The sequence below is a fragment of the Psychrobacter pulmonis genome, assembly GCF_904846465.1.
GTDB classification, from domain to species: domain Bacteria; phylum Pseudomonadota; class Gammaproteobacteria; order Pseudomonadales; family Moraxellaceae; genus Psychrobacter; species Psychrobacter faecalis.
Window position 1 is genome coordinate 173,015 of the sequence record NZ_CAJHAT010000003.1, and the last position, 115,343, is coordinate 288,357.

90 protein-coding genes, 1 other RNA gene and 2 pseudogenes (2 of these 93 running past the window's edge) are annotated in these 115,343 nt (G+C 43.7%); 48 read left to right on the plus strand and 45 right to left on the minus strand.

What is annotated here, in order from left to right; translation table 11 throughout:
• Positions 1–3,979 carry the 5' portion of an NAD-glutamate dehydrogenase gene (locus JMX70_RS07080; RefSeq protein ID WP_201590819.1) on the minus strand. The gene continues 830 nt to the left of window position 1, outside the view, so only the first 3,979 of its 4,809 coding nucleotides appear in the window; the start codon lies at positions 3,977–3,979; the stop codon falls past the left edge of the window.
• 377 nt (positions 3,980–4,356) lie between these two features.
• Between JMX70_RS07080 and purD the strand changes: the two genes are divergently transcribed.
• Together purD and JMX70_RS07090 are read left to right on the plus strand one after the other, a co-directional pair.
• Positions 4,357–5,691, plus strand: a complete 1,335-nt coding sequence (gene purD, locus JMX70_RS07085; RefSeq protein ID WP_201591079.1) for a phosphoribosylamine--glycine ligase — start codon at positions 4,357–4,359, stop codon at positions 5,689–5,691.
• Positions 5,692–6,085: 394 nt separating this feature from the next.
• On the plus strand, positions 6,086–7,495 hold the full coding sequence (locus JMX70_RS07090; protein WP_201590822.1) for an ABC1 kinase family protein: 1,410 nt from the start codon (positions 6,086–6,088) through the stop codon (positions 7,493–7,495).
• 182 nt (positions 7,496–7,677) lie between these two features.
• Here JMX70_RS07090 and JMX70_RS07095 read toward each other — a convergent pair whose 3' ends face one another.
• On the minus strand, positions 7,678–8,340 hold the full coding sequence (locus JMX70_RS07095; protein ID WP_201590824.1) for a class I SAM-dependent methyltransferase: 663 nt from the start codon (positions 8,338–8,340) through the stop codon (positions 7,678–7,680).
• Positions 8,341–8,574: 234 nt separating this feature from the next.
• Here JMX70_RS07095 and JMX70_RS07100 point away from each other — a divergent pair, with 234 nt between their 5' ends.
• Together JMX70_RS07100 and JMX70_RS07105 are read left to right on the plus strand one after the other, a co-directional pair.
• Positions 8,575–8,787, plus strand: a complete 213-nt coding sequence (locus JMX70_RS07100) for a DNA gyrase inhibitor YacG (RefSeq protein WP_102077071.1) — start codon at positions 8,575–8,577, stop codon at positions 8,785–8,787.
• 55 nt (positions 8,788–8,842) lie between these two features.
• The gene (locus JMX70_RS07105; protein ID WP_201590826.1) at positions 8,843–10,024 is read left to right on the plus strand and encodes an aspartate aminotransferase family protein; all 1,182 of its coding nucleotides are present in this window, start codon (positions 8,843–8,845) and stop codon (positions 10,022–10,024) included.
• Positions 10,025–10,140: 116 nt separating this feature from the next.
• Here the strand turns inward: JMX70_RS07105 and JMX70_RS07110 are convergent, their stop codons facing one another.
• The 6 genes from JMX70_RS07110 to JMX70_RS07135 all read right to left on the minus strand — a co-directional run bounded on the left by JMX70_RS07110 (position 10,141) and on the right by JMX70_RS07135 (position 19,208).
• Positions 10,141–11,040 (minus strand): LysR family transcriptional regulator, encoded by a 900-nt coding sequence (locus JMX70_RS07110; RefSeq protein ID WP_102077069.1) that lies wholly within the window; start codon positions 11,038–11,040, stop codon positions 10,141–10,143.
• Positions 11,041–11,292: 252 nt separating this feature from the next.
• Positions 11,293–13,419 (minus strand): DNA polymerase III subunit gamma/tau, encoded by a 2,127-nt coding sequence (gene dnaX, locus JMX70_RS07115; RefSeq protein WP_201590828.1) that lies wholly within the window; start codon positions 13,417–13,419, stop codon positions 11,293–11,295.
• Between the two features lie 116 nt (positions 13,420–13,535).
• The gene (locus tag JMX70_RS07120; RefSeq protein WP_227671193.1) at positions 13,536–14,942 is read right to left on the minus strand and encodes a hypothetical protein; all 1,407 of its coding nucleotides are present in this window, start codon (positions 14,940–14,942) and stop codon (positions 13,536–13,538) included.
• Between the two features lie 99 nt (positions 14,943–15,041).
• Complete coding sequence (gene lysS, locus JMX70_RS07125) at positions 15,042–16,580, minus strand: lysine--tRNA ligase (RefSeq protein ID WP_201590830.1); 1,539 nt, start codon at positions 16,578–16,580, stop codon at positions 15,042–15,044.
• 149 nt (positions 16,581–16,729) lie between these two features.
• The gene (gene prfA / locus JMX70_RS07130) at positions 16,730–17,821 is read right to left on the minus strand and encodes a peptide chain release factor 1 (RefSeq protein ID WP_144296200.1); all 1,092 of its coding nucleotides are present in this window, start codon (positions 17,819–17,821) and stop codon (positions 16,730–16,732) included.
• A 241-nt stretch (positions 17,822–18,062) separates the two neighbouring features.
• Positions 18,063–19,208 (minus strand): beta-ketoacyl-ACP synthase III, encoded by a 1,146-nt coding sequence (locus JMX70_RS07135; protein WP_191689894.1) that lies wholly within the window; start codon positions 19,206–19,208, stop codon positions 18,063–18,065.
• 290 nt (positions 19,209–19,498) lie between these two features.
• Here JMX70_RS07135 and pnuC point away from each other — a divergent pair, with 290 nt between their 5' ends.
• The 4 genes from pnuC to JMX70_RS07155 all read left to right on the plus strand — a co-directional run bounded on the left by pnuC (position 19,499) and on the right by JMX70_RS07155 (position 22,356).
• On the plus strand, positions 19,499–20,260 hold the full coding sequence (gene pnuC / locus JMX70_RS07140; protein WP_201590832.1) for a nicotinamide riboside transporter PnuC: 762 nt from the start codon (positions 19,499–19,501) through the stop codon (positions 20,258–20,260).
• Positions 20,211–20,798: an AAA family ATPase gene (locus JMX70_RS07145; RefSeq protein ID WP_201590834.1), complete on the plus strand. Its 588-nt coding sequence runs from the start codon at positions 20,211–20,213 to the stop codon at positions 20,796–20,798. Before pnuC ends, JMX70_RS07145 begins: the two co-directional genes overlap by 50 nt.
• A gap of 94 nt (positions 20,799–20,892) precedes the next feature.
• Positions 20,893–21,804: a DMT family transporter gene (locus JMX70_RS07150; protein WP_201590836.1), complete on the plus strand. Its 912-nt coding sequence runs from the start codon at positions 20,893–20,895 to the stop codon at positions 21,802–21,804.
• 180 nt (positions 21,805–21,984) lie between these two features.
• Complete coding sequence (locus tag JMX70_RS07155) at positions 21,985–22,356, plus strand: MliC family protein (protein WP_102077060.1); 372 nt, start codon at positions 21,985–21,987, stop codon at positions 22,354–22,356.
• A 172-nt stretch (positions 22,357–22,528) separates the two neighbouring features.
• Here the strand turns inward: JMX70_RS07155 and JMX70_RS07160 are convergent, their stop codons facing one another.
• From JMX70_RS07160 to JMX70_RS07175, 4 genes are all read right to left on the minus strand, one after another.
• Positions 22,529–23,677: a catalase family protein gene (locus JMX70_RS07160; RefSeq protein ID WP_201590838.1), complete on the minus strand. Its 1,149-nt coding sequence runs from the start codon at positions 23,675–23,677 to the stop codon at positions 22,529–22,531.
• A gap of 59 nt (positions 23,678–23,736) precedes the next feature.
• Positions 23,737–25,311: a Dyp-type peroxidase gene (locus JMX70_RS07165; protein ID WP_201590840.1), complete on the minus strand. Its 1,575-nt coding sequence runs from the start codon at positions 25,309–25,311 to the stop codon at positions 23,737–23,739.
• Between the two features lie 129 nt (positions 25,312–25,440).
• Positions 25,441–26,088: a hypothetical protein gene (locus JMX70_RS07170; RefSeq protein WP_225211551.1), complete on the minus strand. Its 648-nt coding sequence runs from the start codon at positions 26,086–26,088 to the stop codon at positions 25,441–25,443.
• Between the two features lie 413 nt (positions 26,089–26,501).
• Positions 26,502–26,915 carry an organic hydroperoxide resistance protein gene (locus JMX70_RS07175; RefSeq protein ID WP_201590842.1) on the minus strand — a complete coding sequence of 138 codons (414 nt, stop codon included), beginning with the start codon at positions 26,913–26,915 and terminating at the stop codon, positions 26,502–26,504.
• Between the two features lie 181 nt (positions 26,916–27,096).
• Between JMX70_RS07175 and JMX70_RS07180 the strand changes: the two genes are divergently transcribed.
• The gene (locus JMX70_RS07180) at positions 27,097–27,954 is read left to right on the plus strand and encodes an AraC family transcriptional regulator (protein WP_201590845.1); all 858 of its coding nucleotides are present in this window, start codon (positions 27,097–27,099) and stop codon (positions 27,952–27,954) included.
• A gap of 61 nt (positions 27,955–28,015) precedes the next feature.
• Here JMX70_RS07180 and JMX70_RS07185 read toward each other — a convergent pair whose 3' ends face one another.
• Positions 28,016–28,636: a class I SAM-dependent methyltransferase gene (locus tag JMX70_RS07185; RefSeq protein WP_201590848.1), complete on the minus strand. Its 621-nt coding sequence runs from the start codon at positions 28,634–28,636 to the stop codon at positions 28,016–28,018.
• A gap of 251 nt (positions 28,637–28,887) precedes the next feature.
• Between JMX70_RS07185 and JMX70_RS07190 the strand changes: the two genes are divergently transcribed.
• Positions 28,888–29,223 carry a hypothetical protein gene (locus JMX70_RS07190; protein WP_201590850.1) on the plus strand — a complete coding sequence of 112 codons (336 nt, stop codon included), beginning with the start codon at positions 28,888–28,890 and terminating at the stop codon, positions 29,221–29,223.
• Between the two features lie 457 nt (positions 29,224–29,680).
• Positions 29,681–31,093, plus strand: coding sequence for an aspartate ammonia-lyase (locus tag JMX70_RS07195; protein ID WP_191689912.1), 1,413 nt, complete (start codon positions 29,681–29,683; stop codon positions 31,091–31,093).
• Positions 31,094–31,292: 199 nt separating this feature from the next.
• Here JMX70_RS07195 and hrpA read toward each other — a convergent pair whose 3' ends face one another.
• From hrpA to JMX70_RS07215, 4 genes are all read right to left on the minus strand, one after another.
• Positions 31,293–35,618, minus strand: a complete 4,326-nt coding sequence (gene hrpA, locus JMX70_RS07200) for an ATP-dependent RNA helicase HrpA (protein ID WP_227671194.1) — start codon at positions 35,616–35,618, stop codon at positions 31,293–31,295.
• Between the two features lie 100 nt (positions 35,619–35,718).
• Positions 35,719–36,033, minus strand: coding sequence for a hypothetical protein (locus JMX70_RS07205; RefSeq protein ID WP_201590852.1), 315 nt, complete (start codon positions 36,031–36,033; stop codon positions 35,719–35,721).
• A gap of 1 nt (position 36,034) precedes the next feature.
• Positions 36,035–36,643: a DUF1543 domain-containing protein gene (locus tag JMX70_RS07210; protein ID WP_201590854.1), complete on the minus strand. Its 609-nt coding sequence runs from the start codon at positions 36,641–36,643 to the stop codon at positions 36,035–36,037.
• 143 nt (positions 36,644–36,786) lie between these two features.
• Positions 36,787–38,208, minus strand: coding sequence for an SLC13 family permease (locus tag JMX70_RS07215; RefSeq protein WP_201590856.1), 1,422 nt, complete (start codon positions 38,206–38,208; stop codon positions 36,787–36,789).
• A 375-nt stretch (positions 38,209–38,583) separates the two neighbouring features.
• Here JMX70_RS07215 and JMX70_RS07220 point away from each other — a divergent pair, with 375 nt between their 5' ends.
• Positions 38,584–38,745 (plus strand): hypothetical protein, encoded by a 162-nt coding sequence (locus JMX70_RS07220; RefSeq protein WP_201590858.1) that lies wholly within the window; start codon positions 38,584–38,586, stop codon positions 38,743–38,745.
• A 51-nt stretch (positions 38,746–38,796) separates the two neighbouring features.
• Here the strand turns inward: JMX70_RS07220 and JMX70_RS07225 are convergent, their stop codons facing one another.
• Together JMX70_RS07225 and JMX70_RS07230 are read right to left on the minus strand one after the other, a co-directional pair.
• On the minus strand, positions 38,797–39,495 hold the full coding sequence (locus tag JMX70_RS07225) for a YoaK family protein (protein ID WP_201590860.1): 699 nt from the start codon (positions 39,493–39,495) through the stop codon (positions 38,797–38,799).
• Between the two features lie 109 nt (positions 39,496–39,604).
• The gene (locus JMX70_RS07230; RefSeq protein WP_191689921.1) at positions 39,605–40,411 is read right to left on the minus strand and encodes an enoyl-ACP reductase FabI; all 807 of its coding nucleotides are present in this window, start codon (positions 40,409–40,411) and stop codon (positions 39,605–39,607) included.
• A gap of 352 nt (positions 40,412–40,763) precedes the next feature.
• On the opposite strand from JMX70_RS07230, the gene folE reads away from it, so the two are divergent.
• A complete protein-coding gene (folE, locus tag JMX70_RS07235; RefSeq protein WP_223808440.1) occupies positions 40,764–41,360 on the plus strand; it encodes a GTP cyclohydrolase I FolE in 597 nt (198 codons plus the stop codon).
• A 144-nt stretch (positions 41,361–41,504) separates the two neighbouring features.
• On the opposite strand, the gene JMX70_RS07240 is transcribed toward folE, so the two are convergent.
• The 12 genes from JMX70_RS07240 to ffs all read right to left on the minus strand — a co-directional run bounded on the left by JMX70_RS07240 (position 41,505) and on the right by ffs (position 56,563).
• On the minus strand, positions 41,505–42,806 hold the full coding sequence (locus tag JMX70_RS07240; RefSeq protein WP_201590862.1) for an iron-containing alcohol dehydrogenase: 1,302 nt from the start codon (positions 42,804–42,806) through the stop codon (positions 41,505–41,507).
• A gap of 316 nt (positions 42,807–43,122) precedes the next feature.
• Complete coding sequence (locus JMX70_RS07245; protein ID WP_191689925.1) at positions 43,123–43,332, minus strand: hypothetical protein; 210 nt, start codon at positions 43,330–43,332, stop codon at positions 43,123–43,125.
• A gap of 34 nt (positions 43,333–43,366) precedes the next feature.
• On the minus strand, positions 43,367–45,076 hold the full coding sequence (locus tag JMX70_RS07250) for an ABC transporter ATP-binding protein (protein ID WP_144296222.1): 1,710 nt from the start codon (positions 45,074–45,076) through the stop codon (positions 43,367–43,369).
• Position 45,077: 1 nt separating this feature from the next.
• On the minus strand, positions 45,078–46,160 hold the full coding sequence (locus tag JMX70_RS07255; RefSeq protein WP_227671195.1) for an ABC transporter permease: 1,083 nt from the start codon (positions 46,158–46,160) through the stop codon (positions 45,078–45,080).
• Entirely contained in the window at positions 46,160–47,230 is a 1,071-nt protein-coding gene (gene yejB / locus JMX70_RS07260) for a microcin C ABC transporter permease YejB (RefSeq protein WP_201590864.1), read from the minus strand. The genes JMX70_RS07255 and yejB overlap by 1 nt, the downstream gene beginning before the upstream one ends.
• Before the next feature lie 42 nt (positions 47,231–47,272).
• A complete protein-coding gene (gene gloB, locus JMX70_RS07265) occupies positions 47,273–48,052 on the minus strand; it encodes a hydroxyacylglutathione hydrolase (protein WP_201590867.1) in 780 nt (259 codons plus the stop codon).
• A 132-nt stretch (positions 48,053–48,184) separates the two neighbouring features.
• The gene (locus JMX70_RS07270; protein ID WP_201591087.1) at positions 48,185–50,017 is read right to left on the minus strand and encodes an extracellular solute-binding protein; all 1,833 of its coding nucleotides are present in this window, start codon (positions 50,015–50,017) and stop codon (positions 48,185–48,187) included.
• 247 nt (positions 50,018–50,264) lie between these two features.
• The gene (gene serC, locus JMX70_RS07275) at positions 50,265–51,374 is read right to left on the minus strand and encodes a 3-phosphoserine/phosphohydroxythreonine transaminase (protein ID WP_201590869.1); all 1,110 of its coding nucleotides are present in this window, start codon (positions 51,372–51,374) and stop codon (positions 50,265–50,267) included.
• A gap of 121 nt (positions 51,375–51,495) precedes the next feature.
• Positions 51,496–52,410, minus strand: coding sequence for a hypothetical protein (locus tag JMX70_RS07280; RefSeq protein WP_144296227.1), 915 nt, complete (start codon positions 52,408–52,410; stop codon positions 51,496–51,498).
• Between the two features lie 145 nt (positions 52,411–52,555).
• Complete coding sequence (locus JMX70_RS07285) at positions 52,556–55,612, minus strand: M48 family metalloprotease (RefSeq protein WP_201590871.1); 3,057 nt, start codon at positions 55,610–55,612, stop codon at positions 52,556–52,558.
• A 50-nt stretch (positions 55,613–55,662) separates the two neighbouring features.
• Entirely contained in the window at positions 55,663–56,259 is a 597-nt protein-coding gene (locus JMX70_RS07290) for a LemA family protein (protein ID WP_201590873.1), read from the minus strand.
• Between the two features lie 207 nt (positions 56,260–56,466).
• Positions 56,467–56,563: signal recognition particle sRNA small type (gene ffs / locus JMX70_RS07295), an RNA gene on the minus strand.
• Between the two features lie 267 nt (positions 56,564–56,830).
• On the opposite strand from ffs, the gene JMX70_RS07300 reads away from it, so the two are divergent.
• Positions 56,831–57,547 carry an SIMPL domain-containing protein gene (locus tag JMX70_RS07300; protein ID WP_201590875.1) on the plus strand — a complete coding sequence of 239 codons (717 nt, stop codon included), beginning with the start codon at positions 56,831–56,833 and terminating at the stop codon, positions 57,545–57,547.
• A gap of 81 nt (positions 57,548–57,628) precedes the next feature.
• Here JMX70_RS07300 and JMX70_RS07305 read toward each other — a convergent pair whose 3' ends face one another.
• The 3 genes from JMX70_RS07305 to glnA all read right to left on the minus strand — a co-directional run bounded on the left by JMX70_RS07305 (position 57,629) and on the right by glnA (position 61,790).
• Positions 57,629–58,936, minus strand: a complete 1,308-nt coding sequence (locus JMX70_RS07305; protein WP_201590877.1) for an RNA-guided endonuclease InsQ/TnpB family protein — start codon at positions 58,934–58,936, stop codon at positions 57,629–57,631.
• Between the two features lie 421 nt (positions 58,937–59,357).
• Positions 59,358–60,185, minus strand: coding sequence for a DUF4124 domain-containing protein (locus JMX70_RS07310; protein WP_201590879.1), 828 nt, complete (start codon positions 60,183–60,185; stop codon positions 59,358–59,360).
• Between the two features lie 195 nt (positions 60,186–60,380).
• Positions 60,381–61,790, minus strand: coding sequence for a type I glutamate--ammonia ligase (gene glnA / locus JMX70_RS07315; RefSeq protein WP_068405236.1), 1,410 nt, complete (start codon positions 61,788–61,790; stop codon positions 60,381–60,383).
• A 680-nt stretch (positions 61,791–62,470) separates the two neighbouring features.
• Between glnA and JMX70_RS07320 the strand changes: the two genes are divergently transcribed.
• The 5 genes from JMX70_RS07320 to JMX70_RS07340 all read left to right on the plus strand — a co-directional run bounded on the left by JMX70_RS07320 (position 62,471) and on the right by JMX70_RS07340 (position 66,927).
• On the plus strand, positions 62,471–63,094 hold the full coding sequence (locus tag JMX70_RS07320; protein WP_201591089.1) for an anthranilate synthase component II: 624 nt from the start codon (positions 62,471–62,473) through the stop codon (positions 63,092–63,094).
• A gap of 121 nt (positions 63,095–63,215) precedes the next feature.
• Positions 63,216–64,334, plus strand: coding sequence for an anthranilate phosphoribosyltransferase (gene trpD / locus JMX70_RS07325; RefSeq protein ID WP_201591091.1), 1,119 nt, complete (start codon positions 63,216–63,218; stop codon positions 64,332–64,334).
• A 129-nt stretch (positions 64,335–64,463) separates the two neighbouring features.
• On the plus strand, positions 64,464–65,351 hold the full coding sequence (trpC, locus tag JMX70_RS07330) for an indole-3-glycerol phosphate synthase TrpC (protein WP_144296232.1): 888 nt from the start codon (positions 64,464–64,466) through the stop codon (positions 65,349–65,351).
• 76 nt (positions 65,352–65,427) lie between these two features.
• Entirely contained in the window at positions 65,428–66,159 is a 732-nt protein-coding gene (locus tag JMX70_RS07335; RefSeq protein ID WP_201590881.1) for a Smr/MutS family protein, read from the plus strand.
• Between the two features lie 135 nt (positions 66,160–66,294).
• Positions 66,295–66,927 (plus strand): DNA-3-methyladenine glycosylase family protein, encoded by a 633-nt coding sequence (locus JMX70_RS07340; protein WP_201590884.1) that lies wholly within the window; start codon positions 66,295–66,297, stop codon positions 66,925–66,927.
• Between the two features lie 59 nt (positions 66,928–66,986).
• On the opposite strand, the gene JMX70_RS07345 is transcribed toward JMX70_RS07340, so the two are convergent.
• The gene (locus JMX70_RS07345; protein WP_227671196.1) at positions 66,987–68,945 is read right to left on the minus strand and encodes a mechanosensitive ion channel family protein; all 1,959 of its coding nucleotides are present in this window, start codon (positions 68,943–68,945) and stop codon (positions 66,987–66,989) included.
• Positions 68,946–69,332: 387 nt separating this feature from the next.
• Between JMX70_RS07345 and JMX70_RS07350 the strand changes: the two genes are divergently transcribed.
• The 8 genes from JMX70_RS07350 (at position 69,333) to JMX70_RS07385 (ending at position 83,775) form a co-directional block, all read left to right on the plus strand.
• Entirely contained in the window at positions 69,333–71,270 is a 1,938-nt protein-coding gene (locus JMX70_RS07350) for a TonB-dependent receptor plug domain-containing protein (RefSeq protein WP_201590886.1), read from the plus strand.
• A 311-nt stretch (positions 71,271–71,581) separates the two neighbouring features.
• Positions 71,582–73,006: an adenosylhomocysteinase gene (gene ahcY / locus JMX70_RS07355; RefSeq protein ID WP_144296236.1), complete on the plus strand. Its 1,425-nt coding sequence runs from the start codon at positions 71,582–71,584 to the stop codon at positions 73,004–73,006.
• A 13-nt stretch (positions 73,007–73,019) separates the two neighbouring features.
• A complete protein-coding gene (locus JMX70_RS07360; RefSeq protein ID WP_198327819.1) occupies positions 73,020–73,868 on the plus strand; it encodes a methylenetetrahydrofolate reductase in 849 nt (282 codons plus the stop codon).
• Positions 73,869–74,041: 173 nt separating this feature from the next.
• Positions 74,042–74,938 carry a 16S rRNA (uracil(1498)-N(3))-methyltransferase gene (locus tag JMX70_RS07365; protein ID WP_191689954.1) on the plus strand — a complete coding sequence of 299 codons (897 nt, stop codon included), beginning with the start codon at positions 74,042–74,044 and terminating at the stop codon, positions 74,936–74,938.
• A gap of 61 nt (positions 74,939–74,999) precedes the next feature.
• On the plus strand, positions 75,000–76,724 hold the full coding sequence (locus tag JMX70_RS07370) for a putative bifunctional diguanylate cyclase/phosphodiesterase (RefSeq protein ID WP_201590888.1): 1,725 nt from the start codon (positions 75,000–75,002) through the stop codon (positions 76,722–76,724).
• A 373-nt stretch (positions 76,725–77,097) separates the two neighbouring features.
• The gene (locus tag JMX70_RS07375; protein ID WP_201590891.1) at positions 77,098–78,891 is read left to right on the plus strand and encodes an acyl-CoA dehydrogenase C-terminal domain-containing protein; all 1,794 of its coding nucleotides are present in this window, start codon (positions 77,098–77,100) and stop codon (positions 78,889–78,891) included.
• A 251-nt stretch (positions 78,892–79,142) separates the two neighbouring features.
• Positions 79,143–80,927 (plus strand): acyl-CoA dehydrogenase C-terminal domain-containing protein, encoded by a 1,785-nt coding sequence (locus JMX70_RS07380; protein ID WP_193032263.1) that lies wholly within the window; start codon positions 79,143–79,145, stop codon positions 80,925–80,927.
• Positions 80,928–81,333: 406 nt separating this feature from the next.
• Complete coding sequence (locus JMX70_RS07385; protein WP_201590894.1) at positions 81,334–83,775, plus strand: site-specific recombinase; 2,442 nt, start codon at positions 81,334–81,336, stop codon at positions 83,773–83,775.
• A gap of 186 nt (positions 83,776–83,961) precedes the next feature.
• On the opposite strand, the gene JMX70_RS07390 is transcribed toward JMX70_RS07385, so the two are convergent.
• Both JMX70_RS07390 and rsmA read right to left on the minus strand, forming a co-directional pair.
• A complete protein-coding gene (locus JMX70_RS07390) occupies positions 83,962–84,819 on the minus strand; it encodes a symmetrical bis(5'-nucleosyl)-tetraphosphatase (protein ID WP_201590896.1) in 858 nt (285 codons plus the stop codon).
• 44 nt (positions 84,820–84,863) lie between these two features.
• Positions 84,864–85,727: a 16S rRNA (adenine(1518)-N(6)/adenine(1519)-N(6))-dimethyltransferase RsmA gene (gene rsmA / locus JMX70_RS07395; protein ID WP_201590898.1), complete on the minus strand. Its 864-nt coding sequence runs from the start codon at positions 85,725–85,727 to the stop codon at positions 84,864–84,866.
• A 444-nt stretch (positions 85,728–86,171) separates the two neighbouring features.
• On the opposite strand from rsmA, the gene JMX70_RS07400 reads away from it, so the two are divergent.
• The 3 genes from JMX70_RS07400 to JMX70_RS07410 all read left to right on the plus strand — a co-directional run bounded on the left by JMX70_RS07400 (position 86,172) and on the right by JMX70_RS07410 (position 88,161).
• Positions 86,172–86,963, plus strand: a complete 792-nt coding sequence (locus JMX70_RS07400; RefSeq protein WP_227671197.1) for an ankyrin repeat domain-containing protein — start codon at positions 86,172–86,174, stop codon at positions 86,961–86,963.
• A gap of 288 nt (positions 86,964–87,251) precedes the next feature.
• Positions 87,252–87,476, plus strand: a complete 225-nt coding sequence (locus tag JMX70_RS07405; RefSeq protein ID WP_320158251.1) for a hypothetical protein — start codon at positions 87,252–87,254, stop codon at positions 87,474–87,476.
• A gap of 445 nt (positions 87,477–87,921) precedes the next feature.
• A complete protein-coding gene (locus tag JMX70_RS07410) occupies positions 87,922–88,161 on the plus strand; it encodes a BrxA family protein (protein WP_001353740.1) in 240 nt (79 codons plus the stop codon).
• A 187-nt stretch (positions 88,162–88,348) separates the two neighbouring features.
• Here the strand turns inward: JMX70_RS07410 and intI2 are convergent.
• Positions 88,349–89,326: pseudogene (gene intI2, locus JMX70_RS07415) on the minus strand (class 2 integron integrase IntI2).
• Between the two features lie 322 nt (positions 89,327–89,648).
• Here intI2 and sat2 point away from each other — a divergent pair.
• From sat2 to JMX70_RS12600, 6 genes and pseudogenes are all read left to right on the plus strand, one after another.
• Entirely contained in the window at positions 89,649–90,173 is a 525-nt protein-coding gene (gene sat2, locus JMX70_RS07420) for a streptothricin N-acetyltransferase Sat2 (protein WP_000704156.1), read from the plus strand.
• 57 nt (positions 90,174–90,230) lie between these two features.
• Positions 90,231–91,019 (plus strand): ANT(3'')-Ia family aminoglycoside nucleotidyltransferase AadA1, encoded by a 789-nt coding sequence (gene aadA1, locus JMX70_RS07425; protein WP_001206315.1) that lies wholly within the window; start codon positions 90,231–90,233, stop codon positions 91,017–91,019.
• Positions 91,020–91,094: 75 nt separating this feature from the next.
• Positions 91,095–91,592, plus strand: a complete 498-nt coding sequence (locus JMX70_RS07430) for a hypothetical protein (protein ID WP_001444089.1) — start codon at positions 91,095–91,097, stop codon at positions 91,590–91,592.
• 261 nt (positions 91,593–91,853) lie between these two features.
• Positions 91,854–92,024 carry a hypothetical protein gene (locus JMX70_RS12705; protein ID WP_425285813.1) on the plus strand — a complete coding sequence of 57 codons (171 nt, stop codon included), beginning with the start codon at positions 91,854–91,856 and terminating at the stop codon, positions 92,022–92,024.
• A gap of 409 nt (positions 92,025–92,433) precedes the next feature.
• On the plus strand, positions 92,434–92,811 hold the full coding sequence (locus JMX70_RS07440) for a hypothetical protein (protein ID WP_001271300.1): 378 nt from the start codon (positions 92,434–92,436) through the stop codon (positions 92,809–92,811).
• 22 nt (positions 92,812–92,833) lie between these two features.
• Positions 92,834–92,986: pseudogene (locus JMX70_RS12600) on the plus strand (IS256 family transposase); the annotation flags it as partial.
• A 55-nt stretch (positions 92,987–93,041) separates the two neighbouring features.
• On the opposite strand, the gene JMX70_RS07450 reads toward JMX70_RS12600, so the two are convergent.
• The 5 genes from JMX70_RS07450 to JMX70_RS07470 are packed head-to-tail and all read right to left on the minus strand — an operon-like array spanning position 93,042 to position 100,768.
• Entirely contained in the window at positions 93,042–94,658 is a 1,617-nt protein-coding gene (locus JMX70_RS07450) for a Tn7-like element transposition protein TnsE (RefSeq protein ID WP_000251879.1), read from the minus strand.
• A complete protein-coding gene (locus JMX70_RS07455; protein ID WP_001243518.1) occupies positions 94,659–96,185 on the minus strand; it encodes a TnsD family Tn7-like transposition protein in 1,527 nt (508 codons plus the stop codon).
• A gap of 2 nt (positions 96,186–96,187) precedes the next feature.
• The gene (locus JMX70_RS07460) at positions 96,188–97,855 is read right to left on the minus strand and encodes an AAA family ATPase (RefSeq protein WP_001276994.1); all 1,668 of its coding nucleotides are present in this window, start codon (positions 97,853–97,855) and stop codon (positions 96,188–96,190) included.
• Positions 97,852–99,960 carry a DDE-type integrase/transposase/recombinase gene (locus tag JMX70_RS07465; RefSeq protein WP_000267723.1) on the minus strand — a complete coding sequence of 703 codons (2,109 nt, stop codon included), beginning with the start codon at positions 99,958–99,960 and terminating at the stop codon, positions 97,852–97,854. The genes JMX70_RS07460 and JMX70_RS07465 overlap by 4 nt, the downstream gene beginning before the upstream one ends.
• On the minus strand, positions 99,947–100,768 hold the full coding sequence (locus tag JMX70_RS07470; RefSeq protein ID WP_001029679.1) for a TnsA endonuclease N-terminal domain-containing protein: 822 nt from the start codon (positions 100,766–100,768) through the stop codon (positions 99,947–99,949). Before JMX70_RS07470 ends, JMX70_RS07465 begins: the two co-directional genes overlap by 14 nt.
• A gap of 200 nt (positions 100,769–100,968) precedes the next feature.
• Between JMX70_RS07470 and JMX70_RS07475 the strand changes: the two genes are divergently transcribed.
• Positions 100,969–101,688: a lantibiotic ABC transporter permease gene (locus tag JMX70_RS07475; protein ID WP_320158252.1), complete on the plus strand. Its 720-nt coding sequence runs from the start codon at positions 100,969–100,971 to the stop codon at positions 101,686–101,688.
• Positions 101,689–101,913: 225 nt separating this feature from the next.
• On the opposite strand, the gene pdxA is transcribed toward JMX70_RS07475, so the two are convergent.
• The gene (gene pdxA / locus JMX70_RS07480; protein WP_201590901.1) at positions 101,914–103,005 is read right to left on the minus strand and encodes a 4-hydroxythreonine-4-phosphate dehydrogenase PdxA; all 1,092 of its coding nucleotides are present in this window, start codon (positions 103,003–103,005) and stop codon (positions 101,914–101,916) included.
• 359 nt (positions 103,006–103,364) lie between these two features.
• Here pdxA and dnaB point away from each other — a divergent pair, with 359 nt between their 5' ends.
• The 3 genes from dnaB (at position 103,365) to argF (ending at position 107,211) form a co-directional block, all read left to right on the plus strand.
• Positions 103,365–104,768: a replicative DNA helicase gene (gene dnaB / locus JMX70_RS07485; protein ID WP_068405205.1), complete on the plus strand. Its 1,404-nt coding sequence runs from the start codon at positions 103,365–103,367 to the stop codon at positions 104,766–104,768.
• A 187-nt stretch (positions 104,769–104,955) separates the two neighbouring features.
• Entirely contained in the window at positions 104,956–106,080 is a 1,125-nt protein-coding gene (gene alr, locus JMX70_RS07490; RefSeq protein ID WP_201590903.1) for an alanine racemase, read from the plus strand.
• Between the two features lie 207 nt (positions 106,081–106,287).
• Positions 106,288–107,211, plus strand: coding sequence for an ornithine carbamoyltransferase (gene argF, locus JMX70_RS07495; RefSeq protein WP_144296248.1), 924 nt, complete (start codon positions 106,288–106,290; stop codon positions 107,209–107,211).
• A gap of 159 nt (positions 107,212–107,370) precedes the next feature.
• Here argF and rpiA read toward each other — a convergent pair whose 3' ends face one another.
• The gene (gene rpiA / locus JMX70_RS07500) at positions 107,371–108,030 is read right to left on the minus strand and encodes a ribose-5-phosphate isomerase RpiA (RefSeq protein ID WP_201590905.1); all 660 of its coding nucleotides are present in this window, start codon (positions 108,028–108,030) and stop codon (positions 107,371–107,373) included.
• A 373-nt stretch (positions 108,031–108,403) separates the two neighbouring features.
• On the opposite strand from rpiA, the gene ilvA reads away from it, so the two are divergent.
• From ilvA to JMX70_RS07540, 8 genes are all read left to right on the plus strand, one after another.
• The gene (gene ilvA, locus JMX70_RS07505; RefSeq protein ID WP_201590908.1) at positions 108,404–109,957 is read left to right on the plus strand and encodes a threonine ammonia-lyase, biosynthetic; all 1,554 of its coding nucleotides are present in this window, start codon (positions 108,404–108,406) and stop codon (positions 109,955–109,957) included.
• Positions 109,958–110,149: 192 nt separating this feature from the next.
• Positions 110,150–110,497, plus strand: coding sequence for an excalibur calcium-binding domain-containing protein (locus JMX70_RS07510; RefSeq protein ID WP_201590910.1), 348 nt, complete (start codon positions 110,150–110,152; stop codon positions 110,495–110,497).
• Between the two features lie 174 nt (positions 110,498–110,671).
• Positions 110,672–111,112, plus strand: a complete 441-nt coding sequence (locus JMX70_RS07515; RefSeq protein ID WP_144296251.1) for an RNA-binding S4 domain-containing protein — start codon at positions 110,672–110,674, stop codon at positions 111,110–111,112.
• A 191-nt stretch (positions 111,113–111,303) separates the two neighbouring features.
• Positions 111,304–111,801, plus strand: a complete 498-nt coding sequence (locus JMX70_RS07520; RefSeq protein ID WP_102077558.1) for a low molecular weight protein-tyrosine-phosphatase — start codon at positions 111,304–111,306, stop codon at positions 111,799–111,801.
• Between the two features lie 143 nt (positions 111,802–111,944).
• Positions 111,945–113,093 (plus strand): UDP-N-acetylmuramate dehydrogenase, encoded by a 1,149-nt coding sequence (gene murB / locus JMX70_RS07525; protein WP_201590913.1) that lies wholly within the window; start codon positions 111,945–111,947, stop codon positions 113,091–113,093.
• Positions 113,083–113,859 carry a YdcF family protein gene (locus tag JMX70_RS07530; RefSeq protein WP_201590916.1) on the plus strand — a complete coding sequence of 259 codons (777 nt, stop codon included), beginning with the start codon at positions 113,083–113,085 and terminating at the stop codon, positions 113,857–113,859. The genes murB and JMX70_RS07530 overlap by 11 nt, the downstream gene beginning before the upstream one ends.
• A gap of 166 nt (positions 113,860–114,025) precedes the next feature.
• A complete protein-coding gene (gene ccoS / locus JMX70_RS07535; protein ID WP_068405191.1) occupies positions 114,026–114,265 on the plus strand; it encodes a cbb3-type cytochrome oxidase assembly protein CcoS in 240 nt (79 codons plus the stop codon).
• A 169-nt stretch (positions 114,266–114,434) separates the two neighbouring features.
• On the plus strand, positions 114,435–115,343 hold the 5' portion of the coding sequence (locus JMX70_RS07540) for a sulfite exporter TauE/SafE family protein (protein ID WP_201590919.1). Its footprint extends 54 nt past the window's final position; the window shows 909 of its 963 coding nt (coding positions 1–909); the start codon lies at positions 114,435–114,437; its stop codon lies beyond the right edge, outside the window.

The window sequence follows — 115,343 nt, forward strand, 5'->3', positions numbered from 1 at the left end:
TGATTTCACGGTGCAAGCGATGTTCTTTCATCTCATCAAAGAAGTTTGCTGCCAGCTCATCAGGGAAGTATTGGCGCAGCTCATTAACGAAATACGGCGCATCAGGCAAATCTGACGCCAACAAATTATCGTACACCCACATTTTGCCGTAAGCCATCACAACTGCCAGCTCTGGATTGGTGAGACCTGTGCCCGCTTTTTGGCGTTTGGCGATTTCTTCATCCGATGGCAGATATTCAATGGCGCGATCAAGACGACCTTCACTTTCTAACATTTGAATAAAGCGTTGATGGTCACTTAAATTTGCCGCCGCGCGTAGATGGCTGAGCTCAAGCGCCTGTGGTTGTAGATAGTTTTGGCGCAGTACCAATTCAGCGACCGTATCGGTCATAGACTCTAAGAGCTCATTACGCTGCTTGAGCGTCATGTCGCCTTGCTCGACCACTTTACCCAGTAAAATCTTAATATTGACTTCATGATCCGAGCAGTTGACGCCGCCTGAGTTGTCAATGGCATCAGTATAAATGCGCCCGCCCGTTTGTGCGTATTCGATACGCCCTTGCTGGGTAAAGCCTAAGTTACCACCTTCGCCAACGACCGCCGCCCGCAGCTCACCACCGTTGACGCGCACGGCATCATTGGCGCGGTCACCAACATCGGCATGACTTTCATTGGCGCTTTTCACGTAAGTTCCGATACCGCCATTCCAAATCAAATCAACTGGCGATTTTAGCAGCGCGCTGATTAACTCGTTGGGTGCAAGGCTATCTTCACTGATATCAAATAATGCTTTCATCTCAGGACTGATGGCAATGGTTTTATCTTGACGTGAGAACACGCCGCCACCTTGGCTAATGAGCGATTTTTCATAGTCGTCCCACGTTGAGCGCGGCAGATTAAATAGACGCTCACGCTCGACATAAGACGCGGCGGTATCTGGGTTTGGATCGATAAAGATATGCAAATGGTTAAAGGCTGCGACCAACTTAGTATGTGTGGATCTGAGCATGCCGTTACCAAAAACGTCGCCGCTCATATCACCGATACCAACAACGGTAAAGTCATCACGGTTTTGGATATCCATACCACGCATACGGAAGTGGCGCTTGACCGACTCCCAACCACCGCGTGCGGTGATACCCATGGCTTTATGGTCATAGCCAACCGAGCCACCTGAGGCAAAGGCATCGTCAAGCCAGAAGTTATACTCGCTTGATAAGGCATTGGCAATATCTGAGAAAGTAGCGGTACCTTTATCGGCGGCAACCACTAAATACGGGTCGTCCTCATCATGACGTACGGTGTTGGCTGGCGGGACAATTTTGCCATCGACAATATTGTCGGTCACATCAAGCATACCGCGCAGGAACGCTTGATAACAGGCGATGCCCTCTGCTTGGAAAGCTTCACGGCCATCAGCCATGGTTTTGGTCTTGACGATAAAACCGCCTTTGGAGCCAACCGGGACAATGACCGCGTTTTTGACCATTTGCGCTTTGACTAGACCAAGTACTTCGGTACGGAAATCTTCCATACGGTCCGACCAGCGCAGCCCGCCGCGAGCGACTTTACCGCCGCGTAAATGCACCGCTTCAACGCGCGGTGAATAAACAAATATCTCAAACATAGGCTTAGGTTTGGGTAAGTTTGGAATATCTGCCGCCAAAAACTTAAACGATAAACGGTCTTTACGTTGACCATCTGCTTCTCTTTGATAGAAGTTGGTACGCACCATGGCATTAATCAAATCTAAATACCAACGCAGGATACGATCTTCATCTAAACTACTGACACCAGCCAAGGCGCTGTTGATTTGCTCTCGAGTTTGACTGGTTTTGCTGGCGCGCTCCTCTTCACTGTATTTAGGATTCATGCGCGCATCGAATAGCTCGCTTAAGGCAATGCTAATGGCACTATTTTTTACCACGGTTTGCTGAATATAAGCACTAGAGAACGGTGCTTTTGCTTGCATCATATAACGTGATAAGGCACGCAGTACCACCACATCATACGTGTCGAGTTTGGTGGTTAATACCAGCTCATTAAAGGAATCACTCTCAACGCGCCCTGCCCATATTTGCTTAAGGCTGTCTTCAAACTGCACGCGTACCACTTGCATATCGATGGTGTCAACATGTTCCAATACCAGCTCATACTCTTGCATCCAAATCGGCTGCTCTGGTAAATAGAACTCATAGGTTTGGGCAGAAATGACCGATACGCCAAAGTTTTCTAGTACCGGCAAGACTTTTGAGAGAATCACAGGGTTTTGGCGACCATATAGTTTTAGGTGCAGCTGATTGCTGGCGCCGCCCGTTGACTTATATAAATGCCAAATCATTGGCTGCTCGTCATTTAAACTCGCCAGACGTTTGGTATCTTCGACCGCCGTCCGCGCATCAAAGCGTTCTTGATAGGCTGCTGGAATATAGCTTAAGAAGCGGCGCATTAAGGCATTTGCTTGCTGCTCGCCGACATTATCGAGCAGCATTTTTTGATAATTATCGCGCCATGATTGCATAAGAGCCGACAGCTTATCTTGTAGCGCCGCCGTATCCAAGTCATTTACTTGACCGGGTATCGTACGCACATGGACGTGGACGCGGGCGTGTTCTGATTCGTTAAATTCCGTGGTAAAGCCAGATGACGTACCGCCGTAAGCGTCTTTTAAGACGTTTTGTACTTTAATACGCAGCTCGGTATTGAATTTATCACGCGGGATATAGACCAAGCAGGATACAAAGCGCTGATAATGATCGACTCGGCTAAATAAACGCAAGCTTTTTTTATCTTGCAATTGGCTAATACCAGAGACGATAGGATATAACTCTTCAACGCTGGCTTGAAACAAATCATCGCGCGGTAAAGAGTTAATCACATGCATCATTTTATGATACGCATGACCATCACGTGGTAAATCCGCCATCGCCATGATTTTATTGGCTTTTTCACGTAGCAGCGGAATCTGTTGTACGCTTAGCTGATAGGCTTGCGCGGTAAAGAGACCAATAAAGCGATATTCGCCAATCAGCTTGCCATGGTCATCAAACTTATGAATGCCTAAAAAGTCCATGTATACCGGACGATGGACAGGTGATACACGGCTTGATTTAGACAACATCAATACGCGTGGCTCGGTTAATAGTTTTTTTAGATTATGAGGCAACTCATCAAAGCTTTTTGATAACGTATCCTCACTACCGCCGCGCAACAGGCCAAGCCCACTATTACCAATGGCAAATAAGTCTAAATTGTCATCATTTTCTAAGCGGTACTCGCGATAGCCTAAAAAGATAAAATGCTCATCTAATACCCAATCCAAAAACGCTTGAATTTCTTGCGGCGAATAATACACTTCGGGTAGATTTTGACCAGCCAGCTCCGCTTTTATATCGGTCAGCTTGCCGCGTATCTGCTGCCAGTCATCAACGACGATATCAAGGGTATCGATTTTTGCCAGCAGCATCTGCTTTAATGCCGCCAACTCGTCATTGTTTTGATAAGCGATTTCGCAATGAATCAAAGACATTTTTGAGGTGTCGCTTTCATGAGCACTTTCGACATGAGTGATATCACCATTTTCATCGCGCTCGACGCCAATAATAATATTATAGGTACGATGGACGTCGATACCTTCTGTTTCCAAGCTCATTAAAATGGTATCGACCAAAAATGGTCTGTCGTAAGCGACTATTTGAATAACCGTATGCGAGCTATGAAAATGCTGCTCTTCTGCGATGGGGTTTAAAATAGCAAGCTGCGGCTGACTGCCGTCATAGGCTTTGAGCAAGGTAAAATGATGCAGCGCCATACCAGCCAAATCCATATTACTGATATCTTTCGCCACTTCTTGATGCAGCGTCTGATAATAGCTATTAATAAAATGGTCAAATAGCGATTTGTCTTTTTGTACATAACTGGTGGCAATATCGCTTATCTGGCTGATCCGCTCTTTTGCGATATTTAAGTTGTGAGGCATATCCATTGTCCTTTGTTATAGGTTTGTCGTTCTCGTTTTTGCAATAACCAATCATTGGTATCTACTAGTGCCAACCTATCAAAGTGTAACGCACTGCGGCGTCTAGCAAAAGCGTACAACATCATTTCATGAATCACTAAAATGTCGATAACCTTTGATAATGAGACAGTTAAAGATAGAGTATTTAGTAATTAAGACAATAACACCCTAACCTCATCTAAAACTTGCTAGCAGGTGGATACTCATGACAATCATGGCGTTTTTTTGTTAGAATACCGCAGTATATTGCAGCAAATTTTGCTGGCTCGCTATTAACTCCCAAAAAACTAACTCGCAAACAACTTACAATGAATTTTGATGCTAAGGGCAGACGTATGATGAATATTTTGGTGATTGGCTCAGGTGGTCGCGAACACGCACTCGCATGGCAGTGTGCAAAAGACGACAAGGTACAAAGCATCTATGTCGCCCCCGGTAATGCTGGCACCGCCCTTGAGCCCAAATGCCAAAACGTCACCTTAGAAGATATAGCCGATGCTGACGAACACAGTGCTGTCATCGAATTTTGCCAAAATAATGCCATTGATATGGTGATTGTCGGTCCAGAAGCGCCGCTGGTAACCGGTATCGTTGATGCTTGTCGTGCAGCCGGTATCAAAGCATGGGGGCCAACCGCTTATTGTGCGCAGCTCGAAGGCTCAAAAACCTTTGCAAAAGAATTTATGGCACAAAACAAAATACCAACCGCAGCTTATCAAGGGTTTACGGACGCTACTGCTGCCAAAGCCTATATCGATGAGCAAGGCGCACCGATTGTGATCAAAGCCGACGGTTTGGCTGCTGGCAAAGGCGTTATCGTCGCCGAAACCATCGAGCAGGCGCACGAAGCAATTGACGATATGCTTGCGGACAATAAATTTGGCGATGCTGGTAGCCGTGTGGTTATCGAGCAATTCTTGCAAGGGGAAGAAGCCAGCTTTATTTGCATGGTAGATGGTAACAACATCTTGCCGATGGCAACCAGCCAAGACCATAAACGTGCCTTCGAAGGCGATACGGGACCAAATACTGGTGGCATGGGCGCTTACTCCCCTGCCCCAGTCGTCACCCAAGACGTTCACGATAAGGTAATGGCGCAAGTTATCCAACCTGTTGTTGATGCCATGAAAGCCGCCGGACATCCTTATACTGGCTTTTTATACGCTGGGCTAATGATTGATGAGGCGGGCGACCCGTATGTAATTGAGTTTAACTGCCGTTTTGGCGACCCAGAAACGCAGCCAATTTTGATGCGTTTACAATCATCGATGGTTGACTTGGTCGCACAAGGGCTAGAGGGTAAATTACCAACCGCAGCCAATTGGGATGAGCGCCCTGCTCTCGGTATTGTCGTTGCTTCAAAAGGCTATCCTGAAACCTCATCTAAAGGTGATGTAATTACCGGCTTGCCAGAGTTAGATAATGACAATCAAAAGTCAGTCAAAGTTTTTCATGCTGGTACGGCTTTCTCTAATAACGATACGCATAGTGATGATAATGATGAGAAAGAAGTGGTGACCAATGGCGGGCGTGTATTGTGCGTGACGGCATTGGCTGATAGCATTTCTGGTGCACAGCAAGCCGCATTGACCGTAACAGGCGCGATTAGTTTTGATGGCGCTCATTATCGCCGTGATATCGGACACCATGCGATTGCGCGCGAAAACGTTTAATATGGTTAAGCCAATTTAAAACTTATATCGTTTTTCTTATATTGTTTTTATAGCAGTCCGATCTAGTATAATGCTAGGTCGGATTTTTCGTTTGCTCATTTTTTATGAGCGTATTTTAAAAATTATCTTTGGCGGCTTAGTGTTAGAATAAGGCTATTTATTGTGGCGCTTGATTTTGAGCGCTTTAATGCTCGGTCGTAGCCTGTAACATAGCAATTCATAGATGTACTTTTAATAAGCATACGTTAACTTACAAAGTAACGGCTCATGCTAGGCGCAGGCAGCTCAATCTACCACCCATTATATGATACAATTTTGTACCAGTACGTCGCATCTCCTTGTATTGTCGGTTTACGCCCGCACATCAATAGCAACCGGATGAATGATTATATTTATGGCAAATGATACCTCTAGACCCTCTAATAATAAACCGTCTAATAATAAGCAATCCATCGACAACCTGAAGACCTCAGGGTTTGAGCGTCGGATGTCTATTGCGAAAACCTCCTTAAATATCGGTCGTCGTTGGGCAGGTAATAGTGTGTCTGGTATGTTTTTGAATAAAGAAGCACGTACGGCGCGCAATCAAATTTTTATGGAAGAACAGGCGCATTATCTGGCAGAAGAGCTGGGTAAATTAAAAGGGTCGGTGGTAAAAATTGGTCAAATGCTGGCAATTTATGGCGAACATATATTACCGCCCGAAATCACGCGCGCCCTGCAAACGCTCAATGACGATACCGCCACCTTAGCATGGCCAAAAATCGAGGTCACATTACGCCAATTATTAGGCACGAAGTTAAATGAGCTAGAAGTTGATCCCGTTCCTATTGGTACCGCTTCCCTCGCCCAAGTTCATCGCGCAACGGTATTGGCAACGGGCGAGCAAGTGGTGTTAAAAATCCAATATCCCGGTGTGGCCGATGCCATCAATTCTGACTTGGCTTTATTTAAGCGTTTATTAAAAGTCAGTAATATCGTACCGCAAACACGCGCCCTCGATGCATGGTTTGAAGAGATACGTGACCTCCTCCATCATGAAGTTGACTACGAAGCGGAAGCAGCGACAACGGAGCGTTTTTATGAGCGCTTACTAGGCGACCCGCGTTATATCGTACCCAAAATCAATCGTACTTACTCAACCAAACGCTTGTTATGCATGTCTTATGAGCCAGGCATTACGGTGGTCTCGGAAGCGCTACAGTTATTGTCACATGAGCGCCGCAACGCTATCGGTCAAGCCGCTATCGAAATCATGATGCAAGAGATTTTTGTATGGGGCGAGATGCAAACGGATCCGAATTTTGGTAATTACCTCGTTCGTGTCGCTGCTGATGAAAACGAAATTGATAAGCTGGTATTGCTAGATTTTGGTGCCATTCGCCAATTCGATGATAACTTACTAACCATTGCTCACGGGCTATTGCGAGCTGGCTATCATCATGACCATCAAGCAATGAAACGCGCCATGACCGGTTATGATTTTTTTGATAGCATGAGCGATAAAGTACGCTCCGATATCGCTTCATTGTTTTTATTAGCGACAGAACCCTTTAGCGACCCTACTTTAAACCCTGATATTCCTAATAACTGTTTGGATGAACAGCAGCGTTATATTTGGGCGTACAGTAAGTTGCATACTCGCCTCTCAAATAACGCTACGCGAGCAATACAGTCTTTCGAGTTCAATCTGCCACCTAAAGAATTTATGTTTATCAGTAGAAAATTTATCGGTGCTTATACCTTTTTGACAGTGCTAGATGCGCATACGGATTCTAATAAACTGGTAAAGCCTTTTTTATAAGATGAGAAAGTGATATTTTTTGGACCGTCCTTTTGTGGCGGTCTTTTTATGTTTTATTTTTATTTGCTTAGGCTATTTTATATAATTACCTTACTAATAATAATTTTTTGTTTTCTGTTCTTTGTCCTTACTTTTTTATTCGATAATTTCGACTACAATGCATTTTTTGCTTAGGCTATTTCTTATTCTTTATTACTCGCTTGCCAATTGTCGAATCTGGTTTGATAACTCTCAGGCTTACGCATGTTTAACTGCCAACAAGTTTCACCGCGCGCTAGATACTTGACTTCAAAGTGTGTACGCTGACTATCACTAGCGACTTTATGACGCGTATTCGGTAAGCACCAGACCTCATTGGCTTGCTGCTCTGCATTATCCATATATGCCTCTATATTAGTCGCCAGCACTACTTCTCCGCCTACTTGCAAACGAGAAAGCAAGAATTCAAAAAAAGGCATATTTAACCACTGTTGGTTAGGGTTATGTTGCTCAGGATTGGGATATAAGATAAAGATACGCTCGATACTGTTTGGTGCAATGGCGTGGACAATCCAAGCGATGGCATCAGCATGAATCTCGCTGAGGTTGCATGACTTTTGCTGCGCTGCCATTTTAGCAAAAGCATCGAATTTATTACGCGTACGCTCGATGGCTATCAAGTGCTTATCAGGATGTTGCAGTGCGAAGCTAAGCGCATGCTTGCCCTTCCCTGCGCCAATCTCCAATACCAAAGGCAGCTCGGCGTCAACCAATATATCCGGCATTATAAAATCGCGTGGAGCTGAGAGTTTTTGTGGTTGAAAGGCGCGCTGCTGCTGATGCGAAAGCTCAAAATTGTCAGTCATCTACTATCCTTAAGGGATTTGTCATTTGTCATTATCCGGTCGCATGCTATTATATAGTCAATCCAGCCCAATAGTAATACAACCTCCACGCTTATCGAATGACAATTATTAATGACGCAGGGCGATTGCTTATAAATCTGGAAAACCCACATTTTTCATACTCGCTATTGATTAGAAGCGCTGTCCTAAATGACAGCATTTATTGATAGCCCATAGGATGTATCTACTTTTATTATGACTGAATCTACTTCTAGCAACAGCGACAACCATACCAACCCCTTACCCAAAACCTATCCTTGTCCAGAATGCGGCAACCAAACCGCGTGGCAGGACAATAAATATAAGCCATTTTGTAGTCATCACTGCAAGCTTATCGACTTAGGCGCTTGGGCAAACGAAGAATATACCTTACCTGCCGAATCGACGCCGTTTTCTGATGAGCTCTAATTAATCCCAATCTCTTTAGCCCTCTAACCTTTATATAATTCCAAGGATATTTTACATGTCTGCTACTTACCTGATGCCCACTTACAATCGTCAACCAATTAGCTTCACCCGCGGTTCAGGCAGTTGGCTTTATACCAAAGATGAGACGCCCTACTTAGATGCCTTGACGGGTATCGCAGTATGCGGCTTGGGGCATTGTCATCCAGAAGTAACTGAGGCTATTCAGCAGCAAGCAGCAACCTTAGTGCATACCAGTAATTTATTTGGCATTGATTGGCAAGAGCGAGCTGGCGAAGCTCTATGTAATGCCGCGCAAATGGACAGCGTATTTTTTGCTAATAGTGGCGCTGAAGCCAATGAAGCGGCATTAAAACTGGCACGGCTCTATGCGCATCAGCAAGGTTTTAAACGCCCAAAAGTTATCGTTATGGAACAGTCTTTTCATGGTCGTACCTTGCTGTCGTTATCAGCAACTGCCAACCCTAAAGCCCGTGAAGGTTTTTATACCTTGGATGAAGACTTTATTCGTGTGCCCTTTGGTGATATCGCCGCGATTGAACAAGCCGCTCATGACCATGATGATATCTGTGCGGTATTTGTCGAGCCTATACAAGGCGAAGGTGGTTTAAATACCGCAGCCAATGGCTTTACGTATCTTGAGCAACTACAAGCTATATGCGGTAGTCATGATTGGTTATTTATGCTCGATGAAGTACAAACCGGTAACGGTCGTACGGGCAAGTACTTTGCGTATCAGCATAGCAATGCACGCCCTGATGTCTTAACCACGGCCAAAGGCTTAGGTAACGGTTTCCCTGTAGGTGCTTGCATGGTACGCGGGCGTGCCAATGGCTTGTTTGGCGCCGGTAGTCACGGCTCAACCTATGGTGGCACGCCGCTAGCCAGTCGCGTAGTACATAGCGTTTATGAAGTGCTTGCTGATGACAGTATCATGGACAATGCCGTCACCGAAGGACAGTTCATCCGTGAAGGCGTGGTTAATGCGCTTGGACGATATGGCGTTAGCACTCGCGGCGCAGGGATGATGATTGGTATCGCGCTGCCAGAAGAGATGGATTGTAGCAAATTGGTTGACCGTGCCCGTGATGAGCAAAAATTAATCATTAATGTCACAGGCGGGCATGTGATTCGACTATTGCCGCCGCTTAATATGAGCCGTGATGAAAGCTCACAAGTGGTTGAGCGTTTGGTTAATTTATTGAAACCTTCGTTTTAAACGGTTGAATTAATCAAAGTTTAAAACTAGAAAAAGCCTATAGATACATTATCTATAGGCTTTTTGCCTTTTAACACTTTAAAAGCATTTTAATCAGATATTACTAAATACTTAACTTAATTGGCATGAAAGTACTTTTTTAATACTTCTAAGCAACGGGTGATTTTTGCTGGTTGCTGATCACGGTTTAAGGTGACGGCATATAGCACGAAACTTGGCAGCTGATAACCAGTCAACACTTCGACCAAATTGCCATTTTCAAGCTCTCTTTTGACGTCCATCTCCATGATACGAATTATACCATGACCTTCCTTTGCTAAAGTCATCGCCATAAAGACGTTGTTGGTGTGAATACGCGAATTCATTTTAATGCGTGTTTTCTTGCCTGTTTCGGTCTGAGTAAGCTCGACATGACTTGCATCCTTCATGATATCGATACAAATCAGCTGATGGTCTGCTAAGTCTTTTGGCGTTTCAATCTTTTTATGCTGACGTAAATACTGCGGCGAGGCGACCAACAGTTGACGCACATCAGATAACGGATGATTGCTCAAGGTTGAGTCGTTGATATTAGGGCTCATACGTACCGCAATATCGATACGCTCATCAATCATATCGATATAATGATTGTCAGCAAAATAAGTAATGCTAAGGTCATCGTGCGCCGACATCCAAGTCGATAGAGCGGGCAAAATATGGTGAACGCCAAGCTCAGGCGTCGTTGCAATACGCAAACTACCAGCAAGCTCATCACGTAATTGATTGACTTTAATACGCCCTTGTTCAGCGGCACTGACCACATCTTTTGCCGCTTCATAAAAGCTGGCGCCCGCTTCTGTTAAGCTAAGCTTACGAGTTGAGCGATGTAGGAGTACTACGCCAAGCTCGTTTTCTAAAGCGCGTATCTGTTGGCTGACCGCACTGGTCGTAATACCCAATTCGCGAGCTGAACCACTAAAAGAGCCGTGTCCGACCACACTGGCAAACACAGCCATACCACGTAAATTATCTAACATATTTCCACCTAAGCTGCTTTTTAGTTTTTAATATAACTTAACCATTATAGCGGATTATAATAAATCTTACAGTTTTTTACTATAACTCTGTTAGTCATCCAAAGCTATTTAGTCATTAATAAAACGAAAAATATCAAGGCGATAAATTGATATCGCCTTGATATTTGGAGAATTATAATAAAATATATAAAGGTTTACTGATTAAAGATTGCCAATCATAAAATTGAGCATTGTTTAATATAACTGAACGCTTTAATATAACTGAACCTTACCCATTTTTCCTTCACCGCGCTCCGTCAAATACTGCATAACGGGCGTATTAAGCAATCTAGACTCTGCCACTGTACGCGCTTCAACAAGGCGTTTTTGTTGACGACGTTCAGGCGTCTTATCATCGGCTTGCATAATACTGCCATCTATCTGCAAGCTAATGTCTGCTTGCGTAAACTGTTCTTGTAATTTTGCCGCCAGCTGCTGAAAAGTAGCTTGCAGATGCTTACTATCCACCGCCGTGACAAAGACCGCTTTAGCGTTACAGTGCCCGGTCATCATTCCTTGACGTGCCAGTGCCAATTCATCGGGCGCCAAACTACCAGCTTCACGGGCGCATTGTAGCCAGTAGTCCCATTTTTCTGGCGTCCACTCGCCCGTTAATTCTTGCGGCGCACAGCGTAATAAAGTACGCGGATCATCTACTTGCGCAGTTAATTGAGAATCATTTGCGCTAGGCTCAATAACAGGTTCAGGCTCAATAACAGGTTCAGGCTCAATAACAGGTTCAGGCTCAATAACAGGTTCAGGCTCAATAACAGGTTCAGGCTCAATAACAGGTTCAGGCTCAATAACAGGTTCAGGCTTAATATAGCTGCTTAATAAATCCAATCCTTCATCATTACCGTAGCTATTATATTGGTCAAATTCAGTATCATCATAACTTGTGTTGTATGGCTCGACCTCATTTTGATGTGGGGTCGGATAATCAGCATCATAGCCTGGTAGTGGCAGTATTGAGTCCGCTGCTGGCTCTAAGTGTGGTTCTGGCTGCGATTCTGATAGCGCTTCTACTACTGCTAAGGTTTGCTCTAATGAAGGCGCTATATTTTCATCTGTACTTAAAAGTGCAGTGGTGTTTGCTGCATCAACAGTATTGGCACTTATTGACACTGTATTGAGTTCAGCCTTAGCATTATCGGCCGTATTAGTTTCTATCGAGCCTGTAGAAACAGATGATACAGGGTCAGACGGTATAGTAGTACCAGGTACGTTTACTAAAATCTCATCGACGGGTAAAGGTCGAAACGCTAATAGACGTAAAATACACATCTCAAGCGCCTGCATCGGTGTGCTAGCCAGCTTTACGCCTTCACGCGCTTGGACGACGATTTCGTAATATAGCTGTAAAACGTCAGGACACATGTGCTGCGCAAGCTGATTAATCTGCTGCGCTTGTGCTTCGTTTACGTTAAGGGCAACCTCTGGCAGCAGCTGCGTCAATGCCAATTGATGTAACAGCTCAGCCAAGCCATCAAACATGCTAGTGGCATCGACCATTTGTGCACGCATCTGCTCGATATGAGTGGCGACTGCTGATTTATCATGATTATAAATATCTGTAATTAAGCGCACCAAATCAGCGGCATCAATTAAGCCAAGCATGGCATTAACTGTTACATCATCGAGCGCGCCTTGTCCAAATGCAATCGCTTGATCGGTCAATGACAACGCATCACGCACCGAGCCTTTGGCAGCACTGGCCAATTGCCAAAGTGCAGGCTGGGTATAATCCACCTGCTCTTGATTTAAGATATTGGCTAGATGCTCACTAAGCAGGCTTTGCGATAAAGGACGCAACACAAACTGCAAACAGCGCGAGATAATCGTGATGGGCAGCTTTTGTGGGTCGGTGGTGGCTAGTAAGAATTTTACATGCTCAGGTGGCTCTTCCAAGGTTTTGAGCAGCGCATTAAAGCTGTGTGTCGACAGCATATGCACCTCATCAATCAGGTATACCTTGTAGCGACCTTGGCTTGGCGCATATGGCACATTATCAAGTAGCTCGCGGGTGTCTTCAACTTTGGTGCGCGAGGCGGCATCAATCTCGATTAAATCAATAAAACGTCCTTGATCAATCGCCACGCAATTATCACAGACGCCACATGGAGTACTGGTAATACCCGTCTCGCAGTTTAAACATTTAGACAAAATACGGGCGATGGTCGTTTTACCAACGCCGCGTGTACCCGTAAATAAATAAGCATGATGCAGGCGATTATAATCAATCGCGTTAATCAGTGCTTGCGAGACGTGCGATTGCCCAATCAACTCGTGAAAGTTTTTTGGACGGTATTTGCGCGCTAAAACTTGATATTGCTGCGTCATAATGAATGCCAACGTGAGTAATAATGTAAATAAAGCTTCAAATCAGCGATTTAGCTTAAAACTAACGACCAAAGTAGGTATTGAAACCAAACGTCGAAACTGGGTTCTAGCACAAGTTAGGATTGCGCCCGTAACTCAGCCAGCTGTTCATACAAACGTTGGGTATTAGCATCGATAAGCGAGCCTTGCTGATGAAATGCGTCAAGATGCACCTCGGTATTTACGCTGTCGTCACAGGGTCTGACATCGACACCGATTAAAAACAGATCTTGCATGACCGGCTGCTGCATTTGTGCATTGAGCTCAAATAATAAATCTTGATGACCGGCACGCACTTTGTCCGCACTTAACGAGCTGCTGTCATCTTGCGCATAAAAAACCAGCAGATAATGACGCCCAAAGACATTATAAGAGTGCTCATGACGCACGTAGCCACTCCAGCGTGAATCTTGGTCAATGGTTCTGTGCGCCAATATTTTCTCTACCAAACAAGCATAGGTATACATGGACTCATCGACCAAAATATCAACCTGCTCTTTTGGCAATGGCGTACCGGCGGCATAACACTCTTTGACTAAGCTATTAAACAGCTTGTACCACATGCGCGTGTTCTTTTGAATCTCTGCCATCAACCCTTGAGCAAACTCTGCCTGCTCAGGCTCTGCCGCTTTTAGCAATCTTGGTTCAATCTCTGCTATCAAATTATGGCTAACCAGTTGTTTTTGAACCTCAATCGCTCTTTGGTGAAAATCTGGCGACTGTAAAAACTGGGCAAGCAAGGTTGATTCGTCTTGAAAGGCTTCAAATCCGGCAAGCTTACGGCGGTGAAAGTCTAGAAATGCCGTCAAATCACTGGGCGTTACCAATTGCTTGAGTATCTCAGTGAAATTCTGATAGCTAAAGACTTGCAAGACGCTTTCTTCATCATCCAAATCTAACACACAGTCTTCTGCAAAAAACTGACTACCATATTCATAGCCAACCGCATATGAAGCGGTTTCTACAGGTTTACTCTGTTGGCTATTACGATAACTATTCTGATAGCGGTTTTGATAAAGGTTTTGAGCATTATTCTTTTCAGCATTTATCTCAGCAATCTCTTGATGCTGAACCGAAAGTGCGGTCAAACCAATAAAATAAATCGCCTTGTCTACTGTTTGCCTTTGGCCAGATGCCAACTTATTTTTAGACTGGTTTTTAGAATCATTTTGATAGGCAAGCGCCTGATCATTCTTAAGATACAACTGAGCGTGTTGCTTAATCAGCTGATTGACAACCTCTTTTCTCCACGTACGCACCTGAGTGCTATCGATATCCTGTCTATCAGCCTGTATCGTCACATCATTGACGATAAGGTAGACCACGGCATTAGAAAACTCAAAGACAAAATCATGACCCTGAAGATATTCAGGGTCAGTGATTTTGTCTGGAGTTAAATCGTACAAAGATAAAAAGTTTTGCTGAATCATCTGCTGCCAAATCGACGCTGGTACTTGCTGAGTGTCCATAACATCCCTATCCATAAGGTCTCATAAAACACTTGAGACCATTCCGTTAAAAGTACAAAAAACCTTCTTATGTTCAGTTTAGTCCCAGCGTCGATTTATGGCAAGTAAAGCAGTCTAGCTTTCGAACTTGCGGCGCATATGTGGGAATAAAATTACATCGCGAATACTGGCCGAGTCAGTAAATAGCATCACTAAACGATCGATACCGATACCCTCACCTGCAGTCGGCGGTAAACCATAAGACAAGGCTTCGATATATTCTTCATCAAAATGCATCGCTTCATCATCGCCAGCGTCTTTTTCAGCGACTTGGCCATGGAAACGCTCAGCTTGATCGGCAGGGTCATTGAGCTCACTAAAGCCATTTGCCAGTTCACGACCACCGATAAATAGCTCAAAGCGATCGGTAATGTCAGGATTGTCATCGCTACGGCGTGCCAGCGGTGAAGTTTCAGCTGGGTATTCGGTGATAAAAGTCGGCTGACGTAACTGATGCTCAGCGGTTTCTTCAAAGATAATGGTCTGCAATTTACCCACGCCAAAGACATCTTTGACTTGTTGTTTAAGCGTCGTTGAAGCATATTCTGCAAGATACTCACGGTCGTTGATACGCGATATATCGAAGTTTTCGGCATATTTAGCGATGGCATCAGACATCGACAAGCGGATAAATGGGGCTTTTAAGCTAATCGCCTCGCCTTGATAAGTCAGCTCCGTGGTGCCCAAAATATCCATCGCCAACTCATTGAACAATCGCTCGGTCAAATCCATCAAGTCATGATAATCGGCATATGCCTGATAAAACTCAATCATGGTAAATTCAGGATTATGACGGGTAGATACGCCTTCATTACGAAAACTGCGGTTAATCTCAAATACCTTTTCAAAGCCACCAACCACTAGGCGTTTTAGATACAGCTCAGGGGCGATACGCAAGTATAGCGGCATGTCTAAAGCATTATGATGGGTCACAAACGGACGCGCGACCGCGCCGCCTGGAATAGGATGCATCATCGGCGTTTCAACTTCCATAAAACGCTCATTTAGCATAAATTTGCGAATACCGCTGATAACCTGACTGCGAATCACAAAGGTATCGCGCGTGGTCTCATTGGTCATCAAATCAAGATGACGATTGCGATAGCGTGCTTCGACATCGGCCAAGCCATGGAACTTATTTGGCATCGGACGTAGCGCTTTGGTCAATAGAGTCAGCGCTTCGATATGGACATATAAGTCGCCTTTGCCAGAACGACCAATATAACCAGATACCCCAACGATATCACCCAAATCTAGCGATTTGATCGTCGCTAGTGTCTCTGGGTCTAGCTGTTTGCGTGCTACATATAACTGAATACGACCGGTCATATCTTGAATCACAATAAACGCGCCGCGATTGAGCATCACGCGACCAGCAACATTTACTTGAGTTTTTTCACCATTGGCAATTTTATCTTCGATTTCTTGCTTTGAGATACCATCAAAAGCCGTTTGTAAATCCTGAGCATAGTCCGTGCGCTTAAAGGTATTCGGATAAGGCTGCTTACCTGACGCCTTGATGTCATCAAGCTTGGTTTGCAGTTGAGCAATCAGCTCGTTCGCGTCTTCTGGGGCTTGCTCTTGATTCGGATTTTGATTGTTGTGCTTTGACATAATACTCTCAAATTATTAGATAATTAAAGGAATAAACGAAGTAAAATTAAAATAAAACGTTCAAATAAAGCTTATTTTTAATATGGAAAAATAGCAAAATCTTTCTGGGTTTAGGCTTGCACCTGAGTGAACTTAGACAGTTTGTGCTTTTAATCACCGCCGCCGATACTAGCCATCAAGTCTGCTTGGTGTTCACGCAGCAGCGCATCAAGGATTTCATCTAAGTCGCCTTCCATAATCGAATCAAGTTTGTATAACGTCAAATTGATTCGATGGTCGGTCATACGGCCTTGCGGGAAATTATAGGTACGGATACGCTCTGAGCGATCACCACTACCGACCAAGTCGCGACGTATTGAGTCCGCCACATCGACTTGTGCTTGTACTTTTGCTTGCTGAATTTTGGACACCAGCATTTTCATCGCATGGGCACGGTTTTTATGCTGACTGCGTTCTTGTTGACACTCTACCACGGTACCCGTTGGAATGTGGGTCAAACGTACCGCCGAGTCGGTGGTGTTAACGTGCTGACCACCGGCGCCGCTTGAACGAAAGGTATCCATTTTAATATCGGCAGGATTGATATCGACGCTATCATCAATCTCAACCTCTGGCATAACTGCAACCGTACAGGCTGAGGTATGGACACGACCTTGGCTCTCGGTTTCAGGTACACGCTGGACGCGGTGCGCGCCCGACTCAAACTTTAAACGACCATACACGCTATTGCCCGACACACGAGTAATGATTTCTTTATAACCACCATGCTCCCCCTCATTGGCTGATAAAATCTCTACCGTCCAGCCTTGGTTTTGGGCATATTTTTGATACATACGGAACAAATCACCTGAGAAAATCGCTGCTTCATCACCGCCTGTCCCAGCTCGAATTTCCAAAAACGCTGGCACTTTATCATTGGGGTCTTTTGGCAACATCATGACGTTAAGCGCTTCTTCCATCTCAGCAATGGTCTTACTCGCACTGTCAATCTCGTCCTGCATCATCTCTTTCATTTCAGGGTCTGATGATTCCGCTAGCATCGTCTCTGCATCCGCTTGATCCGTCTCTGCCCGCACATAGTTCTGCCATAACGTCGTGATCTCCATCAAGTCGCTATGCTCAACCGACAATTCACGGAATTTATTATTATCGCTGATGACACTTGGGTCGGATAATAAAGCGGTGACCTCTTCATAACGGTCTACCATCTGGTCTAAACGCAGGCGTAAGGATTCTTTCATAAAAGGACTTTTTTAAAATGAGTAAAATAAGAGAGTGATTATAGCAAATTTTTGCGCTTAATTTAAAACCTCTCAGCAATCTTGCCATTATATTCACAATCTGTCCGATTTATGCCTAATTACACTCAAATCTGAGCTGACTTTTTCTCTTATTCTATAGTTAAAGCAAAATACGGCACAAAAAAATAGCTAAGAATACTCTTAGCTATTTTTATGGTTAAAACAGAGCTTCTATTAACTATTAAACCTTACGAACCAGTACCGAGCCAATCGAGTAACCGGCGCCAAATGAGCAAATCACACCCAAATCACCAGATTGTAGCGCGTCTTTATAACGATGGAACACAATCATTGGACTTGCTGAACTGGTATTGGCAAACTCATCAATGACACTTGGTACAATCGCTTTATCTGCTTCTTTACCGATAACGGTACGCAAGATTAAATCCAGCATATTGGCATTGGCCTGATGTAGCCACATCATTTTGACATCGCTGGCTTGCAGATTGTTTTCATGCAAATGCTCAGTAATAATCTCAGAAACCTTTGGACAGACTTCACGGAATACTTTACGACCGTTTTGTAAAAACAGTTTGTCAGTGACCGGCTCTTTGATATCGGGGTACATCTCAGTCTGCGCTGCTAAGAACTCAGAGCGATCCATAAAGCCGTATTCGTTTTTGATATTGGTCGAAAACTGAGTGAATAACTTGGCGTTTAGAATCTCGTAGCCTTTTGGCGTATCAAGCTCTTCTACGATACAAGCTGTTGCAACGTCACCAAAAATAAAGTGGCTGTCACGGTTGCGCCAGTTTAGATGCGCTGAGGTAATCTCAACGTTCACAACCGCAACGCGTTTGGCAAGACCCGAAACGATAGAACCATGTGCTTGCGATAGACCAAAAGTCGCGGCACTACAAGCAACGTTCATATCATAAGCAAAGCCACCAATCATACCAATCTCATTTTGAATCTCGATAGAGACCGCAGGATAAGTACGCTGGAAGTTTGAACACGCAAGAATAATACCGTCTAAATCATTGGCCTCAAGACCTGCATCAGCGAGCGCATCTTTCAATGCAGCAGCGCCCATTTCTGCCATGATAGACAGCTCTTCGCCCAAATTACGATAGGCAATGACAGGTGCCATAATTTCAGGATCTAAGATACCGTCTTTCTCCATCACATAACGTGATTTGATGCCCGATACTTTTTCGATAAAGGCCGCTGATGAGTGCTCTAGCGCCGTAACTGTGCCAGCTTCAATCGCGTCAGCATGTTTGGCATTGTAATTATCAACATACTGGTTAAATGACTCTACTAACTCTTCATTACTAATGCTATAAGGGGGGATATATAGGCCAGTGCCTGTGATACAAGTCGTCATGATACGCTTCCTTGTCTACTACGATGGTGCTTGCAATAAGCATAAAAGTGGAGAAAAACAACAGTCGTCTAATTCTCGGTGAATAACTGTAAACTTAAAATAAGTGCCTTTATTATGCCTGAATAATATAATTTTTCTAATACTTTGTTACAAATAATCCGCTTCTTAATGAGAATAAGTAAAGATTGGCTTCATTTGTAGACAGCTGCGCTATAATTGCTGTGAATTATCATCATTTGGTTGCAACTTGTTTGTTAACTCTCGCTTTACTTTTTAATTTTGGAATAGCAATGGCGGAACTCTTAAACTGGTTATTTGGGCAGTATGCTGACTACTCAATCCTATTTATTGCCTTAGAATTGATTGCGGTCATATTTGGGGTCAGTAGCGTCTTACTTGCCAGCAAAACCAATATTTTGGTTTTTCCTATTGGATTGGTCAGCACCGCTATTTTTGTCTATCTACTTTGGAAGTGGCAACTGTTCGGCGATATGTTTATCAACGCCTACTACAGTATCATGAGTATTTATGGATGGATAAATTGGACGCAAAATAAGCACAATACAGACATCAAAAAGCATCATGACCATATAAATCCAACCAGACAGCAGCAAGATGCACACACCTATAATGCGGACGCTCACTCTGCCATTGACGTTGAGCATTTAAACAAAAAAGATCTCCCTATACTCACTGTACTGGCGGCAGCGACCGTCGCCTTTGTCGCTTTGATTTATTATTTTAGACCTGTTATCAATAATAACTTTAGCTTCGATGGCGCGGTATTAGGCTTGCACTTATTTACCTGGGTCGATTACACCGACATGCTGACCACCGCGTTGTTTTTAATGGCAATGTGGCTGATGGCGCGGCGTAAAATCGAACACTGGCTACTTTGGATTATTGCTGATGCGATTTCCGTGCCGCTGTATTTTTATAAAGGTCTAACTTTTACCGCGCTACAGTACGTAGTCTTCACTCTCATCGCAATCTGGGCATACTATGAATGGCAACGACGCTACCGCGTACAATCTCACGCAGCATACGCCTAAATCGGTGATCAATGTCGCCATACTAGGGGCAGAAAGCACTGGAAAAACCACATTATGCCGCGATTTGGCTGCGCATTTTGGCAGTCCGTGGGTACCAGAATATATGCGCACTTACCTGCAAGTAAAATGGGATAACGAGCAGCTGACTTGCACGTGGGATGATTTACTACCTATCGCGCAAGGTCAAATCGACTTAGAAAATAAGCTAGCCAAACAAGCAGCGCAACTGCCTGATGACAACCGTTATTTATTTTGTGATACCAATTTATTTGAGCTGATGGTGTATGCCAACTGGTATTATGGTGACTGCCCTGAGGCGCTTAGCCAAGCGGCATTGACACACCATTACGATTTAATACTCTTGACCGAAGTGGATATCCCGTGGGTCGCCGATGATTTGCGTGATAGCCCGCATCAGCGTGAAGATATCAGTGCTTATTTTGCCAGTCAGTTAACTTTGCATAATAAAGATATTCAACGCATCGGTGGCGATAGAGTGCAACGGGTGCAGCAAGTGACTAAATGGCTAAATGGCTAAATGGCTAAATGGCTAAATGGCTAAATGGCTAAAAAGAATAGAGAAATAACCCCAAATCTTAGGCAAAAACCTATCGTACCTGTAGGAATTATTTTTGAAAGCTGCCCTATTTACGATGATCGCTTTAATAGCCTTTGCCGCCAACTCTTTGCTTTGTAGAATGGCATTGGCAGACGGCGCAATTGATGCCTGGAATTTTACCGTTATCCGCTTGCTTAGCGCTGCCGCGTGCCTTGGTCTTATCATGCTGCTGCAAGCGTATTTTTTAAGAAGAAACCGTTTAAGAAGAAATGGTCCAAAACAGACTGGCAGTATTGATAAGCCTGTCTTAAAAGATAAAGGCGACTGGTTTAGTAGTCTTTGCTTAGTTATATATGCACTATGTTTTTCAGTGGCTTATCAAGCGCTTGATACCGGGACGGGCGCGCTTATTTTATTTGCCGCCGTACAGCTTACAATGATTGGTTGGGGCATTTATCATAAAGAACCATTAACTCGCGTGCAGTGGACAGCGCTTTTGATCGCATTGATAGGTTTTGTATACTTGATGCTGCCATCAGCTAGCACGCCTTCCTTTTCTGTGGCGTTTATAATGGCAATAAGCGGTAGCGCTTGGGGTATCTATAGCATACGTGGTAAAAACTGCGTCTCACCTCTCAGAACGACTGGCTTTAATTTTATAAGAAGCCTAGTGGCTGTGCCAATATTGGCATTATTAGGTATGGGTTATTTAAACGATATCAGCATGACAGGTATCATATTGTCAGTCGCGTCAGGCGCTATCGCTTCTGGCATCGGTTACAGTATCTGGTATATGGCGATGCCGCTCTTAAAAACCACCCAATCAGCAGTAGTTCAACTTTGTGTACCGGTACTTGCCGCCCTATTCGGTATGATATTTTTGTCAGAGAAATTGACTTTAGATTTTATTGTCGCAAGCGCAGTGATATTAAGTGCGGTGTTGGTCTTTATTTTAAATAAAGGGAGAGTAAAATCATACCATTAACATCAGACGCATAATGTGCAAGGAAATATGCCAAGCTTTGCTGACCATAGCGTGCAGTGATAAAAGTGCTAGCTGATGTTACTTGCCCAAATACGAACCACAACACGAAATTACATTTTTTATTGTATGATACGGCCTTAGCGTAACCAATAAAATTCACATTAATTTTTGAGGACTATTATGAAAAAATTATTCGCTGTTGCCCCTTTTGCCGTACTACTCGCTGCTTGTGCGACCAGCGCGCCGACCACCACAACGCCACCAGCCAATACTCAACCAGTAACTCAATCATTTACTTGTGAAGACGACGGTCAAATCACTGCTGCGTATACTGCAAACGGTGAAGCTGCCAACCTAAACGTTACTTTACCAAAAGTTGGCTTAGACAACGCTAAAGTTAACATGAAACAAGCCGTTTCAGGTTCTGGCGCTCGCTATGTCAACGATGTGAACCCACAGACCACTTACGATTGGCACACTAAAGCAGATTACGGCATCATGACCATCAAAACAGACAAAGGTCAAGAATACCAAGTTAATTGCCAACTATAATAATCATAAATAATGACTGGTAGTTAATAAACAGTGACTTAAGTAACATCTGTATTTTTACTTAAACCTATTCAAATAAAAGAGCCAGCAGTCAAACTACTGGCTCTTTTTTGTGCCTTATTTTTTTATTTAAACTTATCTTTAATAAACCAATTTAGGCATTTATAAGCAATTAAAAGAATGACTTATCAAAAGTTTCTTTTAAGCTTTTAGGTTCGCAGCGTTTGACGTCGTTTAGCTTATGACGAGTTTCTGAAGCTATTTGATAGGCCTTTAGTCGCGACTGCTGCAAATTGCCAATCGGACGGTTTTCCTCTAGGCAGCGAAACGGTGTAAAGGATAAGTTTTCCATAATCTCAAAATGACCGTCATCCGGCACATCTTGACAAGGAATTGTCAGTCTCGCTACCGTCACAAATGGCGCGTCCTTCTCTTTCCATTCGGTGGTGATCTCTTCAATCGGCTGCTTTTTAAGACTGCGACACAGCTGAATCTGGACGTCAAACTGATAATCATGCTCGCGTATTTCATCGATAATCAGCGGGCGAATTGCTTCCTCGCGTGCATTTACATCAAGCTCACGACGGGTGATTTTTTTAGCCGCGGCTTTGGTTGGCGTGACTCTTATCTTTGCCATATAGTCGCCATGACGCACTACGCCTTGCGAATGAAAATCATAAAGCAAGGTGTTTTTTGGCTCAATGGTTATAAATCCGCCCAGTGCTTTAAAGGTTTTAAAAGACTCTTTGGTCGGTAATCTTGAGCCGTAATTGGTCAACCAATTAAAAGCCAATTGCGCTTTGCCTCTTGCGCCTTTTTCAGCGTATTCTGGCAGCTCTAAAAACAGCTTAGAGATATACGCATAATCTTCGATTCGATTACAGAAAAACACCGGATGATTGATTAAATTAAAATCAAAGTTAGGACTATCTTCTTCGCCGGGAGCGAGTTTTTCACCCGCTACGTCAAAGATCTTAATCGCCAAACCTTGCGCTAAGCCAAGCTTACGATCAGGCGAAACGCGCGAGGCACCGTTAGAAAAACGAATGACGGCATCATGAATACCTGCTTTGGCATACAAACCTTGCGCGTATTCAGCAGGCAAATTATCTACTATCTCAAACTTGGCTTTAAGGGCGCAGTAGCCTTTGGCATGAGCATCGCGCGTATGGTAATCGACGTTACTGGCTTTATCACTTCGAGCGATATAGTTTTTGATATCATCGGTAATGGTGCGAATATTACGCTCGTCTTCTGCGCTCAGCGCAATATATTTTGCGTCATAAGGTACATATTTAGGTTTGAATAATTTCTTTAGCATTTTTTTAATCCTTTTTTATCAGTAGTTATTCTTGTAAATGAAACGGTATTTTTAAGCTTTTAAGACAATTCACTCATCCATTTTAGCGCCGATAAGCTTGGGATAAATAAATACTCACCGCCGTACAAGGTATTGAAAGTTTCGATACCGTGATAGCGCTGACGAATTGGGTCAGCAGGTACGGTAAAGGTATCAGCAGCGGCGTCTTTATCGCCATGATGGACACCAAGCATCGGATCTTTTTCTTCTCCTAAGCTCATAAAATTACCATCATTAATCCATTGCGATTGTAAAAATTCAACAGTCTCCATAGCATGAGCATTGATACCAATAAAAAATAGCCCGCGCTCTTTGCCATCGTCCTCAGTCACATCGGGCGGCAACACCTCGCCAAAACCGACGCTGCGCCTAACGATACGGTGAATACGTACGTCTGATAAAATAAAGTCTTTGCTGTCTCTTGGATTCATACGCCGTACATGGGCACCAAATGGACATTTTTTGCCATAAGGATCGTCTTTATAGCCAAAGTTATCGTTGCGGTTGGGGTCATCGCCCAGTGCTTTATCATCGTGCTCAGGAGATAAGACCACAGGCGCCCCTGAGCGCCAACGCCCCCACATTTTTGCGCCCAGCAACTCAGCTTCTTCGTCACTCTGCGTATTTTCTTTTAGAAATTTATTAAAAGCGGCGACATGACTGTTATAGGCACGCAATACCATAAATGAGCCGTTTTTGCCCAAGACTTCTGGCTGCGGCATTGGTGCTATCGTGCCCGCCTCGCCCTTATAACCTAATACGAACTCGCCTGCTGCTATCGCCTCACCGTCAAGACTTGGCGGCGTTTGTATACCACTGCCTTGAATCTCTGGATTGCTAATACCATCGCGATAGCCGAAGACGTTTTTGACATTATTGTCTGAACCGAAAGCATGCTCCATAAGAATTTCAATATCGCCATTGGCGGGATTATCTTCATTGATATACGACTGAATATTGTCTTGCAGCTCCTTTAGCTTTATTTGCCATTTCTCTTTACTATCAGCAATAATGGCCGCACCGACATGGATATCGCCTTTATCACCAAAAGGGGCAGCCCAGTTTTCTGGGGCATTGATATCGAAATCCCGCAGCTTTTCTGCGCGCTTCGCCATACCTGCTTTAAAGGATTCTGGAAAGCTATCCAATGACGACCGCGGCACGCCGAGCGCCTCTAAACCATCATAAGTCATGACAATAGATAGCGTCGCTTGCATGTCTTTATGCCACGCCTTACTGCCAGTTACGTCAGGTAAAACGGTTTTCAAAAGTTGGCGCCCAGCTTCTGCATTATTGATTTTCAGCGCAACGATTGTTCCATAATAAGGCGTTGGTCGATCGCGTAAAATAATGGATTGAATGTCTTCTAGCTGCATGGTGACGGTATTTGGATTAAAGACGCCGCGTGCTTTATTCGCTAAAGTCTCGATACCGTCGCCGACTTCTTTTTTAATATCTGCTAACCACGATTCAACATTGCTATCTACGATACGATTGCCAAAGTTATCCTTTAATTCATGCAGTTTGCTGGTTAAAGGCTGATTGTCTTTTGAAGTACTATCATTTTTATTATTATTTCCAGTGTTTTTACTCATTGTTAACCCTATTTTTATCATTGTCTGAGTTTACTTTGCCCTTACCTTTTATATCACCCAGCCCATTTAAAAATGGTGATATAAAAGGATGGCATAAATTAGTAATATCTTATTGTTTTATCACAAACTTTAAGACTGTGCTTCATCCAGCGCTTTATTAATGCCTTTAACAATGCGGTCTTGGCGGCGAATATCTTGAATAGTCAGATGCGGAACTCCTACATACCAACCAGCGGCAGTGATTTGATGATCTAAAATGAACTGTTTGACACTCGGGTCTTTAATGCCAGGCCAACCTTCAACGCTCCCAAATAAAATATCCATCAGTTCAGGAATTTTAGTGGCAAAGTCGTCGATATAAGGGTCCCAATCACCATCATAAGCAGTACAAAACAACACTCTGGTATCATTGTCTAAAAACACAAAACGCAGGTCGTGCAGCGTACCAACCCGCGTTGCCCCTGCCAAATTACCGCCAGCAATCTCTAAGACTTTTTTTAGCCGTTCTGCCCCGCCTTCTTTTAACGGTGCAATCACTGTTAGCTCTGAAACTTTTCCGGATTTAAGCCCTTTTTCACCGGCAGTGGTCGTTGAATGGTCATAACCATCATCGCCGCCCTCTTTTAAATTAGCTATCAAAAGCTCAGCGCGCAATTTAAAATCATCAATAGATTCGGTGATTTTGGCTTTTAAATCTTCAGAATTATCGATAATGCGCTTTTTGTTATTTTTAGCATCAGCGTTTTTAGCATTATTGTTTTTAGTGTCATTATTCATAATATTCGCCCTTTTATTATGTTGTTATTATTTGAAAAGCACTTTGTAAAAAAGATACTCTATAAAAATAAGCTGTCATTTCGCTATCAACTTATTAGTTTTTACCATAACAGACATAAAGAGAAGCTCGAAGCCCAGCAAGTTATTCACACAAAATAGAACAGAGAGCAAACGTCACTATTATTTAATTTCGAACAAAGTTTTAGTATTGATATTGTTTTCATTTTTGCTCAAAGAGCGCTTTATTCGTTTATAGAGTTAAACAAATAGCCTTCATCTTGTTTGGATAAAAAAATTGCTTGGATACGTTATATATCCAAGCAATTGAAAATCACGGTATTCTTATACTTGTTTATAGTTATTAGTGTATCTACTAACTCAGCTATCAAAGCCATTGTTTAATAAAATGATATCTAAACCACAGTCACCTGCAAACGCGCATCCACATTACCGCGAGTAGCATTGGAGTACGGGCATACTTGGTGAGCCGCCTCAACAAGGGTTTGCGCTTGCACCTCATCGATACCAGACACCTCAACGTACAAATCGATATCTAAGTTATAGCTGCCATCGGCCTTCATACCAATACCAACTTGGGTCGAGGTCTTTGACGCAGTGATCGGCAGTTTCATGTGCTGCGCCGTCATATTTAAGGCGCTATCAAAACAAGCGGCGTAACCCATGGCAAAAAGCTGTTCTGGATTGACACCTTCTTTATCTTGCTCTTGAAATGACACCAAATCAAAACCTAACGAACCATCATCAAGACCGGTGTGACCAGAACGACCGCCGCTTGCTGTGGCGCGAGTTTTATAAAATATTTTCATTATCTATTCCTTATGTTTTACTTACACAAAATTTGTTTCAATCAATCATGAGGCTGCATCAGTCTCAATAAGGCTAGTATAAGACTCGGCGCGACAATCTGTTAGAACATAGCTCCAAACCTCTTGCCCAATCCTACAAAACTCTATAGTATCGAGCAATTGTATAAAATAAGAAAAGCTAATGAATCAATCAACTATTGAGCAACTCTTATCGTTATTACCTAGAAACAAAACCATTGAATCCGCCGTTTCAGGTTTGTTTTTTTACTGTGCTGATAAACCCAGTAAAGCGGTCAGCTATATTCAAAAACCTAGTATCTGCATCGTTTTACAAGGTGCGCGCGAGATTTACTTAGGTGCCGACTGTCAAAGGTTTGACAAAAGTAATCTCATGTTTTGCCCCGTTAATATCCCTTTAAGCATGCATATAAGGCATGCGACGGTAGAGCGTCCGGTCATTGTGCTGTCTATGAAATTAAACCTTGTTATGATTAGTGAGGTTTTAGCAAAAATACCGCCGAAACCGCCTAATACTGAAGGATATTTAGGAATAAAGTGGCAATTGGACAGTACCATCATGGCGGCGTTTGAGCGCCTGATACACTTGCTTGATTATCCAAATGATATTGGTTTTCTTGCTCCATTAATTCAGCAGGAGATTTACTATCGCCTGCTTATAGCAGAGCAAGGCAATAAATTGCGCCAACTGGTAATCAATGGCAGCCATACACACCGTATTAGCAAAGCCACCGATTGGATAAAGACGTATTTAAATGAGGCAATAGTTATCGAAGAATTGGCCAGTCGCTGCGGGATGAGTGTCTCAGGGTTTCATCATCATTTTAAGGAAATTACTCAGTTAAGCCCGCTTCAATACCAAAAAAGCCTGCGTTTGATGGAAGCAAGACGACTGATCCAAGCAAATGACACTCAAATCGCCCAAATCGCTATGCAAGTCGGTTATGAAAGCCCGAGCCAATTTAGCCGAGAATATAAACGCTTATTTGGCATCAGCCCGAGTGCTGAATTACAGGTCTAGAATTAAGCAGTCAAAATCAAAGAATATAAGTATTATCAAAACTGACAATCACGTTCATAAATTAGCGCCTAAATTCATGCTCATCTGTTTTTTTAGCAATAAACTGTACCACCGCACTCAAACCTTGATGGCGCTTACCTTCAGAAATCATGCGCTGCTTTTCGATACCCGTTATTTCTTCTAACTCTGCCAGCTCAGCACGCAAAACTGCTAACGAACCAAAGCGCTCTTTTTGTGTTGCAGGAGGTCCGCCGACAGCGTCCATGCTTAGCTGCTGCTCGGTATAAGCCTCTAAGATAAACACGCCCTCTGGCTTGAGCGCTGGTGCAATCTGCCCATGAACGTGCTGGCGTATGGCTGGCGGCAGATGCGCCCAGATAGCAACGATACTGTCCCACTGTGCTTGGCCAAACTCATAGTCAGCTAAATCAGCAACTTGAGTGATGATATCAACGCCTCTATCTTGCGCCAGCTTTAAAGCTTTATTTAATCCTACGTTAGACATATCCATGGCGGACACTTCGTACCCTTGTTCTGCTAAAAACACCGCATTTCTGCCTTCGCCTTCAGCCAAACATAACACCCTGCCACCTAGCGGTATTTTTTGAAAATTTTCTTTTAAAAAATCATTGGGCTCTGTACCAAAGATGTACTCTGTTTCGTTATAGCGTTCGTTCCACATGGTTTTTCCTTTTTGTTACATTGGTTTTTAATTTTTGCTTAGGCTATTTACTTTTTATTTATACATCGTTATTTACCAATTTAGCATCTATCACACTCTGAGTTAAATAAAGAGGATAATAAAAACAGTTGACTTAACCCATATATTCGCAATATAACATATAATAATATATTCAATTATTAGAATATACTAGGTATTGATGTGTTATCCATGGATGGTCACATCACCGTCAGATTTAGGGAGGAAGTCACATGATTCGTTTCAGCTACACTCTCAAATGCTGGGCATTAGGTATCAGCTACTATGTAGGCTTTTACTTTATCGCCCTCTCAAGCAATCCTGACTTCGCCAAATATCTCTATATTCTGGCTGTCAGCACCCTACTTTTCCCGATTGCCAAACGCGCAGTCGATGTCATCACCGATTTTATCGCGCCGCACAGCATTATCTTTAATGGTCTATTATCATCATTACTCATTAACATTGTAATTTGGGTTTTAACGCCGTTTATCGTCGCCATGACCCTTATTGCCTTGCTGTTTTATGCGATGGGCGTGGTGACAGAAAACATAAGAGCAAAACCCTAAAGCAAATTTTGGCGCTTATTAAGTACTTTAAACTAACTATAGTAGAATTACTCTAAAATCGATACAGTGCGACTGGGATGAATTTTTCGTAGCCTCTGTGATAACAGCAAGCAAGGAAAATTTATACCAGTCGAAGAAATCTATAACGTGTCGCTTTTATTTTACACTGACTATATTAAAGTAGAGATAAAATCATATTATCTTTGCTTTGAAGGTGGATTTAATGAGTTTACGGCCTTCTTCAGATAAAAACGTTTAGCGCTTACTATTTATAATATAAAGTTTTTTGTTTTATTATGAGTGATGTAATAAATATTCATTGTTAATCCCTGCCTAAAAGGCTTATGCTATAAGGTCAACCATATAGACTTACCAATGCAAGGCTATTACTGTCATGTTAACAAATGACGGTATCTTTGCGTCTTAATCAGGGCTTTTTATTGAAAGGATTTATTGCATGACAACTGCTACTCGCCAAGAACATGACCTACTCGGCTATCGTGACGTGCCCGCTGATGCTTACTATGGTATCCAAACCTTACGTGCTTTTGAAAACTTCACGGTCAGTGGAGTGCGCTTGAACCAGTTTTCGACCTTTATTCGTGCCTTTGCCACCGTTAAAAAAGCAGCCGCGATTGCCAATAATAAAGTAGGCGTGCTAAATGACACCGTTAAAGATGCTATCGCAGCGGCGTGCGATGATTTAATTGCTGATAAATATCATGATCAGTTTATCGTTGATATGTTCCAAGGCGGTGCAGGTACGTCGACCAATATGAACGCCAACGAAGTGATTGCCAATCGCGCGCTAGAAATCCTAGGCTACGAGAAAGGCGACTATCAGCACGTGCATCCAAATAACGATGTCAACTTGTCACAATCAACCAACGACGCCTACCCTACAGCGATGAATGTGGCGTTAGATGAATACTGTGTCCATCTATTAAGTAAAATGGATATCTTGTATAACAGCCTTAAGAAAAAAAGCGCGGAGCTTGCCGATCAATTAAAAATGGGTCGCACGCATTTGCAAGATGCTGTGCCTATGACCGCGGGTCAAGAGTTCAACGCCTTTGCAACCATGATCAAAAAAGAGATGGATCGTATCGAATCTACTCGTGCACTGTTTCATGAAATCAATATGGGCGGCACAGCAATTGGTACGGGCTTGAATGCACCAGCGGGCTATTCTGAAGAAGTTGCCAAAACCTTGTCTGATTTGACTGGCAGACCTTATTATATTGCTGAAGATTTGATTGAAGCGACACAAGACACCAGTGCTTATGTGGCTTTGTCTGGCAATTTGCGTCTCTTTGCTGCGCGTTTATCTAAGATTGCCCATGACTTACGTTTGCAGTCTTCGGGTCCGCGTGCAGGTTTAGCGCAATATCGCTTGCCTGAAATGCAGCCTGGTAGCTCCATCATGCCGGGTAAAGTAAATCCTGTGATCCCAGAAGTGGTGAACCAAGCGTGTTTCCATGTCATGGGTATCGACCATACTATCGCTATGGCGTCAGAAAATGGTCAGCTACAGCTAAACGTCTTTGAGCCTGTTATTGCCTTTAACTTGTTTACGGGTATGAGCATGCTGGCTAATATCTGTGAGATGTTTGCCACGCGCTGTATCGATGGTCTGATGATGAACAACGAGGCATGTAGTGTCGAGGTATTCAATAATATCGGTCTGGTCACCGCGCTAAATCCGCACCTTGGTTATGACGCCTCTTCTTTTGTTGCGAGAAGAGCACAAGAGACTGGTGGCAGTGTTTACGACATCGTATTAGAAGAAAAACTGATGGACAAAGAAACGCTAGATGATATCTTGTCTCCTGCCAATATGGTGTATCCAAAGGTTAGAGCATTGCTATAGTTTATCTATGGTTAAACAAAAAGGCTGGATTAGCGTTTGCTAATCCAGCCTTTTTTATTGTTTATCATTAGATATGGAAATTATTGTAGGGTGCGCCAAGCGCACCGATAAGAAGTAAATTACATGAAAATGGTGCGCCGGGCCCACCCTACTCACTAGCTATCTAGGATAACTGGATTTTCGGTAAAATTCCTAGTTACTAACTCACTTTCTCCCACATTTTATTTAGACGCTTCGGTGATACCGCCATGCGGGTTTTCATCGGCTGCGCGAAGAGTTGAATGCGATACTCCTCAACCATCCAGCGATATTCGCTAATGGCTTTATCATTGGCACGATTTGCCAGCCGCTCCATATGCTCATCAAGAGCGTAGACACCATCAAGATCCGCTTCAAGATTGTGCTCAAGGCGCTCAAGACGAATCTCTAATGCTTCCAAATAGCGTGGATACTGCTGCCAATGGCTATAATCCATGCGATAAACAAAATCAGCCAACTGCAAATCCTCTAGCTGGTCTTCGATATCTTCGATAGACTCGCCAAATATTTCTCTATCAAGCATGAGTAAGCTCTGACGAATACGCTGCCAACGCGTATAGACATTTTTGAGTGTTTTTATGACATCTTGACCCGTTAATAGGAAGTTACCAGCGACGACTTCTAAGGTTTTCTCAAACTCCTCTGGCGTAAAAGGCAATTCTTCTGCAAGGGCAACAGCAGTATCATCAGCGCTTTCAGGTAAATCGGCAGTATGATCAAATAGCACATAATGCTCTTCAAGCGCAGCATCTAATGCCGCATCGATAACGATGGTTTTTAGCTTCTCCATATCACCAAGGGGAGCAAAAGCCAATTTAAATATCTTATCAATCTGACTGGTGAGCTGTTTTTTCTTCGCACCAAGCTTAGCTTTTATTAAAGTCAAAACCCCGATACGGTGCGCCTGCAACGCTGCATTAACGTCGGTATATTGGTGAATCGATACCGCCTCGCCCGACGCGTCTGCGACCAAAGCAGCAAACTGTTTCATCACCACACCTGCACTATGATGATTTTTGCTAAAGGCAAAATGCTCAGGAAACTCCGTATGCGTACCTTGTTGCTCATTCACCGCTTGGCGGGTCTCTTGAGCATGGCGAATTTGTAGCGTTTGTAGGTCGCGACCTTTTTCGATAATGCGGTTTTTGTCATCGACCACGCAGATTTGCGGCTGTAAATAGCGATCAATGCTAGCAGGATTAAAACTCTCAGGCGTCACCGACATAATGCCGCGACGATTTAAAGCTTGGCACAGCTGCTTAAGCAACCCTTGCCCACCAGCAGGCTGCAACTCATCAAACAAGCTATCGGCAGTATCAGGAATGGGGACGATTTGACGGCGAATGTCTTTCGGCAATGACTTGAGCAATTGTAATACCAGCTCATAACGCCAGCCGGGTACGCCCCACAATAGCTCAATCGCATCAAGCTGCGGTAGCGCTGCCAGTGGCACACGAATGGTCACGCCATCATCATCGCTTGACGGATCAAAGACATAACGCAGCGGTAATTTTAAATCACCCAGTTTCCACACTTCTGGAAAATCGCCTGTCGTTGGCGCTTGGCTATTAAGTACGTCATCATCGGTGAAGAATAGATACTTAGTATCAGTTTTTTCCACCTCGGCACGCCAATCTTCAAACGTTTTGCGGCTGGCAATATGCTCGGGGATTTTTCTATCATAAAACTGATACAGCGCTTCTTCATCAACCAATAAATCACGGCGACGCAATTTGTCTTCGATACGTTCAATATCAGCAATTTTATCCATATTATGCTGTAAAAATGGCGCTTGCCGACCCAAATTACCGGTCACCAAACCATCACGGATAAAGATTTCTCGCGATTCGCTTAAATTGACTTGCTCATAGTTGGTCAGCTGTTTACTGATAATAATCAGACCAAATAAGCTAATCTGCGCGTAAGCTTTAACGCGTCCGGTCTTCTTCGACCAATGCGGCTCAAAGTAGTGATATTTTAACAAGTCGCCTGCCGCTGAGATAATCCATTCAGGCTCAATTTTGGCAACGGTGCGCATAAATACTTGCGAGGTTTCCACCACTTCAAAGGCCATTACCCAAGGCGGTACTTGTTTAAACACCGTACTGGCTGGGAAGATTTTGGCTTTTTGCTGTCGCGCGGCTAAGTACTCACCGCGATTTTCAGTTTTATGCGCGATCGTAGATAACAGACCCGTTAATAACGCACGATGTAAATTGGCATATTTAACGGCTTTGAGTTCTTCATCTTCAATCGCGGTAGGGTCGCTAGTCACATTCTCTAAAGAAGCTTTTTTATTGCTACCTTTATTAGTGGTTTTTGCCTCCTTAACATCGGTCAGTTTTAGCTCAGTGACCATTTGTACCAGCTGGCGATGGGTTTGATGCCACTCACGGACGCGCGGGAAGCTCAAATAGTTTTTCTTGGTAAAATTCTTACGCTGATTACCAGACAGTTTGTTGCCGTCTTCGTCCTTTTCAAACAAGGCTTTCCACAGGCTCAAATAGAATAAGAAATCTGAATCATCTTGACGAAACTCAGCATGCTTTTGATCCGCCTGCTGGCGCTTATTGGCAGGACGCTCGCGTGGATCCTGAACAGCAAGCGCCGCAACTACGATGAGCATTTCGCGAATACAATCAAAATCGCTACCGGCAACTAGCATACGTGCCAGCCTTGGATCAATTGGCATACGTGCCATTTTTTGCCCAGTCGGCGTCAGAACTAGATGGTCAAGACCTTTTTGTTTTTTAGCATTACTGGCTGTTTCTTTTTGAGAAGCTTTTTTGGAAGTAATCGCCCCTAACTCATCGAGCAATTTATGCCCATCAGTAACTAAGCGGCTATCAGGTGGCTCAATAAAGGCAAAATCATCGACACTGCCTAAGCTCAGGTTGGCCATTTGCAAAATAACGGAGGCAAGATTGGTACGTAAAATTTCAGGTTCGGTAAATTCTGGACGACCAGTAAAATCCTCCTCGCTATAAAGACGAATACAAACACCTGGCGCCACACGACCACAGCGACCTTTACGCTGATTGGCCGCTGCTTGTGAGATGGCTTCAATCGGGAGACGCTGCACGCGCGAGCGGTACGAATAACGCGAAATCCGCGCAAATCCTAAGTCAATCACATAGCGAATACCAGGTACGGTCAGTGCAGTTTCGGCAACGTTGGTGGCGATAACGATACGCCGACCGCGACCTGACGGCTGAAAGATTCGCTGCTGCTCTTCATAAGTCTGCCGTGCAAATAGTGGCAGCACTTCGGTATGTTTTGGCCCATGACGCTCAAGCACCTCTTGGAGCTCACGAATCTCAGCTTCTGTCGCGGCAAATATTAAAATATCTGCTTGATCGGCATGACCTTTATTTTGTGCATCGCTAAAACATTCTTCGACGGCAGCAACCACCGCACGCGGCAGATTCTCTTCAAAGTCATCATAGCTATCATCATCCGAGCTGTTTACTGGCTCATCGGTCAGCGGACGATAACGAACTTCCACAGGGTAACTGCGACCTTCGACATTAAAAATCGGCGCAGGCACGTTACGTTTTAGCTTCTTATCATAATGGCTAAAATATTCACTAAAGCGTCTAGTATCAAGGGTCGCTGAGGTAATAATGACTTTTAAATCAGGGCGCTTGGGCAGCAGTTTTTTTAGATACCCCATAATAAAATCAATATTTAAACTACGCTCATGTGCTTCATCAATGATAATGGTATCGTACTTACTCAAGAAACGATCATGACCCAATTCAGCGAGCAAGATACCATCGGTCATGAGCTTGACAATAGATTGTGCCGACCCTTGCTCATTAAAACGAACCTTAAAGCTGACGGTATTACCAAGCTGCTCGCCCAACTCTTCAGCGATACGGTTTGCTACGCTGCGTGCTGCCAGACGTCTTGGCTGAGTATGCCCTATTTGTCCTGTAATACCGCGACCTGCCAGCATTGCAAGCTTTGGCAATTGCGTCGTCTTACCAGAACCCGTCTCACCTGCCACGATAATCACTTGGTTATCAATAATACCTTGAACCAAGTCATCAGCACGTTGGCTTACGGGCAAGTCAAGATTTAACTTCGCTGCTAAATCTTGAGGAATACTATCAATACGCGCTTGCACCGCTTGCTGTGAGCGGGTTTTTATTTTGTCATACTGCGCACGTTTTTTGGTTAGCCCGTCCTCTGCTTTATTATCAGAACCCTTCTGATCTCTTTTATTATTAGCCACAGCGGCACGCGCCAGCTCACGCTCTAAACGACTGAGATAATAGCTATCTTTGGCTAAAACTGGTAAGTCAGTGGCAACCTTCGCGTACGAAGATGCCTTATCACTGTTTACAGTAATATTTGAGTCATCATTATTTGGGTTGGCGGCTTTACTTGCTTCATTTTCGTTGGAGCTAAATTCATTAGAGCTTAGGTCGTTGGTTGTGTTTTCAGTAGCAGTTTCTGTAGTATTCTTAGAAGTATTGGGCATATTTACTTAGGCTATTTATTATTTGGAAGTGCTTAGATTATGGGGGTAATTTGGGCGTGATTCAAGATGGTTATAGAAACAGGCTAAAGCAAAAAATTCACTAATTACTGGTATAAATTACCTGCCCACTAGTTGCAGCTCCCGTAAAGAAGCTATGGAGCTTTTGCAATGGCAGCATAGGAAAAGGCAGGTGCAACGAAAGTAACAGTCTTTCAAACGCCACCACCTCATCAGCTAATAATTTAGCGACATTAGGCTGAATCTGTGGATTTTCATAAAAGTTATCAATTAACCACGTCAATTGTGGAAAATTGGCATTATTATGAATCTGATAAAGCGTGGTCAATAGCTCATCAGATATTTGGCTGCGCGTTTTGCGTATGATGCCATTTTTATAGTACATATTTAAAGCCATATTATGCTAACCTCCTTAAATTCTTGATACTCAGATAACCAACGTACTCTTTATCATCAGTATTCGCAAACTCATTGTTATCGTTAGTAATCGGCTCAATTAGCAACCGAACATTGGGGATAAGGTCATTGACGTTGTATATGTCATCGATATCTACCTCAAACTTATCATCAATATGCGAGGCGGCATTAAAAGGCGACTCTTTATCTTTATAAGTAAATTGCTTATAAAATTCGCTCTGCTTTGCTTGCTTAATAGCGTCCGCTTGAGTAGCAGCAACGATAAGCAGCTTATAATGAAACTCCTCGAAACTGCCGCGCTGATAACCCCCTAAATTGATAAAGAATAATTTTAAATCGTTGGTACTCTCTATATCGTTGGCACTCTCTGTTTGGCTACTTGATTCGACCAATTTAATCGCATAATTATCAACTTTTCTAATCGCTCGATACGAGTCAATATGCCATTTATTTTTGACTTCAGGCCAGTGCTGATTGATATCGTCTATCAGCTCGCTGACTTGGTTGGCCACGCCAAAAAATATATCGTGCTGCTCAATCAAACGACCTTTTGGGCGACCACCAAGTTGTACCATAAACAGTGTTAGCATTTTACCCATTCCATAGCCAATCTCTTCTATAAAGCTTAACGTTAAAGTTCTAGTTATACAGTCATTGAAAATAAAAGGAAATAAAAAACCCGATATTTAAGTAAATATCGGGTTTTATTGAAAGCAGTAAATGACGGCTTAAACTAGATTAAGAAAAAATACGCCCACAATCCGACGACTAGGGTAGCAAGAATATTTAGAATAACACCAACACGTATCATCTCGTTTTGCTTAATCAGACCCGTACCAAAGACAATCGCATTCGGCGGCGTGGCAACTGGTAGCATAAAGGCACATGAGGCGCCAATACCGATGACCAAGACGAGCACTTCGTGTGGCAGTCCCATTTGCTCAGCAATAGCAGCAAACACTGGTACTAACAAAGCAGCAGAAGCCGTATTAGAAGCAAACTCTGTCAAGAAGATAATAAATGCCGATACGGCAATCATGACGATAATAAGCGGTGCTGAAGACAGCGCATTGGCAACCGTTTCGCCCAGTACCAAAGACGCACCTGATACTTTCAAAATCGTCGATAGCGCGATACCGCCACCGAACAGCATGAGTACGCCCCAATCGGTATTATCAGACACTTGCTTCCATGATACCAAACCCAAGCTCACTACAGCAGCAGCAGCGGATAAGGCAATTACGGCATCGGTATCCGTGATATCTAATGCAGCACCGATTTTTTTGGAAAATATCCAGCTAAGGGCGGTAATGATAAAGACGATAATTGTCACTATGCGCGGTTTATTCCAAGCGATAGGCTCGTCTTCAAGCAGTACAATCTTACGGTTTAGATTTGGTTTTAAATACACATACATGGCACCCAATAACAATGGCAAGAGCACCAACATCATCGGTATACCAAACTTCATCCAGTCTACAAACGCAATATCAAGCGCCTTTGCGGCAATAGCGTTTGGCGGCGAACCAACAATTGTACCCAAACCACCAAGACTCGCTGAATAAGCAATACCCAGTAATACGAAAACAAAGGTGCCACGATCTTTTTCACGGTCAACTTGGGTCAAAATACCGAGTGCTAGTGGCAACATCATCGCCGCGGTCGCAGTATTCGATATCCACATCGACAAAAACGCTGTCACACCAAATATCAAAAATACTGCCGTGCTGAGCTTGCCGCCTGACATCGATAAAATCTTCAACGCAATTTTTTTATCCAGTTGCTGTACATGTAGTGCCGCAGCCAAAGCAAAACCACCAAAGAATAAATAAATCGTCGGATTAGCAAAGCTTTGTAAACCAATCTCCGCATCAAACTCTGGAATGCCAATCAACGCACCAACGACGACGACCAAAAGCGCCGTAATCGTAACGTGCACCGCCTCTGTCAGCCACAGCACCCCGATGAAAAACAACATCGCAAGGCCCTTATTGGCATTGATATCAAACGGCAAAACGTTATAGATAATCATACTGATAACCGCCGCAATAGCGACCACTATCAACCCTTTGCCCGTACCTTTTGGAAAGGTGTCGGTAAATAAATACTCGTTGCCATCATCAGGAAGATGGCTATCTAGTTTTTGCTCTGACATAAAATGTCCTTATTTTCCCCAAAGACAGTGTAAAAAACCTGAAACAAAAGCGTACTTTGGCGATTTACCCTTCATCAATCGGTAACCGCAAAAAATACGCCGTCATCATAGCAGATATATAACAAAAAACTGATTTAAGAGTGCTGCTAATAATTTTACAATAAATATGGTTATAGAAAAATTAAGCAGTAATCCTTGTGATGTACGGTTACACATCGTCACTAAACAAGCGTACACCGTGTATGTACAAGCGTACAGTGCTATCTCATACTAAATAAGTTAATTAAAGCTAAAAGCCGATAAATTTACCCATTATATTTTTAAAATTTTTATTGGGCTTTATTGGACATTGATAAAAGCAAACAGGAGTATGCTATGCCAAATTCAAACAAAACCGATGCGACCACAAAAATGGCACCAAAAGATATCAATCAAGATGGCTTGGATAAAAAAGATCAGCAGCGTACCGACGACTCTGCATTAGATATGATGCAAGGGTTACATGAACATGAAGATCACGAAGAAGACGATAAGTAGTTTGTCTCGTTAAGCTTATTTGAATTAAAAAATTAAAATAAAAAGCGCTCATCAAGCAGATGGGCGCTTTTTTTGTCTCGGCTGTCTTTTTTCTGGCAAACGGTCTGACATATAGTTATAGAAAAAAGCTGCACTCAAAACAATGCTAATAGGGACAAATAACGCGCCATAGCCAACTTTGGCATATAAAAACGCCCCAACGGCGCCGCCACCGCAAAAGCAGTACCAAATAATCGCTTGAAAGCCCAATGTAGGCTTACTAATACGCCGTCCCGCCAGCCAGTTACCGATGGCAGCGCCCATATCAGAGGTCAGACCGGTCAAATGGGTGGTACGAATAACCGCGCCGCTATAGGTGGCGACCATCGCATTCTGTAAGCCGCACGCCATCGCCGCTGCCAATTGTCCTAAGTAATCATGCTGCTGATATAACCAATAGCTAATCAATAATAGCGCCGCTTCTATATACAGCGCACTGCCGTAACGCCGACCCAGCTTTAATGATCGTTGCCCAATCACAAAACCGCTTAATATTGCTCCTGCCAAAAAAGACAGCAGCAAAGCACCGATAAATAAAATACTGCGACCGTCTAAATGGGCAATCGCCGCTGAAAACAAGCTGACATTACCGGTCACATGCGAGACAGACAGATTGGTAAAGCCCATTAATGCGGCGGTATTGACGCAGCCTGCGCTAAATGCCAGTACAGCGCCGCCCCACAATATCCATTTTGGTAATCTGGTTATCATATTCGTTGCCTAATAGCCTAACACCAAAAAGCCCTTATTATAACCAAAAAAGACAGCCAATTGGCCGTCTTCTCTACTGCTTAACTCATATTAACTTTGCTTACAACCATTATTTTGTCTCATCAAGCATCATTAATTGCTCACTGATAGCAACGGTATTAAAACCTGCATCCACAAACATAATCTCACCGGTGATACCAGATGCCCACGGTGATAGTAAAAATAGCGCCGCATTACCGACTTCGGTCTGGGTAATATTACGCTGTAACGGGGCGATTTTTTCACTGATATCGAGCATTTTACGGAACGATTTGATGCCGCTTGCCGCAAGGGTACGAATAGGACCAGCAGAAATGGCATTGACACGAATACCTTCACCTCCCATCGAGGTAGCAAGGTAGCGCACACTGGCCTCTAAACTGGCTTTTGCCATGCCCATGACGTTGTAATTTGGCAATACGGAAATACTGCCTTCATAGGTCAAGGTCAACATAGAACCATGACGCATGGCTAGCAGCGCGCGTGCTTCTTTAGCCAAGGCCACAAAGCTATAGCTTGAGATATCATGAGCAATTTGGCTGCCTTCACGGGTAGTGGCATTGACGAAATCGCCATCCAGCTGGTCCATCGGCGCAAAGCCAATCGCGTGGACAACACCATCAATACCATCGCCCCAATGCGCGGTCACTTGCTCAAAACATTCAGCAATCGATTCATCTGATGCCACGTCACACTCAAGCACTAAATCCGCTTCAAAGGCTTCGGCGGCCATATCGACGCGTTTTTTAATTTTTTCATTGGGATAAGTTAAAATTAACGACGCGCCTTCACGGTGCAGCGCTTCAGCAATTGACCAAGCGATAGAAAGTTTGCTTGCGATGCCGGTAACGACAAAGCGCTGTCCTTGTAGTAACATAGTAGTTCCCCGTAAATCAATTTAAATGACAGATTATTTTTAATAGCTCGCTCATAAATAGCGAGTGAAGACACAAATTAAAAGATGACTCATTATACACGAATTGATTTAAGTAAACACTCGTATACTGTATTTACTTACACGCTATAAATGCTTAATCTCCTTTCATAGTAATAGCTAATATGGATAAAACGATTATCTACTGAGCATAGCAGTATGAAGTTAAGCTGTTTTCAAGTATAATCACAGCCCTCCCAGCTTGCACAATTTTTATAAAAATCCTTTACAACCATTGTTTGTAAACAAGGATTAGCGTTAAGCTACACCCACATTTTGGATGGCTGCCAAACTTATGAGCAATACCCCAACAATAGCAACAGATTTTCATGAAAGTGTTGAATCCTATCGTCAGCTAATCACCTCAACTGGCGAAGACTTAGAGCGTCCTGGCTTGCAAGATACTCCAATACGCGCGGCAAAAGCGTTTGCGCATTTGACGCAAGGCTATCATCAAAGCTTGGAAGAAGTGGTCAATGGCGCGGTATTTCCATCGACCAATCGTGAATTGGTCTTGGTGCAAAACATTGAATTTTATTCATTATGTGAGCATCATATGTTGCCATTTCATGGCGTCGCGCACATCGGTTACTTGCCCAATGGTCAAGTATTAGGGCTGTCAAAGTTCGCCCGTATCGTCGATATGTTTGCCCGTCGCTTGCAAATTCAAGAGAATTTAAGCGAACAAGTGGCACAAACGATTATGGATGTGACAGGTTGCCGCGGTGTGGCAGTGGTTATGGATGCAGCGCACATGTGCATGATGATGCGCGGCGTTAACAAGCAGCATTCAACCACGCGCAGCACAGCGATGCTAGGCGAATACGTACACGACAATCAAGCCCGTAATGAGTTTTTAGATGCGGTGCCAAAGCGTAAACCTGCGTTTTAATATCGTTTAAAATAAAACCAGTGCTAGTTATAAGCAACCGAGAAGTAAAGAAAAAGAGCACATTGCGATAACAGCAATGTGCTCTTTTTTATTTTTAGAAATTGTTAATCGGACTTATTAAGTAGCTTAAATAACTTAAGCAACTTAATAAGTTTTTGCATCACGACTGGCGTGCTCATCACTGGCTTGCTTAATCTTGGTTAAAATATCCTTAATTTCAGCAGCAGATAGATAAGTCGGCACCGCATAAGTATCGCTGACTTCTTTTGCCGCGGCTTTGGCAATATCATTAAAATCACTGCTTTGCATATTTTTAACGGTTGGATCGATATTTAAGGTAGCAATCAGCTCGCGTACTTGTGCGATGAGACTATCGGCAATATCGCTATCACTCTTGCCAGCTTGACCCGATTTGACCATACCAGTCTTGCGAGCTAACTCTGCCAATCTTTTTTTGCTGCCTTTACGATTGACGTCAAGCACATACGGCAGCACGATGGCATTGGCACGGCCATGGGGGATACTATAGTGCGCCCCCAACTGGTGAGCGATAGCATGGACGTAGCCAAGACCGGCTTTATTAAAGGCGATACCGCCGTAGTGAGCAGCGATACCCATCTCTTCACGGGCTTTGAGGTTGCTGCCATCTTTATAAACTAGGGGTAGATTTTGCATCACAGTTTTAACCGCAGAGGCAGCATAATAATCGGTCTCGACGCTAGCATTGGCACTCATCCATGCTTCTAAAGCATGGGTTAAGACGTCGATACCCGTATCAGCTGTGATATGCGCCGGCATGCCTTTCATAATAATCGGATCGATAGCCGCTGCTAATGGCACCATTCTTGGGTCGATAGACAGGGCTTTTTGATGCGTTTTGTCATCTGACACCACCGCACCCAACGTCGCTTCTGAACCGGTGCCCGCTGTGGTCGGAATACAATAAAGCGGAACCGAAGGCTTTCTGGCTTTTAGGATACCGATAAGCTGTTTTGGCTTACAGTTATTGCCCTGTGACATCGCAATCATTTTAGCGGCATCAATAACCGAGCCGCCACCGATGGCAATAATCGAGTCGCACTTAGCATCGACAGACTTGCGCAATCCTTCTTCGACGACTTTAAAAGTAGGATCTGGGGTAATGCCGTCGTAGATTTTATAGCTAATATTTTTGCTATCTAGATAGTCTGTGACTTTCGCAGGGATGCCCAGTTTGTTTAATACTGCGTCCGTAACGATAAAAACATTGGTATTGCCTTCATTGATGAGCATGTCGCACAAATCTTCACATGAGGTCTCACCGACAAATAACATCGCTCTTCTGATAGGCACAACGTAAGCGAACGCTTTTAGCACTTTGGCACGCGTCTTAGCAACCGCCAAATAACCAGCGTGTTGTAAGCCTGTACTACTGACCAATTTAGAAATTGTATTTTGTTTTTTCATGGGTATAAAAATCCTTTTTAATGATGCTAATACTAGCAATAACGACAACTTGAATCAGCGAATCATCACCGCTGTCAAAATAGAAATGCTTGCAAAACAAAAGCACGGTGAATAAAAATACTGCATCAGCGTCTATATAAAGCAGACTACTGTTTAAACTTATTGTACCACCGCCATTTTTAGGATGTCATGATTATTATGAACTGCGATGTTCTGGTTATCTAGCGTCGCATCTTTACTTATACAAAGAAAATCAGCCATCAACTTGCTTCTTTACGAAAACTTAAAATAGTCTCAGTAGCGACTTGTTGTAGGTTCATTCAGGCTTTTTGCCCACGCGCTTCTCTCCCCAACTAGGATCGCCATCATATTCAATCAATTCGACAAATTCTCTAGGTAGATTTACAAAAACGCCGCCAAGATCGCCAATGGCATATTTATCTTCTGTATTAGCTACGGTTGAACTATCCGAACAACCACTAAGCGATAGAGCGCTAAATAAAAGCATCAAGCATAATTTTCTCATGTTTTTTACTTATAATAATTGATAGCGTTTATTGTTATAACAAATTCGCCTGCAACAGCTGCTGTGCGTATGGGTGCTGTGGGTTATTAAACACATCTTCGCTAGGGCCCGACTCAATGCACACACCATCTTTTATCACCATCATATGCTGACATAAGGCGCGTACTACTTTTAAATCGTGGCTGATAAACACATAGCTGACTTGCAATTTTGCTTGAATTTCCCGTAGCAAGTTGACCACCGTAACCTGCGTGGTGCTATCAAGCGCCGACGTTGGCTCATCTAATATCAATAAACTTGGCTGCATAATAAGGGCACGCGCAAGGGCGACGCGCTGACGCTGACCACCTGATAGTTCATGCGGATAACGCTGCGCAAAATCAGCTGGTAGATGCACAGTCGCCAAACTATCCATCACTGCTTGCTGGCGTTCTGCTTTATTGACACCTTGAACTAACAGCCCTTCTTCGACGATTTGCATGACTGTCATGCGCGGATTGATACTGGCAAAGGGGTCTTGAAACACCATTTGACTTTGCGAGCGAAAGGTGCGCAAATCACGTTTGGACAATGCTGTCATGTCCTGTCCATTGACCATTATCTGACCACTGACACGCGCTTGATTACTGAGTAATTGACTTAGCGCAAGGGCAATCGTCGTTTTGCCAGAACCTGACTCACCAACGATACCTAATGCCTGCCCTTTCCGCAGGGTCATATCGACATCTTTTACCGCATCAAACCAGCGTTTGGTACCGCCAAACAAGCTTTTTTCAATCGGAAACTGCACTTTTAGGTTACTGACCTGCAATACGGTTGGTAACTGACTTTCATCATCCAATAAACTGAGCGCGTGCCCGAAATCTTGCTGAATAAGCGAGCGGGTATATTCTGCTTTCGGCTCATTAAATACCGCTGCCGTTTGCCCTTGCTCAATCGTTTGCCCTTGGCGCATAACGATGACATCATCACTATAACGCCTGACCAGATTGAGATCATGGCTGATTAATATCATCGCCATATTGTGCTGACGTTTGAGATTATCTAGTAGCTCAAGAATCTCATGTTGCAGGGTGACATCAAGCGCGGTCGTCGGTTCATCGGCGATTAAGATATCAGGCTGCTGCGCCAATGCCATAGCAATCATGACTCGTTGGCGTTGACCGCCTGATAACTCATGCGGAAAGCGATTCAGTTTATCAGCAGGATCGTTGATATTGACATCGTTTAATAAAGCGATACTTTTATCGCGCCACTGTTTTTTGGCTAAGCCACTGATACGCAAGGATTCTGCAATTTGTTTGCCGACGGTATGTAGTGGGTTTAGCGCCGTCATCGGCTCTTGAAACACCATACCGATACGCTGCCCTCGTATAGAGCGCAGCGCCGCATTACGTGCCTTATGATTAGCTACCAGTAATGTCATCATTCCTTTTACATCTGCTAATTTTACATTGCCAGTAACGGTCAAACTGTCCGGTAGCAAACCCAACAGCCCAAGACTGGCAATCGATTTTCCCGAGCCCGACTCACCTACTATAGCTAACGTCTGCCCTTGCCTAAGCTCATAAGATAGCTTATCTACCAGAGCAACACCTGCATGAGTTATGATGCTAAGTTTATCTACGCTCAGCATGAGCTTGTTTTGGCTGTTGCTATGACTATGATTTAAATAGGCATTTTGCTCAGTAGCACTTTGCTCAGTCGTCGTCATATTAGCGTTTATCATCTTATCAGTTGTCATATCAGGAGCGCCTCGGATCAAAGGCATCACGTAGCGCTTCGCCAACGAAGATGAGCAATGATAAGATAAAGGTTAAGCTAAAGAACCCTGATAGCGCAAGCCATGGGGCATCAAGGTTGTTTTTCCCTTGTACCATCAGCTCACCAAGCGACGGTGAACCAGGTGGCAAGCCATACCCTAAAAAGTCTAACGCTGTTAAAGCAATAATATTAGCCGTTAAAATAAACGGCAGTTGTGACAAGCTTGATGCCAATGCATTTGGCAAGATATGCCTGAGCATGATTTGACTGTCTGATACCCCAAGGTTACGCGCGGCACGAACATAATCAAAATTACGCGCGCGCAAAAACTCTGCTCGCACCAACCCTACTAAGCCCATCCAGCCGAATAACAACATCATCGCAAACAGCATAAAGATACTAGGGCTGAATAAGCTGACCAAAATAATAATCATAAACAGCTGAGGCATCCCGCCCCATACTTCCATAAAGCGCTGCCCGGCCAAATCCACCCAGCCACCATAATACCCTTGTATCGCACCAACGATAATACCAATGAGTGCCCCCGCGAGCGTCAGTGCCAGTCCAAACAATAACGATACCCGCAACCCATAAAGTATCCGCGCCAGTACATCGCGTCCTAAGTCATCAGTGCCCAGCCAGTTCTGGCTATTGGGCGCGGCTGGATATGGAATCCCAAGCTCAACGTTGGGTGTCTGGTCAGCAAAAGGAATGGGCGGCATAATATAAAAGCCCTGCCCATCAATCAGAGCTTGCACCACAGGGTCCTTATAGTTGGTTTCGGTCTCAAACACTCCGCCAAAAGTCGTTTCAGGATAGGCTTTTAATACGGGGAAATAATAATCACCTTGATACTGCACCAGTAGCGGCTTGTCATTGGCAATCACATTGGCTGCCATACAAATGACAAATATCAGGGCAAAAATAAATAGCGATGTTACTCCAAGGCGATTATGACGAAAACGCTTTAGACGCGCCTGCCAGATAGGGTTTAGGCGGCGTTTTTTTTCTATAGCAATAGACGCTGCGCTTGAGGGTGTTGAAGATAATGGATGACTTGACATTAGCGCCCCTCAAAATCAATACGCGGATCAATTAAGTGATAACTCAAATCACTGATTAACTGCAATAACAGCCCGAGCAAAGTAAAGATAAACAGCGTACCAAATATCACCGGATAATCACGCTGCTGAATCGCTTCGAAACCCAACAACCCCAAACCATCAAGTTTAAAGATAATCTCAATCAAAAAATTACCGGCAAAGAAAATCCCAACGATGGCCGCTGGGATACCGGCGATAATAATCAGCATCGCATTACGAAACACATGGCCGTATAACACTTGCCGTTCGCCCAAGCCTTTGGCGCGCGCGGTAAGGACATATTGCTTACCGAGCTCTTCTAAAAAACTAAACTTGGTCAAGTAAGTCAAGCCAGCAAAGCCGCCAACGGTACTTGCTAGGAGCGGCAATGCCAGATGCCAAAAGTAATCTTTCACTTTACCAAGGGCGCTTAATTGATCGAAATTTTCGGAAGTTAATCCTTGCAGTGGAAAGACATTCCAGTAGCTGCCACCGGCAAAAAAAACTAACAGTATGACGGCAAATACAAAGACGGGTATCGCATGGCCGATAGCCAACAGCATGGCAGTGGCTTTATCAATCCCTGAACCATGATGCATGGCCTTATACACGCCCAGTGGAATGGCGATCATATAAATTAGTAGCGTACTCCATAGCCCAAGCGAGATTGATACTGGTAATTTTTCAACAATCAAGTCGGTGACCGATTGACCTTTAAAAAACGACTCACCAAAATCAAGCTTGGCGTAATTCTTGAGCATGAGCCAAAAACGCTCAGGTGCTGACTTATCGAAGCCGTATTGCGCATTGATAACAGCGACCATTTCCTCAGATAGGCCGCGCGTGCCTTGGTAAGTGCTCTTATTGCCGCCGGCACTGCCCGCGCCAATATTACCGCTGAGCGCACTGTCCTTTGCGCTTTGCTCGATAAGCGCCAGTTGCTGCTCAACAGGGCCGCCCGGCGCCGCTTGAACAATGACAAAGTTCGCCAGCAATATCAAAAATAGCGTCGGTAATATCAGTAACAACCTTTTTAAGATATAACGACCCATAATGGCGGCTTCCTAAAACAAAGAGAGATGACAACTTAGCATTTAGAAGTTATTTTTAAGCTCACGTAACGCAGCAAATATAGTCAAAGACTTGTCATCATCGATAGTGACTTTAGACTTCACCCCTGCTATCACACTGGGCTCTTGCGTGCGCAAAAACACATTGATTGCGCGCTCATGCTCTAATGTCACAGGCAATGTCGGGATACCTTGGGCAGTTTTTTCTTCTGCTTGCGCAAGCGCTTGCTGCATTGCTTCATTAGTAGGTTCAATAGATAGTCCAAAGCGCAGATTACTGGCAGTATACTCATGAGCAGGATACAGCAGCGTCTCAGCTGGCAAGCCATTTAAACGCTTAAAGCTCTCATGCAATTGCTCAATCGTGCCGGTAAAGACACGTCCGCAACCGGCACTAAATAAGGTATCACCGCAAAAACAATGCTTTTGTCCATCGATATCTAAGATATACGCCATGTGGCTTGCGGTATGACCAGACACGTCCCACACTTGCGCGGCGCAGCCCCACGCACTGACCGTACTGCCATCCTTGATGGTCTGGTCTTCATCGACATTGTGCTCGGTATGCGCAACCAAATGCGTCATTGGATAAGATTCTTGTAGCTCGGCAACACCGCCGATATGATCATGGTGATGATGCGTGGTCCAGATAGACGTCAGCTCCAAGCCATTTTCTTCTAAATAAGCGATAACTGGCTCGGCTTGACCCGGATCAATGACAATCGCCTGCTTATTATTTTCATTAATGAGTGTCCAAATATAGTTGTCATTGAACGCTTTAATGGGGTGAATACGAATACTCATATAAAATCCTTAGCAGTGATTGTCTTTATTACTGATGTTTTTTATTAAATTTTAAAAACCAAATGAAACGCGACTTTACTTATTGGTTTAAATGATAATTTTTAAATAACTGTTTTGAGCCATTATCTTAAACTATTGCTTTAAGTATCGATTAACACGGGCTTCCGCTTCTTTATCTGACCACCAATAATCGATACCGATCGCATTGGACGGCAGTTTTGCAGTATGACGATATTGATTCCAGTAGGCAACATTGGTGCTAGATTTGCCGTATAAAGGCACTAAATAATGACCTGCCCGTAGCAAGCGATCGAGCACCTTGGTATATAAAACAATCTCATCACGGCTCTCAGCATTTGCAAGTGCGGTTGTGACCTCATCTATCACTATATTTCTAATACCAATGGTATTGGCGTTACCCGCTTCATCAGCGGCGGCACTGCCCCAAAATGCCGCTTGCTCAGCACCAGGTGATAAGCTCTGTGCAAAGACGTCGACCACCATATCATAGTCAAAACGACGCATACGCTCGTAATATTGCGGCCCATCGACTTGGCGTAAGGTCGCATCAAACCCCAAACGCTTTAAATTACGGATATAAGGTAGCAAGACACGCCCCATGGTCTCGCCTGTCATCAAAATTTCAATCTGAGCAAGCTTACCGTTTGGCTGATACAACTTCATATCTTGATAATAAAAACCAGCCTCTAGCAATAGCTGCCGCGCCTCTAACAATCCTTGACGATTAAAACCGCTACCATCGCTGGTTGGCAATCGCCATTCGTCTAGTACCGCTTGCCGTTGAATCGGTTCAAGCTTGGCTAGCAATGGGCTTAATACCTGCATCTCAGCCGCAGATGGCGTACCAGTAGCAGCAAGCTCTGAGCCATGAAAGAAGCTTTGTAAGCGCTCATACTGCCCATGAAATAAGGTTTTATTCATCCACTCAAAATCATAAGCTGCCGTCAATGCTTGGCGGACGCGAATATCTTGAAAAATTGGCCTGCGCATATTCATCACCAGACCCTGCATCGGTACTGGGTTTTCGCTGCTGATGGTTTCTTTATTAATCAGACCAGCTTTGACGGCTGGGAAATTGTAACCTGTTGCCCAATTAGAGGCTTTGTTTTCCGGGCGAAAGCGATATTGCCCAGATTTAAAACCCTCAAAAGCAATCTCATCACTTTGATAATAGACAAACTTAATCATATCAAAGTTATAACGACCGCGATTGACCATCAAATCACGGCCCCAATAATTGGGATCACGCACATAGCTGACCGCGCGCCCCGCATCGACGCGGCCGAGTTTATAAGGACCACTGCCCATGAGCGGCGTCAAGGTTATTTTCTCAAAATCTGTATCAATCGATGACTTAGCAAAAATAGGGAATTGCCCAACCGTTAATAAAATCTCTTTATTTTCATCAGACTTAAAAACAAACTTGACGCGCTGCTTATCGATAATCTCAATGTCTTTAATATCGCCCAAATAGCTGCGGATATACATTGGGCCTTTAGTCAGTATCGCATCATAGGTGGCTTTAACATCGTGACTGGTCACCGCTGTCCCGTCCCAAAAGCGCGCAGCAGGATTAATATGATAGATAATCCAACTGGTGTCATCAGGGTCATACGTGACTTTATTTGCCAGCTGCGGATACATGGTAAAGGCTTCATTGAGTGAGCCTGTCATCAAGGTATCATACAGGTAGTCAGTACCAACCATTGCCACACCTGTGGTCATCCATTTATTGGCCGCATTAAAGGTGCCGCGTGCCTCAAGCGATAATGTGCCACCCTTGGGCGCATTGGGATTGGCATAAGGCATGTATGGTACGTCAATATACTCAGTGGTACTATTATGCCCAAGCGCCGTTGTGGTGATTGGCGCGGCGATACTAACAGGTATCCAGCTGATAGTCATGGCAACTAAGACGGCTTTTAGCATGGTATTTTTTAGCATCATGACTGTATAACCACCCTCATAACGACCCTCTACTCTAAACCAACTTGGATAAAAAATGCGCGACTGACGGCAAAATAGACGATTGACGAAATTTTATCATAACAAACTTAGGTTTTTTAACCTAATGCTTTGCAGCGTTAAGGTTGCCACATAACCCATTATGCTACTTAAAAAAACCCTAATAGTCATAAAAAAAAGACGCAGCTTATAAAGTTGCGTCTTTTATTTTAAAACTTATGCTAACTTAAGCGTACTTTTTTTCAAAGGCGATCATAAAGTCAACCAACTGCTGCACCCAATCTAGTGACACCGCATTATAAATACTGGCGCGCATACCGCCGACATCGCGGTGACCTTTTAGATTCATGAGGCCTGCTGCTTCCGATTCTTCTAAAAACACTTTATCAAGGCTACTGTCGGCTAACGTAAACGGCACATTCATGATAGAGCGATATTTGGGGTCAACTGGATTGCTATAAAAGCTGCTGTCATCAATCGTTTTATACAGTAAATCCGCTTTTTGCTGGTTGATTTTGCCGATAGCAGCGACACCGCCCTGCTCTTCCAACCACTCAAATACCAGTCCTGCTAAATACCAAGAATACGTCGCTGGCGTGTTTGACATCGACTCTTTTTCCGCCTGATGCTCATAATTCATCAGCAGCGGGCACCACTCACTCGCTTTGCCTAATAAATCTTCACGGATAATGACAATAATTAATCCTGCTGGCCCGATATTTTTTTGCGCACCCGCGTAAATCATGCCGAATTTAGACACGTCAATTGGCTGTGACAAAATGCAAGAAGACATATCGGCGATAATTGGCGCATCGACTTGTGGCGGCTCAAATATTTGTACACCATGAATGGTTTCATTGGCGCAGTAGTGAAAGTACGCCGCATCTTTACTCAGGTTCCAGTCGCTTTGGGCTGGCACGTCGGTAAAATTACTGTCTTTACCCGTTGCCACCACATTAACCTCGCCCAAACCCAGTTTGCCATAGCGCTGTGCTTCTTTGACCGCTTTACCAGACCAAGTACCTGTCGTTAGATAGTCGGCGCGGCCACCATTTAACAGATTTAATGGAATCGCTGAAAACTGTAAGCTGGCACCGCCTTGTAAAAATAGCACTTTATAGTTATCTGGAATGTCCATGAGCGAGCGCAACTTGGCTTCCGCTTTTTCAGTAATCGCGATGTATTCTTTACTACGGTGACTCACTTCCATGACCGACATACCGCGTCCCTGCCAATCAAGCAACTCTTCTTGAGCGCGTGATAAGACGGCGTTCGGTATGGTGGCAGGTCCCGCTGAAAAATTGGGTACACGGTTAGGAGCGGCTTTAGTGGTCATAATCATTATCCTAAATATGATGAGATCATCGTGGTTATTAAAGGTTAAAGGTGAATGTTATCGTTATTTTTTAATCTCTGTCGTAGTAGTCGTAATAATAGTAAGTGGCAAGCCTTTAATTCTACTTTGATAACTGCTCCCAAAGCTGACGTTTAAGTTTGCTATCTTTAAGCATCTCATCGAGTGTGGGCACAGTCGTAAAGTTCGGATGCTCAAGGCCGTCAGGTAATACGGTCAATGCCGCCACTTTTATCTCTTCGCGACGACCAATCTTAAACACATATCCTGCAAGGCTGGCATTGGCAAGCTCAGCGGTATCCATACCTTCACAAATAGGAAATGAGGTCGTCTCACAGCTGATAGATAGCGCTTGGGTGATATTTTGCCAAAGCTTTTGGCTGTCATTATTGAGGGCTTGGATATCAACCAAAATTACCCAATCGCCATAGCGACCACCTTGTAAATCAAAGGGTGCTACCTTTTTAAAGCTTTCCTCTTGAAAGCCCTCTCTGTTAAAACCACTGTTTTTAAAACTGCCATCTTCACAGCTTGCAGCATTATTTATGTCACCAAAAGCAGTCTGCTGAACGACCGTATTTACAAGTGAGGTAACGGCGGGCTTAGAGATGACAGGGGCAGTCGAGTCAAAATGATAGGTGACGGGGCTTTGTGGGTCAGAATGGCTTAAACCTGTCTCATTAGCGTCATCATAAGAATGATTAGATTCATCATCTAGCATATCTGATATGGCATTAATATTTGGGGATTCAATATTAGAAGATGCAATATTAGAAGATTCAATGCTTGGCTGTTCAGTGCTCGTCGCAGAAGAAGCTGCAGCATTAGATGGAGTGCTGGCATTAGATAAAGTTGAGTTAGCGGTAGTCTGCTCAGGCAGAGTAGGCGCAGAAATATCGGCAATATTCATGGTTTCAGAGCTTGGCTGCACCCACTGATTGATACCCATCATCGCTAAAATCTGGCGCTGCTGCATACGATGCTGCAATACAATTAGCGGGTCTTGGATATCACTCATGCTTATTTACTATCCTACTTATCTAAAATGGATTTACAGGCTTTTAATGTCAAAAACAATATTAAAGAACGATGTTAAAAAAAAGATTAAAAATATAGTCGATTCAATTTAAAAAATAATACTCAAATGCCGTCAATGACATTGCTTAAAAAAGCTGCCGAACGCCTAACCAATGATTGGCAAGCTCGGTCAAGCAATCATATTCATCTTGACTAACTATCGTATCGTGTAACATCACTGTATGCAACGTACTCAGCCATTGCCGGTAATTATTATAAGCATAAGGCTTATTATTAATCGCATTATAATCTATTTGAGCGTCGCCCTGTTGCCTCTGTCGATAATTATCAGCACCTTTGGCTTGAGAGCCAGATGATTGACTGGCAGACGCTATAAAAATAGGCACTGCTGCTATTAATGCCAATAATTGAATACTATTTAGATTTTGCGCAGTCAATAGTAGCCATTGCAAATTTGCCTCACTAACGGCAGCTAAATCAATATCAATCAAACGTGCATGACGGCGTAAATCTACAAGATAATGAGCAATGCTAGCACTATTATAGCTGAGCACTGAGCTATGTAATTCGCTATCTAGTGCGGATATCATCTGCCCTTTGGCATCCTTTGCTAAGCGATACGCCAATAAAGTAAGCATGGTTTTTGCGGCAACATCAAGACCATCAAACACCTGCCCTGACGGGTCAAGCTGAGCATAAATATCATCCGTGCCAGCGTGCAATACTTGCTGCCATTGATAGTATGAAGGGTATTGGCGACGAAGATGCAGCTGCGCCTGTGTATCGTTTAATACGGCAGATATTATGGGTAATAACTGCTGCATCTGTAGCGCCTGCCATAAGGACAAAATCGATGGCGAGCGAGACAATCGCGAGTACGTATTCTCTAAAGGATTTAATACGGATGTAGACTTATCAATAGAATCATCATTATCTATATTATGAGCGATATTTTGGCTTAGATCACCCGTAAGTAAGTTTTCAAACAGCTCAATGATACCTTGCTGATAGCGCACTAGCATCGTCCGACACTTTTTTTGCTGCACGTAATGTTGATGATCTTGATTACGATGACTGGCTTCATATTTTAAGCGCAACTCATCGATAGCACTTTCTGATAAATCATGCTGGCGTAGTTGCTTTAAGGCAAATGCCATCAAAGCACTGTCTAAGCGCCTGTCAAGGTTTGCCACTGCCGTTAATAATTTGTGATCTATCGTATGCGGTAAAACTCGCGTGTTATTTATATCAACTTTAGTTTCAGCAGAAAATCTCTTATCCTTATCAAGCCCAAGCCAGATGTCAGTTAAATCATACGTTGCTGTTGTTGACAGCACATAACCCTGATGACAAAGCAGCACAGCTTCAATCAGAGCTTGCGCTCCGAGCGGATGATAACTGTGATTGAGCACATACTGCGGTAGCGATACCTTTTGTATATCTTCGATACCAATCAAGGTATCTGATGGCAAATCACTATCAGGTTTAGCTTGCCACGGCTTAAGCAGCTGATGAGTACCGATATCTTCTGCTTGCACCTGCAAACGCCCATTAATAACAACATCTTGCTCTACAACAAATTCAAGCCCACTGTCGCTCTGCAATTCATTATTTATCTCACTAGTAGAATAGGTTGCGATTTCTTTTTCGATAGCAGCTTTATGAATAGTATTTTTTTGAATAGTATTTTTTTGAATGGCATCTTCGTCAATAACATCATTGCATGTATTATTAATATTTTTATCAGTGAATTTATTTTCACTTAGGCTATTTGTTACTATCACGCCCCAATCACCCAAGCGGCGCTGCTCATAAATTTCTTTTATCTTTTCCTGATTGAGACGTTTTTCTTTAGCCACTTGCACGGCGAAATCATGATAAGCGTTGGCATTGATGGCACTCATACGCTCAGCCAAACTTGGATGCGTGGCAAACCATGATACGTCACCCAAATCAGCACCACTACTGGCAAAAAAGAAATGACTTAATCCATTGATATCGGCGATGCCAGTTAAGCGCGAACCAAGCGCATCTTGATGAATGGCCTTTAAGGTTTCCATAATAGCCGGCGAACGTGTCAGCTGCACACTGGTCGCATCAGCAAGCAACTCGCGCTCACGGTTAAAGCTGTGTTTAATCAGCTGCGCACTGGCCATACTAGAAAAGCTCAAACCATGAATTAATAATGTCCAAATATTGCGCGGTGCTTGATTATCAAACTTATTATTATGTTGTAGCCATCTTGACTGACCCTTAGCTGAAGATTGCTGGCTTTGCGATTGGCTTTGCCAGTAGGCTACCCATTCGCTATGAGTGGTAAAGTTGGCTGTCTGCGCTTCAGTGCGACGCGCATGGCTATCGATTGCTTTTTGCGGTAAAGGGTTGCTTTGATTGACCGCATCATTAAAAGAGCCATCAAAATAGTTTTGCTGAGTGTTTTGCTGAGTGTTTTGATAACTGACTTTATAACCAGAACCAAAATTATTAATAGAATCACTCCAGTCATAGAGTAATTGCAATCCTGCTAGCACCACCATTAGCTGTAAATTAAACGTCGCATCGCCATGTAAGATATGACCATACTCATGCCCTATTAGCCCGTATAGCGCCTCATCAGATAGCTTATCGAGGGCGCCTTGGGTGACGACGAGTACCATATCTTGGCTATGGCGACCCGCCACAAAACCATTAATGCCTTGCTCATCAGGCAACACATATAAAATTGGCATTCGCAAACCTGAAGCAATGGCTAGCTGCTGGGCAATCTCATAATAACGCCGATAAACAGACGGGAAATCCCGCTCATCACGCACGGCAATCTGGCGGGCACTAAAGCGAACTTTTGATACAGGCTGATACTGATGGGCAACTCCTTGGCTATGCTCCCAAGCGTCTTGGCTGTGGTCGATAAACAAGCGCACTGCACCCACACGTTGAGCAATCGCCCGACCACCTGCTTTTAAGCGTCTGTACTCTAAAAAACTACCAACGACAAAGCTACCGATTGTCCAGACAGCAACCAGTATTAATACCCAATGATAAATGCCACCGGTAAATAGCATGAGCAGCAGCGCCATAACCCCAAGTGCTACAGCAATATGGGCAAAGACAATCAGAAAAAATAGCCCATAAAGCAACAAGCTGCGCTGAGTACGGCTACGTTGTGCACCAAAGAAATCCATCTATGTATTTTACCTAACCATAACTAACTGCATTTAATATGATACAAATATTAGCCCATATCGACGACAGGTGCTTGAGCAATGAGTTTTCTATCTTCAAAGACCAATGGGCTAAGTGGACGAAAGCCAAAGGTTGTGCTGACAAGATTATTGGGAAATACTTCGCGATCATTGTTATAAAACATCACGCTGTCATTATAATGCTGACGGGCAAAGCCTATGCGGTTTTCAGTGTTGGTGAGCTCATCCATCAGCTCTTTAATCATACTGTCCGCTTTTAACTCAGGATAGGCTTCTACGACCGCTGAAAATTGCCTCAAGGCTTTTGACAACATACCCTCTGCTTTGGCAAACAACGCCATATGTTCAAGCGAATCTGGCTGATGCTTAGTAGAATCTTGCAAGCTTTGGGCATGATTACGCGCATTAATCACACGGGTCAGCGTCTCTTCTTCATGGGTCAGATAACGTTTAGCGGTTTCGACCAAATTTGGAATCAAATCGTGACGGCGCTTTAGCTGCACATCGATTTGTGCAAAGCCATTTTTTGCTTGGTTGCGGGCACGTACCAGCTTATTAAATACTGACACCCCAAACACCACGATCAATATCACCACTGCAATGAATAGCCAAACGAACATTTTCATTATCAGACTCCAAAAGGTTTTTTGTTCACAAAATTGTTATTAAAGGTTACTACATTGTATTTTAACCCATATATATTGCTCAAAGTTCAAAATCGGGCGAATTGGAGGCGAAAAAAAAGCCCTTTACGATGAAGGACTTATTATTAATATTTAATGACCAAGACTATAAAGAATAGCTATCATCAAATTTTAGGCAAAAAAAAGCGACTCCATCAGCACATCCTCGGCACACATTATAACTATTACCGTTGCTACCTTCCGGTCCTGGCGGGATTCATAGAACAATGTTGCGAGGCTACCAATGGAGCCACCAGTCGCAGATTATACAAGAATTTTTTATTATTACAACCCCTATCGTCAAACTGTTTGCTTTAGAGGCTCAATGAGCCTGTAACTTAAGTGACAAAATTCTCACATCAACCCCTTTATTTTTTGCTATTTTACCTAAGGTCTGTTGAATAAAAAATGAATACAAACAACAGCGGATATAACAATGCGCATTATAACAACGTAAATCAATGTGACTCAGATAATTGAGATTACCATTACTAGCACTCATTAGGAGATAATTATGAAAAACACTTGGATGAACAAAGCCGCACTTGCTACGGGTACGGCCGCCCTACTGACCGCGATGATGGGTAGCGCCCATGCAGAACCCACAGGCTACGATCAGCTGACCTTTCAGACAGAAGTCAAAGAAGAAGTCCAGAACGATGAAGTTCGCGCCAGTATGTATAAAAAAGCACAGGCAACAGATGCTAAGACGCTAGCTACAACGCTTAATACTTCTATCAACAATGCGATGAAAATCGCAAAACGCTACCCTAGTGTGACGGTCAGTACCGGTCAGCAGCGCACTTATCCGCGCTATGATAAAAATGACAAAATCATTGGTTGGACAGGACAAGCCAGCATCGACTTAAAGAGCACTGACTTTGCCGCGACCAGTCAGCTGATTGCAGACCTGCAAGAGACCTTAGTGATGGAAAACCTAAACTTTGGGGTTTCAGACGCTAAAAAAGATGCGCTAGAGCAAAAGCTTATGACCGATGCTTCTCGCGCCTTTCAGCAGCAGGCTAAAAACCTGACTCGTGCATGGGATGCGCGCGGTTATCGTATCGTCACTGTCAATCTAAATACCGGTAGCAACTACCCTCGCCCTATGTATAGCGCGATGAATATGAAAGCTGAAGCGGCGGATGCCTCAGTACCAAGCCAAAGCTTTGAATCGGGCAACAGTACCATTTCAGTGACTGCGAATGGTACGATTGAGTTAACGAAATAAACGCAGAGGTAATGAGTTAAGCATTGACATACTCCCCCACTTTCGCCAAGCTCAAGCGGGGGATTCTAAAAGCATAAGCTCTTAGGCGACATTCTCACGAATATCACAAGTTTTCTGCTTCATCGGGCGACCTTTACCGCATCCTCCCTCCACAGACAACACGGCATGTCCTGCCGCAAGAATATTTTTAGCTGCATTCACATCAGCATTTGCTTTATGCCCGCATTGGATGCACTCAAATTTAGCTTGAGTGCGTCTATTTTCCTTGGCGATATGCTTGCACTCAAAGCAGGTTTGGCTGGTATATTGCGGATTGACTTTGACAAGTAATCCGCCTGTCCAATGCTGCTTGTACTCAATCATATCGACCATCATACCCCAACCTTGATCTAAGATAGACTTGTTCAATCCTGACTTAGCTTTGACGTTGCGCCCATGCTGAGTAGCAGAGCCACTAGCAGATTTCGACATATTGGCTACTTTTAAGTCCTCACAAGCAATCATGGCGTGGTTTTTGCTGATCGCGGTGGTGATTTTGTGCAAGTAGTCATGGCGAATATTGGCAATATGATGGTGGAGTTTTTGTATTTTGTTTTTCTGCTTTTTCCAGTTTTGACTGAATAAGACTTTTCTACTTAATTGGCGCTGTAATGCGGCCAGTTTAATTTGATTGGCTTTAAAGCTGTTTTTGGGTTTGATGTGCTGACCATCTGAGGTGGTAATGAGTTTAGTGACACCTAAATCAATACCTATGGCGCTTGTAGAGGGGTGAATTGGGTTTTGATCCAGTGCTCGCTCACACCCAAAAGACACGTACCAGTGCCCTGATTTCTTGCTAATAGTGATGTTTTTAATGGTGCCGATGATGTCTTGTGATTTTCTAAATTTCACAAAGCCCACGCCATTAGGTAGTTTGACGCGATTACCCTCAACACGGCAATACTTATCAAATTGAACCAAGCGAATTGAGTCACAGCCATCGGATTTGCGCTTAAAGCGTGGCATTAGTGGACGAAGTGGTATCTCCATTCCATTAGCCAGTTTAAAAAACTTGGGTTTACGAGGTTTCTTTTTATTTTCTTTGAGCCTGGCATGAACTTTAGGATCAAAAAAACGTGACCAAGCAGAGGCGAGATCACGTACTTTTTGTTGTAAGGACACGGCATTGGCATGGGTTCTTAAGAAGTCAAAATCAGGATTGTTCTTTAGATCCATGATTTTATTAACCAAGTTGGTGGCATTAATAAATTCATTTTTGGCAAACATCTCAAATGAGATCGCTAGTATTTGATTCCAAACAAAACGTGCAGAGCCGACAAGACTATTTAGAATAATCTGTTGCTCTGCATTAGGCTCAAGCCTAAATTTATACGCTTTGTTGATTTTCATGGAATAGTCTTGGCGAGTTTATTAATATAACGCCAATCTCAACTTATCGTAGGCTTTTGATTTTTATAGAATTTAAAATTCTAATTGTTTTAACTGAAATTTTAAAAACTAAGTAAACCAATACCTTAGAAAAATAAGTTGAGAGTGGGGTTAATATAACAATACTTAATAAGCATATCAAATTCACGGTCAGGATGTGTAAATAAACAGTAACAATGAGGCGAAATTCACCTCCACCCTAATGTCGGATGGAGTCCTCTTTCGCGGTTTGATAGATATTATTACTAACTTCTACCAATAAGGGCAATCACTGCTTTCAGTGACTGCCCTTATTTTATGTCCAGCAATTATTGTTAATGGATTGCCGCTATCTTTTCACTGTTAACCTTTCACTACTAGCCTTTAACACAGTGACTCAGATTTATTTTTTTACCAGTTCTTCAAGCGTTATGGGTTTATCAACTATTGGCTTAGTAAATGACAACATATTAGGATGCTTGCCATCTTGACGCAGTTTTAATAGTACTTTTTGGTGCCAAGGTAGGCGCTGATACGCCAACAGCTGCTCTGCCAATTTTTTATTTTTTTGCAAGGTTTGCGTGTTTTGAATGACGTAGACGGTACGCTCGACCTGTTTTGCTGCCTGCCCTTTTTTATCTTTTATCACCGCTTTGATATTATGCGTGCCTGGCAAGATATCAACAGTTGCAATCGAAGCGCTCAAACCCTGCGCCACCTCGTTGCCATCTAAGTAAATGCTCACGCTATCGCCTGCTTGTAGGGCTGGTTTTACTTGCACCTTGACATCGATGCTTTGTACCGGACGACGATACGCCCGCTCTTCGCTAGGCTCTGTTATCGTCAGCTGATAATTAATGGGTGCTTTATTAGCGGTTTTGTTACTGTTAGCAGTGGTGCTGGTGGTGCCAGTGCTGTTAGCAGCAGATGCTTGAGTAGTATTGACAGGCTGGTTGTTGGCACTGTTGGTTTGACTAGAACTATTTGCACCCACACTGTCGCTGCTAGTCATGACGCTGGTTTGGCTAATTTGTTTGCCAGCTTGCTGTTCGTAGTTTTGCGGACGGTCGGTAAAGGTCACTTGACCGGTCTTTTCATCGACAACTTTATAAATAGCAGCGGCATTTGCCATCGGCGCGTAAAGGCTTGCGGTGCTAATAATCAGCCCTGTCAGCAAACTTACCGACAACCCTTTATTTAAAAAAACAGTACTTTTAAATGATGAACTCATAGTCAATCAGCCTAAAGCGATTTGTTATTAATATATAGATGTAACCATTATGCGATATTTTTGCCATTAAATCAGTAATGACTTTACACTAAATTTAACAATTAAACGTCTACTTTAATTGCCCACAAAAAAACCAGCTAAATATAATTTAGCTGGTTTTTCTTATTTAAAACAATGGAGCCTATTAATTATTAATTAGCAGCTATAGTACAAATCAAACTCAACAGGATGGACGGTGATATTGACACGTTGTACTTCTTCTTGCTTCAGCGCGATGTAAGCTTCTAGCATCTCTTTAGTAAACACATCGCCTTTTAATAAGAACTCATGGTCATCTTTTAACGCTTGTAGGGCCACTTCTAAGTTTTCAGCAACCGTTGGAATGAGTGCTTCTTCTTCTGGCGGTAAGTCATATAAGTTTTTATCAGCGGCTTCGCCTGGATGCATTTTGTTTTGAATACCGTCAAGACCTGCCATCAATAACGCTGCAAACGCCAGGTATGGATTGGCTGCTGGATCAGGGAAACGCGCTTCAACACGTACCGCTTTTGGGCTACTAACGTGTGGAATACGGATAGACGCCGAGCGGTTAGACGCTGAGTACGCAAGCTTGATAGGCGCTTCATAATGCGGCACAAGACGCTTATAGCTGTTGGTCGATGGGTTGGTAATCGCATTTAAAGCACGGGCATGTTTGATAATACCACCGATAAAGTATAGTGCGGTTTCTGACAAGCCGGCATATTCATCACCTGAGAAAGTATTGACGCCGTCTTTTGAGATAGAAATATGCACGTGCATACCAGAACCGTTATCACCAACGATAGGTTTTGGCATAAAGGTGGCGGTTTTGCCAAACTGGTGGGCAACGTTATGGACGGCATACTTTAGCTTTTGTACTTCGTCTGCTTTACGTACTAAAGTATTAAATGCCACGCCAATTTCTAACTGGCAAGGAGTCACTTCATGATGATGGACTTCGATACAACCTTCGCCAATCATATCTTCGATACGCTCGCACATTACCGCACGCATGTCTTGTGAGCTATCAACCGGTGGTACTGGTACATAGCCGCCTTTAACGCGTGGACGGTGCCCCATGTTGCCCCACTCATAGGCTTTATTGGTTGACCAAGCGGCTTCTTCAGCGACGATTTCATGGCTGACACCAGACATATTAACCGACCATTTTACTTCGTCAAAAACAAAGAACTCAGGCTCAGGACCAAAAAAAGCGGTATCACCAATACCCGTTGATTTTAAGTATTCTTCGGCCCGACGAGCAATAGAGCGCGGATCACGGTCATAGCCTTGCAGCGTTGATGGCTCGATGATGTCACAAGTCACCACCACAGTAACTGCGTCAAAGAATGGGTCGATAAAGGCAGTTTCTGGGTCAGGGCGCAAAATCATATCTGAGGCTTCGATACCCTTCCAGCCAGCAATCGATGAGCCGTCGAACATTTTGCCATCTTCCATCACTTCTTCATCAACGCTGTGCGCTGGGAAAGTCATGTGTTGCTCTTTGCCGCGGGTATCGGTGAAACGGAAATCGACCCATTTGGCATTGGATGATTCGATAAGATCAAGTAATTTGTTCGACATGGAAAGTTTCCCTTATGGTTAACATGGTAATAAAATTGTAACGTAGTATGAAAATTTTAGACGAAAAGTTTTTTAAAAGTTGTTTTTTTCTTAAAGCTCAGCTGATTTTCTGGCGTTAAGCTTTAAGTATTTTTATGAGCCAAATAAATGCAGGTGCTATTTTAGCAACATCTGGCCAATAATGCTGAACTCTTCAAATGCATCTTGGTAAATAATATTACATCGCTTTAATAGCGAGCTATTCACACCTATAAGAATTGCAGCTACTATGCCAACTCATCTTCGGGCCATCAAGTTTTTAAAATTTCCAAAGGCTGAAAGTAATAATTATCTACAATAAATACAAACATTTACGTAATATAAATCTTTTATATTAAAGCGTTATTTGCATAGCAATTGCTATGTATAGCTAGCAAACTCAAAGATGAATATATTAAATGACGTCCCATAATAGTGCAAAATTTAGAAAATTTAACTTAGCAATGCACCTTTATAGAGCATTTATTACTATCAGCGTGCAACAGCGCTACGTTTGATAGATAACGAAATAGTGTTAAGATAACAGCGTTTAAAATCGCATCGCTGTTGAACCTATTGAATTAAAGACACTACACTAAGAACACGAAGCTAAGAACACCAAGATTAAGACACTAGGTTAAAGATAATAAGTTGAACAAATGATGATTTTGATAATCGATAATTACGACAGCTTTACCTACAATATTGTACAGTACTTCGGTGAATTGCAGCAGGACATCAGCGTTTGGCACAACGATGAAATCAGTATTGATGAGATTAAAGCACTTGCGCCAGATGCCATTGTTATTGGTCCCGGCCCCTGTGATCCTGACAGTGCTGGTATCTCGCTAGAGGTGATTGCGACCTTTAAAGGCATTATCCCGATATTAGGTATTTGCTTGGGACATCAGGCAATCGGTCAAGCCTTTGGCGGTAAAATCGTCAAAGCAAGCGAGGTTATGCATGGGCGGTTATCGGCTATTTATCATAATGGTCAAGGCGCTTTTACCAACTTGCCAAATCCAGCCCAGTTTACCCGTTATCACTCATTGGTGATTGAGCAAGCAAGCTTACCCGACTGCTTTGAAGTTAGCGCTTGGACTCAAAATGCTGATGGCAATATCGAAGAAATCATGGGCATTCGCCACCGCGAGTTTGCGATTGAGGGCGTCCAGTTTCATCCTGAGTCGATTTTAAGCGAAGCGGGTTATCAGCTGCTGAATAATTTTTTACAAATGCATCAGTTAGCAGTTTTATCCTCAGATAATTTACCAAAAGTAGGATAAGTGTTTTAAAAGACGAACCCTATTTTTTAATCCAATGAATGTATTTAAACGACAACTATAAAAGATAATAATAAGTGAGAATATTATGACCGCTGCCGCTATGCAGGACAAAAAATCAATCATGAATCAAGATAAGCAAAACCTGCAAAATGCTGAGAGCATCAATCAGCTGCCAGATGAGAGTATTCATAAGCTTCTGACCACCGCATTAGGCAGGATTTTTCAGCATATTGATTTGACCTTTGACGAGATGTATCAAGTCATGCTCGTCATCATGCAAGGCAGATGCAGCGATGCCATGATGGGTGCGATTTTGACGGGCCTGCGGATGAAAGGCGAATCCATCGACGAGATTACCGCCTCAGCCAGTGCGATGCGTGACTTAGCTACCAATATTAACCCAAGAGACTGTCGCTACATGGTCGATATCGTCGGTACTGGTGGCGATGGCGCTAACTTATTTAACGTATCAACAGCGGCAGCCTTGGTCGCAGCCGCAGCTGGGGCGCAAGTCGCTAAGCATGGCAACCGCGGCGTTTCAACCAAATCTGGTAGCTCAGACTTACTTGAGCAAGCCGGTATTAGCCTAACCCTGACACCAGAGCAAGCACAGCAGTGTATCGAGAATCAAGGGATTGGCTTTTTATTTGCGCCCAATCATCATAGTGCGATGCGCTACGCCAATCCGGTACGCCGTGAGCTAAAAGCGCGGACGATTTTTAATATCTTAGGTCCACTGACCAACCCTGCTGGCACGCCAAATCTGGTTATCGGCGTCTTTACCGCCCAGTTATGTGAGCCTTTGGCAAAAGTGATGAAAAATCTGGGCGCGCGTCATGTAATGGTGGTCGGTGCCAAAGATGGTTTGGATGAAATCAGTCTTGCAACTTCAACCACGGTAGCCGAGTTAAAAGACGGTGAAATCTCTGTTTATGAGATGATGCCAGAAGATGCGGGCGTTGAGTCACAAACCTTAATTGGGCTTGATGTCGATTCTCCTGCCCAAAGTCTTGAGCTGATTCGTGCCGCTTTATCAGGAGCAGATACTAATGACCGCGCTGTTCTAAAAGCCCGTGATATGATTGCCTTAAATGCCGGAGCGGCGATATATACCGCAGGACTTGCCAGCAACTATCCGAATGGCGTGAGCCGCGCCCAAAAAGTCATTCAAAATGGTGACGCTTTGAGTAAGCTTGATGACTTAGCCAAATATACGCAGCAATTAGCTGACCAAGTTTAATAAGCTAAATGCTTAGAATTAATAAGAAATACGTGGCTCATAACCCTGTTAATCGCAACTATGTGTGCCGCCTTAATTTATTAGCCTAATTGTTACCCTAATTTTTTTACCAAATAACGGAATATAGCCATGACCGCCAAACCAAAATCAGACACCGCGATTCCTTCAGTGTTGCAGCGTATCGTTGCTACCAAGCACGAGGAAGTTGCTGCTGCTCGTGCGGCAGTATCGCTTGAGGCATTAAAATCGCAAGCCACCGCTGATACCCAGCCACGTCGCGGTTTTGCCAATGCTTTACGCAGCGCTGATATTGGTATCATTGCGGAGATTAAAAAAGCCTCGCCGTCTAAAGGTATTATCAATCATAACTTTGAGCCTGCGCTATTTGCCAAGCAATATGAGCAAGCGGGAGCCAGTTGTTTATCAGTACTCACCGACCGTGATTATTTCCAAGGTGATGATAGCTACTTAATCCAAGCGCGCCAATCTTGCAATTTGCCCATATTGCGCAAAGATTTTATGGTAGATATTTATCAGATTTACCAATCTTACTTAATGGGCGCTGATTGTATTTTATTGATTATGGCCTGTCTTGATGAGGCGCAAGTACAAGAGCTGCATGCGCTAAGCATTGAGCTGGGTATGGATGTCTTGATTGAAGTTCATACAGCAGATGAGCTTGAGCGTGCGCTACAGTTGCCACGTTCAGCGCATAATATCTATGGTATTAATAATCGCGATTTAAACACCTTTGATGTCGACTTACAAACGACGCTTGATTTAAAAAACACCCTGCTGCGCGAATTAGCTATCGATGATGCGCTCGCTGCCAATCCTAATGACCGTCTAGAACGGCCGCTTATTGTCACCGAAAGTGGCATTCATAGCAGCCATGATATTCGTTTGATGCTCAATAATGATATTCAGCACTTTTTAATCGGCGAGCAATTTATGAAGACCGAGCATCCAGGGCAAGCGTTACAATCCTTACTTGCGAGCGTCGCAGCACAGGCGTAAAGTAAACCCCATCTATTTTATGTACGATATAAATCATTAAATCACTCATTCACTCACCAACGATACGTTAATTATTATGTCAAACTCTCTATTTTCAAAAGAAATGCAAGACCAATTAAAAGAACTTAAAGGGCAACTGAGTAAAGGTCGCGATACCAATTCACCAGAAGGTGAAAATGAAAAGCCAACCGAACCTGTCTCACTCTTGACCCAAAAACAAGTCAAAAAAACGGTCAAGCAATTAGATAGCGAACATATCGACGACGATAAAGTGCTATTTATGCAAGCGATGCATGGCGTCAACCAGCTAAAAGACAAAAACGTGCGCACACCTGCCAACGCCTCTAAAGCAGGTAATCCTGACGCTGCAACGCTTTCAAAACGTGCGGCTGCTCAAGGGAGCGAAGCTGGTGATTTGGGCGCAGGCTTGTCAGATATGCAAGCGCTATTAAATCCTGTCGCCGGCGAAGCTTATTTGTCTTATAAGCAGCCGACCTTACAAAACAAAATCTTTGATCAGCTTAAAAAAGGTAAGCTACGCTGGTATGATGCGGTAGACATCCATGGTTGCACCATTGAAGAAGCGCGCGATGCAATGACCCAACTGCTCAGCCAAGCCAAGCAAAACAATGAAACTGTGGTGAAAATCGTCCACGGTAAAGGTTCTGAGGCTATTTTAAAAACCTGCGTCAATGGTTGGTTACGTCAACTGCCAGAAGTACTGGCATTTTGCTCGGCTGCGCCGAAAGATGGTGGCAATGGTGCGGTACTGGTACTACTTAAAAAGACCAAAACCGATAAAGAATAAAATTATAGATCGAAAAAAAGGACTGCCACCATGCAGTCCTTTTTTATATCAAAGATTTACCCTCTCGTTTTGTAGTCGCGCTTTGATAAACCTTCCTATCATTTTGCTGCATATTTTTTAGTAAGTGATTTCTCTATGAATATACAAACCATCGAAAATGAACAAGAATTAAAAGCACATATCAATGTTTTGATTGCTCTCGAGCCAAAATTTGCGGCTGTTTATGAGCAAGTGGGTGTGCCTGATTTACGCCATAACGCAGGCGGCTTTACGCAAATAATGAGAGCGATGGTTGGGCAACAGCTATCAGTCGCAGCGGCAGCTAGTATATGGCAACGCTTGGTAGAGGCAGGTTTGACGACGCCATCAGCGATTCGGGCAGCGACAGACGAGGATTTACGCGCGCAAGGGCTATCTAAGCAAAAAATTCGTTATACGCGCTCTTTGGTCGAGCACAATATAGATTTTTCTGCCTTAACAACCCTACCCGACGACGACGTTATCGATACCCTGACGGCTGTTATTGGTATTGGACGCTGGACAGCCGAGATGTATCTGCTATTTTCGTTACAGCGCGCTGATGTGCTGGCAGTTGATGATCTAGCCATTAAAGTTGCAGCGATGGAATTATTAGATTTAGAAGAGCGCCCAACGCCAAAACAATTAAAAAGCCTGACCCAAGATTGGTCACCGCACCGTAGCGCTGCCAGCTTATTGTTATGGCAATATTATGGTTTTTTACGTCAAAAAACTGCTATCCCTTTATAAGCCATAGCTTTATAAATAAAACGTTCAATAAACCTTAAGTAAAATCACCACACAAAATGTTAAGGCTGATTCCAAATAGAAAAACCAAATTTCTTTTTGGCGTGTTTAAACTGACCTTTTTTTAACAGACGATGTTTATGCTTTTGTAGTTTTTGCTTTTTAGTGGTGTCTTTACGAGCCTCTTTCTCACTCGTCGCACTGTCAGCGTTTTTATTTAAATCAAGCGCCTTTTGCTCATCAGCATTGTCGTTATTGGCATCAGTGTCTGCTTCACTTGCATCGCTTGCGTCCACTGCTTCGTTTATCGAATCATCGGTCACGGTTTCTAGCTGAGGTTGTGGCTCAAGCTCGGCTTGATTGACAATCAGCTGCTGCGTTGGCAGCGCATGCTCGACATCGTATTTTTTCACCAGGGTCAACACATCGACCAACAAGTCATCTTGCTTGCGATAAAACTCTATCGAGTCGACAGCATTAATATAAGCGCGCAGTTGAATGACGTAGCAGTCTTGGCGCAGCTCTGAAATATTGGCCTGATTCCACTCCTGATTGGTCAGCTCGTGCTCGTCCAAAAATTGATCTAATTTTTTGACCATCTTGAAGACCACATCGATATCCGCATTGCGTTTGATATATAAGTTATGCAAAAAGTGAAACATATCCCGCGAGGTATAGTTTTCAATTTGCATCGATGAAAAATCACTATTAGGCACCGTCACAATCGTCCGGTTCAGCGTGCGCACTCGTGATGAACGAATACCAATATCAATCACCGTACCTGCTTGGTTGCCGAAGCTACAATAGTCGCCGATGCGTACTGGCGAATCTGCCACCACCACCACACTGCCGACCAAGTTCTCAATCGTCTTTTGCGCACCTAGTGCTAAGGCTAGACCACCGACCCCTAATGCGGCAATCCCTGTGGTCAAATCAAATCCTAAATTTCCAAAAATAACAATAACGGCAAAGATTAATAATAGCGCTTTGACCACCTTGCGCATCAAACCCAAGATAGAAACTCGCTCGGTATAGTTTTTCTTATAACTTAAATTGACCGCGCGGGTAAATATCGAATCAATAACCCGCAGTAATAGCCATGTCGTCGCTACCCAAGAGGCAATGTCGGTAAAGCGCTTAATCGGTTCACGCAGTGTCACTGATATACCAGCATAAACCATGACCTCGGCCAATATCAGCGCCGTGATAACGACGGTCAGTGGCAATATCACATTATTAGGTAAAGGTAACGTCTCACCTCGTAGGCGAGGATAAATCAGTTTTAATAAATAATAGAGCAGCCAAACCACGATGTAAGTGAAGATAAAACTACTGACTATAATGGCTAATGCCGCCAATATATCAGAAATCTGATAACCAAATAGCTTTTTACCATCTAATGAGTCAATGGTGTAGCGCGAAACCAGCGTCGGCTGATAATTCTCTATCACTTCTGGTATCGAGCTTAGGGTATCGTTTGAAAACTGCCAATACTGCTCGCCTTGCTTAGAGGCCACTCTTTCGAGCACCAGCGGCACGCTCTTATCGCCCACATTAATCACGCCGACGTTTTCTTGGCTTGGCGGTAGCTGATCGCTTAAATTTCCCTCAGGCGTATTGTTAATTTGCAAATCAGGCTGAAAACGCCCGCCCGCATCGAGTGCTTGCTTAAATTGGCGCACCACAGTGGTTGGATTATCAGACTTGGATAAATTTAGATAATTACTGGCCAGCAGATAGTCGTTATCGCCCAACGCTTTAATAAAGCCTTGTACGGTATGGCGCGGCGTATCACGTCCGAAAGAATCGGGCACCGAGGTATTGACCACCTCTTCAGTTTGACCACCCACGCCCAATATGTTGGCTTCGGCAGCAAGCGCCTTATGTGAAAAAACCACGCTTAATACACTCAATAGCGTCGCAAAGAAAAACACCGTTATCATGAGCGGCGTTTTTGTTTTTAAAGATATAAATGATGCAGATGGCGCAGTACGAGCACTCAGATGACGCTGAATAGACAAAACAAACCTCTTAGCTTTAGGAAGAGCAGCACAGTAAATAAATGAAATCCGCCACTATAATAGCAATTATTAATCACAGCAATGCGTTTGATTGCATGTTTTTATTACTGGTTAAAATAGTGCTTGCCTTTAATGCAGATAATATTTATTTAAAGGCTTAAAAAACACTACTAATGGCTAAACAACCCAAATAAATCCCCGTCATCATGAGCATCACTCAGCGTATGCTGAATAAATATTAAGACAAAGTGGTTTATAAGTACGTAGCTTTTATAGATAATAAGCGCATGTAAAATTCGTATTAATTTTTGTAATTTTTTACTTTTAGGCTCTCGCTTCTGTAACTTTTTACTTTGTTCAACTTGTCATTCAATTTTGGAATTCAATATGGCTTTATCACGTTCATCTTCGACCACCTATCTTCGCTTGAGTATCTTAAGCGCGCTTGGTTTATTTGCTATCAATACAGCAATGGCTGCTACTACAGACGTTAGTACTGTTAATGACAACGAGCTGCCACAGGTCGAGCTTGATAAAATTGTGGTAACCGCGACGCGTACGCCAACTAAAATCAGCAATACCATTGCCCAAACTCGCGTGATTGATAAAGAAGAGCTACAACGTTATCAAGGTCAGACAGTATTAGAAGTTTTAAAGCGCCAGCCTGGTTTTAGTATTAAGCAAGATGGTGGCATGGGTAGCAGTAGTAACTTTTATGTGCGTGGTTATGATAGCAAACGTGTACTGATATTACTTGATGGCGTACGCTATGGCTCAATGTCCACAGGTCAGCCTGCTTTAGCATTATTACCAACAAGCCAGATTGATCGCATTGAAATACTATACGGAGCATCAGGCTCTAGTATTTATGGCTCTGATGCCATGGGCGGAGTTGTTCAAATTTTCACTAAAGGTAGCGATGTTCAACAAAGCAACTTTTCTGTCATTGCTGGCGTTGGTTCACACGATCATTACGTTTACGGTGCTAGTGCACAGTTTGCAAGTGCTCAAGGCAGCAAACTTAGCCTATCGGCTAGTCGTAACCAAACTAAGGGAATTAGTGCCCTTGAATACCAATCTGGTAATAATAAAGATGATGATGGCTTTAAAAGCAATAACTTTGCACTAAATGCAAGCATTCCTCTAACACAAAATATTAGCATTGGTGCAACAGGTCTTTTTGCCAAATCAACGACTGAATTTGATGATTTTAATAATAGCGCCGATGCAGAAATCGAGCAGGAAAACGGTGCTGTATCCGCATTTTCACAATACGAAAACGATAAGCTGACAGTACGCTTATCAGCAGGTCAGAGTTTGGATAAGTTGGATAATAAAGTTGGTGATGAATTTGAAACCAAACAGAAACAGGTTAACTTGTTAACCACCTATCAGTTACCTATAGGACAAGTACAGGCTGGTGGGGAATGGCTAAAGCAAGAAGTAGACATCAATGATAATACGCCTGCTAACGGAGTCGATAGCTATAAAATTAATGAACGTAAAATAAATAGTGGTTTTTTGGGCTATCAAGTTAATGAAAGTAGACACGACTTTCAAGCGAATGTACGTTTTGATGATAATTCTCAATTTGATGATGAAACCACGTTTAGTTTAGGCTATGCTTTTAAACTAATGCCTAACCTGCGTATTGGTACAAGCTTCGCTACGGGATATAAATCACCTTCTTTAAATGACTTATACGTTGAAAGCTCATATTATGTACCGAATGAAGATTTAAAAGTTGAGAAAAGCAAAAACATAGAGTTATTTGTTGAATCAAACACCAATTTTCAAAATACACGGTTAACTGGCTTTAATGGTGATGTTGATAATCTCATTAACAATGAATTTGACGAAGCTACTGGAAAATTCCAAGCACGTAACGTGGATGAAGCTAAACTGTCAGGCTATAGCTTCACCTCGGACTGGCAATTGAGTAATGTTCTATTTGGTGGACATTATACATATACAAATGCCGAAAATCGTTCGGAAGTCAATAAAGGTAAACAGTTAGTATTTCGTCCTGAGCATACTGGGCTTATTTACGTAGGCTATCAAGCAACTGATTTCGATATTCGTACCGAAGCCGAGTATATTGGCAAGATACATAACTCAGCAGACAATAGTACTTTTATGGATGACTATACACTACTTAATATTAGTGGTAATTATTACCTTAGCCCAAATCTAACATGGACAAGCCGCATCAACAACTTAACTAACGTAGATTACTCAACTAATGAAATTTTTGGGGAATATGGTTCACGTTACAACCAAGATGGTATCAACTTCTTCACCTCACTCACCTATAACTGGTTTTAAGCTTATTTGGTAAGAACCAGAACTTATATATAAATAATCAAGGCTATCGATCGATGGCTTTTTTTATGACGCAAGCACTTACGATTTTCCGCAGCCAATAGGTGACAAATTAATCACCATCAATTACAATAACGACCTCCGAGAGGTGTTGCGCCATAATAAATCTTATTGCATATAAGCTTTATCGCTTTGCAAATCATTTGTTATGTTAGGCTCGGTTAACTGTTTATGACCATTTTGGGTTACGAACAGCGCAAATAACGGCACCTGCGTTTTTATTCTTTTTATCTATTAACTGATAGGAGCATATTATGGACGCAGTGTCTAACACCCCATCTGCCCATACGATCGACCCCTCTTTCACTGACTATAAAGTTGCCGACATTAGCCTTGCTGATTACGGTCGCCGTGAAATCACCCTAGCTGAAGCCGAAATGCCTGCCCTGATGGGTTTGCGTCGTCGCTACGAAGCCGACCAACCGCTTAAAGGCGCAAAAATCGCTGGCTGTATCCACATGACTATTCAGACGGCTGTCCTCATCGAGACGCTTGTCGCGCTAGGTGCAGAAGTACGCTGGACCTCATGTAACATCTTCTCAACCCAAGACCATGCTGCGGCAGCAATTGCTGCTGCTGGTATCTCTGTTTATGCTTGGAAAGGCGAAACCGAAGAAGAGTACGAGTGGTGCTTGCGTCAACAAATTCACGTTGGCGGTGAAGAGTCCGGTCAGCTTTGGGATGCAAACTTAATCTTGGACGACGGCGGTGATTTGACTGCTTTGATTCATAATGATTATGCCCAAATGCTTGATAATATCCATGGTATCTCCGAAGAAACTACTACAGGTGTCCATCGTTTGGTTGAAATGCTGGGTAAAGGTACGCTAAAAGTACCGGCTATCAACGTCAACGATGCGGTTACCAAGTCTAAAAATGACAACAAATACGGCTGCCGTCATAGCTTAAATGACGCCATCAAACGTGCTACCGATATGTTCCTTGCCGGTCGCCGCGCTTTAGTCATCGGTTATGGCGATGTGGGTAAAGGCTCTACCCAAAGCTTACGTCAAGAAGGCATGATTGTCCGTGTATCAGAAGTTGATCCTATCTGTGCTATGCAAGCCTGTATGGACGGCTATGAAGTATTGTCACCTTATATCAATGGCGATAACACTGGCGGCGCAGAAAACATCAACACTCGTCTATTAGAAGATACTGACTTAATTGTTACCACTACCGGTAACTATCACGTTTGTGACAAACATATGTTAGCCGCGCTAAAACCGGGTGCGGTCGTCTGTAATATCGGTCACTTCGATACCGAAATTGATACGCAATTTATGCGTGACAATTGGCGCTGGGTTGAGATTAAGCCACAAGTGCATCAAGTGTTCCGCTCGGATGACGAAAACGATTATTTGATTTTGCTTGCTGAAGGTCGCTTGGTGAACTTAGGTAATGCTACTGGTCACCCATCGCGCGTGATGGATGGCTCATTTGCTAACCAAGTATTGGCACAAATGTACTTGTTTGAAGAAAAATTCGCTGAGCTGCCAGTCGATGAGCGCTTTGATAATTTATACGTTAAAGTGTTACCGAAAAAACTCGATGAAGAAGTTGCGGCGGCAATGGTTGCAGGCTTTAACGGTACATTGACGAAACTGACTGAAAAACAAGCCGAGTATCTAGGCGTACCTGTCGAAGGTCCGTTTAAGCCTGACGCTTATAAATACTAATAGGAGTCAGACTGTGACTAAGCCTGCTTTCTCCTTCGAGTTTTTCCCAGCCAAAACCGAGCAAGGCCAAGAAAAGCTCCTCAGTACTTATGATGAGCTCAATAAGCTATCACCTGCGTATTTTTCGGTGACCTATGGGGCTGGCGGTTCAACCCGTGGCCGCACGCTTGATATCGTGCAAGCGTTGTGCGCGCGCGGTGACACAGATATTGCGCCGCATATGTCTTGTATTGGCGATGACAAAAGTCAAATCGCTGAACTACTCGATCTTTATAAAAGTTTGGGCATCACACGCTTGGTTGCCTTGCGTGGTGATTTACCGTCAGGTCAGGTCGGTATGGGAGAACTGCCGTTTGCCTTAGACTTAGTAAAGTTTATCCGCGAATATTCAGGCGATCACTTCCGTATCGAGGTCGCAGCCTACCCTGAGATGCATCCGCAAGCACGTAGCTTTGAATTTGATGTCGACAATTTGGTGAATAAATATCAGGCGGGCGCCAATGCGTCGATTACCCAGTTTTTCTATAATGCCGATAGCTATTTATATCTGCGTGACACCTTAGAAAAACGTGGTATTGACACGGTAGCGCAGCCTTTGGTCGCTGGCATCATGCCGATTACCAACTCAAGCAATCTCGTACGCTTTGCTGATAGCTGTGGCGCTGATATCCCACGTTACGTGCGTAAGCGCTTGGCAGATTTTGGCGATGACCGTACTGCTATCCGAGAGTTCGGCTTTGATGTCGTTTATCGTTTGTGCGAGCGTCTAATCTCTGAGGGCGTACCTGCCATGCATTTTTATAGCATGAATAAGGTTGAGCCAAATAAACGCTTAGTCGAAGCTTTAGGCTTGATTGCTTAAATATTTATCGAATGTATTGCTGAATGACTGGCGTTCTTAGGGGCGCCGGTCTTTTTTGGTATGGGAATTGCATTTATGCCAATTCTACTTATGACAATCCCTTTACCCACCCAAATGATATTCTGCTAAGATATTGAAAAATATCATGACTCCCATTATAGGAATAAGTAATTTTGCGACGTTTCTTTTATGCCACCAGTAGCGATAGCAGTGATAAAAATGCCCCAACCTGGCCACAACTGAGCACCTTAGCTATCGGTGCTAACGTCGAGTTGACCGAAAGTATTGTCCATCATTGGTGCCGTGTACTGCGCGCCAATAACGGCGACACAGGTATTTTATTTGACGGTTTTGGCGGTGAATATCAGGTACAGCTGAATAGCATCAGTAAAAAACAGGCCACTGCGACGTTATTATCACACCTAGAAACTGACCGTAACGTCGCTATCTTAACTAAAATCGGACTGGTGATGAGTCGCGGCGAGCGCATGGATTACGCCATTCAAAAATCCACTGAGCTTGGTGTCACTGCTATTCAACTATTGAGTAGCCACCACGGTGAGGTCAACCTAAAACCTGCGCAAGTGGAGAAAAAACTGGCACATTGGCAGCAAGTGGCGATTGCTGCCTGTGAGCAATGCGGCCTTAATCGCCCGCCCCTTATTATCGCGCCATTATCGATTGATGACTGGCTGTCAAATATAGCGGCCAACGAAAATGATAACGACAAAGAGATGGCAGTTAGCCCAATCGTCGCTGAGCTAAGTAAGGATGCCTATTATCAAGCATTACAGCAACCAGCAGATTTACGTCTGCAGCTAAGCGTGCCAGCATCAGGACAGCCGCTGATGCCTGAGGCGCTGCCCGTCGTTTTGAAACAACAGGCGCCTTATATTGAATTACTAATCGGACCTGAGGGCGGGCTCAGCGCTGATGAGTGCGCCAAAGCTGCTGACGTTGGTTTTGCACCGTGGCAAATTGGACCTAGGGTGCTGCGTACCGAAACTGCGCCTGTCGTTGCCCTAGCGACATTGGCTTCGTTGGCAACCCTGCACACCTTACATATGTAGGCATCAAATTGCCATCGCTACATCGCCATTTATTATTCAATTTGATGTTATGAGTCCTATTATGACCGATTTTACCCCTATGCCAATATCGGATAAACAGCAATTATTGGTCAAGCTGTGCGAGCAATTTGAAGACGCTATCTTCATACTGGACGACAAACTGCGCTATCTATCCGTTAATGCGAACTATGAGCTGATGCTTGGCTATACAGAAAAATTTTTGCTTGGCCGTCCGCTTGGTATCTATGCAGCCGAGTTTTTGTCTGAAGAAGAGCAAGGTGTGCTTAGAAATCTGATTAACAGTTTAGACAGTACAGGATTTTGTGAAATTGATTTTTCGATGGCAAATCGCTATGGCGAAATACTTGACTGTCATATCACCTATCGCAAAATTTACTTAGAAGACACCCCTTATTACGTTGGTACCATACGTAATATGGCGACGCTGGCTAAAAACAGAAAAAAGGTCGCCCATCTGTTAAATTATGACCAGCTAACTGGACTGCCAAACCGTAAAGTATTTTTAAGTCAAACCAGTGAGTTGTTAATAGAAAGCTACCAAGAAGTGGTGGTCGTGCGTTTTAACATTGACCGTTATCGCAACCTTGCTATCTTATTGGGACCAGATGGCATCAACAAACTGGTAGAAAGTTTTGTCTTACGTATCACCGAGTTGGAGCTGGACAATTTACGCTGCTTTTCGCATTTTGGTGGTGACGACTTTGCTTTATTATTCGAATGTAATGATGCCAACATGGTGCGCCATCAATTAGACAGTTTAATGCAAATGTGCGAGCGGCCTTTTTTCTTAAATGACAGTATGGCAAAAGAAGCACAAGTCTATTGTCATATCTCGGTTGGGGTCAGCTATTTTCCTGAAAACGGCAATGAGTTCATCGGCTTATTGACCAAAGCCGAAAAAGCCTTGAATTACGTCAAGCAGCAAGGCGGCGATGATGTCTGTTGGTATCATAAATCGATTAACGAGAAGAATGCACACGATATACAGTTAGAGTCTGAGCTTAGGACGGCCAGCAACGAATGTCAATTTGTGCCGTATTACCAACCAAAATTCGCCTTAGATACGGGTGTGATTAGCGGTTTTGAGGCGTTGGTGCGCTGGCAACATCCTACTCGCGGCTTACTAAGACCCATAGACTTTATGGATGCCGTCATTTCTCATAAATTATCGTTTGAGCTATTTTCACAAATGGCAAGCCAAATTGCTAAGCAATTGACCGTTTGGCAAGATTTGGGCTTTGAGCAGCACATCTGTATCAACGCCGATGCGGCCGAGTTTAGCCATCCTGATTTTTTTGACTTGGTCAGTAACTTGTTAGACAGCCATAAACTTGCCGCTCACCAACTGCACATAGAGGTGACCGAATCTTCATTGATACAGCGCCATGCCAATGTCAAAAAACAACTGGATTTACTTAAAGAACTTGGCATCTGTCTGGCGCTCGATGACTTTGGTACAGGTTTTGCCTCGTTAAGCTATTTACAAGAATATCCGTTTGATTTTATCAAAATTGACAAAAGCTTTATCTCTAAGATTACCAATGACCGTACGCAGCGCGCCATTGTTAAAGCGATTTTGGATTTAGCAGAAGCGCTTGATATGCACGTTATCGCCGAAGGTATTGAAAACGAGCAGCAACGCGATTTACTGCTTAGTATGGGTTGTCAGTACGGTCAAGGTTATTGGTTTGGTAAACCGATGACGGCGGACGAGGCAACTAAGATGCTTACGCAGCAACATTTGTCTAAAAATGACCGTCCTTAGGATTATCTATCAAAGCGAGATTTATTAAAGCGATATTGTTTGAATTTTTCTACTCTTATTGTTAAATAATGCTTAAGTTTTTGGCGTATAAGCTCGATGATATATAGGATGCAATACAGGTTGATGACTTATCAGTATTGTCACCAAACTTGTATATTTGTCAGTGAACGCCTATCTTTTACCAAGAATTTACGAATACAATCATAATTCTTTTTCACTCTTCTCAATTTATTTCATATGATCGGTGTTGTTGTCCGTTATTGATACAGACAAACCCTTTAACAGTAAACAGTTGGCAACTCAGACTATTCATAATAGTCGATGACAGTTGCTGTTTTACTGCCGGTCGCATCCTAAAAAAGGACAGGAAGTTATGCAATATAAAGCGCCCCTACGTGATATCCAATTCGTGATGCATGAGTTACTTGACAGCGAAAGTCACTACAAAACCTTACCTGCGTTCCAAGAAGCGGATCGTGAGTTGATGGACAGTCTGTTTGAGATGGCGGCAAGCTTTGCGGAAAATGAGCTGTCTCCATTAAACCAAAGCGGCGACGCGGAAGGCTGTCATTTTGAAAACGGTACTGTCACTACGCCAAAAGGTTTTAAAGAAGCTTATAAAGCCTACTGCGAGCTTGGCTTCCCAGCCTTGTCTGCTGAAGAGGCATTCGGCGGTCAAAACATGCCGTTCTCATTATCAACAGTTATCAATGAGATGGTTGGCACGGCGAACTGGTCATTTTCTATGTATCCTGGCCTATCACATGGCGCGATTCAAACCATCGAGCACCATGGTACTGAAGAGCAAAAACAAACTTACCTCGAAAAAATGGTCACCGGCGAATGGTCAGGTACTATGTGTTTGACTGAAGCGCATGCGGGTTCTGACTTGGGTATTATCCGTACCAAAGCTGAGCCAAACGATGACGGTACTTATAGCATCACTGGTCAAAAAATCTTTATCTCAGCGGGCGAGCATGACCTAACCGACAATATCATTCATATCGTCCTAGCCCGTCTACCAGGCGCGCCTGCTGGCACCAAAGGCATCTCGTTGTTTATCGTGCCTAAAGTCATGGTCAACGCAGACAGCAGCCTTGGTGAAAACAACAACGTCGTTTGTGGTTCTATCGAGCACAAAATGGGTATCAAAGCGTCAGCGACTTGCGTGATGAACTTTGACGGCGCAACTGGTTATTTGATTGGCCCAGAAAACCGCGGTCTACAGTGCATGTTTACCTTTATGAACGTGGCCCGTATCGGTACCGCCGTTCAAGGTTTAACGGCAGCAGAGTATGCGTTCCAAGGCTCATTAACCTATGCCAAAGACCGCTTGGCGATGCGCTCACTATCAGGTGCTAAAGCACCAGAAAAAGTCGCTGATCCTATCATCGTTCACCCAGCCGTTCGTAACATGCTATTGACCGAAAAAGCCTTTGCTGAAGGCGGTCGTGCCCTCGTTTATTACCTCTCACACTTTGCGGATACTGTAGCAAAAGGCGAAGGCGATGATCTTAAATTTGCTGACCAAATGCTGTCACTATTGACACCGATTGCTAAAGCATTCTTGACTGAAACTGGTCTAGAGGCGGCTAACCATGGCGTACAGGTTTATGGCGGTCACGGCTTTATCAGTGAGTGGGGCATGGAGCAAAACGTCCGTGATACCCGTATTGCTTGCCTCTACGAAGGTACCACTGAAATCCAAGCGCTTGACCTACTCGGCCGTAAAGTATTGGGCTCACAAGGTAAAATGCTTGCCAACTTTGTCAAAGTCATCCAAACTTTCTGCGAAGAGAACAAAGACAACGATCAAATGGGTCAATTTATCCGCCCACTTGCCAAACACGTCAAAGAATGGGGCGATTTGACCGCGCGTATCGGTATGCAAGCGACTGAAAACCCAGATGCGGTTGGCGGTGCAGCAGTTGACTACTTATACTTCAGCGGTTATGTCACATTAGCTTATTTATGGGCGCGTATGGCCTTGGTTGCGCAAACTGCATTGGCAGACGGTACTGGCGAAAAAGCCTTTTACGATGCCAAAATCAAAACCGCGCAATTTTACTTTGCAAAATTATTGCCACGTACCACCACGCACGTACAGCGCATCAGCACTGGTGTTGAGCCGTACATGACCATGGACGTTGATCAATTTGCGTTTTAACGTATAGAACGTTGCAAGTGTAGTATCTATTTTAATAAGCATTTCCTATCGGCAACATACTTAGGTGTGTTGCCGATTTTCTTAGCGGCTTTATTGCTAATAGTTTTTGGTGGACGCACAATTCACGAAGAAAACCACCCGTCGTTACGCTAATTTGCTAAAATTTAACTATCTATGTTTAAGCTGCACTCACAAGAAAATTGAACGCTTTGCCCTACTCACTTTTATTTATTTAAACCAAAGGAATGTTTATGGCTGTTTATAATGCCCCTCTTAACGACATGCGCTTTATCCTAAACGACGTATTTAAGGCGCCTGAATTTTGGCAAAACAACGAAAACCTTGCTCATGTCGATATGGAAACTGTCGATATGATTTTGGAAGAAATGGCAAAATTATCAAAAAACGTCTTATTACCTATCAACCGTAGCGGTGATGAAGAAGGCGCAACCTTTGAAGGTAATGGCGTTGTCACCACCCCTACTGGCTTTAAAGACGCCTATAAGCAGTATGCCGAATCAGGTTGGGTTGGCTTAAGTGGTAACTCTGAGTACGGCGGTCAAGGTTTCCCAAAAATGGTCACTATGTTGACCGAAGAGATGGTATTTACCGCCAACCAGTCATTTGCTCTATATCCAAACCTAACCGTAGGCGCAACGCTTTGCTTAAATGCGGCGGCGTCTGAAGAGCAAAAGCAAACTTACTTAGAGAAAATGTACAATGGTGAATGGTCGGGTACTATGTGCTTGACTGAGCCGCATGCTGGTACTGACTTAGGTATTATCAAAACCAAAGCCGTGCCAAACGACGATGGTAGCTATAACATCTCTGGTACCAAAATCTTTATCACCGGCGGTGAACACGACCTCACAGAAAATATCATTCATTTGGTATTGGCAAAAACCCCGAATGCGCCAGAAGGCTCAAAAGGCATTTCGCTGTTTGTGGTACCAAAATTCTTGGTTAATGAAGATGGTAGCTTGGGCGAGCGTAACACCTTGGCAGTTGGCTCTATCGAGCATAAAATGGGTATCAAAGCCTCTGCGACTTGCGTGATGAACTTTGATAATGCCAAAGGCTGGATGGTTGGCGCAGAAAACACCGGTCTGTCTTCAATGTTCATCATGATGAACTATGAGCGCGTGACCATGGGTCTGCAAGGTCTTGGTGGTTCTGAGCTTGCTTATCAAAATGCGGCGCTATATGCCAATGACCGTGGTCAAGGCCGTAGCGATACCCAAATTCAAAGCCCAGAAAAACCTGCTGATGCCATTATTTATCATGCCGATGTACGCCGTATGCTGTTAAATGCCAAAGCCAACACCGAAGCGTCACGTTGTTTTGCGATGTACGTCGCCAAAAACCTAGACCAAGAGAAATTTAGTACCGATCCTGAAGCCGCTCAAGCAGCCGCTGCACGCGTTGCCTTACTGACGCCAGTTGCTAAAGCTTTCTTGACCGATAAAGCGTTAGAAGCGACCATTGATTGCCAGCAAGTATTTGGTGGTCACGGCTATATCCGCGAATGGGGTATGGAGCAAATCGTCCGTGATACCCGTATTGCGCAGATTTATGAAGGCACCAATGGTATCCAAGCGCTTGACCTACTAGGTCGTAAAGTGGCGAAAAATAATGGCAAATACGTCACTCATTTCTTAGGTGAGATTCGTGACTTTGTCAATAATATGCAAGCAGATCATGGTATTAAGCAAGCAACGCTAAACGCTGCTGATACGATTGAAGAGTTAACCACCACGGTACTTAGCAATATTGGCGCACGTAAGAGTGAAATTAATGGCTGTGCCGTTGATTACATGCATGCGTTTGGCTACCTTGCCTACTCGTATATGTTTGCACTCATGGTTGAAGCTGCGAATGGTAAAGAAGGTGAGTTCTACACCAATAAAGCCAAGCTTGCCGATTATTTCGTCGGTCGTATCTTGCCACGTATCGACGCTCACGCACAGATGGTAAAAGCTGGCAGTGATCCAATGATGAACTTTGATCTTAGTTACTTTGATGTACCTGCTAGCTAATTGTTTACTTTTATAATAAAGTAAGCCATACCGTACAACAATAAAAGGGACAGTCACGCTACTGTCCCTTTTTTTACCAAAATATTGTGGCAGCCATTAAAGAAATTAGACGAATTAAAGAAATACGAGAAATCAGCATATTAAAGGTCAGAATAACTGCTAACAAAATAATTAAGCGCCGAGAGATAGTTACGATTAAAATAACGCAGAGCTAAGCGTATTAACTTTAATAAGGGTTTTTTAGTTTTAAACAGTAAAGTGATGCATTGGCACGCTAAAAATTAACACTCAAAAACTCCCGTCACTTATTGCAATATTGATAAACACAGCATTTGCTAAAAAAAATATCTCCTTGTCCATACTCAATAATAACAATGATTGAAATAACCACCATAAGGGATGCAATGTGTCAGAAATAAAACACATTTTACAACAGATAACTGCCTTAAGTGATGTGCCAGATCCTGCGGTACTCAAGCGCTTAATCGATGAGCTACGTGTCAGCGACAAAGAGCCGGCATTGGCCAATCAAAAGATGCAAGATTTGATTGATATTTTACGTCAGCATCCAGAATATACCGATGGACTGTCAAGCTTCGTTTTAAAACTCATCATTGAATATCGCCAAATTGCGTTATATACCGATACGGGCATCATGTCGGATCAAGGCTTTTTTAATAGTCTGCGCCGCCTTATCGGTCATCGTTTTTTACCCCTGCTGCCACAAGAAGATTCTGTCATAGAATTGGTCGGTTATTTGTTTGACAGACGCTCTGATGAGCGCTGGCTTGCCAATATTGACAAAGACAAATGGGATGAGATGGTCGGCCTACTCAAGGTCAATGAGCAGCATTTAAACTTGGTCGCAACGGCAAAAAACAGTATCTTGAACGCGATTATCATTTTATCGTATCGGATTAGCGGCATCGGCTTGCATCCAGATTTGATGGAATTTTATCCGCAAATGCTCAATTACTCGGCGTCATTTGTGGCACAAAATCAAGAAGCTGTCCTCTACGTCAATCAATACCGAGAAGCGCATGAGCTTGATACTCTGACCGATATTATCCCTGACAAAGCGGTCGATCCTGCGCCATTACTAGTGATGATTGAGCAATGTGAAGATATCGTTGCCACTATCCGTAAACGTATCTATAAAACTGGTATTTCTATTCGTCTAACCAACATGATGCTGCGTTTGGATCAAAGCTTACAACGGATGCGTATTTTAACTGAGCTGGTAGCAGACAACTACGATAAGCGTGATCAGGCCATCATTGAGCTGATTCAAGCGCTGATTACCACCGCTAGCCGCCGCTATAGTATTGGCTATCTGATTGATAATAATACCAAGCTGCTGTCGCGTAAAGTCACCGAAAACGCCAGCCGCGTTGGTGAGCATTATATTAGTACCGATAAATCTGGTTATCAGAAGATGTTTAAAAAAGCCTCTATCGGTGGCTTTATCATTGCTTTTATGGCGACCACTAAGATATTGGCGTACCATCTGGCGCTTGCACCGATGGGACGCGCCTTTATCAATAGCATGATTTATGGTTTGGGCTTTGTTTTTATTCATATCGTCCATGGTACGGTCGCCACCAAGCAGCCCGCTATGACGGCAGCGGCAATCGCCTCTACCATATCTGATGGTTCTGGCAAAAAATCGCATCAGTTAAATAAGTTATCAGAATTGGTAGTCGATATCTTACGAACACAGTTCGTTGCCATCATGGGTAATGTTATGGTGGCCATACCCGTTGCCCTAACTATCTCTTTCGTTTGGCTGCATAATACGGGCGAAGCAATGGTGAACACTGATAAAGCCGCACATTTGCTGCATAATCTTGACCCCTTTCACTCCTTGGCGCTTCCCCATGCAGCTATCGCTGGTGTGTATTTATTTTTGTCTGGTCTTATCGCGGGTTACTATGATAATTTGGCGGTTTACAACCAAATCGGCGCCCGTATTCAGCGTCATAAGCTTTTGCAATACTTATTACCCAAAGCTTGGCTTCAGCGTTTGGGCGGCTTTATCGAAGCCAATCTCGGCGCCATTATGGGCAACTTTATATTTGGCGTATTTCTAGGCAGTACCGCTACCATAGGTTTTATATTCGGCCTACCTATCGATATCCGCCACATTGCTTTTGCCTCTGCGGATTTAGCTCATGGCTTATTTAATCTATCGTCGAGCCAACTAGATTGGACCATTGTACTTACCTCTATTTTAGGCGTTGCCCTTATCGGTATGACGAACCTTGTAGTCAGCTTCTCGCTGGCATTGTTTGTCGCACTGCGCTCCAAAGAAGTCAAATTTATGGAGTGGAGCCGTTTAACCAAGCAACTTTCTAGTCACCTGCTCACCCATCCTTCTGACTTTATCTGGCCGCGTGATAAGCCTATGAAGTACGCTCGAATTGACAGTCAAGGACATATGATTTTTGATGATACCAGCCCCCATAAAGGCGGACAGACCATACCGCATAACTATGTGGTACGCCGTTTATCTGACGTCAAAATCCTGCCCAAATCTAAGCAAAAAAGCATGCAAAATGAGCAAGCTATTACTGATATAGATTATAATAATAATATATCGGATAGCTATGCCGACGCGGCGCTGAAAAGTCGAGAAACGCACAGTACTACTAAGCCAGTAAGCGCCAAAAAAACGATCGACCTCGATGATGGGCTAATAGATGAGGAGCTAAATAGCGTCCCTTATAGTAATGACATTCAATACGATAAGTCGTATAAAGACGACGACAGCAATCCTGATAGTAAAGCTGCTGGCGATGCCAAAACGCCCTTGCCTAAACCGAAAAAACCACCAAACCTACCCAGTTAAGGGGACGGTGTTGGTGGCTTAAATAGCAGCTTGACTAACGGTTTTTTTAACTTACGAATTAGATGATAAATTATTTTTTTACAGATTTTATCTCAGAAAATATAGTCAAAATAACCTAAAAACGCTACGGTATTGCTGATATATCGATATTACTTTTCACTCACTATAGCATATAAAGTGGCATGACTATTGTTCTGTTGGCTCTTCTGTTGGTGCTATACAGTGAGTGTTTGAGGTGATGGCTTTGCCGTCGCCCAAGCGATAAGCAAATAAATAATTACCCCAAACACAGCCACCATCAAGCGCACGCGCATGCGGTAAATCAACCTCAGCTTTAAGCGCCGCCCAATGACCAAATAAAATCTTGCGTGCTCGTGGTACTTGCCATTCAAACCAAGGCAAAAAACCCTTTGGCATTGGCTCATCTAATCCTGCTGAAAAATCAAATTCGAGCGTGCCATCTTGTTTGCATAAGCGCATACGGGTGAAATAATTGGCAATTGCCCGCATTTTGGTATAGCCATGAATGTCTGCATGCCACTCATCGGCAGTTTTGCTATATAGATTCGGCAATAAGCGATCAAGCTGCTGTAAGCTGCCTTTTAGTTGGGCCTCTAACTGCTGGGCATATTTCGCCGCCGCCTTAATCGTCCAATGCGGTGGGATACCCGCATGTACCAATACCGTCTGCTCATCAGGATAAGCCAGTAGTGGCTGATGGCGTAGCCATTCTAACAATTCATCGCAATCATCGGCAGCAAAGATAGGCGCAGTTTTGTCTTTTTTCTTGAGCGCTGTTGCCCCGCGCCAAACCGCAATTAAATTGATATCGTGATTGCCCAATACCGTTGCCGCAGCCCCTTGTTCGCATAGTGCTTTGACATGACGTAGAGTACTTAACGAATCTTCACCGCGTGCCACCAAGTCGCCGGCAAACCATAACTTATCTTGCGCTGGGTCAAAATCTAAAGTTTCAAGTAATTGCAGGTAGGCCGCATAGCAACCTTGCAAATCACCGATGACATATTGATGGCGAAAACTCATAAACCCTCTATCATTTTTGTTTGATAAATTAAGCTTCTAATAAATTAAGAGGCTAAGTGACGCGCTTGATTGCTTAAATTGACAAAATCTTTCACACTTAACACTTCCGGACGCGCTTGTGGATCGATGTCGCAAGCGGCGAAATCGGCTTCGCTCAGCGTCGGCAATAACGTAGAATTTTTAAAAATAGCGCGTAGTGTCTTACGGCGATGGTTAAAGGTCTCACGTACCACAAGTGCGAAATATTCCTCATCTTCTGCTACGATTGGTTTATTGATATGCGGCGTCAAGCGAAAAACCGCACTGGTGACTTTTGGCGGCGGATTAAAGGCGCCGCGCGGTACGGTCAATAAATAATCGGTATCGCAATGATATTGCATGATGACCGATAGACGACCATAGGTTTTGCTGCCAACTTCAGCGGTGATACGCTCAACCACTTCTTTTTGCAGCATAAAATGCATGTCTTGAATGACATCAGCATAACTGAGCAAATGAAAGAGTATCGGCGTAGAAATATTATACGGTAGATTGCCCACCACGCGCAGCTTGCCGCGCTCAGGACTATATAGCTGACGATAATCAATATGCATGGCATTGTCTTTGATAATCGTAAAGTTTGGATGGCTATTAGCCCCAATACGAATGCGCAAACTATCTGCCAAATCACGATCCAGCTCGACCACGGTCATCGCATCGACTTCTGCTAATAGCGGCTCTGTTAGCGCGCCCATACCGGGTCCAATCTCGACCAAATTATCGTCACGCTCTAAACGAATGCTCTCAACAATCTCACGTATAACACTACGGTCATGTAAGAAGTTTTGACCAAAGCGTTTACGCGGTTGGTGTTTGGCAGCGCGTAGGCTGTTAGAAATAGATTGAGCATCAAACGTAGTTTTGGACATAAAAAGGTCTTAATCGATAAAAGATAAATGGACTATAGCGCTATGGCAGCAATGTGCTGGATTTATATGCGCTTTTATTTGCTGGCTTTGTGATACGAAATTATAGCACAGCTCATAATTACACTGTATTTTTGAGACATTATTATTAATAAACTACCCATACCTTAGCACAACCGACACAGTGCCTTATTTTTGTTCTAAAATCCTTTATTATAACGACGATCATGAGAATAAGCATGGTACCCTAGTGAGGACTTGAACCTTTGGCTCTAGGCTCATGATACCAACGGGTTTTCTCCCTGAGATAGTTCCAGTGTACTTCGTTGTGTACATGCAGTGAGTTTTTCGAAGATGAATTTAAGCTGTGTGACTATTGTCTTGTTATAGAGACTACTTCAAACTATATGTGGTTTACATAAAAAGTTACTTATTTGAGGTTTTGCTATGAATGTTTTTTACAAAATGAGCGCATCAGTTTTAATGAGCACGATGCTATTAACTGGCTGTTCAAGTCTTAGTACTCATAATACGGTAGATAAAACTGAGGTCGTAAAATCATCTCAAGTTGCGCCTATTCCACAAGTAGGGTTTCGCTATAGTGATGCTGAAAACTTTGATCTCGCTAATGAAGACAAGCTTTCTTGGCGTATATTTTATGACAAACCCTCTACAGGAACAGATGCTAAGTGGTTTGATGCGGTAAAACGTGGTGACCTAGCAACGGTTAAATATATGGTAAATAATGGTCAAGACTTAGAAGCTAAAGATACAGGTAGCCTTAATCAAACCGCTCTCGGCTGGGCAGCATTTATTGGCTATGAAGATATTGTAGATTACTTAGTTGATAAAGGCGCTGATATATATGCTAAAGATGATGGTGACGTTTATAACGTCATGAAATCTGCTGTACTAGGGGGAAATACCGTTATTGTTAAAAAAGTACATAAGTTATTAAATGACAAAGCGCCTGTCGATTTAAACGACCAAGAAATAGAAGATGATGGTGAAACATTTATTATGGTTGCCGCTAGTAATAATCGTATTGAGACGGTCAAATATTTACTGGCTCAAGGTGCTAATCCCAACCTTGTGGCGACTACTCAAGATGAAACTCAGGCATCGTATAATCAAAGTGCTTACTCCTATGCTTGTACTCGCGGTCATGCAGAGATGACAAAATTACTTGCGTCAAAAGGTGTGGTTAATCATCGTACGGGCAAAGCAAGTTGTCAATAACGTTTTCAATCATTAGAGCTATCTAATTGCTTTTGATTACAGACCTTCATAGTAGTCTAGATACTTAAAAAAAGGACGCTTCACAGTTTTTGAAGCGTCCTTTTTTAGGTTATACCTATGGCGAACCACTCAGGTACCTTCACTGGTTTGGTTCCCTATACAGGCATCGATGTGGTAGATATATGAGACACCTAGGAATTTTCATACTCTCTAAGATTGTTGAATATCAAACAATCCCAGCGTGGTTCAACATATGTATCAAAAAAACATTTTTTATTAGGAAAAGCCATGCTTCTTAGTTTTATTGCGCGCCATAGCACATTAATTATGCCAGTTTGCGCAATTGTGGGCTTTGTTTTTCCAAACTTATCCAATGCAGTATTGGTATATTTGCCCCAAATACTGTTCTTCTTGATGTTCTTTACTTTACTGGGCATCGACCAATACGCTGTGGGCGGACAAAATAGTTGGGAACTGGGAGGGGTGGAAATGGAGTTTTTAAGGATTATTTAGGGAAGAGTGACAAAATAGATGGGAACTGGGTGTAGCGTCGTAAGCTAATACGAAAATTAAAAATGACAAAATAGTTTGGAACTAGATTTCACTTATCTGGTTAACTAATCTAGCTAACCTGCCGCTCAGCTTAGTACGATCCTATATCCAACTGATCATAATCCTTTCATCAGTATCCCAAATTAAATCCCCCTCCTAGACTGCCTCACCAACACTTTACAGTGATCCCGTATTTCCGGACAGGTGATTGATTTTTTTCGCTTGTACAGGTGTTAAGCCACAGTTATCTTGATGTGGACATTATGCATTGTAATAGCCCATTAACATGCGCTAAGAGCATAAATTAATATACAGTAACAAGCATTACGAGGTGCTAATGTTTGGAAAGCAGCCTCTTCCAACTACAATAATAAGTTAACTATCCTCCACCCACAAATAATTACAAATGACCCCTTTCCGCTATAACTCCGATCTCACCAGCGGCTCGCTACAAACCCGAGAGTGTCGCATTATTACTGGCTTGTTACTCCAAGAGCTTGATGAAGCTGCCTGGGATAAAGCCATGTATAAGGAAAATGTGCTTCAGAAACGCACGCAATCTACGGTAAGACGTATTTCTTCAGCGCTTAGAAAACGCCTAGAACACCTAAGCTCTGACTTTTGGGCTTTTGCGTTTTTATGTTAGGCATTGTCTGGCAACTGGAGGAAGTGTAATGACCATGAATGGTCACTGTGATTGACAGTATCTTGCTTAAACTTATCTGAACAATGGTAGAACTGGCTCATATTTATCCCCTCTATGATTGTTTATCTTTTTCACCATAAAAAGTATCAGGGGCTACTCAGGGCTACATAAAGATATTTATCTACTTTTACTGATTGATAAGTAGCATCAGTCCATCCGCAGGACTGGTGGTGCCGGCAAAATGCTGACCCAACACATGCGTATAGATTTGCGTGGTCTTAACATCGTTATGCCCTAAGAGTTCTTGCACAGTGCGAATATCACGCCCCGCTTGTAATAGATGCGTAGCAAACGAGTGACGAAATGTATGACAAGTGACACGCTTGCTAACGATGCCTGCTTTTTGTACGGCTGCCTTCAATGCCTTTCGCGCAACGGAGTCATGCAGATGATGGCGGCATAATTTGCCGTTATACGGGTGGTTGCAGAGCGTGCTGGAGGGAAAGACAAACATCCACGCCGCTTGTCGATAAGCAGAAGGGTATTTGTGATCTAAAGCAAAAGGCAGCGATGGCCCTACGCCTTGTAAGTTGTCGTCTTGCTGAATAAGCCGCGCTTGCTCAATGAGTTATTTTATTGCTGGGATTAGGCGCGTGGGCAGTAGGCTGTTTCTGCTTTTCCCACCCTTACCGTCATGCACAGTGATGCAGCCATTATCAAAATCAAAATCTTTAACCCGCAAACGCAAGCATTCATTAATGCGCAAACCTGCACCATACAGCAGCGTAAAAATAACTTGGTTGCGAGTATCCATAACCTGCAAAATGCGTTGCACTTCATTTGCAGAGATAACAGAGGGTAGCCGTCTAGGCTTGCTTGCAGGGATATAATCAATATCGCCCAACGGCTGTTGTAAAAACCTGTTGTACAAAAAAGCTAGGGCATTTAAAGCGATTTTCTGCGTGTTTATGGCTACATGTCTGCTGTTTGCTAAGCTGGATAAAAACAGCCTGACCTCTTCACTGCCCATGGTCTGAGGATGACGTTTTTTGTGAAACAGAATAAAACGCTTAATCCAGTGCAGGTAAGTTTTTTCAGTTTTCAGCGCATAACCTTTTTGTCGCATATCCGTGCGTATAGAATTTAAAAATGGACTGTTAGACATAAAACGCTCCTTGTCTTGCAACTGTCTGCCTATACAGCCTATTCTAGCTGGGATTTAAAAAAGTGCCTGTTTTTTACGCCTAGAGATGCTTGTTTACCGGTAGAGTTTTAATTTAATGCTAAATAAATTAAAATGTTATGAGTTCTTTGGGTGAGATAATGTGCATCGTGCAAGCAGGATAGACGGCATGCACGATTTGTAATAACAGAGTGTCTTGTATTTTTAAAGAAAGTCTATTTAATACAAGTGATTATATTAATTAACGGTAAGCATCAGCGGGTGACAAAACGAGCATGCTTACTAATAAAATGTTAGGCGTCATATGAAGATTTCGGTGATCCCTGAGCAGGTGGCGGAAACATTGGATGCTGAGAACCATTTCATTGTTCGTGAAGTGTTCGATGTGCACCTATCCGACCAAGGCTTTGAACTATCTACCAGAAGTGTGAGCCCCTACCGGAAGGATTACATCTCGGATGATGACTCTGATGAAGACTCTGCTTGCTATGGCGCATTCATCGACCAAGAGCTTGTCGGGAAGATTGAACTCAACTCAACATGGAACGATCTAGCCTCTATCGAACACATTGTTGTGTCGCACACGCACCGAGGCAAAGGAGTCGCGCACAGTCTCATCGAATTTGCGAAAAAGTGGGCACTAAGCAGACAGCTCCTTGGCATACGATTAGAGACACAAACGAACAATGTACCTGCCTGCAATTTGTACGCAAAATGTGGCTTTACTCTCGGCGGCATTGACCTGTTCACGTATAAAACTAGACCTCAAGTCTCGAACGAAACAGCGATGTACTGGTACTGGTTCTCGGGAGCACAGGATGACGCCTAACAATTCATTCAAGCCGACACCGCTTCGCGGCGCGGCTTAATTCAGGAGTTAAACATCATGAGGGAAGCGGTGATCGCCGAAGTATCGACTCAACTATCAGAGGTAGTTGGCGTCATCGAGCGCCATCTCGAACCGACGTTGCTGGCCGTACATTTGTACGGCTCCGCAGTGGATGGCGGCCTGAAGCCACACAGTGATATTGATTTGCTGGTTACGGTGACCGTAAGGCTTGATGAAACAACGCGGCGAGCTTTGATCAACGACCTTTTGGAAACTTCGGCTTCCCCTGGAGAGAGCGAGATTCTCCGCGCTGTAGAAGTCACCATTGTTGTGCACGACGACATCATTCCGTGGCGTTATCCAGCTAAGCGCGAACTGCAATTTGGAGAATGGCAGCGCAATGACATTCTTGCAGGTATCTTCGAGCCAGCCACGATCGACATTGATCTGGCTATCTTGCTGACAAAAGCAAGAGAACATAGCGTTGCCTTGGTAGGTCCAGCGGCGGAGGAACTCTTTGATCCGGTTCCTGAACAGGATCTATTTGAGGCGCTAAATGAAACCTTAACGCTATGGAACTCGCCGCCCGACTGGGCTGGCGATGAGCGAAATGTAGTGCTTACGTTGTCCCGCATTTGGTACAGCGCAGTAACCGGCAAAATCGCGCCGAAGGATGTCGCTGCCGACTGGGCAATGGAGCGCCTGCCGGCCCAGTATCAGCCCGTCATACTTGAAGCTAGGCAGGCTTATCTTGGACAAGAAGATCGCTTGGCCTCGCGCGCAGATCAGTTGGAAGAATTTGTTCACTACGTGAAAGGCGAGATCACCAAGGTAGTCGGCAAATAATGTCTAACAATTCGTTCAAGCCGACGCCGCTTCGCGGCGCGGCTTAACTCAAGCGTTAGAGAGCTGGGGAAGACTATGCGCGATCTGTTGAAGGTGGTTCTAAGCCTCGTACTTGCGATGGCATCGGGGCAGGCACTTGCTGACCTGCCAATTGTTTTAGTGGATGAAGCTCGTCTTCCCTATGACTACTCCCCATCCAACTACGACATTTCTCCAAGCAACTACGACAACTCCATAAGCAATTACGACAATAGTCCATCAAATTACGACAACTCTGAGAGCAACTACGATAATAGTTCATCCAATTACGACAATAGTCGCAACGGAAATCGTAGGCTTATATATAGCGCAAATGGGTCTCGCACTTTCGCCGGCTACTACGTCATTGCCAACAATGGGACAACGAACTTCTTTTCCACATCTGGCAAAAGGATGTTCTACACCCCAAAAGGGGGGCGCGGCGTCTATGGCGGCAAAGATGGGAGCTTCTGCGGGGCATTGGTCGTCATAAATGGCCAATTTTCGCTTGCCCTGACAGATAACGGCCTGAAGATCATGTATCTAAGCAACTAGCCTGCTCTCTAATAAAATGTTAGGCCTCAACATCTAGTCGCAAGCTGAGGGGAACCACTAGTGTCATACGAACCTCCAAGAGACGGTTACACAAACGGGTACATTGTTGATGTCATGTATGACAATCGCCCAAGTAAGTATCCAGCTGTGTTCAGAACGTACGTCCGAATTCCAGACTATGTCGAACTAGATAACGCGGAGGAGCTGGCCGACGCAATCATTCGAGAGGTTGAGTTAAAGGAGGCATGGCTCACAAGGGTCTTGGGGAACTCAGCCGATCCTGACGCTTCTGTGGGCAAGTGGGACCGGCGCCTAGCGCAGTGCGGTGGTATTGATGAGATGTCAAGTGGGGTGCAGGCAACATACTTCAGTCCAAACGGTCAGCTGGTCGGCTTAGTGGCATACATTGATGCCGAATGGATGGATGAATAGCTCTGACGTTACGATTCAGGTGAGACAACCAGATGGGCATTGCGTACAAGCTCAGTTGCCACCGATGTGGCTACGAGTCTGATCTTCTTTACCTAGGCCAAGGTATGGCGATGCTTCCTGAGCAAATAGTCGGAACGTGCACATGCTGCGACAATCTAACGACGATTTCTATAAATGAAAGCTACGGAGTATGCTCACTTTGTGGGGCTAAGGATCGTGTGATATTTACAAGCTATCAGCATGAGGCAAGGCCAAGAAATCCCTGCTATCTAGAGAGAAGTTTCAAATATCAATGCCCAAGATGCCATGCCTTCAGTATGGAGCCTCCGGATCTACCGGAGATGCTTTGGGACTAATGCTCCGCTTTGCCTCGGGTATCCGTTCGACCTATGTTTAAGAGGAAACGCACGTGTCTGCCGCCAAAGCTCTTGCCTATGCACTTTGTGACAAGTTGGAAAGCAAAAAAGTTGATGAAGTCGTACGAAATCTTGTTTCTAGCGGCTGGAATATTAGGGAAGTGGCCTGGGAAGCTTCGTCCTTTGATCATGAAATGCCCTACTTTGACACGGGGCGGGACTTCGATATTGGATTTCCTGACACGCTGTCATCCAAGATTGAGTTTTTGACCGCGAATGGATCAATCGTCCAAGCACGTGCTCGCCTGCACTTCAAGCAGGCTCTAATTTTTGCCAAGGCGTCCAAACATGTCGCCGCGCTCAAGAACTCATTGGATTACTACTATGGATCGTCTGTAATCCCCCCTCAAAACCACGGAGGCTATTTGTAGAAAATTCCATTAATATGAACTCAAGGTGTTCCCTACGGACGAATCAGCGATGAAGGTGGTGTACCTGGCTATCCAGGCGGCGACCAAGAAATGGACGATGCCGATCCGCAACTGGAAGCCGGCCATGAACCGTTTTATGATCGAATTTGGTGACCGTTTAAATGGCCACCTTTAACTGACCGGCAAAAGCACTTACACAAAAGGGTTTACAGGCTCTTTCAGTCATTCCTTTAATGCGTAAATTGCTCTCTAACCACTCTCTCAGCCCACCCTTCCATATCCTCTCTCGATACTTGCAGCTCCCCCAACCCCTTTGGATGATTCACCCCTCTATGCCCGTCTTGTCCATATAATTGATCAAACAAACTATTTGGCCAATTCAATGAGCTCTTCACCACTCCACGCCGTATCTTTTCAAAATCATTCCGCCATGTTTCGCTATCAACGCCACTCAACACTTTGGTAGAAAGCATTTTCACCCCATCCGATGCATCCACCTCTAGCAATACAAATTCACTGCCATTACGTTGCACCCCAACGGCTTTAATCACTCTTGGTGAGCCATCTTTACACAGATGTAATCGGCTACGCCCAACTTTTGGCAAAACCAAGGTTTCTTCAAAAAGCACCCGACATGCAAATTTAGTTTTTAGAATTGAAAGTAGCTCATCAAAAGCAGCAAATCGATTAGCAAAAATAGAGTTGTAATTGGTTGCATCCTGCTTCCCACCCACATCTGCCGCTGCTAGGACACCACCTAAGTGTGGCTCATCAGTACTAACCAAATTACTATTTTCACTTGTTGTTGCTTCTTCTTTTTCTAAAATAGTTTGGCTACTTTTTCTTGCCCTGCGAGATTTTTCAATTCGACTAGGTCTACTAAAACTTATCCATGTCGGCTCAGCCTCTATGACTCGTGTGTCTGTGTCTATATTGGCTGTTTCCTCATCGTCCAACTGTAGATGCTCATCATCAACAACTGACTCTGTTGAAACCGCTATGTGCTGCGTACTACCATCACCTGCCTCCTTTTCCTGAAAAGAGGCATGGCTAATAGCTGTTGTGCTAGGAAGCATAGCGTTGATTTCTAAACCTACTATTTCCTCAACTAAATAATCCTTATCCTCGTTAGAAGAACGTCCTTTTACATGTAATTTCCAACCCTGCATGGGCGGAGGGTCAAAGCTAAAGCACCAGCTTTCAACGCCGTTCTTAATTTCTCTATTTTGTTGATAGTGCCTAAAAATACTTTCATACGAATCCATAACATCTTGATCCGAAAACAACCAAACCAAAAGCTGCACTACGGCCGACTGCTCTAACGCCCCTTTAGGAAACGATGAACTGGGTAAGATCCTTATCTCTAAATGATCTCGCTCAACCTCATACTGAACGTCGAACTCTTGCTGTAAAGCGGTACTGCTCAAACAGCTTCGACAGAAATAGGAGTTAATTAAAAATAATGACCGAGCTAGCTCTAACTGTGGGATGTGATAACGAGTCTTGCTATATGGTGTTTCAGCTTCGTAAATAAATGAACTCTGCGCTCCATCCTTGTTGCGTACGGAAGCAAAGGACGAGAGATTAGGAAAATCGATTATTTTGGCTCGTTGAAGATCCGATGCTTCAAACTCAATCACACGATCCGCCTTATTTATTTGCTTTGTTGTACTGTTAACCACCTTAGCTCGACTTAATAAAGGCAAATGAGTAAATCGAGTCCATTTCCGTTCTTGCATTGGATTAAACCAAACAAAAATACGCCACTCCTTATGACCCGAGTTACGGAATAAATGACCAATATGTACAACCTGCACATTGTCATTAAATGTAGCTAGCCTAACCACTCACTCTTCCCCATAAACCATTTCCAAGAATCTTTGTGCTTCCTCAGTTATCCGCTCTTTAGATAACGTTGCACTTCTTAATAATCGCCAGCGCCTAAGCTCAACATCTTCCTGTTTAAGCTTAATAAAAGCTTGGCTAATCCGTCTAATTTGATAATCTTCCACACTCTCTGAGTAACGCTTTAAGCAAAGCGCTACCAAAGGCAGTTTCTGTAGATTTTTTGCAAGAGAGGTTCCGTTAGGAGTTTGCTTTAACAGCCAGCTCGATGTCGCTCTTGGGTGATCAAGGCTACTATCTAGACGCTTTATGATTCTTAATAGTTGTCGTACAGCAATTCGATCTCTTTGGTTCCAATCAACTCTAGGGGCGGGTGCCAGACGCTCTTGTTGATGCTGTTGATTCCAGTGAACTAGCCAATCCCTGTCATGTCGGTAAAGCCAAGCGTATAGCACCCCACCCTCTAAAGACTGTCTTGCCGCCTTAATTCCTTGGTATTTATGCACTAGTTGCTGCCAGTCTTTATGCTTAACAGATAAATCTTCAGAGTTAGGTTGCACAGACTGGCTAACAGGTCTTGTCGTTATAGAGTGCTCAGTAAGAGCACTTGCCTGCTGTAGCGCTTCTATAACCGTTAGTTTTGGCAATAAGGCTTGCCACACAATACTATGCTGTAAATAACTAAAGGCTTTTCTATGCTTACGGAATATACTTTTCAGCCAACACGTGTCCTTGTTCTCTGCCAACTTTAAATCCAGTTTCTCTAGTGCCTCATCACTAAAAGTCTGCCTCACTCTCTCCGCCACCAAGTCATGACGAATGTGCTTGCTTTTGGTTAGCCCTAGATCCTGCGCTAAGCGCTGATAAAACAGCGTCCACTGCTCAAGGCTTGGGGAAAGCTCTTGCGCTCGTGGAGCATCTAACAGAGGGGCTATATAAGCAGCTAGTGCTGTTAATTGAGATAGGGAGTCTTTGGGGTAGTCTGAAAGCAGCTCAGTATGACCCAAAGCCCAAAATTGATGTCGGTGATCATCTACAGCTCTATCAAAGAAGACTAAAGCACCGTGTTTTGGACAATATGGCAAAGCGGGCAAATACCAATCTCGTTGCCAAAAGGCTTCCCCATACCTATTTAGCTGAAGAGCAACGCAATCAGGGCAGTATCTAAAGCGGTTATCGCTCTTAACTCTAGAAGCAGCGACTCCTAGCATTAAATGCACCGCACCTTGCGCTTGGTACTCCATTAACCGAATAGCTTCGTCTCGGCGCTCCTTGCCTACAAACGGAGCATATAAAGGGAATAAGGTATGCTCATAAATAAGCTGCTGAACAGCGTAACGTCCTGTTTGATGTAGATGTCTTGCTATCACACCTAAATGCGAGGGCAGACCTAAGGTAGCGACCACCTTGCGGTTGCCATACACCTCATCCAACAGCTGCTTAGGACTAACAATCCCTTGATAAACGCCTGCCCGTGCAATAGTGCTATAAATCAGCTCATTCGAGTACGGAACAGGAAAGTTTCTCATGGCTAACCTGCTTGTTTAAATAAGCTCGCCATATCCACTATTACCCCTTTCCCTTTTAACCGTTCATGCATGGTTTTTTCAGGTTGGCGTTGTGAATAGATATAACGTAAATCCGTATCAGGCAAGCTATCCCAGTCGCTGGGCTTGACTACCTTTATAGCCGAAACCTTTTTACTCTTGGAGGGCTTTTCTAGTTCTGACACTACCGTTTCGCCTTCCATCAACCACTGCAAAACAAGAGGCAGTAACTTTTGTCTTGTCATCGTTGGATTCTGGCTAAACGCTTTTTTAATAGTGGGAATTAACAGGCTTGAATCGTAATCCTCTTTCAGCATCAGATATAAATGACGCTGATCTTCGGTATCTAACTCTTGAAGGGCTTTTTCTTCTGGTGTTTGTTCTTGTATCGCTGCGATATCTAGCTGAAGTTGGATTAACCGTTTATCAATCTCGGGAACGACTAGATCAGAATAACGAGCAATGCGTTCTGGGATACCCGAGCGTAATGCCTCTAGCATGGGGTGCACAGGCTTTAACTCATCTTGATACACTTGCCGCAATAAACCAGCGGTAATACGCTCATTGCCTAAAGCTAGCGCACGGAGCTGAGCGAGTACAAAAAGTTTTACTACAATGTCCATCACTCCTTGGCTTAGCTCATACCACACATCACGGACCTCATCCGATAACAGCGCATCTTTGCGTTGTAAAAGCTGTAATTGCCAAAGATTATCCGTAAAAGCGATCCACTCTTGATTGGGCTTTCCACGTTGCGTTTGTTGTATAGGATCCCAGAATATAGCTCCAAACCCTGCCCCTCTACGTGCAGACCGCAAATCAGCCTCAAAAATCTCTCGTGCTTTAGGGGTACCAATCAACATCACTGGTACGCCAATAATATTCACCATCGTCACAAAAAAGTTCAGCATCTCTTGAGATCCACCCGAACGAGAGCGGCTTAAATGCTGAATTTCATCAATAACCAACAACCCTAAAGCATGTGCATTGGCTATTTGCGACATCAAAGCCAACATGGTTTCTATACCATGACGTTTTAAGCCATAACGACGCTCATAGTTCGAGCCCAAGGCTCGATCCAACGCTCTGAAAAAATTCAAGCAGATTTCTTTTAGCGAACCATTATGCGAGCAGTCTATTTTCAAATACACCACCTGCTCTACATTGAGTTCACGATGGTAAATCACCTGAGGATACGTGGCTAGAATACGATGAAGAGAGGTCGTCTTCCCACTACCAGAACAACCAATTAACAATAAGCTTTGTGCCGTAGATCGTGCCTCCTCAAAGCGAAATGTCTCCAACTCTCCCGTTTGAACACGCTCATAACCATTTTGTAAATGCTTTTGTAAATCTCCTGTTTTAGGATTTCTGCCTACGTAGCCACCTCGAATCATGACCGAAATACGCTCACTTAGTAGCAAATGCGTACCTAATGGCTGAAAATAGTCATCTGGAATACGACAAATGGTATGAGCTCTGATAACACGGGACTTTTGCAAGTCAGAGGAAGTAAGCTGTAAAGAGGATTTCAGTGATGCAGCACTATTCACTGACTCTTGTAATGGTGGTAAGGCCTCGATAAAAGGATTATCACGATAAGCCTCTACCCCCGTATCACGATAAACTGCTTGAATCCGGGTAGCACTCATGACTCATCCTTTTCTGGTGGATCCTGAAATAATTCAGGCACGTATGTGGGTAGGCTGTAATCTTCTTGATCATCCGCTTCCACTGCGTTGAAAGGAATAACTTTAGCCTCATCACCTGAAGAGCTTGGCTTCAAATGCTCCGCACGTTTTTTACGCTCCGAGGTCACGGCTTCTTTTTTATTAGTTTTAATCTGCTTAATGCGTGTTGATTTGGGCTCAGTAGTACTGGGCGTTAACTTATTCGCTTTCTGAATGGTTTGCTGAATAAACGCCTCAAGCTCCCTGCGTTTAGTTAACTCATCCTGCTTCGCATTGGCTTTATTGTGTTTTTCTTGTGCTTGTATATCCCAAACCTCCCAAAATGAGAGACCTTTAAACTGCCGACTACGTTCCGTCAGATTACAGCGCCAAAATACACGGCTGCCAACTTGCGGAAACAAATAAATCGTATCAACCAGCACTGGGTCATAAGCCGCTTCTAAATGTTGAGGTCTAGCTATATCAGTGCTCCGCTGCAACCAACCCTCACGCAGAATCTCTGACCCCGAGTAATACAAACCCCACAAATTAACGCCAAATGAAGAAATAGAGACCTTTCGGCGAGGCAGTAACGCTACTCGCAACTGCTCTTGCTCCACAGCCCTTAAACTACCTGTACGATGCTGCATACCCCATTGCCATAGCTGGACAGGAATAGACGGTAAATCTGTAGGAAAATCAGCATCTCGATCGTATTTATCCATCACCAGATGGTTATTTCTGAATAAGATCGTACGCAAAATAATTTGTGTGAACTCAAATACCGACAGAGATGCATCTAACCTATAGTCTGTTTCACCATGGCTTTTGATCCGACTGCCCTCTACAATGCCAGGTGCAAAGGACTTAAACTCGGCTTGTAGTGTTCTAAAAGTGCTTTCCACTATGCCTTTAGCATCGCCACGTCTAGGTGGAGCACTTTCCACTCGCACATTAAAACTAGAAACTAAGGCTTCGACCTGATGACTCATTAATTCGCCACGGTCCGCTAGCAACACATCTGGCAAACCTACACACGGCCAGTCTGAGCTACTAATCTCAATATCATGCTGGGCACAAATGGCCGTTTTGTCAGAGCAAGCATTTACAAAAGCCTGCATCGCCACCACATAAGACGGATTTTCAAAGCCGATATAAAAGCCCGTGATCATCCGACTAAACACATCAATCACAATGTAAAGCGTTGGTCTTCCTATGATTTTTTGGCGATCATGATGATCCACTAAATAAATATCAGCAATCGTGGCATCAATCTCATAACGACTCCCAGGGCCTAACGCCTGAGAAGTGGCTGTACTACTTAAGGGTCGTACGTCTTTTTTATATACCCCTGCTTTAACTCTAGACTTTAAGCGCTGAGCTTTAGGGTATTCTCGATCATAAAAATAACGAAACTGACGTAGTGTTGGGTAATCCTCTTGGGGAATGCGAGGAAAATACTGAGCAAACAAGTCCACAAATCGTCTATAGGCAACGGTGGTCTTTGTACCTTTTTGATTTAACAGGTGCTTTTCTATGGTCAACCTAAAAAGGCGTTCAATCTCGGGCGTTACCTTGGTTCCTTCACCCTTACCATATTCTCTGGCTCGGCCAATCTTTGCTGTTCCTGTCGCTGAACGTCTTTCCCCTGGTGCACCGCTGTTTTTGTAGTCAGGAATTAATGCATTAGGCGTTTGACCACGCTGCCAGTAACGGCGTAACAACTTATAAACTGTAGCCTTAGTAACCTTATGTTCTTGGACCACATGCTCAACGAGTTCGCTTCTGACTTTAGGGTCGAAACGATCCTTACTATTAATAATAGGAAGAATTTTTCGATAATCCTCCTCGCGCTTCTGGAAGCTGACAGAATCTACAGACGGCTCTTCTAAATCAAGATGTACATAAGGGTCATCAGTTCTAACTAAGCGGCCTTCATCTAAATACTGCATTAGCAACAACTCAGCCCTAGCTTGTGGAACTCCTTTATCAGCGCTTATTTGCATCCAGACAACTTGGCCATCCTCTATAGCCAAAATGCGATACGGATCATTATCAAATAGCACAACCTCATTAATTTGCCACATAGCGCAACTCCTCCATATTCACTACTTGGCTAATACAGAGATCTGCACACTTATTTGCCCTGAAAGACTTATAAATATTGAACTTAATAAAACCATTTGCGGTTAAGGCTCGTATCTCACTCAATGTTTTGCCTAACTCCAAATCATAAGCAATATCAACCTGCTTACAGACATTGATAATGTTTTCATCTCCTTTTTCTTGCAGGATATGGGCCAATGGGGATAGTTGTGCTAAAAGCTCCGCAGAAACTTCTTCTGTTTTCACTGAATAAAGCCATTCAATATTTTCTTTTACTACGGGATTTATTTCTTTATCAGTAAAAATGAACCAAGGAATTTGCTTTTGCTGCCAATAGCGACGCTCTAGTTCTAGTTTTTCTAAGGTACGCTCGTCTTGTAAGGCTGCTGCAGGTTTGACTTGAATAGCAAACTGCTCAAAAGGACCATCTTTGCAGTCCACTAAAAAATCAGTAGACATAACCTGATCTACACCACGAATAACAGGATGCTTAATACCACTATCTATTGCAATCTGCCTGGTATCACTAGGTAATAAGGGGAACTGCTCGCGTATATCTAGCACGCTGCTCTCCCACTCAAGACTGAGAAAAACAGCAAGCTCTAAGTCAGATAGCAAATGATGGACTCGTCCCGTCTTATGAGAATAAATACGGTGGGAACGACCTGAAGAAGGAACTTCTTGTACTGTTAGCCATGGAATATAGTCTTTACCATGCCCTTGGCCACGCCCCTCTTTAATACGACGGGCAATTTGCACTTCAGAAAATGAAGAGTTTGCTTTAGCCATAACAAAAGTCCAGTATGCTTTTTCACAGCATAACTGGACTGATTTCAGTTTACAACTATTCTGTCTAGTTTAAGACTTTATTGTCATAGTTTAGATCTATTTTGTTCAGTTTAAGACTTTATTGTCCGCCCACATACGCGCTGTTAAAGCGTATAGCGACAAGCTATGTGTGGGTTTTTGCCTTGTTACAAAGCGGGGGCATGTGTCTAGTTTTAGTATTAATTGCTTATGCGTTCGGTGTACGTGGCGATTGGCTATTGGCGATTGCAGGTCTTGGCGCCACTGCCCCATTGTTTGGTAGTGGTGCGTTGGTCAATGCGGTGGGGTTTGATGCACAACTGGCGACGGCAAAAACTATCGCTGCTACGCTCATTATGCCATTCACATTATTAGGCGTATTATGGCTATTAGGCGATGAAAGTTCAAATTTAGACGTTGGTCTTTATGTCAAACGCTTGTTAGTTTATATTTTTATGCCAATGGTGCTAGCTGTGGGAGTGCGTCGGTTTGTTCCACCTGCTATTTTGTCACGTTATTATCCCAAAATTGGGCAGTTTAATATTTTACTGCTGATGTTGTTTCCACTGGGACTGATGGCAGGATTTCGTACCACCTTTGACCATAATCCCTGGCAAGCGTTGTTATTACTAGTGCTAAGTTCGGTATTGGCATTGGTATTTTATTTTACCGCTTATATAATATATCGGCGTTTTGGCTATGAGAATGCTATTGTCGCGGCGCTGGTGTGTGGCGGACGCAATGTATTACTTTCTTACACCATAACTGTACCCTTTATGGGTGCGGTGTTTCTACCGTTACTGGGTGCTTTTCAATTACCAATGTTTTGCTTACCCTTACTGGGCAAATATATGGCAAAACGCCATACGACTCGACCTATGGATTTAAAGTCAGGTTTCTGAATCGCCCTGACTACTTACAGATAAGTTATTGTTTAGAGGGTTTATTTTTTGGGTATACCCCAAGGGAACCACTTATTTCACCCTTCAAACCTATTAACAGACCACTTATAACAGACTGGTATAATAGAACCACTTATATTAGACCGTGTTTGATGATTCATAAATAGCCGTTATTCACAACAAAGTTACCCAGTACTGCGTGACAAATGCCACTAGGGCACTAACTTATGCAAGAGGTCCATTAACAAGCGATTTATCTGCCATCTCATTGGCCATCAGGAGTGCTTGGTATAAGCTGGTCGCACTTGCGCCGCCGCGCCCTGCTAAATCAAGCGCCGTACCGTGATCAACTGAGGTACGAATATACGGCAACCCCAAGGTAAGATTGACTGTATCGCCAAAGCCGTGCGATTTGAGCACTGGTAAACCTTGGTCATGATACATAGCAATGACCGCGTCACAGTTGGCTAAATGTCTTGGGGTAAATAAGGTATCCGCTGGCATTGCTTCTGATATATCGACGCCTACGTCGATAAACTCACGCAATACGGGATTGATAATCTCAATCTCTTCAACGCCCAAATGACCGCCCTCACCTGCATGCGGATTAAGACCGCAAACCAAAATACGTGGCTGCGTTAAGCCGAACTTCTCGCGCATATCGTCAATGACAATTTGTACCGTTTGGCGTACATTATCAGCAGTGATAGCCGCAGGTATGTCTTTTAATGCTAAATGCGTGGTAACAAGCGCCACTTTCATGGCTTGATTGGCGAGCATCATCACGACTTTCTCACAGCCACTTTGCTGCATAAAAAACTCGGTATGACCGCTAAACATGGTGCCATCGAGCAGTTTAATATCAGCATCTATTAAGGCAGATTTTTGCAATGGCCCTGTGACGATGGCAGCGACTGTTTTGTTGGTCGCTAACTGATGGGCGATATCCAACTGCTTGGCAACCATGGCCGAATTGCGAGTATTAATTTTTCCGCAGACAACGGGTTCAGCACAAGGCGTATTTAACAAAATAAACGCATTATCATCATTGTCATCAATAATTTGCTGTGACATTTGATTTAAAAATTCATCGGCCTCTATTTCCAAATCGACAATTTGCCAAAATGGACAGCTCTCGAGCACGCCTGCTGTTACCAGCATATCAGAGCGCTTTTGCATTGCGGTGCTATCGGCAGTAACCCAGATTGGACGCTTAAAATCGTGCAATTTACCCTCAGCTGCTAATAGCAGCACGATATCCATACCAATGCCAGCAGGCTCACCGGTTGTGATTAATAATGGTAGTCTTTTTTGCATAGTAAAATATCCTATTTCGACATTAAGAATATGATTTTATTGTATTTATTATTACGAAAACGAGCGTTCAAGAGGTTTTAAGGTGACGCAAATTTTATATCATAGCAGATAGCATTTTTATAGATAGTTACTGATAGCAGCCGAAAAAACGCTAGAATGTGTTAAACTTTCGCCTTTCATTGTAGCATTTACCAGCAAGCGCTGAGACCACCTTTTGGTACTTCTCTCGTAGAGCTATGTCGCGCTTGCTTGACCGTATCACTCCTAAAATAAATACTGATAGCAAATAGCTATTTATACTCTTATATAATTAATTTTATACCGACTTTTGAAACTGACTTTTAAGACACTGGGCACCCATGGCAGACAACGAAAAAACCGACGACTTACTCAATCAGACACCGCCGCACAATATCGATATTGAAAAGGCCTTGCTGGCGTCTTTGATGAGCATCGAAGAGGCATACGATAAGATTGCAGATATCGTCACCAAAGACGATTTTTATGCGGGGCGTCACCAGTATATTTTTGATGCAATTGCGCATTTGGCAGCGGTCAACGAGCCTTACGATACGGTAATGGTGCATGATTGGTTGGAAGCACAAAAATTGCTTAAAGGTGCCGGCGGTGACAGCTATTTGGCCGATATTTTGAGCCAAAGTCCTGCCACTTTGTTTAACCTCACTGCTTATGCACAGCGCGTGCGTGAGCTGTCGACCTTACGTCAGCTCATTACCACGGGCAATGACATGCTGACCCTTGCCTATAATCCTAAAGACCAAACGGTAAGCGATATCTTGGACAATGTTGAGGCAAAAATATTTAGTATCAATGAGCAGCATAATAAACGCGCAGAGCAACGCGGTCCCGTTGGTATTACCTCAGTATTGACCAATGTCATTGATAAGATTCAAGAGCTAAAGTCTAATCCTGACGGCATGATAGGTTTACAAACGCCATTCGTCGAGCTAAATAACAAAACCCAAGGCTTACAAGCCGGCGATTTAATCATTGTAGCGGCGCGTCCGTCTATGGGTAAAACCACCTTTGCTATGAACTTAGCAGAAGGCGTTTTGTTTAATGAAGATTTGCCCGTGGTGGTATTTTCGATGGAAATGCCAGCGGAGTCCATCGTCATGCGTTTGCTGTCGTCTTGGGGTGCGATTAATCAGACGCACTTGCGCTCTGGGCAAATGAATGAAGATGAATGGGCAAAAATGATGAATGCCATTCAGCATTTGCAATCTAAGCATTTATATATCGATGACAGTACCGCCCTGCCGCCCTCTGAGCTGCGTTCGCGCTGTCGCCGTATTGCCAAAAATCATGATGGTAAACTTGGCGCTATCGTCGTCGATTACCTACAGCTAATGAAAGTACCTAGTCTTGACGGCAACCGTGTGGGCGAAATCTCGGAAATTTCTCGGAGTTTAAAAGCCTTGGCTCGTGAGCTTGAATGTCCGGTTATTGCGCTGTCCCAGCTTAACCGCAGTCTAGAAAACCGTCCAAATAAGCGCCCTATCATGTCGGATTTGCGTGAATCGGGGGCGATTGAGCAGGATGCCGATTTGATTATGTTTATTTATCGCGATGAGGTTTATAATGAAAACTCAGACCACAAAGGTGTGGCTGAAATCATCATCGGTAAACAGCGTAACGGCCCTATCGGCACCGTCCGCTTAGGCTTTGAAGGGCAATTTACCCGCTTTATTAACCTGACACCAGAATACTATCAAAACGTCAGCTTTGAGAATGATGAATAATCGGCTGACTAAACAATACATATAATAAGCTTTAACTTTAAAACGACTATGAATAAAACTAGCCAGTGCGTCATCAGCCAAATTGATGACGCACTGGCTTTATTGCTTTACCCCATTACTAATAACACCATTTGTTTAATGAAATCGTTTTACTAATAAAAATAACTTTGCTATAAAGAAGGCAATTATGCGCACTATCACAATCAAACCAGCCGCCATTACTCATAATGTGGCGCAAGTTAAAAAATTGGCACCGACGGCTAAAGTTCTTGCTATGGTCAAGGCCAATGCTTATGGTCATGGCGTCGCTGCAGTTCTAGCAGCATTGCAACAAGGCGAGCAACAGGCTGATGGTATCGGCGTTGCAACTTTTATGGAAGCTTTAGAAGCCCGTCAATTAGGTTGGAATAAAACCATTGGTCTCATCGAAGGCGCATTTACCGACAAGGAATGGCAGCTAGCGATAGAGCATGATATCAGCTGCGTGATTCATCATGAGCCGCAATTAATGTGGGCATTAGAAAAAACCCCACCGACTACCAGCGCCACTCGAGTGGTTTGGCTAAAATATAATACTGGCATGAACCGCTTAGGTTTTAATGACCAAACGCTGATTCCAGCAGCCAAACGTTTGCATAAAACCGGTTATCAGCTGATTTTAACCACTCACTTTGCCAATGCCGACGACCGCGCTCATCCTCTAAATGCCATTCAAATCCAGCGCTTTAACGACATGCTACAGACGTTACGAGAAACGGTGAGCAGCGATGTAAAAGGCTCATTGTGCAACTCAGCAGGTATCGTCAATTTCCCCGAGCATCATCACGATTGGGTACGTCCGGGCATCATGCTTTACGGTAGTACGCCTGTCACTGATAAAAGTGCGCGTGATTTGGACTTACAGCCAGCAATGGAATTTAGCGCCCAAATCATCGCGCTACAACCAGTCAACGCAGGTGACGGCATTGGTTATGGCAGCCGCTGGACTGCGATGCAAGATACCAAAACAGCGTTAGTCAGCATCGGTTATGGTGACGGCTATCCACGCGTGGTGAGTGCTGATGCCTATGTTTGCGTCATTGATGAGACCAACAACCAAAGCTACCCATGTGCGGTCATCGGACGCGTAGCCATGGATATGATTGTCATTGACGTCAGCGCTGTGCCAAACAGCGTGGCGTTAAATAGTAAAGTATTACTGTGGGGTGACGCGCCGCACGTCGATGAAGTCGCCGCCCATGCTGAAACCATTAGCTATGAGCTGCTATGCCGCCTAAGCGCGCGCCCAACTCGAAACATAACAGAATCCTAATCGTTAGATATGAACATCATGACAGTTTGCCAGATAAAAGAGACAGCGCCAAATCATGGCAAATTGAACATTTACATTAAGCCCAATTGCGCTATACTAAAAGTTTGTTGTCACCACAGTATACGCACTGACGCGATATAATTACTGACTGACAACGTAACATTTTTATCGATTTTTCATCGATTGTGATCGACTGCTAGGATTACTATGAGTTTGCGCCATTTTTTGACCCTATCTGATTTAACCAAACAAGAACTAGAAAACCTCATCAAACGCGCTTGTGAATTACGCAAAATGCAACATGCCGGCGAGATATATCAGCCCTTCGTTGGGCGGACGCTTGGCATGATATTTGAGAAATCATCCACTCGCACACGTATCTCATTTGAGACGGGTATGGGACAGTTTGGCGGCAGCGCTATCTTTCTGTCGCCAAACGACACGCAGCTTGGGCGCGGTGAGCCGCTAGAAGATTCGGCGCGCGTTATCTCAAGCATGGTCGATATCATTATGATTCGTACCTTTGGCCACGAAAAAGTTGAAACCTTTGCCGAATACTCAAGTGTGCCGATTATTAATGCCCTGACTGACGAATTTCATCCGTGCCAGCTGCTTGCTGATATGCAAACGTATTATGAGCATCGCGGCAGTATCGAAAACAAAATCGTTACTTGGGTTGGCGATGGCAACAATATGTGCGCCTCCTACATGCAAGCGGCCAATCAGTTTGGCTTTGAGCTGCGTGTTGCTGCTCCTTATGGTTTTGAGCCTGATCCTGAGCTGATGGAGCGCTTCTCACATTGCGTGAGCTTGGTCGAAGATGTGCAAGATGCAGCAAAAGATTCAAACTTAATCGTCACTGATGTCTGGGCGAGTATGGGACAAGAGTCTGAGCAAAATACTCGCGCACGCCGTTTTGCGCCCTATCAAGTTACGCCATCACTGCTTGATAAAGCTGACCCCGAAGTGGTATTTATGCATTGCTTACCTGCGCATCGCGGCGAAGAAATCTCTCACGATATGCTCGATGACCCGCGCTCAGTGGTCTGGGACGAAGCGGAAAACCGCTTACATGCGCAAAAAGCCTTGATGGAGTTTTTATTAAAAGACAAAATTAAGCTACCTGCCTAAAAATAGGTTATTAAAAACATATCGTGATATTTTGCTAAACCAGCAAGCAGCAGATGAACAGATACGAAAAAGGCAGCGCATATTTTAATGCGCTGCCTTTTTATTGTTTATGACTTTATTTAGCGATAAGTTACAGCATTAAATTCTGTCAATAATACATTAGCGCGTTAAAGTCGTCACCCCATTACTGCCCGCTTTTAATAATACATCGGCTTGATTGGCAGCAAAGATACCATTACAGACTACCCCAACGATATTGTTTAATTGCTGCTCAAGCTCTAGTGGATTACTGACATCTAAGTCATAAGTATCTAAAATCACATTGCCATAATCAGTGACAAAGTCTTCACGATACACTGGCTCAGCGCCCAAACGGGCTAATTGTCTGGCCACATACGAGCGCGCTTGTGGCAGCACTTCTATCGGTACTGGAAATTCGCGTCCCAACCATTCAACGCTTTTACTTTCATCAACCATGCAGATAAACTTATTAGATGCTGCAGCGACAATTTTTTCACGTGTGAGCGCGCCACCGCCACCTTTAATCAATTGCAAATGCTCATTTACCTCATCAGCACCATCGATATAGACATCAAGCTGACCGGCAAAGTTTAGATCAACAATTTCGATACCAAGAGCGCGTAGCTTATCTTCGGTGACCTGTGAGCTTGCAACCGCGCCAGCAAGCCTTAGTGTCGGCAACAACTCAATCAAACAGTTAACCGTACTGCCCGTCCCCACTCCAAGTATCATGTCATCTTCAATATAGCTTAGGGCAGCTTTGGCTGCAGCTTGCTTTTGTGCTTGCTGATCACTCATCATAAATCCTTGGAAAAATAAACGTCTCACTTTAAAAGAGCTAAAATGATAAAAGAGGTAAAATGCGCGCTTATTATAACCGATGGCTTTAGGCGATGTTAGCGTAAAACCCATTCTAAATACTCATTGCCCCTTCTCAGAGCCCATACTTACTTTAATGTATTGATGGTTTGACCTTTAACCTTCAAAAAAACTCCCTATAAAATTTGCAATTGTGTCTTGCAAGATAGCGAAAATCAGCATAGGCTAATCTATTTCGTTTTTGTGCTGATCTATACTGGTTTATAGTTATTTATAGCGCCTAATTTATAAACACTGACTTTATAGCCATTTGCACTTCTTTTATTCATCTTCACTCTGTTTAGGAATTATTATGCTGTCACATTGGGTACGAGCCATCTTGCAAGCCACCGTCTATGACGTTGCCATTCAAACACCACTTGAAGCTGCACCCAAGCTGACCCAACGTTTTGCTAATGATATTCGATTTAAGCGCGAAGACCTGCAACCAGTAAAATCTTTTAAACTACGCGGTGCTTACAACCGTATTAGCCAATTGAGCGATGAGCAAAAAGCGCGTGGCGTTATTTGTGCCTCAGCGGGCAACCATGCCCAAGGCGTTGCTTATTCAGCGCGTAAGCTTGCCCTAAATAACATCATCGTCATGCCAACCACCACCCCTGATATTAAAGTAGATGCCGTTAGAGCACTCGGCGGTAATGTTGATTTGTATGGCGATAGCTTTGATGAAGCCAACCGTTATGCAATCAATCGCGCTGAGACTGAGGGTTTAACCTTTATTCCCCCTTATGATGATGAATTGGTGATTGCAGGACAGGGCACCATTGGTCTGGAATTAACCCAGCAATGGCGTAACATGGATTATGTATTCGTTGCCGTGGGTGGTGGCGGTTTGATTTCTGGCGTCGCAGCATTCTTGGGTGAAGTCGCGCCGCACGTCAAAGTCATCGCTGTAGAAGCAGACCAATCAGCTTCATTAAAAGCGGCACTTGAAGCAAATGAGCGAGTCACGCTTAAGCAAGTCGGTCTGTTTGTCGATGGTGTTGCAGTCGCTCAAATTGGCGAGCTACCTTTTGATATTGTGCGTATGCAAAAAAGTGATAAATCAGGTCCTGTCGTCGAGCCTGAAGTGGTCACTTGTACCAATGATGAAGTCTGCGCGGCGGTGAAAGATATCTTTGAAGAAAACCGCAGTATCGTTGAACCTGCTGGCGCTTTGTCCGTTGCAGGCATGAAAAAATATATCGAAGCCCATAACCTACAAGGTAAAAACTGCGTCGGTATTATTTGCGGCGCCAATATGAACTTTGACCGCTTGCGTTATATCGCCGAGCGTACTGAGATTGGTGAGAAAAAAGAAGCCATCTTTGGCGTGACCATTCCTGAGCAAACCGGCGCTTTCTTAAACTTCTGCCGTAGCTTACATGGCCGTAATATCACCGAGTTTAACTACCGTGCCGATAGCAAAAAATCACCAGATTCGATGGAACCTGCAGCAATCTTTGTCGGTATCGCCCTAAAAGAAGGCGACAAAGAGCGTCAAACGATTAGCAGTCAATTGGCAGCCGATGGCTATGAAGCACACGACTTAACCGATGATGATATCGCCAAATCACATATCCGTTATTTGATCGGTGGTCATGCGCATGTCGAAAACGAGCAATTATTCAACGTAGTTTTCCCTGAACGTCCGGGCGCATTGCTGACTTTCTTAGAGAAACTTGGCGACGACTTTAATATCACCTTATTTCATTATCGCAATCATGGCGCTGCTGAAGGTCGCGTGCTGGTCGGTGTGCAAGCCTCTGAGGGCAACTCTCGCCAACTACAAGATGCGCTTCTTGATATTGGTTATGACTGCACCATGCTCAATGACAACATTGGTTATCAGTTGTTTTTAAAATAATCAAAGCAGAAGTAAAATTTCATTTATCAATGCGGTTTTTTAACAATTAGAAAACCGCCTCTGATGCATCAATAATGACTATTTACTTATAGAATTGATTTATTTGTAGTGACTATTACTAGGTGGTAAGCCGTGATTCAAAAGATAGTGATATTTGTATTATTACTGGTTTTAGCACTAGTAAGTTATAAGATGTTGCAACCTAAAACCACGACTAGCAATCCTACCACTGATGTTGCAGCTGATACTTCAGCTGCCGCTGCTTTCACCTCAACTGACTTGGATGACATACCGCCAACGTACGTCGATTTAGGCACAGCTTCAGATGCAACATCAATTCAGGCAGTAAACCCCGTATTAACGTCACAACCAGTATTAACGCCTAAACCAACAGCACCAAGTTTTGCCTGTGATGGCAGGCAACATTGCTCTCAGATGACCTCATGCGCCGAAGCAACCTACTTCCTACAACACTGTCCTAATACAAAAATGGATGGTAACTATGACGGCATTCCTTGTGAAAAACAGTGGTGTCATTGATTTTTAAGTTCTAGACTTCCTATTCATGCAATACAAGACCGTCATAACAATGGCTAATTTTTTACTTATTCACCATAAAAACCCATTTTGAAAAACTTTAATCACTTATCACTCTTTTAATTCCCAAAAAAACCACCATTATTATCTTAGTTTATTGATATTTATGAGGTTTTGATGAGTAAACATAACAAAAACCACAATCAGCCAAGCCATAGCCAACCAGATACGGTACGTATGCGTCTTGATAAATGGTTATGGGCCGCGCGTTTTTATCGCACCCGCACTCTTGCCAAAGAAGCTATCGAAAGCGGGCGCGTCCATTATGCAGGGAGCCGTGTCAAAACCAGTAAAGAGATTACGGTCGGAGATGAACTCAGTATTCGCCAAGGCTCAGCCACCGCCATGACTGAAAAAACTGTGATTGTCGAAGCGCTAAGTGCCCAACGTGGTAATGCAACTGCCGCCCAAGCGCTGTATTCTGAGACTGAAGAAAGCGAAGAGCGCCGCGCCTACTATGCCGAACAGCGCAAACTGGCCAATCTTGCCCGCCCTGATAATAAACCCAATAAAAAAGAGCGTCGTGATTTACAACGCTTTAAAAACAAGCAAGAATAAAGGCTGCCAGTAACAGCAGTATTCTATTATTTATTGCCTAGCGTGACCCTATTGTTTACCTCTGCTCTTGCCATTCAAGGTATTAACCGTTACGCTAACCACCAATTCATTTATTCGATAACATGCTAAGCAACCGCATTATTATGCTGGTCTTGATGGCATGTTTTTTTGTTGTGATAAAAGGTCATTATATGCCAATCAAAGCGTCTACTCCTTCCTCTGTTCTAGTGGTTTGTTTGGGGAATATTTGCCGTTCGCCGACCGCCGAAGAGATTTTCCGTCAGCAAGCAGCGATTGCAGGGCTGGCGATGAAAGTGGATTCAGCAGGTACGGGAGACTGGCATATTGGTCATGCGCCAGATGAGCGGGCACAGCGCCACGCCAAAGCCCATGGTTATAACATCAATAAGCTGGTCGCGCGTCAAGTGAGCGCTGATGATTTTCGTAAGTTTGATTTAATTTTGGCGATGGATGCGCAAAACTTAGCTGACCTACAAGCCATAAAAGACAGTATCAGCGATACAGATGGCAAGCTTGCCAAACTGGCATTATTTAGTGAAGAAGACCCAACTTACGGCGGCGACGATGTACCAGACCCTTATCAAGGGGACGCCGATGCTTTCGAAGAAGTGATTGAACGTATTGAATCCAGTTCACAAGCTTGGATTGAAAGTTGGAAAACTGCTTAGTTTAATAGTTCTTAGCGCTAAATGTTTAACCACACTCAATAATAGTTAGCGATAAAGTGCTATATTTCTGCTACTTTTATGCCGCTCATCCTTTATAATAAACACCGCATGATTTTTTGTTTATTTGCCCTATAGGCTATGTTATGACCTCAGCTTTACGCCATGATTTCAGCGCTCAACCTGCGACACCAACCAATCTTGCAGTGAATATATCGCAGGATAATTTAGTCGATTTGTCGCATAGCAATACCATGGCATTAGCATCTGTAGCGGATGTGGTCGTCACACTAACGGATGAGGCACAGCTTGATGCCTTTATGGCAAATTATGAAAAAGAGGCAGCACCTACTAAGCCGTTGTTTGTGCTCTCGGGCGGCAGTAACGTTTTATTGCCCGCACAGCTAAATGCGATTGTCTTGCGGCCACAGATGCGCGGTATTAGGGTGACAGCGCAGACAGACAGTTATGTCGATATCGAAGTGATGGCTGGTGAAAATTGGCACGACTTGGTCATGCATACGGTGGCTCAAGGTTGGTACGGTCTTGAAAATCTGGCACTGATACCGGGTCTGACTGGCGCGGCGCCAGTACAAAATATCGGCGCTTACGGTGTGCAGTTAGAAGACTGTCTAGAGTATGTGCGTGCCTATCATCTCCCAAGCCAAACTTGGCATCAGCTAACAGCAGCAGACTGTGAGTTTGGCTACCGCGACAGCCTCTTTAAGCGTGCGCCCAATACTTGGCTGATTACGTGCGTTGGTTTTCGTCTGCATACCGATCCCAGCAAAATCCTTGCCAGCTACGGCGATGTGCAGACGGTTGCGCAGCGCTATGCCGAGCAGCGAGGACGCAGCCAGCCCAATCCTGCTGATGTCATGCAAGCGATTATAGATATTCGCCAGCAGAAGCTGCCCGACCCTAAGCAGCTACCCAATTGCGGCAGCTTTTTTCAAAATCCTATTATTCCTCAAGCGCAATTTATAGCGCTACAAGCCATCCATCCTACCATCGTTGGCTATCCAATGCCCGATGCCATGGTTAAGGTGGCAGCTGGCTGGTTAATTGAACAGGCTGGTCTAAAGGGGCATGGTTTAGCGCCAATACTCACCCATCAGCAGCAAGCGTTAGTGTTGACTAATCACAGCCCATATCAAGCGACGCAAGCGGATGTGGCAAGAGCGCAGCAGCATATCGCTGACATTGTTCATGAGAAGTTTGCAATTGAATTGGCGCGCGAGCCGGTTTGGGTAAATGCTGACGGCTCTATTGGATTTGATGAGCATGTGGTCTAAGCGATCATGGTCCAAGCGCTTATGGCGCTCTTACTTACGTTCAGCTGAGCGTATGATAAAGCTGTTTCGTATTATTAATGCCACTTTTTTGCTTGGCTCAACGGCCGTTATTCTCGTTCTTATCAGTTTGTTTACCCCGCTATTTTCGCAAGCGGTGGTTTATCTCTTAGCACATTTACCCTTACCAAAGATGCCACCTGCCGCCATGAGTTCTCCGCCGACCGCTTATGTGGTGTTGGGCGGCGGCTTGACCAATGACAATAACAATCAAACTATTCTCAATAGTTATAGCCTTAATCGCGCCCGTACAGCAGCTACCGCCTATCATGACTTGCCGCTACCTATTGTCCTGAGCGGCGCCGAAGCGCCTTGGCTTGGTCAGTGGCTTATTGACCATGGAATTGACGGGCTTATCAGCGAAAACGCCAGTATGAATACCTGTGAAAATGCGCGTTTTACTGCCAAGCGCATTCCTCTGTATCATGTGTACCTTATCACCGATAGCTATCACATGGCGCGCGCGCGCAGACAGTTTGCTTTAAATGGCATTAATAGTACGCCAATTAATGCGCCCTTACCGGTACGGCGTGATTGGATGGAACCAGCGCAAAACTTAAGCCATTCGCGGCGGGCAGTTTATGAAGTTGCCGCTTACTTACGTGATGTCATTCGTCCGCAAACAAACTGTCGCCAAGCAAATGATGTGACCTCGCAGCAACTATTAACCCCAAGGGGTAATGTCGCTAAAAACCCTACTGAGCAATAGCCAGCTGGCATTTACTGTTTTAGTTTTAGTTTTAGTTTTAGTTTTAATAACATTAGGTACCTACTATTGCCCCATTATCCACTGTCTTATTTTTGAACTTTATAGAACATTTATAACACTTGCAATAAGTGTATAATATAAGAAACTGCTATGAAAGAGGTTTGCCATGCTCAGTATATTTTTATTAATTCCTTTAAGTTTAATGCTGTTCGTGGTCGCTATCTGGGCAATACGCTATGCGGTTCGATCAAACCAATTTGAAGATTTAGATAATGCATCGCAGCGCATTATCTTGGATGACCGACAAGAGCGTCGCCAAACCATTCAAGCCCACGAACCTAACGAGAATACCCCTCAAGCGCCGCAAACCAATGATCCAGCAGACTCCAACAGAATCGACGATTGAGTGCTACCGATTCACCTTTTACCGATATCGTCTTAATAAAGCAAATATCTATCAATAAAACTCAATCCTTTAGCCTTTTATATCTCATTTATACCTGACTGTTTTTATCATTTCTTTAGGGCAAGGATAAAAGCAGGCTCACCCTTTACCATTTTTAGGAGAGACCCCCATGACCACAGCTTTACTCGTTGCGGCATTACTAATGGGATTTTTAGGTTCACCGCATTGCTTAGGCATGTGTGGTGGTTTGGTCGCGGCATTTAGTTTATCGATGAAAGATGTCAGCCCTGCTAAGCGCCGTGCTTTGATAGCGACTTATCATTTCGGGCGTTTAAGCAGTTACGCATTTTTGGGCTTGGTTGCTGGACTTGTTGGCACCACTGTTTTAGCGCCGTTGATGACGGGCAACAGTATGCCTCGTATCTTATTAGGTTTGGTCTTGGTCTTTGTGGGCGTCACCATGCTTGGCGCGCCATTTTTAGCCAAACTTGAGCGCGTCGGCATGCGTTTTTGGCAATTCCTTAGTCCGCTTCGCCAAAAAGTATTTCCACTTAATACCTTTCCGCGTGCTTTAGCGGCAGGGTTATTATGGGGTTTTTTACCTTGCGGCTTGGTTTATGGTGCGCTACTTATCGCTGTCGTTGCTCATAATCCACTAGGCGGTGCGGCATTGATGTTTGTTTTTGGTTTGGGAACTGTACCGATGTTAGTGGCTACCCACGAAACGGTCGGTTGGCTACGTGAAAAAATTGGCCGTATGCGTTTAAGACAAATTAATGGCGCTATCATGGTGTTATCTGGCTTAGCGGTTGCTTTTGTTCCTATGATAATGGCTAGCATGCATGGTGGCCACGGCGGCGGTAATGGACATGGCGAGCATGCTCAAATGAATCATGGCAGCCACGCCGCTATGATGGCCGATAGCAATACTTCCTCTGAAGCGACAACAGCGACCACCGCCCATCATAATATGAACAACATGCAGCACGAGATGACGCCCGCTATGAATGGCTCAATGCATGATATGCCACATGATGCAGATAACGCTATGAATCACAATATGCATAATATGACAGAT

What these genes read in the sequence shown, in the direction of transcription:
- JMX70_RS07100 (WP_102077071.1), top strand. Translation starts at nt 8,575, where the DNA reads ATGACTGAATCTACTTCTAGCAACAGCGACAACCATACCAACCCCTTA.
- JMX70_RS07285 (WP_201590871.1), bottom strand. Translation starts at nt 55,612, where the DNA reads ATGGATTTCTTTGGTGCACAACGTAGCCGTACTCAGCGCAGCTTGTTG.
- JMX70_RS07245 (WP_191689925.1), bottom strand. Translation starts at nt 43,332, where the DNA reads ATGAGAAAATTATGCTTGATGCTTTTATTTAGCGCTCTATCGCTTAGT.
- murB (WP_201590913.1), top strand. Translation starts at nt 111,945, where the DNA reads ATGACCTCAGCTTTACGCCATGATTTCAGCGCTCAACCTGCGACACCA.
- JMX70_RS07110 (WP_102077069.1), bottom strand. Translation starts at nt 11,040, where the DNA reads ATGTTAGATAATTTACGTGGTATGGCTGTGTTTGCCAGTGTGGTCGGA.
- JMX70_RS07400 (WP_227671197.1), top strand. Translation starts at nt 86,172, where the DNA reads ATGAATGTTTTTTACAAAATGAGCGCATCAGTTTTAATGAGCACGATG.
- JMX70_RS07180 (WP_201590845.1), top strand. Translation starts at nt 27,097, where the DNA reads ATGAATCAATCAACTATTGAGCAACTCTTATCGTTATTACCTAGAAAC.
- JMX70_RS07135 (WP_191689894.1), bottom strand. Translation starts at nt 19,208, where the DNA reads ATGACGACTTGTATCACAGGCACTGGCCTATATATCCCCCCTTATAGC.
- JMX70_RS07105 (WP_201590826.1), top strand. Translation starts at nt 8,843, where the DNA reads ATGTCTGCTACTTACCTGATGCCCACTTACAATCGTCAACCAATTAGC.
- ahcY (WP_144296236.1), top strand. Translation starts at nt 71,582, where the DNA reads ATGGACGCAGTGTCTAACACCCCATCTGCCCATACGATCGACCCCTCT.
- yejB (WP_201590864.1), bottom strand. Translation starts at nt 47,230, where the DNA reads ATGGGTCGTTATATCTTAAAAAGGTTGTTACTGATATTACCGACGCTA.
- JMX70_RS07250 (WP_144296222.1), bottom strand. Translation starts at nt 45,076, where the DNA reads ATGACAACTGATAAGATGATAAACGCTAATATGACGACGACTGAGCAA.
- JMX70_RS07170 (WP_225211551.1), bottom strand. Translation starts at nt 26,088, where the DNA reads ATGAATAATGACACTAAAAACAATAATGCTAAAAACGCTGATGCTAAA.
- folE (WP_223808440.1), top strand. Translation starts at nt 40,764, where the DNA reads ATGAGCAATACCCCAACAATAGCAACAGATTTTCATGAAAGTGTTGAA.
- purD (WP_201591079.1), top strand. Translation starts at nt 4,357, where the DNA reads ATGAATATTTTGGTGATTGGCTCAGGTGGTCGCGAACACGCACTCGCA.
- aadA1 (WP_001206315.1), top strand. Translation starts at nt 90,231, where the DNA reads ATGAGGGAAGCGGTGATCGCCGAAGTATCGACTCAACTATCAGAGGTA.
- JMX70_RS07405 (WP_320158251.1), top strand. Translation starts at nt 87,252, where the DNA reads ATGCTTCTTAGTTTTATTGCGCGCCATAGCACATTAATTATGCCAGTT.
- JMX70_RS07455 (WP_001243518.1), bottom strand. Translation starts at nt 96,185, where the DNA reads ATGAGAAACTTTCCTGTTCCGTACTCGAATGAGCTGATTTATAGCACT.
- serC (WP_201590869.1), bottom strand. Translation starts at nt 51,374, where the DNA reads ATGACCACTAAAGCCGCTCCTAACCGTGTACCCAATTTTTCAGCGGGA.
- rsmA (WP_201590898.1), bottom strand. Translation starts at nt 85,727, where the DNA reads ATGTCCAAAACTACGTTTGATGCTCAATCTATTTCTAACAGCCTACGC.
- JMX70_RS07230 (WP_191689921.1), bottom strand. Translation starts at nt 40,411, where the DNA reads ATGTTACTACAAGGACAGCGCTTTGTCGTTACCGGCATCGCAAGCAAA.
- JMX70_RS07215 (WP_201590856.1), bottom strand. Translation starts at nt 38,208, where the DNA reads ATGTCAGAGCAAAAACTAGATAGCCATCTTCCTGATGATGGCAACGAG.
- JMX70_RS07155 (WP_102077060.1), top strand. Translation starts at nt 21,985, where the DNA reads ATGAAAAAATTATTCGCTGTTGCCCCTTTTGCCGTACTACTCGCTGCT.
- rpiA (WP_201590905.1), bottom strand. Translation starts at nt 108,030, where the DNA reads ATGAGTGATCAGCAAGCACAAAAGCAAGCTGCAGCCAAAGCTGCCCTA.
- JMX70_RS07460 (WP_001276994.1), bottom strand. Translation starts at nt 97,855, where the DNA reads ATGAGTGCTACCCGGATTCAAGCAGTTTATCGTGATACGGGGGTAGAG.
- JMX70_RS07515 (WP_144296251.1), top strand. Translation starts at nt 110,672, where the DNA reads ATGAGTAAACATAACAAAAACCACAATCAGCCAAGCCATAGCCAACCA.
- JMX70_RS07465 (WP_000267723.1), bottom strand. Translation starts at nt 99,960, where the DNA reads ATGTGGCAAATTAATGAGGTTGTGCTATTTGATAATGATCCGTATCGC.
- ilvA (WP_201590908.1), top strand. Translation starts at nt 108,404, where the DNA reads ATGCTGTCACATTGGGTACGAGCCATCTTGCAAGCCACCGTCTATGAC.
- JMX70_RS07090 (WP_201590822.1), top strand. Translation starts at nt 6,086, where the DNA reads ATGGCAAATGATACCTCTAGACCCTCTAATAATAAACCGTCTAATAAT.
- JMX70_RS07350 (WP_201590886.1), top strand. Translation starts at nt 69,333, where the DNA reads ATGGCTTTATCACGTTCATCTTCGACCACCTATCTTCGCTTGAGTATC.
- JMX70_RS07510 (WP_201590910.1), top strand. Translation starts at nt 110,150, where the DNA reads ATGTTGCAACCTAAAACCACGACTAGCAATCCTACCACTGATGTTGCA.
- gloB (WP_201590867.1), bottom strand. Translation starts at nt 48,052, where the DNA reads ATGAGTATTCGTATTCACCCCATTAAAGCGTTCAATGACAACTATATT.
- JMX70_RS07305 (WP_201590877.1), bottom strand. Translation starts at nt 58,936, where the DNA reads ATGAAAATCAACAAAGCGTATAAATTTAGGCTTGAGCCTAATGCAGAG.
- pdxA (WP_201590901.1), bottom strand. Translation starts at nt 103,005, where the DNA reads ATGCAAAAAAGACTACCATTATTAATCACAACCGGTGAGCCTGCTGGC.
- JMX70_RS07160 (WP_201590838.1), bottom strand. Translation starts at nt 23,677, where the DNA reads ATGCTAAAGAAATTATTCAAACCTAAATATGTACCTTATGACGCAAAA.
- JMX70_RS07120 (WP_227671193.1), bottom strand. Translation starts at nt 14,942, where the DNA reads ATGGATAGGGATGTTATGGACACTCAGCAAGTACCAGCGTCGATTTGG.
- trpC (WP_144296232.1), top strand. Translation starts at nt 64,464, where the DNA reads ATGACCGCCAAACCAAAATCAGACACCGCGATTCCTTCAGTGTTGCAG.
- JMX70_RS07410 (WP_001353740.1), top strand. Translation starts at nt 87,922, where the DNA reads ATGACCCCTTTCCGCTATAACTCCGATCTCACCAGCGGCTCGCTACAA.
- JMX70_RS07210 (WP_201590854.1), bottom strand. Translation starts at nt 36,643, where the DNA reads ATGCTAACACTGTTTATGGTACAACTTGGTGGTCGCCCAAAAGGTCGT.
- ccoS (WP_068405191.1), top strand. Translation starts at nt 114,026, where the DNA reads ATGCTCAGTATATTTTTATTAATTCCTTTAAGTTTAATGCTGTTCGTG.
- JMX70_RS07370 (WP_201590888.1), top strand. Translation starts at nt 75,000, where the DNA reads ATGACCGATTTTACCCCTATGCCAATATCGGATAAACAGCAATTATTG.
- JMX70_RS07380 (WP_193032263.1), top strand. Translation starts at nt 79,143, where the DNA reads ATGGCTGTTTATAATGCCCCTCTTAACGACATGCGCTTTATCCTAAAC.
- JMX70_RS07195 (WP_191689912.1), top strand. Translation starts at nt 29,681, where the DNA reads ATGACAACTGCTACTCGCCAAGAACATGACCTACTCGGCTATCGTGAC.
- JMX70_RS07530 (WP_201590916.1), top strand. Translation starts at nt 113,083, where the DNA reads ATGTGGTCTAAGCGATCATGGTCCAAGCGCTTATGGCGCTCTTACTTA.
- JMX70_RS07175 (WP_201590842.1), bottom strand. Translation starts at nt 26,915, where the DNA reads ATGAAAATATTTTATAAAACTCGCGCCACAGCAAGCGGCGGTCGTTCT.
- argF (WP_144296248.1), top strand. Translation starts at nt 106,288, where the DNA reads ATGAGTTTGCGCCATTTTTTGACCCTATCTGATTTAACCAAACAAGAA.
- JMX70_RS07290 (WP_201590873.1), bottom strand. Translation starts at nt 56,259, where the DNA reads ATGAAAATGTTCGTTTGGCTATTCATTGCAGTGGTGATATTGATCGTG.
- JMX70_RS07270 (WP_201591087.1), bottom strand. Translation starts at nt 50,017, where the DNA reads ATGCTAAAAAATACCATGCTAAAAGCCGTCTTAGTTGCCATGACTATC.
- JMX70_RS07145 (WP_201590834.1), top strand. Translation starts at nt 20,211, where the DNA reads ATGAATGGCAACGACGCTACCGCGTACAATCTCACGCAGCATACGCCT.
- JMX70_RS07220 (WP_201590858.1), top strand. Translation starts at nt 38,584, where the DNA reads ATGCCAAATTCAAACAAAACCGATGCGACCACAAAAATGGCACCAAAA.
- JMX70_RS07190 (WP_201590850.1), top strand. Translation starts at nt 28,888, where the DNA reads ATGATTCGTTTCAGCTACACTCTCAAATGCTGGGCATTAGGTATCAGC.
- JMX70_RS07430 (WP_001444089.1), top strand. Translation starts at nt 91,095, where the DNA reads ATGCGCGATCTGTTGAAGGTGGTTCTAAGCCTCGTACTTGCGATGGCA.
- dnaX (WP_201590828.1), bottom strand. Translation starts at nt 13,419, where the DNA reads ATGACGCAGCAATATCAAGTTTTAGCGCGCAAATACCGTCCAAAAAAC.
- JMX70_RS07390 (WP_201590896.1), bottom strand. Translation starts at nt 84,819, where the DNA reads ATGAGTTTTCGCCATCAATATGTCATCGGTGATTTGCAAGGTTGCTAT.
- JMX70_RS07240 (WP_201590862.1), bottom strand. Translation starts at nt 42,806, where the DNA reads ATGAAAAAACAAAATACAATTTCTAAATTGGTCAGTAGTACAGGCTTA.
- prfA (WP_144296200.1), bottom strand. Translation starts at nt 17,821, where the DNA reads ATGAAAGAATCCTTACGCCTGCGTTTAGACCAGATGGTAGACCGTTAT.
- JMX70_RS07340 (WP_201590884.1), top strand. Translation starts at nt 66,295, where the DNA reads ATGAATATACAAACCATCGAAAATGAACAAGAATTAAAAGCACATATC.
- JMX70_RS07205 (WP_201590852.1), bottom strand. Translation starts at nt 36,033, where the DNA reads ATGGCTTTAAATATGTACTATAAAAATGGCATCATACGCAAAACGCGC.
- JMX70_RS07165 (WP_201590840.1), bottom strand. Translation starts at nt 25,311, where the DNA reads ATGAGTAAAAACACTGGAAATAATAATAAAAATGATAGTACTTCAAAA.
- lysS (WP_201590830.1), bottom strand. Translation starts at nt 16,580, where the DNA reads ATGTCAAAGCACAACAATCAAAATCCGAATCAAGAGCAAGCCCCAGAA.
- hrpA (WP_227671194.1), bottom strand. Translation starts at nt 35,618, where the DNA reads ATGCCCAATACTTCTAAGAATACTACAGAAACTGCTACTGAAAACACA.
- JMX70_RS07095 (WP_201590824.1), bottom strand. Translation starts at nt 8,340, where the DNA reads ATGACTGACAATTTTGAGCTTTCGCATCAGCAGCAGCGCGCCTTTCAA.
- JMX70_RS07320 (WP_201591089.1), top strand. Translation starts at nt 62,471, where the DNA reads ATGATTTTGATAATCGATAATTACGACAGCTTTACCTACAATATTGTA.
- JMX70_RS07470 (WP_001029679.1), bottom strand. Translation starts at nt 100,768, where the DNA reads ATGGCTAAAGCAAACTCTTCATTTTCTGAAGTGCAAATTGCCCGTCGT.
- glnA (WP_068405236.1), bottom strand. Translation starts at nt 61,790, where the DNA reads ATGTCGAACAAATTACTTGATCTTATCGAATCATCCAATGCCAAATGG.
- pnuC (WP_201590832.1), top strand. Translation starts at nt 19,499, where the DNA reads ATGGCGGAACTCTTAAACTGGTTATTTGGGCAGTATGCTGACTACTCA.
- JMX70_RS07375 (WP_201590891.1), top strand. Translation starts at nt 77,098, where the DNA reads ATGCAATATAAAGCGCCCCTACGTGATATCCAATTCGTGATGCATGAG.
- dnaB (WP_068405205.1), top strand. Translation starts at nt 103,365, where the DNA reads ATGGCAGACAACGAAAAAACCGACGACTTACTCAATCAGACACCGCCG.
- JMX70_RS07185 (WP_201590848.1), bottom strand. Translation starts at nt 28,636, where the DNA reads ATGTGGAACGAACGCTATAACGAAACAGAGTACATCTTTGGTACAGAG.
- JMX70_RS07475 (WP_320158252.1), top strand. Translation starts at nt 100,969, where the DNA reads ATGTGTCTAGTTTTAGTATTAATTGCTTATGCGTTCGGTGTACGTGGC.
- JMX70_RS07280 (WP_144296227.1), bottom strand. Translation starts at nt 52,410, where the DNA reads ATGAGTGATATCCAAGACCCGCTAATTGTATTGCAGCATCGTATGCAG.
- JMX70_RS07255 (WP_227671195.1), bottom strand. Translation starts at nt 46,160, where the DNA reads ATGTCAAGTCATCCATTATCTTCAACACCCTCAAGCGCAGCGTCTATT.
- JMX70_RS07310 (WP_201590879.1), bottom strand. Translation starts at nt 60,185, where the DNA reads ATGAGTTCATCATTTAAAAGTACTGTTTTTTTAAATAAAGGGTTGTCG.
- trpD (WP_201591091.1), top strand. Translation starts at nt 63,216, where the DNA reads ATGAATCAAGATAAGCAAAACCTGCAAAATGCTGAGAGCATCAATCAG.
- sat2 (WP_000704156.1), top strand. Translation starts at nt 89,649, where the DNA reads ATGAAGATTTCGGTGATCCCTGAGCAGGTGGCGGAAACATTGGATGCT.
- JMX70_RS07520 (WP_102077558.1), top strand. Translation starts at nt 111,304, where the DNA reads ATGCCAATCAAAGCGTCTACTCCTTCCTCTGTTCTAGTGGTTTGTTTG.
- JMX70_RS07335 (WP_201590881.1), top strand. Translation starts at nt 65,428, where the DNA reads ATGTCAAACTCTCTATTTTCAAAAGAAATGCAAGACCAATTAAAAGAA.
- JMX70_RS07300 (WP_201590875.1), top strand. Translation starts at nt 56,831, where the DNA reads ATGAAAAACACTTGGATGAACAAAGCCGCACTTGCTACGGGTACGGCC.
- JMX70_RS07225 (WP_201590860.1), bottom strand. Translation starts at nt 39,495, where the DNA reads ATGATAACCAGATTACCAAAATGGATATTGTGGGGCGGCGCTGTACTG.
- alr (WP_201590903.1), top strand. Translation starts at nt 104,956, where the DNA reads ATGCGCACTATCACAATCAAACCAGCCGCCATTACTCATAATGTGGCG.